Origin of the sequence: Microbacterium sp. PM5, from assembly GCF_003293595.1 — a bacterium.
Taxonomy (GTDB): domain Bacteria; phylum Actinomycetota; class Actinomycetes; order Actinomycetales; family Microbacteriaceae; genus Microbacterium.
The window spans coordinates 1,754,723-1,867,170 of record NZ_CP022162.1; the positions used below are offsets into that span (position 1 = coordinate 1,754,723).

The following is a 112,448-nucleotide window of genomic DNA, read 5'->3' on the forward strand; positions in this document are numbered from 1 at the left end:
GTAGGCACACGCAACCTGTCGGCGAGTCCCGCGTAGGCGAACTCACGCTCGAGGCGGTCGATCGTCTCGGTGAAATGGTGCCATCCCTCGGCATGCACCGGAACGATGATCGCCTCGCCCAACGCCCGTGCGGCCTCGACCGCGGTGCGCGCGTTGAGGGTGAGGTCGCTGTCGCCGAAACGCCCGACGTTGGCCGCACCGGTGAACAGGACGGCGATGTCGATCGGGCCGATGCGTTCGACGATCTCGGCGACGAGCGCACTATCGGCATTGTCGCCGGAGACGTAGACGACGGGCTCGCCCGCGGCGCGCAGGACGAAACCCGTCACCGGCCCGGAAAGCTCCTCGGCGCCGGCCGGACCGTGGAGAGCCGGGACGGCGATGATCTCGACACTGCCGACGGTGTGGCACTGCCACGACGCGAGGCCGTGGACGCCCTCGATGCGCGAGGCCGCTGCGGGCGTGGAGAGCACGGTGGTGGCGCGCGCCAGGAACGCGCGGCCCGCGGCATCCAGGTTGTCGGGATGCTGGTCGTGCGACAGGAGCACGACGTCGATCCGGCCGACGTCGTCGGGCGTCAGGGCAGGACCGGTGAGCTTGTGCAGCGTCACCGTTCCCGACGGGTAGTCACCCGGCTCGTCGAACGTCGGATCCGTGAGGACGCGGATGCCGGCGTACTCGATGATCGCCGTGGGACCGCCGACGAGAGTGAGCACGGGGCGCGGTGAGGTCATCCTCCCATTCTCTCTCGGCCCACGACCTCCGCCGGAGCCGAGCACGCGTCAGTGGGTGAAGACGGGGAGGGTGCGTTCGGGCGCGACCACGTACCGGCGTCCGTAGGGGGAGATCCATTCGAGCGATCCGGAAGAGGTGCCCTCGCTGAGTTGGCGCACCTGCCAGCCACCGTGGTGTTTGACGGTGTGGTGTCCGCGACACAGTGGGGCGAGGTTGGTCAGCGCGGTATGGCCGCCGTGTTCCCAGGCGAGGGTGTGGTCGAGGTCGCATCGGTCGGCGGGCATTCCGCAGCCAGGTGCCATGCACCGCGCCGCGCGCCAGCGGGCGAGCTGCTGCAGCGCGGGTGGGGGCCGGTAGCGTTCTCGCCCGACGGAGACGACGGCGCCGGTGTCGGGGTGGGTGAGGATCCGCATCCACCCGTCTCCCCCGCCGCACAGCTCGCGGGCTCTGTCGATCGGGATCGGCCCGACACCGTCGACGACGGCGACCCCGCAGTTCAGAGCATCGGTGGATGCGTCGAGGAGGGCAAGGGCGGGAACGGTGACGACGACGGTGGCTCGGATGCCGCGGGCGGCGTCCGGGTGAGCGGTGCAGGTGCCGTCGATCAGCAGGTCGCCGAACACGTCTGCGCGCGCCTGCTCCAGCGTGCGCTCATCGCCGTCAGCAGCAGTCACCGCCTTCGCGATCGCGGTGAGCCGTCCGTGGATGGCGTGGGCTTCCACCGCCGGGAGGTAGGCGTTCAGCCATGCCATCCCGTCGTCCGCCGGTTCCACGAACACCCGCCGCTCGTCCAGCGCCCGCTCGTGCCGCTCCGGGAGGCTCTCCACACGGGTCTGGTCGATCAGCGCCCGCAGCCGGCGACGGAATGTGCCGACCGGTTCCGCCTCCGCGAGGACGAGCGCCCGCGGAAAGACCGCGTCGCGCTCGGTCGCGGCGAGCGGGTCGAGCAGTTCGACCAACACGTGCACGTGCCGTTCCGTCACCCGCGCCGCCCCCAACGCGGCCAGCGCGGCGGGGTAGCGGGTCTCGAGCGCCTGCGCCTCGGCGATCAGCATCCCGGCGGCATGCTCCGTGACCCGCAGCGCCGCCGCGAGTTCCAACCGGATCGCCCGCTCGGCCACATCGATGAGGCCCCGACCGCGACCAGCAGCGTCTGCGAGAGCTTCTCGCCGGTACGTGGCGACCCGTCGGTAGCGTTCCGCGGCGAAAACGGCGACCATCGCATCCGCATCACAGACCAGGTCCACCGCATCGGGCGGAACCCAGCCCGGATCGCACGGAAACGCATCGTCTTCGACGGCATCCCACCCGCCCGGAACATCCGGGGAGGAACTACCGTCGACGACCTTCATAGCCCCGACGCTACCGGCAACCTCCGACATTCCTCGTCGGAGAGGCACCGAAAACCGCAGTTCAGGAGGAGATTCAGCCTCCCAGGACCATCATCCGCTCGGGATTCGGCAGCGGCACGAACCCGACCTTCTCGTACACGCCGTGGGCGTCGGCGGTCGCGAGCATGGTCCGCTTCAGTCCCCACGGCCGAACCGCGGCCGCGATCGTCTCGGCGAGCAGCGTTCCGACACCCGCGCCGCGTGCGGACGGCGTGACGAACACGTCGCACACCCACGCGAACGTCGCAGCATCGGTGACGACGCGCGCGTAGCCGACGAGTATGCCGTCGGCATCCAACGCCCCGAAGTTCAGCGACGCCCGGGCGGCGCGTTCGACGAGCTCACGGCTGCGCCCGAGCGCCCAATACGCCTCCTCGGAGAGCCAGCGGTGCACGAGGTCCAGGTCGATCTCGTCCAGCTCTGTCGTCACGCGCACACCGGTCATGTCGTCAGCATACGAGAGGAGCCCGGACGCACCCGCGGCATCCGCCGCCTGCCCCATCGAGTACCGTCGAACGGTGACTTCCGCGACCGATCCGACCGACACCTACACCGTGGCCACCGACGGCGCCTGCAAGGGCAACCCGGGACCGACCGGTTGGGCATGGGTCGGCGAAGACGGACACTGGGCGGCGGGCGCGATCCCGGTGGGCACGAACAACATCGGCGAGCTCATGGGGCTGCTGAAGGCGATCGAGGACCACGCGGACGTCGCACATCTCGTCGTGCAGGCCGACTCGAAGTACGCGATCGACACGTACTCCTCGTGGATGGATGCCCACCGCCGCCGCGGCTGGAAGACCTCCACCGGAGCACCCACCAAGAACCGCGACCTGCTCGAACAGCTCATCGCCGCTCGCGACGCGCGGCGAGCGGCCGGTCTTCCCGACGTCGTGCTCGAGCACGTCCGCGGGCACCGCGGACACGTCCTGAACGAATGGGCCGACGAACGCGCCGTCCGCGGCGCCGAGCACGCCGCGAAGGGCACTGCGAGTGCGTGGTCGTCGTTGGGCGGCCTGCACCCTCAGCTCGACGTGTCCGCAGCACCGAAGAAGAAGCGCTAGTCCTGGGTCGTCCCCTCGAACAGGCCGATGTGGTTGCCGTCGGGGTCGACGATCACTGCCCACCAGCTCTTCGCCGTGATCGGCTGCTTGCCCATGGCGACCGTCGCCCCGGCGGCCTCGGCCTTGGCGATGGTGTCGTCGATCGAATCGACCTCGACGTACGAACGCGGCTGGGTGAACCCCTCGCTGCGCGGGGCGAGTCCGCCGCCGCTGATGCCGTTGGGGGCCGACCACATCGGGTAGCCCTCGAAGCCGGGCGGCTCCGCGATCTGCCAGCCGAACAGCTCGGAGTAGAACGCCGCCGCCGTCGCCACGTCCGCGACCGGGATGTCGATGTGCGTGATGTCGCCGTGTGCCATGAGGGCCCCCTTCGTCGCGCACAGTCTTCGCCACCGGGGGTGCGCCCGCAAGAGGGTCACATCTTGCGCGTCAACCGTTCACACGCGTCCAGCGCCGGCCGCTGCCCGGCGACCAGTCGGGGGCGGGCTTCTGCGAGCGGCATCCAGGCCACGCGGTCGATCTCGGGAAAGCTCTGACGGCGTCCCGACCGCGGCGGCCACTCCATCTCGAACGCGCCGAACACGAGCGCGGCGCGGTCGGCATCGGAGGCGAGGAATCCCGTGCCGTCGCCACAGAACACCGTGACGGACTTCGCCCCCGAAGAGTACGCGAAGGTGCCGAGCTCGACATACGGGACATCCGGCGGATCGACACCGAGTTCTTCGCGGAACTCGCGCGCGGCGGCATCCCTCGCCGACTCCGACCGCGGGTCGAACTCGCCCTTGGGGATCGACCAGGCCCCCTCGTCCTTGCGCGCCCAGAACGGACCGCCCATATGTGCGACGAGCGCCGACACCGTGCCGTCCGGATCGGTCCGGTACAGCAGGATGCCGGCGCTCGTCGTGACCATCGTCAGACGACGTCTCTCATCGTGAGAGCGCTCAGAGCGGACGAGAGGCAGGCGAGACCGTGTAGGTCTCTTCGGGGTCGGTGACCGCGGCGGGGGCGAGGGCCTCATCGATCGCCGACATCACCTCGGCATCGAGGACGACGCCGGACGCCTTGACCGAGTCCTCGAGCTGCTCGGGGCGCGAGGCGCCCACGAGTGCCGCCGAGACGTTCGGGTTCTGCAGCACCCACGCGATCGCCAGCTGCGGCATGGTGAGGCCCGCCTGCTCGGCGATCGGCTTGAGCTTCTGCACGGCGGCGAGCGTGTCGTCCTGCAGGAAGCGCTTGATGAAGTTCGCCCCGCTCTTCTCGTCGGTCGCCCGCGAGCCCTCGGGAACGGGCTGACCGGGCAGGTACTTGCCGCTGAGCACGCCCTGCGCCATCGGCGACCAGACGATCTGCGAGATGCCGAGCTCCTCGGAGGTCGGCACGACCTTGCCCTCGATGACGCGCCAGAGCGCCGAGTACTGCGGCTGGTTGCTCACGAGCTGGAAGTTCAGCTCCTTGGCGAGTGCGGCGCCCTCGCGCAGCTGCTCGGCCGTCCACTCGCTGACGCCGATGTAGAGGGCCTTGCCCTGGCGCACGATGTCGGCGAACGCCTGCATCGTCTCCTCGAGCGGGGTCTCGTAGTCGAAGCGGTGCGCCTGGTACAGGTCGACGTAGTCGACGTTCAGCCGGCGGAGCGAGCCGTGGATGCCGTCGAAGAGGTGCTTGCGCGACAGACCCTGGTCGTTCGGACCCTTCTTGCCGATCGGCCAGTAGACCTTCGTGAAGACCTCGTAGTCGGTGCGCTCGAGGCCCTTCAGTGCGTCGGCCAACACGACCTCCGCGGCGGTGTTGGCGTAGGCATCCGCGGTATCGAACGACGTGATGCCGAGATCGAGTGCCTTGTGCACGGTGGCGATGGCGGCGTCGTTCTCCACCTGGGAGGCGTGGGTCACCCAGTTGCCGTAGGTGATCTCCGAAACCTTGAAGCCGCTGTTGCCGAGATAGCGATAGTTGACCATGACTCCACGCTACTGCCGCCGCCGATGCACGGGGCCAGCCTTGACAGGACGCGTCGACGGGTTCAGTCGACGGGCACGGATGCCGCGACCGCGCGGTCTTCCTCGGTGGCGACGAGCTGGCCGCACGCGCCGTCGATCTCCTTGCCGCGGGTGTCGCGGAGGGTCGTCGGAATGCCGGCTTCGTTGAGGCGGCGCACGAACTCGCGCTGCACCTCCTTCTCGGAGGCCGTCCACACCGACCCCGGCGTCGGGTTCAGCGGAATCGGGTTCACGTGCACCCAGCCGCGGCCGCGGTCGTTGAGCTTCGTCGCGAGCAGATCGGCGCGCCACGCGTGGTCGTTCATGTCCTTGATCAGGGCGTACTCGATCGACACGCGGCGGCCGGTCTTCTCGAAGTAGCCGCGCGCGGCATCCAGCGCCTCGTCGACCTTCCAGCGCGAGTTGATCGGGATCATCTCGTCGCGCAGCTGGTCGTCGGGAGCGTGGAGGGACAGCGCGAAGGTCACCGGGATGTCCTCGGCGGCGAGTTTGTTGATCGCCGGCACGAGGCCCACGGTCGACACCGTCACGCCGCGCGCGCTCATCCCCAGGCCGTGATCCTTGTCGACCATCGTGCGGACGGCCTGCATCACCCGGTTGTAGTTGGCGAGGGGCTCCCCCATCCCCATGAAGACGATGTTGGTGACGCGCTCGTCGGCGTGCTCGGCGGGGCCCAGCTCACCGGCACGGATCGCCGCGTTCGCGCGGACGACCTGCTCGATGATCTCCGCCGCCGACATGTTGCGGGTGAGCCCCGCCTGACCGGTCGCGCAGAACGGACAGTTCATGCCGCACCCCGCTTGCGACGACACGCACAGCGTGATGCGACCGGGGTAGCGCATGAGCACCGATTCGACGAGCGCCCCGTCGTGCAGCTTCCAGAGGAACTTGATCGTGTCGCCGCGGTCGGTCTCCAGCCGTCGCACCTCGGTGAGCAGGTGGGGCAGCAGGCCCGCGACGAGCTCCTCCCGGCCGGATGCCGGGAGGTCGGTCATCGCGGCGGGATCCGACGTGTAGTGCTGGAAGTAGTGCTTCTCGACCTGCTTCGCCCGGAACCCCGGCAGCCCCAGCTCCTTGACCTTCTCGACGCGCTGCTCGGGCGTCAGGTCGGCGAGGTGCACGGGCGGCATCCCCCGTTTGGGTGCGGCGAACTGCAGCAGGGGCTTGCCGTCGGTGTCGAGCCGCTGGGTCCAGCCTTCCGCGCGCGGGCGCACCTGACGGGGACGGGTGGTGCGCACGGGGCTGGACTCGGTCATGACTCCAGGGTACCGAGGCCACCTGGATGAGCGGCGGGCGGACGCATCGTCGATTCCCGCACGGTGAGGCGACCATCGACCCAGCCGATGGGAAGAGGGTCGGTGATGCCGCCCACGAACGCACCGTGCTCGTCGAGGTTGTGGAAAGCGAACAGCAGCCACTGGCCGTCGTCGCGCCGTCGGAGCAGCCGCCCGACGTAGAGGCTCGCGTCGGTGAGGGGGTAGGCCTCCTCGACCTCGAACGGCCCGAGCACGCTCGCCGCGGGAACCGCCCACGTCCCGCCGCGTTCGGCGGCGCGGGCCGGCATCGCGTGCTCCGCCAGGCAGGAGAACAGCAGCACGGGCCGCCCGTCGACGACCTCGACCTGCATGACCTCGAGCTGTCCGAAGCCCCGCTCGCTGGGCGCCGACAGCGGCGGTCGCAGCTCCCACGTCTTCAGGTCGGGCGACCAGGCGTGGCCGATGACGCCGCGGCCGAAGGCCGGACCCTCGGGGGCACGGGCGGTCACCAGCATGTGCCAGCCGTCGCCATCGGGGTCGGCGAACACCCAGGGGTCGCGGAACGCCTCGTCGTGCCAGTCACCGTCGGCGAGCGTCTCGTACCAGGGGCCGGATGCCGACAGCAGCGGCCCCGGCACCTTCGTCCACACCATGAGGTTTGGCGAGGTCGCGCAGCCGATCCGCTGGATGTTCTTGCCATCGGGAGCCAGCGACGACCCGGTGTAGAAGAGGTACCAGAGCCCGTCGCCGCCGCGGACGGTCGAGCCGGTCCAGGTCGCGAGGTCGTCGAAGCTGCCCGCCTCGCCGCGGACGATGGCGTCGGCGACCGGCGTCCACGTGATGAGGTCGTCGGACACGGCGTGGCCGACCGAGGCCCGGTAGTGGCGCGCGTCCGGGTCGTGCAGGGCGCGCGAGGCATAGAGGAAGAAGAGGTGGTAGGTCTCACCGTCGTCGGCGAACCAGTAGTCCCAGACCCAGGAGGAGGAGAGGTCGAACATGTGCGCTTAGCCCTTCACTCCGCTGGCCGCGATGCTGCTGACGAACGCGCGCTGGAAGACGAGGAACACGATGAGGACGGGGAGCGTGATCAGCGAGGTGTAGGCCATGACCTCTCCCCACGCCGTGTTCAGTTGGAAGAAGTACTGCATCCCGACCATCACGGGCCGCAGGCCCTCCTTCTGCACCACCATGAGCGGCCACAGGTACTGGTTCCACGCGGGAAGGAACGTGAGGATCGCGACGGTCGCGAACGCCGGCCCCGACAGCGGCACGATGATGCGGCGGTAGACGGTGAACCAGCTGGCGCCGTCGATGCGCGCCGCCTCATCGAGCGAGGCCGGGATCGTCGAGAAGTACTGCGCGAACAGGAAGATCGAGAACGCGTTGGCGATGAACGGCACGATCTGCACCTGGTAGGTGTTCAGCCAGCCGAAGTCGTACTTCAGCACGCCGCCTTCCATCACCAGAGTCGGCAGGTGGGACACCCAGTAGACCATCGGCACGGCGATCGTCTCGAACGGCACGATGAGGGTCGCGATGATCAGCGCCATCACGACGAGGCGCCCCTTCCACCTCAGTCGCGACAGGGCGAAGCCGGCCATCGAGTTGACGATGAGCCCCAGTCCCACGGTCAGCACAGTGACCAGCACCGAGTTGAACATGAACTGGGCGACGGGAACGCGGTCGAAGACGCCGAAGTAGTTGTCGAGGCTGATGTCGCCGACGGGGAGGAAGGCCGCCGGTGAGTTGACGTCGCGCAGGATCTGCGCGTCGGGCTTGAGGCTCGAGACGAACATGAAGACGAGCGGGAAGAGGAAGAGCACGCCGAAGCCGCTCATCACGACGTACATGAGGATCTTCCCGATGCGCCGACGACGGCGCTCGCTCGCGTCTTTGCGCACGGGGCGCGGCGCGGATGCCGGGGCGGACGCCGGAGCCGGGGCGGGGGTGACAGTGGCGGTCATGACTCAGTCCTTGTCTCGCGTGAGCCGGCGCTGGATGAGCGCGATGATCAGTACCGCGACGAAGAAGATCAGCGAGATCGCCGCGGCGTATCCGATCTCCTGCTGCTGGTAGCCCTTGCGCACGGCGTGGTAGACGATCGTCGAGGTCGAGCCGGTCGGCCCGCCCTGCGTCATGACGTCCACCTGCACGAACAGTCCGAGCGCGGCGATCGTGATCGTGACGAGGACGAACACCATGGTGGGACGCAGGCCCGGCCAGGTGACGCTCGTGAACTGGCGCCAGGGGCTCGCGCCGTCCATCTTCGCGGCCTCGTAGAGCTCCTCGGGAATCGTCTGCAGCCCCGAGAGCCAGATGATCATGTGGAAGCCGACCGCCTGCCAGATCGACAGCACGATGATCGCGGGCAGTGCGGTCGCCGGATTGTTCAGCCAGTCCACGCTCTGCCATGCGCCGAAGGTGAGCGTGTCGATGAACGAGTTGATGAGCCCGTCCTTCTGGTACATGAACTTCCAGAGGATCGACACGACGACGATCGAGGTCACGACGGGGATGAAGAAGATCACGCGGAACGCGGTGACCCCCCGCATCCGGCGGTTGACCAGCACCGCCAGCAGCAGGCCGAGACCGGCCTGCACCGGCACCACGACGAGCGCGAACAGGAAGGTGTTCCAGGCCGACTGCAGGAACATCGGGTCGGCGCCGAAGGCACGAGCGAAGTTGTCCAGGCCGACGAAGCGCGGCGGGTTCGGCGAGATGAGGCGTGCGTTCGTGAACGAGAGCCCGAACGCGAGCAGCACGGGGATGACGAGGAACAGGACGAGGAGGATGCCGGCCGGGGCGATCATCGCCAGGCCGGCCCACGTCTCGCGTCCGCGGATGGAGCGGAAGCGGCTCAGGGCGCGCCGCGGCTTCTCGGCCACGGCCGTGGCAGGGGTGACAGTCATGGTGACTCTTTCGAGGTCGTCGAGCGGAGCGGGTGGGACGTGTGAGCGCCCCACCCGCTCAGGCTCACTTCTTGAAGCCGTACCCGTCGTTGGACGAGATGTTGGCGTCGATCTCGCTGACGGCCTGGTCGAGCGAGCTCTTGACGTCGGCGCCGTTCATGATGTCTTTCGCCGCAGTCTCGAACGTGGTCGAGATGACGGCATAGGCCGGCGTCTCCGGGCGCAGAACGGCGAACTTCTGCGAGAGCTCGACGAACGGACGCAGGACGCCCTTGTCGTTGAAGTACTTCGACGCCTGCGCGGCGGAGTCGGTCGCGGGAATGACGATCTGCTGGTCGGCGAACTGGGTGATGTACTTGTCCTGGAAGCTGAACTCGAGGTACTTGCGCGCGCCGTCGGCGTCGTTGCATCCCTTGGAGATGGCCCACTGCCAGGATCCGCCGCCGATCTTCGGGCCGGTGCCGAGGTCCGGCGGAGGCAGGATCGCGAGGTCGTCGCCGACGGCGTCGACCGACGCGAGCGCGTTCCACACGCCCGTGTAGCTGAGAGCCACCTTGTTGTCGACGAACTCCTGGTTGCCGACCGTGCCGTTCGCGTTGGCGTAGCCGTCCTTGAACAGGTTCTGGAACCACGTACCCCACGCCACCGCGTCGCTGCCGTTGAGCGCGCCGTCGGCGGTGAGCATGGTGGAGCGGTCGATGAGATCGCCGCCGAAGCTCTGCAGGAACGGCGAGTACGCGTAGGGCCACCACTCGCCCTTGTCCTCAGCGCCGATGTCGATCGGGGTGTCGTAGCCGGCGGCCTTCAACGTCGCCAGGACCGCGCCGAATTCGTCCTTCGTCCACGGCTTGTCGACGGTCGGGATGCGGATGCCGTTCTTCTCCAGCACCGACTTCCGGGCGAAAATCGACAGCGCGGCATCCCAGTAGCCGGCGGAGTAGATCTGCCCGTCCCACTTTCCGACGGCGGTCGGCAGCAGCGCATCGGTGATCTTCGTGTCGATGCCCAGCGGCTGCAGGTAGCCGGCCCACGCCCAGTTGGGCATGATCGGCCCGTCGAGGTCGAGCAGGCAGGGAAGGTCCCCGGATGCCGCGGCCGCGACGACGGCGTCGTTGTACGCGCCCTGGGGGAAGGACTCCTCGACCACTTCGTACTTGTCCTGCGACGCGTTGAAGTCCGAGATGATCTGCTGATAGACCGCCAATTCGGCGGGGTTTCCGGCCGAATGCGTCCACATCGTCAGCTTGGTACGACCGTCCGCGGTCGTGCTGTCGCCCGTGCCGGCTTGTCCACAGCCGGTCAGCGCCAACACACCGACGAGCCCCGCCGCAGCGAGGAACGACACGGATGTGCGCTTCATTGTGATTTCCTTGTCTCGTGACCGACGCGCGCGCCGGTCACCGGTCGGGGGTCGCCGAAAGCGACCGCTCGGTGTGTTGTGAGGTCCGTCGCCGGTTCTGTTTGGCGACGTGCGCCGGCGGCGGACCCACGGAGTCTCGTCGAATGACGGGACACTCCATCTGGTGGACGGCATCCACTCCCCCCTCACGGATGCCGAGTGCAACCTCCATCGCCCAGCGGCCCATCTCGTAATGGGGCAGGGCGATCGTGGTCAAGGGAGGGTCTTGTTCGGCGGCGATGAACTGCTGGTCGTCGTAGCCGATGATCGAGATGTCTCCCGGAATCTGCAGTCCGCGCGCGTGGATCGCGGTGTACGCACCGGTCGCCATGCGGTCGTTGAAGCAGAAGATCGCCGTGGGGCGATGGTGCTCGGGCAGATCGAGAAGACGGTCGGCGGCCTCGCGACCGCCGCGGTGCGAGGTCTCCCCGTGCACGTGCAGCCGCTCGTCGATCGCGATGCCGGCCTCGGCGAGCACCGCGCGGTAGCCCTGAAGACGGAGGTCGGCGGCGATGGGTCGGGTGGCGTCCTCGGCCGTGTCGATGTAGGCGATGCGGGTGTGACCGGCGGCGACGAGCTCGCGCGTCGCCGCCACCCCGCCCTCGCGGTCGTCGGGGACGACGCTGGGATAGCCGGCGACGCCGTCCTCGGGACGGCAGTCGAGCAGCACGGTGCCCGCGGGCAGGCTGACCTCCGCAGGCACGACGCGATGCCACATCGCGGCGTAGATGAGCGCGTCGACCTGCTGCGCTGTCAGAGCGCGGATGGCGGCGTCCTCCACCTCCGCGTCCGACCCGGTGTCGACGAGGAAGACGAGGTGGTCGTTGGCGCGGGCGACGTCCTGTGCGCCGGCGAGCATGCGCCCCGCGAAGGGTGTCGTCGCGATCTGGTCGGAGATCAGGCCCACCGTCTTGGTGCGCTGTCTGCGCAGCCCGCGCGCGAGAGCGCTGGGCTCGTATCCGACCGCGGTCGCCGCCGCGCGGACGCGGTCGCGCGTCTCCTGCGAGATACGCGACTCGACATCGTTGAGCACGAGGGACACCGTCGTGACCGACACTCCGGCCGCCGCCGCCACATCGGAGATGCGCACCCGTGCCATGTCATCACTTCCTCGTGATAAATCGATTTATCGTCAGGAGTGATTATTGACCTACCGCGGCGCGCACGTCAAGCGCCGGGACGAAAAAGGGTTGTCAGGCGCTGCGGCGTTCGGCCTGTGCGACAGGATCGGGCACCGGCGCCGCCGCGATCAGGGCACGCGTGTACGGATGCCGCGGCTCGCGCAGCACACGGGTGCGCGGACCCTCTTCGACGACGCGCCCGTGCTGCAGGACGACGATGCGATCGCACAGCTCGTCGACGACCGCGAGGTCATGACTGATGAACAGGCAGGCGAACCGGAGGTCGCGCTGCAGATCGCGCAGCAGCTCCAGCACCGTGGCCTGTACCGAGACGTCCAGGGCGCTCGTCGGTTCGTCGGCGATCAGCAGACGCGGGCGTAGCGCGATCGATCGCGCGATCGCGACGCGCTGACGCTGACCTCCCGACAGTTCGTGCGGGTACCTGCGGCGCCACGCGGCCGGAAGACCGACCGCATCCAGGAGCCCGCCCACCCGCGCCTCGAGGGCACCGCCACGAAGACCCGCGTGTACGCGGAGGGGTTCGGCGACGGCCTCGCCGATGGTGCGCCGCGGATCCAGGGCCGCGGTGGAGTTCTGGAAGACGACGCCGACCTGGCGCTTGACCTCCACAGCTCGGCGTCCGCGCGCAGCACGGAGGTCGACGTCGGCGATGCGCACCGTGCCGGACGAGATGGGAGTGAGTCCGAGAGCGCAGCGCCCGATGGTGGACTTTCCCGACCCCGATTCACCCGCGAGCGCGACGATCTCGCCCTCCCGCACCCGGAGCGAGACGTCGTCCACCGCATGCACGGCGTGGCGCCCCCGTCCGTACACGACCGAGAGTCGGTCGACATCGAGGACGATCGCACTGCCGGCCGGGTCCGGGCGTTCGGGCGCTCCCAGACGCGGCACAGCGGCAAGCAGCCGGCGCGTGTAGTCGGCATTCGGTGCGGAGAACAGCTCCCGCACCGCCGCGGACTCCTCGACCATGCCGTCGTGGAGCACCACGACGCGATCGGCGATGTCCGCCACCACGCCCATGTCGTGGGTGATCATGATGATCGCGGTGCCCACGCGCTCCCGCAGGCGGCGGAGCACGTCGAGCACCTCACGCTGGACGGTGACATCCAGTGCCGTCGTCGGCTCGTCCGCGATGAGCACTTCGGGATCGCACGCCAGCGCGATCGCGATCATGACGCGCTGGGCCTGTCCCCCGGACAGCTGGTGCGGGTAGCTCAAGACGCGCTTGTGCGGTTCGGCGATCTCGACCATCTCGAGCAGCTCGATCACCCGGGCGCGACGCTCTGCGCGGGTCATCTCCGGACGGTGCACGATCAGCATCTCTTCGATCTGCGCCCCGACGGAGAACACCGGGTCCAGAGCGCTGCCGGGATCCTGGAAGACGACACCGATACGCGTTCCCCGCACCGCCTCGCGTCGAGCGGGCGCCATCGCGAACAGATCCTCACCGTCGAGCAGCGCCTCGCCGTGGACGACGGCGTTGCGCGGCAGCAGGCCCACGAGCGAGAGTGCGCTGACGCTCTTGCCCGAACCGGACTCGCCGACGAGGGCGAGCACCTCGCCGCGGTCGACCGCGAAGGAGACACCGCGCACCGCTGTGGTCGTCTCGCCGCCGACGACGAAGTCGACGGTGAGATCGCGGACATCGAGCAGCGGCGTCACGGCGCGACGTCCTCGTCGATGTCGGCGTCACGATACGCCTGCCAGTCGGCGAGCATCTTGCGGTGATAGCCCATGAGCCAGATCATGTACCGTCGCGCGTTCTGCAACCGGGTGCGGGGGCCGGAGGCGTCGTCCGGCAGGATGTCGAGACCGTACTCGATCGTCGATGTCACCCGGCGCGCATAATCGCGCTCACCGGCCAGGAAGCTGCCCCAGACGTCTTCCTCCACCCGGAAGTACCGGTTGCGATCGCCGGGCAGCGAGTGCGGCTTCAAGAAGCCCAGGCTGACGAGCGCTCGCGTCGACATGGACACCGCGCCGGCGCTCGCGCCGAGCAGGTCGGCGATCTGAGCGGACGACAGGAACGGCCGGTCGACGATCAGCAGCAGGCCGAGCACCCGGCCGTCCATCCGAGGGTTGCCGGCGGCTCCCCAGGAGAAGGCGAAGTCCTCGACGAACGTACGCGCTTCCTCACTCAACGGCTCCGAGGGCCGGTCGATCTCCTCGCTCACAGCGACATCCTCTCCAACACTGCCCCCGGATCGGGAAGCGCCATGGCCTCGGTGAACACGGCGTGAGGCCACATCGTCATGCCGCTCCACGAGATCGACTCCACCGCACCGTCGGCCGCTCGCGCCACCTCGACCGGTTCGCCGGTGGCACCGAAGCCGTCGCGCCGCGACTGGTGCAGCGTCCCGTCGGCGGCGATCTCGACGCGTTCGGCGCCGCGTGTCGGGTCGTCGGCGACGGGGTGCAGCGCAAACGTCGCACCGCCGAGGTGCGCGATGTCCAGCACGCTCCAGAGGCTCGCGAACCGTTCCTCCGGCAGCTCCGCCCGCTCTTCGTCGTCGGCGTGGCTGAGCGCGAGGTGGATCAGCGCCATCGCTCCGGTGGCGAGAAGATCCGCGGGTCCGTCGATGGCATTCGTGAACACGCTGACGGAGACACCCTCGTCCGGGTCGAGCCAGGTGCGCGTGATGTGTCCGGGATACCCGCCACTGTGGCCCACCAGGCGCCGCCCGCCGAGGGTGTGCAGTTCGAATCCCAGCCCGTAGTCGCGCAACGCGCCGCCGATGTCGATGCGCGAGTGCGGGTGCTGAGCCTGCCGCTTGGCGTCGTCGGAGACGAGACGTTCGTCACCGAGGCGGTGGGCGCTGAGGTAGGCCGTCGTCTCGGCGGCGGTGGAGAACCATCCCGTCGCCGCGGCGAGCGCCCGCGTGTCGACGTGACCGATGACGCGACGCTCGCCGTCTGCGAGACGGGCGGTGTGACCCGCGGCATACTCCGCTTCGCGGGCGGCCTGCCATTCCGAACCCGACCGCTCGAGCCCGAGCGGAGCGCAGATGTGCGCACGGGTGAACTCGTCGTAATCGACGCCGGATGCCGCCTCGACCACAAGACCGAGCAGCCCGTAGGCGATGTTGGAGTACTTGAAGAACTCGTTGCGGGCGAACACGCGTCCCTCCGCGCGGCAGATCTCCACGAGTCGCGCTCGATCGGGGAAGGGCCCCCCGCGCTGCCAGTAGTCGGCATCGCGTCCGTCGCGCACCACGCCGCCCTGGTGAGCGAGCAGTTCCCTCAGCGTCACGGACGCCAGCTCGGTGTCGACGAGCTCGGGAATCCAGCCGGCGATCGTGTCGTCCAGACGGAGGTCGCCGCGGTCGGCCAGCTGCAGCACGGCGGTGGCCGTGAAGGTCTTCGAATGGGACGCGATGCGGAACAGGTGCTCTCCGGTCAGCGCAGCACCGGTCGCGGCGTCGGCGACTCCCCACGCGAAGTCGAGCACGAGCTCGCCGTCCAGACGGATCGCCGCTTGGATGCCGGGAACCTGCCGCTGCGCTCCGGCGAAGGCGAACCAGCGGGCGGCGTACCGTGCGGCATCCTCGACGGCGCGGCGTCGCGCGCTCGCGCGCGGTGCGGCGGCGTCCTCGGGGGCGGAGGCGGTGACGTTCACAGACGACGTCCTTTCGGGTCGAGCGCATCGCGGAGGATGTCGCCGAGGGTGATGAGCGCGAACACCGTCACGCTGAGGAAGAGGGCGGGGAAGAAGAGCATGTGCGGTGAGGTGCCGAAGTACGACTGGGCATTCGCCATCTGCAGTCCCCACGAGATCGACGGGGCCCGCAGACCCACCCCGAGGAAGGTCAGCGTCGACTCGGCGACGATGATGCTGCCGACCATCGTCGAGGTGATCGCGAGCACCGGGCCGAGCGCGTTCGGCACGACGTGGGTGAAGAGGGTCCGTGCGTGAGAGATGCCCATCGCGCGCGCCGCGCTGACGTAGTCCATGCGACGAACGGTGCGCACGGACGTGCGGACGAGCCGGGCGAGGGTCGGCCAGCTGAACGCGGCCAGCACGACGGCCACGATCACAGGGGTGCGCTCTCCCACGCTGTTGAGGACGATGATGGCCCCGAGGATGAACGGGAAACCGAGGAACACGTCGGTCAGCCGGGAGATGATCGTGTCGGCGATGCCCCCGTAGTACGCCGCCAGAGTGCCGACGACCACGGCGACCAGAAGCGCGATCACCGTGGCGGTGAGGCCGATGAACAGCGATGTCCGCGTACCGTGGATGACGTTCGCGTAGACGTCGCACCCCTGCAGGTCGGTGCCGAACACGTGCGCGGAGCTCGGCGGCTTGGCACTGTCACGCAGGTTGCAGGCGCGCGGGTCGGGCTGGCCGAACAGCCCACCGATGGATGCCGGAAGAAGCGAGATCACGGCGAGTGCGGCGAGGATCACGACGCTCAGCCAGAACAGGACGCGCCGGCGCAGACTCGCCCAGACACCTCTGCTGACGGTGATGTGCTCGAGGGCGACGACAGCGGTCTCAGTCATGACGACTCCGGGGGTCCAGCAGCGAGTTGAGCAGATCGACGAGCACGTTCAGCACCAGGAAGATCAGGATCAGCGTCGTCCCGACCCCGACGATCGTCGGCCCTTCGTGCGTGCGGATGGCTCCGAAGAGCAGCTGTCCGATGCCGGGCAGGTTGAAGATGCCCTCCACGACGACGGCGCCGCCGAGGAGGAACCCGAGGTCGATCGCCACGAAGGTGAGCACCGGCGCCACGGAGTTGCGCATGACGTGGAGGCCGACAATGCGGCGGCGCGGCATGCCTTTCGCGCGCAGGGTCCGGACGAAGTCGGACTCCATCGAGTCGACGACACTGCCGCGCATCAGACGGGTGATGGAGGCCAGGCCGAACAGGGCGATGACGAAAGCCGGGAGCAGGTACGACACCGGCCACCCGGCATCCGTTCCCGCGATGGGAAACCAGCCCAGCTGCAGACCGAAGACGAGCTGCGCGCTGACGGCGACCACGAAGACGGGGACCGAGGTGGCGAGGATGGTGCCGAACAGCACCGTGCGGTCGATGGCGCCGTCGCGGCGCAGGCCCGAGATCAGCCCCAACGCGACACCGAGGACGACCTCGATCACCCAAGCGGTGAGGGCGAGCGTGATCGTCACGGGCCACCGCGACGCCATGCGGTCGGCGACCGGCACGCCGCTGAAGGTCGTGCCGAGGTTCCCGGTGAACAGTCCGCCGAGGTAGCGGAGGTACTGCTGCCAGAGGGGCTCGTCTAGGTGAAACTGCTCGCGAAGCTGCGCCACGACGTTGGCCGGCAGCGGCCGGTCTCCCCCCAGCGCCGCGATCGGATCGCCCGGCAGCGCCCAGACGGTCGCGTAGATGATGAAGGTCACCCCCACGACGACGATCAGGAACTCGAGCAGGCGCCCACCGACGCGGCGCGCGGCGATCACTCGGCGTCCTCGGCGACGCGTCGGCGCACGGTGGCGAAGAGAGCGGCCAGCTGCACGCCGACGAGGGCGTTCAGCGGCGCGGGGGCGAGCTGCGCGTGCGGGTCGGCCGCAAGCCAGTCCTCCCAGCGCGCCGTGAGGGCGGTGAGCGCCGCGCGTACCGACGGCGACGCCGTGCCAGCGTGCACCTCTGCAGCCAGCGCTCGCCGCAGGATGCCGCCGAAGCGCAGCCGGAAGGTGCGCACCACCTCCGCGTTGCCGAACACCTCGGCCACCGTGGCCGGCCGGTCGGTCTCGGGGCTGGCGATGCGCACCCGCTCGGCCGCGGCGACGCTGCCCATCCCCGGAGCGAACGCCTCGCTCGCGCGGCGGAACGGCGAGTCGATCGTCATGTCGCCGCGCACGCCGTCCAGGATGCCGGTCATCACGTCGTGCAACTCCTCCAGCGCGGCGGCCTTCGCGGTGAGCACCGCTCGGTATGAGGTGCCGGTGTCGGTCGTGTCGGCGGCATCCGGATGACACCAGTACGGCAGTTCGGCGATCATCGTCGTCGTACCGAATCTCTCCAGGTAATCCGCGGTGCCCGCGCCACCCGCGCGCGGTTCGGCGAGTCCGAGAGCGATGCGCCGGTCGATCTGCTCGCGGGTGAGCGGAGCTCGGAACACCGCATCGGCGAGCAGGTCGAGCCCGGCGATCTCGGGCTCGCCGACGTCGAGGGGAAGCCCGAAACGCGCCGGGATGGCGCTGAGTTCACGGGCGAGCACGGCGTCGGCCTCGTTCGTGTAGAAGTACACGCCGCCGAACTCGCCATTGTGCAGTCCGACGAAGACGTCCGGACGCACGCGATCGAACAGCTCCATCAGTGCCGACGTCTCCGGGATCGGCGCGTCGAAGCCGAACCCGCGGTACGAGAACGGAAACGACCACTCGACCTGCTCGTCGGGGGCCGGGCGGTAGAAGCCGCGATAGTAGTCGTCGCGACGCAGCGGCGCCGCGAACCATCCTTCGTTCAGCCGGGTGCCGTCGGGGTCGATGCAGGGAACGAGGTGCCAGGTCGCGTCGAATCCGAACGTATCGGGGTCGGCGATCAGCACGCGTGCCAGGTGCTGGACAGTGCGAAAGCCGATCGGTTCGTTCGGATGCACGCCCGCTGCCACCACCACGCTGCGCTCCCCGCCGACGATCGTGAAGAGGTGGATCGGATCGCCGAGCCGGGATCGTCCGATGACGGATGCCGTGATGCGATCGGGGTGAGCGCGACTGAGCTCCATCAGGTCGTCGCGCAGCTCGTCGACGGTGGGAAAGCCATCGGCCGGCACACCGCTCGTGGCGAGGTCGGCGAGGGAGGGGAAGGGCATGACGTGCTCTCCTGCACGGTCGGCGGGGTCAGGGGCGGGTGCGGAGCGTCCGGCGGGGGGGGGTGGACGCTCCGCACCCCGATCGTCACTTCGAGAGGACGATCGATCGGTAGGTGGGGTTGCCTACCGGAGATGTCACGAGTTCGGCGACTCGCGGAGAGGTGACGTACGAGTACTTCTCGAAGAACAGCGGCACTGCAGGGAAGTTCTTCTGGATGATCTGCTGCACCGAGGCGTACGCGGATCCGTCCGTCGACAGGTCGCCGTCGGCCGCCGTCATCGCGGAGGCCACCTCGTCGCTGTACCACGGGATGCAGTTGTTGCAGCCGCCGCCCTTGATGAAGAACACGCGCAGCGTCGCCTGCTGGCTGGGGTAGAGGGCGCCCCAGCGCGAGAAGAAGGGACCGGTGATGTTCTGGTCGTTGCGGTTCTGCAGGAACTCCGCCCAGTCAGCGCTGGGCTTCGCGGTCGCATCGATGCCGAGGTTCTGTCGCAGCTGGTTCGCGATCGCCTGGTACAGCGGGTCGAGACCGCTGCCTCCCGGGTAGTAGATCTCCATGGGGCCGCTGAAGCCGCCGGCCTGCGCGAGCAGCGCCTTGGCCGCCGTGGGATCGAACGTGCAGTACTGACCGCAGATGCCGGTCGGCGTGCCGGGCTCGATCGCGGGCGTCCACGCCGTCGCGGGATCGTAGGTGCCGCCGTAGATCACATCGATGATCGCCTGCCGGTCGATCGCCATCGAGATGGCCTGGCGTACGCGCACGTCCTGATAGGCGGCGTTCCACAGCGGCAGACCGAGGAAGGAGATGCCGGGCGCAGCGAACGAGTAGAGACGCTGTCCGAAGTCCGTCGAGGCCTGCGTGAGCTTGGACGCCGGGACCCCGGCCACATCCAGGTTGCCGGCGAGGACATCGGTGTACGCCGTCTCGCTGTCGGTGTAGGGGACGAAGGTGATGCGATCGATGGTGGGCTTGTCGCCCTTGTACCCCGAGTACGTGTCGAGCACGATCGGCTCGTTCTCGACGTAGTCCTGCGCGAACTGGAACGGGCCGTTGCCGACGGGATGCTTGTTGTAGGCCGTGAAGTCCGTGAACGCGGATGCGGGCATCGGATACATCGCGGTCTGCGCCTGCGTCACCTGGAGGGGGAACTGGCTGTCGGGCCCGATCAGCGTGACGGTGAAGGTATCGGTGTCGACGACCTTCAGGCCCGACATCTTGTCGGTGGCCGGCGTCCCGGACTTCGGGTTGAGGTCGGCGTAGCCGACGATGTTGGCCAGCTGGCCCGAGTTCTCGAAGGCGTTCGGGCCGTACGCGACCGCATTCCACGAGTCCACGTAGCTCTGCGCGGTGACCGGCGTGCCGTCCTGGAAGGTCCAGCCGTCACGGAGCTTCACGGTCCAGGTCGTCGCGTCCGGCGACTCGATCGACTGCGCCTGGACGTAGTCGAGTGATCCGTCGGAGTTCAGGAACGCCAGCGGGGACCAGACCGCCATGTTCACGTCGTACGCCACGGATTGACGTCCGGGAATGATCAACTGCGGATCGGTGGAGGCGACGCGGATCTCCTTCTTCTGATCAGCGCCGGAATCGGACGATGTCGCGCTGCACGCGGACAGGGCGAGGGCGGCGGCGACCACCGTGGCCGCTGCAGCCAAGAGCCTCTTCTTCATGGTTTCCTCATTGCGGGTTGCGGGACGGGTGAGGTGCTGCGCCTCACCGGCGAGGAGCAGGACCGGCGAGATACCCACACAGTAGGGGTTAAATCTTTCGAACTTTCAGTACGTAATGAAACCTTTACAACGACGAAATCGACGGAGTCCTCCCTCGGGCGGCTTCTAGACTTCTCAGCATGAGCACCCCCGACGCCGCGGCATCCGCTCGGCGCACTCCCGCGTCGCACGCCGTCCCGGTGCACAAGGTGCTCAACAACAACGTCGTGATCGCCATCGACGAGTCGGGGCGCGAGCGGGTTCTCATGGGACGCGGCCTCGCGTTCGGACTCAAGCCCGATGACGTCCTCGATCCGGCCAAGGTCGAGAAGACGTTCATCCTCGACAACGGCGCCGACGGCGAGCGCGAACGGCGCCTGCTGACCGACGTGCCGTACCCGATCGTCGAGGCGGCCACGCGCGCTGTGGATGAGGCCGAGCGCCGACTCGGACGCGATCTCGGACGGCGCTTCACGATCGCCGTGATCGATCATGTCGCCTACGTGATCGAGCGTCTCGACAAGGGCATGCGGATCACGACGGCATCCATGCCCGAGCTGCGCGTGCTCCACCCGCACGAGTTCGGGGCTGCCGAGCACATGGCCACCTCCATCGCCACGAGCCTCGAGCGCGAACTGCCCGCCGAAGAAGCCGTGTTCCTCACGATGCATCTGCTCAATGCCACTCGCGACGAGCCGAACGGCACGGCCGCGCTGCTGTTTCGCCGGGTGCAGCACGTCGTGGAGGTCGTCGAGCAGTCGCTCGGTGTGCGCCTGGACGTCGACGGTCCCGACTACGCGCGTTTCATCCTGCATGTGCAGTTCCTGCTGCAGCGTCTCGTGAGCCGCACGATGCTGGCCAGCGGCGATACGTCGTTCTTCGAGTTCGCCAAGCACAGCTACCCGCGCTCGTACGAGATCGCCGAGCATGTGAAGGCCTACGTGCACGGCGCGACCGGGTCGGATCTCACCGACGAGGAGTTGCTGTATCTCATCGTCCACGTCGAACGCCTGCGCGCTCAGGTCGCCCCTGGCGCAGATCCCGACCCTGTGGTAACTTGATCGCAGATCCCTGGATCGTTACCGCGCAAGCGGGCGAAACCTGGACTCACCGATTGCTTCGGCTTTCATCGAGTCCAGGTTTTTTTGTTGCCCGGGCAGAGGTGCCCGGCATCCCTTCACACACAAGGAAAGGCGAATCCGATGGCGGATTACGCAAAGACCGCGGCCGGCGTCCTCGCCGGCGTCGGCGGCGAAGACAACGTCACCTCGCTCGTGCATTGCGCGACGCGTCTGCGCTTCGTCCTCAAGGACGAGAGCAAGGCGGATGCCGCAACGGTAAAGGCGGTTCCGGGCGTCATCACGGTCGCCCAGGCCGGCGGCCAGTACCAGGTGGTCATCGGCAACGACGTGCCCGAGGTGTTCGCGGAGATCGGCAAGATCTCCCGCGTCGGCGGCGGCCAGGACAGCGCTCCGGCCGAGGGTCCGAAGGGCAACCTGTTCAACCGCTTCATCTCGATGATCTCCGCGATCTTCACGCCTGCACTGTGGACGCTGGCGGGCACCGGCCTGCTCAAGGCGTTCCTGTCGGCGGCGGCGACCTTCGGATGGATCGACGCCACCTCGTCGACCTATGTCGTGCTCTACGCGCTGTCGGACGCCTTCATCAACTTCCTGCCGATGGTCCTTTCCATCACCGCCGCCCGCTACTTCAAGGCGAACGAATGGACCTCGCTCGCCATCGCCGGCGCGCTGGTCTACCCGACGATCGTCGCCGCGAACGGTGCCCCGGGCCTCACGTTCTTCGGCATCCCCTTCACGATGGTCAGCTACGTCTCCAGCGTCATCCCGATCATCATCATCGTGTGGCTGCAGAGCCACGCCGAGAAGCTCCTCTACGCGAAGCTGCCGGGCGCGATCCGCCGCTTCGTCACGCCGATGATCGTCGTGCTCATCGCGGTTCCCCTCGTCTTCGTCGTCATCGGCCCCATCTCCGACCTGCTCTCGCGCGGCGTCGGCGGCGCGGTCAGCTGGGTCTGGGACGTCGCGCCCTGGGCCGGCGGCGCGATCATGGGCGGCCTCTGGCAGGTCTTCGTCATCTTCGGTCTGCACTGGGGCCTCGTACCGGTCTTCCAGGTCGAGTTCCAGACGACCGGGCAGATCCTCCTGCTCGGCCCCGTGTTCGCCGCCGTGCTCGCCCAGGCGGGAGCCGTCGCCGGCGTCTGGGTGCGCGCCCGCAACAAGAACCTCAAGTCCCTCGCCGCTCCCGCGACGCTCTCCGGCTTCCTCGCCGGCATCACCGAGCCCGCGATCTACGGCATCAACCTGCCCCTCAAGCGGCCGTTCGCCTTCGGCGTCGCCGGCGGCGCCCTCGGCGGCGCGATCATCGCGCTGGGCGGTGTCTTCTCCAAGGCGTTCGTCGTCCCCTCCGGTCTCGCCATCACCGCCCTGCTCGGCAACGGCAACATGGTGATGCTCGGTCTCGGCCTGCTCGTCGCGATCGTGCTGCCGTTCGCGCTCGTGGTGATCGTCGGATTCAAGGAGCCCGCCGACGACGCCGCACCCGCCGCCGTCCCGGTCGCCGCGAACGACGTCACGGTGCTCGCCCCCGTCGACGGCACCGTCATCGCGCTGAACGAGGTGGCCGATGCAGCCTTCGCCGACGGCGCGCTCGGCCAGGGCGTCGCGATCCAGCCGCGCTCCGGCGCCGTCTACGCGCCGTTCGCGGGCACCGTCGTCGCCGCCTTCCCGACCGGTCATGCGTTCGGTCTGCGTCACGCCGACGGTACCGAGGTGCTGATCCACATCGGCCTGGACACCGTGAAGCTCGGCGGCGCCCACTTCTCCGTGAAGGTGGCCGCCGGACAGCAGGTGGCCGCCGGCGATCTGCTCGTCGAGTTCGACGGTGACGCCATCGAGAAGGCCGGCTACGACCTCACCACCCCCGTCATCGTGACCAACCCCGACCTGTACCCCGCCATCGCAGATGCCGCGTCCGGCCCGATCGCCCACGGTGAGCCCCTGTTCACCGCCGTGTCGGTCGACTCGGTCGCCGCGACGAAGTGACCGCGGACACAAGGAGAATCATCATGAGCACCACCGCACCCGCCTTCCCCGAGGGTTTCCTCTGGGGCGGTGCCACCGCCGCCAACCAGCTGGAGGGCGCCTACCGCGAGGGGGGCAAGGGCCTGTCGGTCCAGGACGTCATGCCCCACGGCATCGTCGGCCCGCGCACCGCGGGCCCCACCGACGACAACCTCAAGCTGGTCGGCATCGACCACTATCACCGCTACGCCGAAGACATCGCACTGTTCGCGGAGATGGGCTTCACGACGTACCGGTTCTCGATCGCATGGAGCCGCATCTTCCCGAAGGGCGACGAAACGGAGCCCAACGAGGAGGGTCTGGCGTTCTACGACCGCCTGCTCGACGAGCTCGAGAAGCACGGCATCGAGCCGCTCGTCACGATCTCGCACTACGAGACGCCGCTGCATCTCGCCGAGACCTACGACGGATGGACCGACCGCCGGCTCATCGGCTTCTACGAGCGCTACGCCCGTACCCTCTTCGAGCGTTTCGGCGCCCGGGTGAAGTACTGGCTGACCTTCAACGAGATCAACTCGCTGCTGCACGCGCCGTTCATGTCGGGCGGCATCAACACCCCGAAGGATCAGCTCAGCGCACAGACCCTCTACCAGGCCATGCATCACGAGCTCGTCGCCTCGGCGCGGGCCACCCGGATCGCACGGGAGGTCGCCCCGAACGCCCAGATCGGGTGCATGGTGCTGTCGATGCCGGTCTACCCGCTGACGCCCTCACCGGCCGACGCACGGGAGGTCATGGCCTTCGATCACTCCAACCTGGTCTACGGCGACGTGCACACCCGCGGCGCCTACCCCGGGTACTTCCTGCGGACTCTTCGCGAGAAGGGCATCGAGCTCGAGATCACGGAGCAGGATCGCGAGGATCTGCAGAACACCGTCGACTTCGTCTCATTCAGCTACTACATGTCCGTCGCCGCCACGGCCGACCCCGCGAAGAAGGTGACGGGCGAGGGCAACATCATGGGCGGCGTGCCGAACCCGACGCTGGAGGCGAGCGAGTGGGGCTGGCAGATCGACCCGGTCGGCCTGCGCCTGGTGCTGAACCAGTTCTGGGACCGGTGGCAGAAGCCGCTGTTCATCGTGGAGAACGGCCTGGGCGCGAAGGATGAGCTCGTCGAGATCGACGGCGTGAAGACGGTCGTCGACGACTACCGGATCGCGTATCTGAACGACCACCTCGTGCAGGTCGGGGAGGCGATCGCCGACGGCGTGAACGTGCTGGGCTACACCTCCTGGGGATGCATCGACCTGGTCTCGGCATCCACCGCCCAGCTCAGCAAGCGATACGGCTTCATCTACGTCGACCGCAACGACGACGGGTCGGGCACCCTCGATCGCTACAAGAAGAAGTCCTTCCACTGGTACGCCGACGTGATCCGCACCAACGGCGGAGCCTTGACCGTATGACCCGCCCCTCCTCCGCGACGGTCGGCTCCGCCCGGACACGTGCGATCTTCCTGGACGTCGACGGGACGATCATGCACGGCGGCCGGCACATCCCGCCCACCGCGGTGGAGGCGATCCGCGCCGCCCGTGCTCGGGGACACCTGGTGTTCCTGAGCACGGGGCGCGGCACGGCGGAACTGCACGACGAGCTCATGGACATCGGCTTCGACGGCGCCGTGACCAACGGCGGCGCGTTCGCCAGCCTCGGCGGGCGGATCGTGTCCGCCACCCTGTTCACCCCCGACGAGGTCGCGCGCTTGCAGCGCTATCTGGTCGACAACGACCTGCACGGATACTTCCAGTCGTACGACCAGCTGTTCGGCTCGGCGGAGCTGTCCGCGCTCTTCGCCGAGAGGTTCGGGGCCGCCGGCCTTCCCGGCAAGGTCTTCCGCGAGCCGCACGAGATCGATCCGACGCTCCTCGCGAAGCTCGTGTTCGTGACCGACGACGAGGATGCCGCGGCGCGCGCGCTGACCGAGCTGGCGGATGACTTCGAGGTCGTCGGGGGCACCATTCCGGTCGCGTTCGCGGCCTCGGGCGAGATCGCGCCCCGCGGCGTGCACAAGGGAGCCGCGATCCGCTCGCTGCTCGCCGAGCTCGACCTCGACGCACGCGATGCGGTCGGCATCGGCGACAACTGGAACGACGTCGAGATGTTCGCCGCGGTCGGCACCGCCGTCGCGATGGGCAATGCGGTCGACGGCGTGAAAGCGCTCGCCGATCAGGTCACCGCCGCGATCGACGAGGACGGCCTTTCCCTCGCGTTCCTCCGTAACGGCCTGGTCTGACCCGAGGCGCCGGACGCAGCGCGGTGATCGTCAGCGCAGCGACGCCGCCAGCGCCGCGATATGCGCCGGAGTCGTGCGGCAGCAACCGCCGACGAGTCGGGCCCCGGCCGCGATCCACGCGCTCGCCAGCGCGGTCGGCACACCCCCCTCGCCCACCCAGGTGCGGGCCTCGGCATCCCAGCGCTCACCGGAGTTCGGATAGGCGATGCCGGCAACGCCCGATGGCACAGCCGCGAGGGCGGGTGCCACGGCCTCGGGCGGGCAGCAGTTGACGCCCACGGCGACGACACCGGCGACCTCGGCCGCGTCGGCGAGCGCGGCGGCGAGATCCGCACCCACGAAGCCACTGCTGGCTGCGGAGAGGCTGATCCACACCGGCAGATCGGGGCGGCCGAGACGGTCGAGCTCGGCGGCGAGCGCCTGCACCTCGAGTCGGCTCGGAATCGTCTCGATGGCGAGGGCGTCGGCCCCGGCATCGGCCAGCACCTCCAGCCGGCGACGGTGGAAGGTGCGCAGCGTCTCGACGTCGACGTCGTACGCGCCGGTGTACTCGCTGCCGTCGGCACGGACGGCCCCGAACGGCCCCACGGATGCCGCGACGAACGCATCGCCCGCGCCCTTCGCGAGCGCGACGCTGCGGCGCAGCAGGTCGTCGACCTCGTCGTCGTCCATGCCGATGCCGTACGCGAGCTGATACGAGGACGTGACGAGCACGTCCGCGCCGGCATCGACGAACTCGGCGTGGGCGGCACGGACCTCGTCGGGGTCGTCGCGCAGCAGCCGCGCCGACCACAGGCGACCGCTCAGGTCATTGCCGCGCGACTCGAGCAGCGTGCCGAGACCTCCGTCGAGCACGAGGGGACGGTCGCGGAGTGCGGAGCGCAGGTCTACGGAGGGAGCCATCGCTGCCACCGTAGCCGCTCTGGGCGAGAGCCGTGGGCGAGGAGGGGGCGCACCGCACCCCTAGACTGACGCCATGGTGCCCTGGGAGAACCTGCTCGCGTTCACGCTGACGGCGCTCGTGCTGATTCTCATCCCCGGCCCGGCGGTGCTGTTCTCGGTCGGACGTACCCTCGCGCTCGGGCGCACCGGCGGACTGCTGAGCGTCGCCGGAGTGAGCCTCGCGCTCATCCCGATCGTCGCACTCGTCGCGGTCGGGGTCGGGGGCCTCGTAGCGCAGTCGATCGTGCTGTTCACGATCCTCAAGGTCGTCGGCTCGCTGTACCTCGTCTACCTCGGCATCCAGGCGATCCGCCATCGCAAGAGCGCCGCGGCGGCACCCGATCTGACCGGGCTGCCGCGCGGGCACGCCCGTCAGCTCTGGCAGGGCTTCGTCGTGGGTGTCACCAATCCGAAGACGCTCGCCTTCTTCGTCGCGGTGCTGCCGCAGTTCGTCGATCTGAAGGCCGGCGCAGTGCCGCTGCAGCTCCTGGAGCTCGGCCTGGTGTTCGCGCTGCTCGCGGTCGTGTCCGATTCGATGTGGGTGCTCGCCGCCGCGGCGGCGCGCGTGTGGTTCGCGCGCTCACCGAAGCGCATCGAGCGGCTGAGCGCGACCGGGGGCGGAATGATGATCGGGCTCGGCGGCATCCTGCTCGTCGCCGGGCCGAAGCACTGAGGTTCGGCCCGGCGGCGGACGCGACACCGGACGTTCAGGCGCACCGGGGAGAATGGATGCCGTGAGCTCCTCGTCGATATCCCCGTCCCGCCGCCGCATCATCTTCATCGACATCGACGGGACGATCCTCGAACACGGGGCCCAGATGTCGGCCTCCACGCCGGTCGCGATCGCCGCCGCGCGCGCGAACGGTCACCTGGTGTACCTGTGCACGGGTCGCTCGGCCGGCGACATCAACCCGAAGGTGCGCGCCATCCCGGTCGACGGCGCCATCACCAACGGCGGCGCCTTCGCCGTCCGGGGCGACGAGCAGATCGTCGCGCACCTCATGCCGCGCCCCCTCGTCGACCGGATGATCGCGTACTTCGAAGAGCACGGTGCGCACTACTTCCTGCAGACCGACGGCACCGTCTACGTCAGCCCCGGCGTGCTCGAGCACGCCCGCCGCTTCGTGCGAACCCACCCCCCGGTCGACGAACGCGCGGCGGCCGCCGCCTCGGAGGATGTCGCCCTCCTCAAGCACTACCGGCCGCTGGACGAGGTCGACCTCGATGCCGTGGTCAAGGCGACCTTCCTCAGCACGGCCAGCGACACGCTCACCCGCGCCGCCGACGAGCTGGGGCCGCAGTTCCACGTGATCCCCGGTTCCATCCCGCTGCCCGGCGGCTCGAACGGCGAGATCTGCCAGCAGGGCGTCAACAAGGGCGCGGCGATCACCGAGGTGCTCGCCGTGCTGGGGATGGATGCCGCCGACGCCATCGGCATCGGCGACAGCTGGAACGACGTCGAGATGTTCGAGGTCGTCGGCACGTCGGTCGCGATGGGCGGTGCCGACCCCGAATTGCAGGCGATGGCCGACCTCGTCACCACCGGCGTGCTGGAGGACGGCGTCAGCAACGCGCTGACGCGTCTCGGGCTGATCTGACACCGCGTTTCGACTCGCTCGGCTCGCTCAACGACCGGGTGTCACACCTCCGGTCGTTGAGCGAGGAGCGCAGCGATGAGTCGAAACGCAGGGCTCAGAGGAAGATGTCGGGGAACAGCTCGTGGTCGGGCGTGCCGGGTGTCGCCGCGTAGCGGGAGAAGTCCGTCACCCCGGCATCGCGCAGCACCTGCTCGACGATGAGTGTCTGACCGGTGTACTCGCGCGCCGGACGCGTGAGCACTTCGTACGCCGCGTCGGCGTAGACCTCGGGGGTGCGGCTGACCTTCATCATCCGGTCGCCGCCGAGGGCGAACTGCACGGCGGCCGTGGCGATCGTCGTCTCGGGCCACAGGGTATTGGCGGCGATGCCGTCCTTCGCGAACTCCGCAGCCATCCCCAGCGTCGCCATCGTCATGCCGTACTTGGCGAGGGTGTAGCCGGTGTGCGCACCCAGCCAGCGCGGCGTGATGTTCAGGGGCGGCGACAGCGAGAGGATGTGCGGGTTCTCGGCATCCTTCAGAATCGGCACGGCGGCACGGCTGAGCATGAACGTGCCGCGCACGTTGACGTCCTGCATGAGGTCGTACTTCTTCGCGGCGAGCTCGAGCGAGCCGGACAGGTCGATCACCGAGGCGTTGTTGACGACGATGTCGATGCCCCCGAACTCGCCGTGGGTCTTCAGCACCGCAGCGGTGATGTCGTCGTCGTTGCGCACGTCGCCGACGATCGGCAGGGCCCGACCGCCAGCCGCCTCGATCTCGGCCGCGGCGCTGTGCACGGTGCCGGCGAGCTTGGGGTGCGGGGTGTCGGTCTTGGCCATGAGGGCGATGTTGGCGCCGTCGCGGGCCGCCCGCAGAGCGATCGCGAGGCCGATGCCACGACTGCCGCCCGACATGAGGATGGTCTTTCCGGCGAGAGTCATGCGCGTCCCTTTTCAGAGGTGGGCGAGGTGGATGCCGCGGCGAACGCCGCGACCCGGGCCTTCGCCTGCGGGGTGTCGAAGCTGGCGCCGATCGTGCGGGCTTCGTCGTCGAGGTTGTCGGCGAAGGCGCGACGCGCGCCGGCGCGGACGAGGCGCTTGGCCTGACCGAAGGCCGCGGTCGCGCCGTCGAGCCAGAATCGGGCCAGCTCGGCGGCACGTGCACCCGGGTCGTCGGCGATCTCGGTGACCAGACCCCACTCGAGCGCGGTGGCCGCGTCGATGGTGAGGTCATCGAGCAGCATCCGCAGCGCGCGGGTCTGCCCCACCGCCGCCGGAAGCAGCGTCGAGACGCCGAGATCGGGGGTGAGGCCGATATTGGCGTACTTGCTCACGAAGCGCGCCCGGGGCCCTGCGACAACGTAGTCGGCCGTGAGCATCAGACCGAGTCCCCCACCCGCGACGGCGCCCTGCACCGCCGCGACGATCGGAATGTCGGAGTCGACGAACGTGAGGATGCCGTCGTGGATCACGCGTGCCATCGCTGTGATGTCGTCGCCGCTCGAGCCGGAGGCCGCCATCTCGACGACGTCGCCGCCGGCGCAGAAGGCGGGGCCTGCGGCATCCAGCACGATGGCGCCGACCGTCGGATCGGCGGTGATCTCGTGGGCGAGGTCGCGCCAGAGCCTGCCCATCTCGAAGCCCATGGCGTTCAGCGACGCGGGCCGGTTGAACGTGAGCCGGGCGAGCGCGCCGTCGCGGGTGTGGATGATCGAGGCGGTCACTTCGGCGCCATCCGGATGGCGCCGTCGAGGCGGATGGTCTCACCGTTGAGATAGCCGTTGCGCACGATCTCGGCGACCAGGCTCGCGTATTCGTCCGGCCTTCCGAGGCGGGCCGGGTAGGGAACCTGCTGACCGAGACTGTGCTGCGCGGCCTCCGGGAGACCGGCGAGCATCGGGGTCTCCATGATCCCGGGGGCGATGGTGACCACACGGATGCCGTAGCGCGCGAGCTCGCGGGCGATCGGCAGCGTCATCGCGTGCACACCGCCCTTGCTCGCGGAGTAGGCGGGCTGGCCGATCTGACCGTCGAAGGCCGCCACCGAGGCCGTGTTGACGATGACGCCGCGGTCGCCGCCGTCGGTGGGCTCCGTCTTCGCGATGGCGGCGGAGGCCTGCCCGATGACGTTGTACGTGCCCACGAGGTTGACACGCACGATGCGCTCGAAGTGTGCGAGATCGCTCGGCGACCCGTCGCGCTCGAGCACCTTGGCGGGCGGAGCGATACCGGCGCAGTTGACGACCACCCGCAGCGGAGCCTGCGCCACGGCGGCGTCGACGGCGGCAGCGATCTGCGTCGGGTCGGTGACGTCGGCGGCCGCGAAGGTGCCGCCGAGTTCCGCAGCCCGCTCGGTGCCGGCGGAGGTGGGGAGGTCGACGATCACGACGTACGCGCCCGCATCGGCGAGGCGTCTCGCGGTGGCCAGGCCGAGGCCGCTGGCCCCGCCGGTGACGAGCGCGGATGCGCCGACGATATCCATGGATTCTCCTTCGAAGTCCGGACTGCTCCCGTCGCTCAGCGACGGGTCGTGCTACTGAGTGCCAGCATACGCGGTACTAGGTCTCAATATGCCACCTCAGTGTGCTCGGAGGATCTCCCCCAGCCGCGCCAGCAGATCGTCGGGACGGGCGAGCAGCACGCGTGCCTCCGGCACGGCGACCAGGTGATCGACGAGGCGCCGGGCCAACGCGGCATCCCGCCGCCGATAGCCGGAGAGGTAGTGCGGCGTCGCTCGCCACTCCACGACCGCCCCGTCGTCGGTGGTGACCCGAACGGGAAAGGTCGGCGTCTCGGAGATCTCTCCCGACGAGCCGCCGAAGATGCCCTCGATCAGCGGCACGAGGGTGTCGCCGACGGCGGGATGCGGCCACCACGTCGCGGGCACGTCAGCGACCACCGCGCGCACCTGCCCCCAGGGTACGAAGCCGGCGGGGGCGTCCCCGAGCGCGGGCTGCAGGCCGTCGGGGCGCAGGCGGACGTGACGCGCGGCGGCATCCCCGAGGGCGAGGGCCGGCCCGTCGGTGTCGTCGAGAGCGGTGAGCACGCCGACACGGCGAGCGACAGAGGTGGGCACAGTTCATCTCACCACGGACGCCGCCGCGGGCGCGAGGGGCAGGATGGATGCCGTGAGCATCCCGAGCGAGCACCTTCCGGTCCCGGTCCCGGTGCGGCGCCTCGCGGCGGGTGCCGGGCTCGCACGGGCCTGTCGGCGGTCGACCCGCGGTGGGTCGGCGAGCCGGCGACTGCGGTGGCCGCCGTCGGCGCGGGGTTGCGCGCCCTGCACGACGCCCTCCCGGTCGCGGACTGTCCGTTCGACTGGTCGGTGCCGGCGCGCGTCGCCGCGGCCCGCCGCCGCGGCATCCGCCTGCCCGTCGCGCTCACCGAGGGCCCCGTCGTCGACCGGCTCGTCGTGTGCCATGGCGACGCCTGCTGCCCGAACACGCTCATCGGGGGCGACGGGCGCTGGAGCGGACACGTCGACCTCGGGGCGCTCGGCGTCGCCGACCGGTGGGCCGACATCGCGGTCGCCGCCATGAGCACCGAATGGAACTACGGGCCGGGTTGGGAGCGCGCCCTGCTCGACGGCTACGGCATCGACGCGGATGCCGAGCGCATGAGCTTCTACCGCGACCTCTGGAACGCGACGTGAGCGCCCCCGCCGCCACGGGATCGCCCCGCACGCGAGATCGGGGTCGCACACGGTCGTCATGCCTCGCGAGAGGCGACCGTCTGCGACCCCGATCCGGGTATCGCGCTGAGCGAGATCAGTTCACGTCGGCGTCGACCCAGTCCATCGACTTGGTGACGGCCTTCTTCCACAGGCGCAGCTGACGCTCGCGCTCGGCGACGTCGTCGTTCGGCGTCCAGCGCTTGTCTTCCTGCCAGTTCGCCCGCAGCTCGTCGAGGTCGTTCCAGAACCCGACCGCGAGACCGGCCGCGTAGGCCGCACCGAGGGCGGTGGTCTCGGCGACCACCGGCCGCACGACCGGAACGCCCAGGATGTCGGCCTGGAACTGCATCAGCGTGTCGTTGGCGATCATGCCGCCGTCGACCTTGAGCTCGGTGAGGTCGACACCGGAGTCCGCGTTGACGGCATCCAGCACCTCGCGCGTCTGGAAGGCGGTGGCCTCCAGCGCAGCGCGGGCGATGTGGTTGCGGTTCGCGTAGCGGGTGAGACCGACGATCGCACCACGGGCGTCCGGACGCCAGTACGGTGCGAACAGCCCCGAGAAGGCGGGCACGAAGTAGACACCGCCGTTGTCGTCGACCTTCTTGGCCAGCTCTTCCACCTCGGGGGCGGAGGAGATGATGCCGAGCTGATCGCGCAGCCACTGGATGAGCGAACCGGTGACAGCGATCGACCCCTCCAGCGCGTAGTGGGCGGGCCCGTCGCCGAGCTTGTAGCCGACCGTCGTGAGCAGACCGTTCTCGCTCTTCACGATCTCGGTTCCGGTCTGGAAGATCAGGAAGTTGCCGGTGCCGTAGGTGTTCTTGCTCTCGCCGGCATCGAATGCCGCCTGGCCGAACGTCGCCGCCTGCTGGTCGCCGAGGATGCCGGCCACCGGAGTCTCGCGCAGGAGCGACGTGTCGCGCGCCTCGCCGTAGACCTCGCTGGAGGAGCGGATCTCGGGCATCATCGAGCGCGGCACGCCGAAGTCGGCGAGGATGTCGTCGCGCCATTCGAGGGTCTTCAGGTCCATGAACAGCGTCCGCGATGCGTTCGTGACGTCGGTCGCGTGCACGCCGCCGTCGGGGCCGCCCGTGAGGTTCCAGAGCACCCACGTGTCGGTCGTGCCGAAGATCAGATCACCGGCTTCGGCCTTCTCGCGCGCACCCTCGACGTTCTCGAGGATCCAGACGATCTTGGTGCCCGAGAAGTAGGTCGCGAGCGGCAGACCCACGATGTCCTTGTACCGCTCGACTCCCGCATCGCCCGCGAGCCGGTCGACGATGGGCTGCGTGCGGGTGTCCTGCCAGACGATCGCGTTGTACACCGGGATGCCGGTGTTCTTGTCCCACACGACGGCGGTCTCGCGCTGGTTCGTGATGCCGACCGCCGCGATGTCGTGCCGCGTCAGGTTCGCGCGACCGAGCGCGATACCGATGACCTCGCGCATGTTGTCGCGGATCTCGATCGGGTCGTGCTCGACCCAGCCGGCGCGCGGCATGATCTGCTCGTGCTCCTTCTGGCCGACGGAGATGATCGAGCCCTTCTTGTCGAAGATGATCGCGCGGCTGGAGGTGGTGCCCTGGTCGAGGGCGATGATGTAGTCGCTCATGAGTGGACGTCCTTGTCTAGGTGTCTGTAGTGAGGATCGGGAACGGGATCAGAGGTGCGCGAGGTGCAGCAGCGCCGGAGCGGCGAGCGCGGCGATCGTGCCACCGAGCAGCGGGCCGACGACCGGCACCCAGGCGTAGGACCAGTCGCTGGAGCCCTTGCCCTTGATCGGGAGGATCGCGTGGGCGATGCGGGGACCGAGGTCACGAGCCGGGTTGATGGCGTAGCCGGTGGGGCCACCGAGCGAGGCGCCGATGCCGACCACCAGGAGGGCGACGGGCACGGCGGTGAGCGGTCCGAGCGCACCCGGAACACCGATCTGCACGTCGCCGTAGTCGGCGAACGCGAAGATGACGAACACGAGCACGAAGGTGCCGATGACCTCGGTGATCAGGTTCCAGCCGTAGGAGCGGATGGCGGGACCGGTGGAGAAGACGCCGAGCTTGGTGGCCGCGTCCGGCTCCTCGTCGAAGTGCTGCTTGTAGGCGAGCCAGCAGAGCACCGCACCGATGAACGCGCCGACCAGCTGCGCGGCGATCGCGACGAAGAACTGCGCGACGCCGATCTTGCCGGCGATCAGCAGGGCGATAGAGACGGCCGGGTTCAGCTGTGCACCGGAATAGGAGGAGACGAGCACACCCGCGAACACCGCGAGGCCCCAGCCCCAGTTGATCATCAGCGTCCCGCCGCCGAAGCCCTTCGACTTGGCGAGGATGACGTTGGCGACGACGCCACCGCCGAGCAGGAGCAGCATCGCCGTCCCGACGAGCTCTGACACGAAGTAGAGCCCGAGATTGATGTCGTGCATGTCAGCATTGACCTTTCTGCAGAGGTTCCCCCGGCGACGCCGCCGGGTGGGAAGGATGGCCTGAAGGGGATGCCGGCGTCAGGCCGCGCCGGATTCTAGAAGCGGCTCCTCCTGCCTCTCATGCGCTCAAGGGCGCCAGGTGGGAGGTTTCCACATCGATGCGATGCCGCTCCTGGAGCTCGCGGGCCGCGTCGTCGATCTGGGCTCGGATGCCATCGGCATCCCACCCGAGCACGGGGGCAGCCGCCTCCGCGACCTCGGCGAGGGTGTCGGCGGTCACGCCGCCGACGAACGCGATGTGCGTGCGGCGCAGCAGCAGATCGATGAGCGTGACGACCTCCTCACGCTCGGCCAGGAAGGCGATCTCCTCCGCCGAGTAGCCCGGGGCGTGCTCGAGGGGGCGCTGGTTGACCGGCAGCGTTCCGAGCATCTCGGTCGCGTAGGTGCCGTAGCGCTCCAGCATGCGATCGGCGAACGCGGCGCTGTGCGCTCCACGATGGGCCTCGAGCCAGCGCGAGCGGTCGGCGTCGGTGCGCGGGTATCCGGCGCCGCCGCCGATGGCGAGATCGAGCGTCGAGATCCGGCGCGGACGCCCGAGCGCAGCGAGCACCTCAGTGGACAGGTGCTCGGCGAGGGCACGGAAGGTGGTCCACTTCCCGCCGACCAGGCTCATCACCGGAACGCCGGCGGCTCCACCCAGGCGCGCCTTTTCGATGCGGTAGTCGCGCGACACGAAGCCCGGCGCGAGGTCGTCGTGGCGCGGCAGCGGGCGGATGCCCGAGAAGGTGTAGACGATCTGCGAGCGGTCGACCGCGATGTGCGGGAAGACCTGTGCGATGAGGTCGAAGAAGTACGAGATCTCGTCGTCGGTGCAGACGGTCGGCGTCGACGGGTCGGCGTCGATGTCGGTCGTTCCGACCATGACGCGGCCCTTGAGCGGGTAGATCAGCACGATCCGGCCGTCGGCCGCCTCGAAGAAGATCTCGTTGCCGCGGGTCGCCTCCAGCAGCTCCGGGTTCTCGAGCACGATGTGCGAGCCCTTCGTGCCGCCCATGAATCGGGTGGGGGTGCCCAGAGCGTCATTGGTGATGTCGGTCCAGGGGCCGCTCGTGTTGACGACGACGTCGGCGGTGAAGGGGAACTCCTCGCCGGTGACGGCATCGCGGATGATGACCGCCTTCCCGTCGGCGCCGACGACGGGCGCGTAGTTCGCGGCGCGCGCGGACTCCTCCCGGGCACCGTCGCGCAACACGTCCAGCGCGAGGCGCTCGGGGTCGTGCATGGAGGCGTCGTAGTAGGTCGCGGTGTAGCGGAACCGGTCGTCGAGGTCGGGGAACAGCTCGCGCGAGCGGCGACGCCCGTGGAACCGGTGGCGCGGGACGGCACCCCCGTCGCGCGAGAAGGTGTCGTACATGACGAGACCGAGCTTGATCAGCAGCGCACCGCGCTCGCTCGGCTTGCCGCGGCCGTGCGTGACGAGCAGACGGAAGGGCGCGGTGAGGATGCCCGAGATGGTGCGGTGGATCGGAATCGTCGTGGGCAGCGGGCGCACGAAGTGGGGCGCGTTGCGCACGAGCCGGTTGCGCTCGGTCACCGACTCCTTCACGAGGCGGAACTCGCCGTTCTCCAGGTACCGCACACCGCCGTGGATCATGTGGCTGGATGCCGAGGACGCGCCGCTCACGTAGTCGTCGCGTTCCACGAGGGCGACGTCGACGCCCTGCAGCGCGAGGTCGCGGAACGTCGCGATGCCGTTGATCCCGCCCCCGATGATGAGAACTTCCGCGTGGGGGCGGTCCTTCAGGGCCTGGATGTTCGGACGGATCGTCGCCTTCGACTCGGTCATCGCTCTTCCTTCCGCGGCTTCGCAGTGTCTCGCCGCGCGTTTTTCACGGTGGAACGGATCTACACTGAAACGCCGGTGAACGAACGCGCAAACGATCTGAACATACGTGCATCGTAGCCCGCACCCTGCACGAATGTGCAGGAGGAATGTTCATGATCAGGAGGACACGTGAGCATCGAGACCGACGCCGAGGCGCGAGCCCGTGACGCGCTGCACGCCGCCCAGCTGTACTACGTGCAGGACCAGACGATGGAGCAGATCGCCTCCGAGATGAAGCTGTCGCGATCGTCGGTCTCGCGCCTGATCGCTCACGCCCGCGAGATCGGGCTCGTGGAGATCACGGTTCATTCGCCGCAGGAGGCCACGAGCGTCGTCGCCCGGCGTCTGTCCGAGCGCTACGGCATCTCGGTGCACGTCGTCAGCACGCCGCCGCGCTCCACCGACGCCGAGCGCCTCGAGCGCACCGCGCGCACCGCGGCGCACGTCCTGTCGACCACGCTCGATCCCCAGGCGAGCATCGGCATCGCCTGGGGCGCGACCGTGTCGGCGATCGCCCGTCATCTGCCGACCAAGCGGCTGCACGAATCGCAGATCGTGCAGATGAACGGCGCGGCCAACGAGTCGACCTCGGGCATCAGCTACTCGGGGGCCATTCTGGAACGCTTCGGGCAGGCCTTCGGCACCGACGTGCAGCAGTTTCCCGTGCCGGCGCTGTTCGATGACCCGCACACGAAGCAGCTGCTGTGGCGGGAGCGCTCCATCCGCCGCGTCGTGGAGGCGCAGGCGCGCGTGCAGGTGTTCGTCTTCGGGCTCGGCTCGCCCCAGGCGGACGTTCCCTCGCACGTCTATGCCGGCGGCTACCTGACCGGCGAGGATCTGCGGGTGCTGCTGCGCGACGGCGTCGTCGGCGACTGCGCCACGGTGTTCTACCGGCTGGACGGCTCGACCGGCGGCATCGAGCTCAATGATCGCTCGAGCGGTCCGTCGTTCGACGTCATCCGCCGCATCCCCCGTCGCCTGTGTGCGGTGTCGAGCCTGTCGAAGATCGACGCGCTGCGCGGCGCGCTGGCGGCGGGGCTCATCACCGAACTGGTCGTCGAGGAGGCTCTCGCCCGCCGCATCGTGGAGCTGCCGCTCAGCCCGGGCCGAGGATGAAGTTCCACGTGCCCGCCGCGACCGCGGCCGACACGGAGGCGGCAGAGATCGCGACGCCCACCGCCACGAGCATCCACTCCCGCCCGCCGAAGCGGGAGACGCGGGCCCACGTGCGGCGGCCGGGAGCGCCGAAGCCGCGCGCCTCCATCGCGGTGGCGAGCTTGGAACCGCGGCGGATGGAGAGCACGAGCAGCGCGAAGGCCATGCCGGCGAAGCGGCGAACACGCCCCTGATCGGCGATGCCGCGTGCCCGGCGGGCGAGTTCCAGAGCCCTCCAGTCCTCGAGGAACAGTCCGACCATGCGCAGGCCCGCCAGCGCGCCCAGCACGAACCGTGCGGGCAGGCGCCACACCTGGGCCAGGCCGTCGGCGAGATCAGTGGGATCGACGGTGACGAACAGCACGACCGAGGGCAGGGCCACGGCCAGCACGCGGAAGAACGTCGCGACCGCCAGCGCGAGCGACCCCTCGCTGATGCGCAGGACGAACCATTCGACGTAGACCTGCCCGGACGCCGCGCCGTAGAGCGCGATCGTCAGCGCCGTCAGCGGCGCGGCCAGCCACACGGGCCAGGTTCGCATCCAGAACTCCCGCCACCGCAGCCCCGCGAACACGAACAGGACGCTCTCCAGCGCCAGCGCGACCGCGGCCGACACCCAATCCAGCGTCACGATCAGCGGCAGGGCGATCACCGCGCTGGCGGCGAGTTTGGCGACCGGATTGACGCGCGCGATGACGCCGGGCCGGGTGCGGGTGTCGGCGGCGAGCATGCTCATGCCGCGGCATCCGCAGTCAGCGCGAAACGCCGGGCGTGGAGCGCATCGACGACGGCCTCGTCATGGGTGATCGCCACGATGGCCGACCCCTCGTCGCGCAAGCGGGCCAGCAGCGCGACCAGCTCCGCCCACGTGCGCGCGTCCTGGCCGAAGGTCGGCTCGTCCAGCACCAGGACGCGCGGGGCGGTGGCGAGGACGGCGGCGACGGTGAGCCGGCGCTTCTCCCCTCCCGAGAGCGTGTACGGGTTGGCGGCGGCCAGCGCGGTCAGCCGCAGCCGCTGCAGCAGCTCGTCCACGCGGGCGGCAGACGCGGCCTCGTCCATTCCGAGCGCGCGCGGCCCGACCTCGAGCTCGCCGCGTACCGACCGGGCGAGCAGCTGATGCTCCGGGTCCTGGAAGACGGTGCCGATACGGGTGAGAAGCTCACGTGAGCGCCACGCGATCGGTGTCGGCGCGGCGCCGGCGGCGAGCGTCGCCGAGGCCGACAGGTCGCCGGATGCCGGCCGCAGCAGTCCCGCGAGAGTGAGGCCGAGAGTCGACTTGCCGGCCCCGTTGGGCCCCGTGATGGCGAGCGCCTCCCCGGCGCGGACCTCGAGATCGATGCCCGTGGCGATCGGCACGCCGCGCACGCGCGCGACGGCCAGGTCCCCCGCGCGCAGCAGGTCGTCGCCCGCGGCTGCGGCGGGCGGAGGCGGCACCGCCGCCGGGATGCCGGGAACCCAGACACCCGCGTCGGCGAGCTCGGCCGCCCGCGCGCCGAGCACTCTCTGCGGCGGGCCGTCGGCGAGCAGTCCCTCCGCCCCGAGCACGATCACCCGGTCCACGAGCGGGAGCCAGACGTCGACCCGATGCTCCACGACCACGAGCGTCGCCCCGGTGCCGTCGAGAACGCGCCCCACAGCGTCGCGGACGTCGGCGACACCGGCCGGGTCGAGATTGGCGGTCGGCTCGTCCAGCAGGAGCAGGCCCGGCCGCATGGCCAGCGCGCCGGCGAGCGCGAGCCGCTGCTTCTGCCCGCCCGACAGCGCCTGCGTCGGCCGGTCGATCTCGACGTCGAGCCGCACGGCATCCAGTGCCGCGTGCACGCGCGGCCAGATCTCCTCACGCGGCACGCCCAGGTTCTCGCAGCCGAACGCGACGTCGTCACCCACTCGCGCGAGGATCACCTGCGCGTCGGGATCCTGCAGCACGAGGCCCGCCCGGCCGCGGGTCTGCGCGGCCGGGACGCCGTCGATCAGCAGTGCTCCCGCCGACTCGCCCTCCTCGTCGCCGCCGAGCACGCCCGCAAGCCCCTGCAGCAGCGTCGACTTGCCCGCGCCGGAAGCACCGAGCAGCAGCACGCGTTCGCCGGGTTCGATGCGAAACGACACGTCGCGCACCGCCCAGGCCCGGCGTGACGCGTGCCGCCAGCCCCATCCCTGGGCGCTGACCGTGACCGGCGCGACCGGCCCGCCGAGGTCGACGGCCACGCTCAGACGAGGTCGCGGCGTTCGCGCCCCGCGGCGAAGCGATCCAGCGCACCGGTCGCGGCGAGACCGCGCGCGAGCACCCACGAGAGGGCACCGGCGATGACGGCGCCCGAGATGGTGGTGCAGATCAGGTAGATCACCGTGAACGCGGCGTCGGCCCCGGCGTACCAGAGGATCAGATTGTTGATGCCCCCCGCAAGGGCAGCCCCGGCGCCGGCGAGGATCGCGACCGGGAGCTTCCACGCCCGGTAGAAGAACAACAGGAAGACGAGCTCGGCTCCGAGACCCTGGACGAGGCCCGCCTCGAGGGTCAGGAAGCCGCCCCACTGGTTGCCGACGAGGGCCGAGACGACGGCCGCGAGCGTCTCGGTGTAGATCGCCGCTCCCGGCTTGCGGATGACGAGCGCACCGAGCACGCCGGCGAACAGCCACGGCCCGTCCAGCAGGCCCTGCATGCCGGGCAGCAGGGGTTCCAGCAGGCTCTTCGGGCCGAGGTAGCCGATGTTCCAGAGCAGGAAGATCAGGCCCGACGCGACGCCGATGACACTGGCGACGACGATGTCGACGACTCTCCAGCGCAGACGGCCGACGCCGACGGCGGAACGGGATGCCGCGGCATCCGACGAGGTGACGGTGGACGGGGACGCAGACGCGTGCATATTCTCTCCTCCCTGCGCCGGCATGATCCGGATCAGGTTCGACGGTCGAAGCGTGGATCGCTTCCTCTCAGCCCGGCTCACCGGACTCCCGTGGTTGTGCGCTCGAGTATAGCGGCGAACGGGTACGTTGAGCGGGTGACCTCGGACGACGCGCCCCCGCCGTCGCGCCGCGCGCTGCGCGAGAGCACCGCCCCGACCGATACCGTCGTCGTCCGCAACCGCGCAGGCCGCCGCGCGCTCGCCTGGGTGGACGATGAGACCGTCACCGGCGCGGTCGATACGCCGATCGCGGCCGGTGCGGCTCCCGACCTGCTTGCTCGACGCCCGCGACGCTCCCCGCTGCGCGCCGGCGTCGTCGTGCCGTTGCTCACCGCCATCGGCGTCTGCGGCGCCTACGCGGCCGCGACGCTGCTCTGGCCGCTCTGGGCCGTGGCGCCGACCGTGCGGGAGATCACGCCCGACGGACCGGTGTCCACCGTGTCGGCCGTGGCGTGGCCGTCCGACGGCGCCGGCGCCGTCGGCGTCGCGGGATTCGAGGCCGTCGCGGCATCCTCGAGCGCACCCGTCTCGATGGCGAGCATCTCCAAGGTCGTCACCGTGCTGATGATCCTCGACGAGATGCCGCTGAGCGTCGGACAGCCCGGGCCGGAGTTCACCTTCACCTCGCGCGACCGCCAGACGTACTGGGACTATCTGGCGGACGACGAGTCAGCGCTGGATGTCCCCGTCGGAGGCACGCTCACCGAGTACCAGATGCTGCAGGGCATTCTGATGGGGTCGGCGGGCAACTACACGAATCGACTGGCCAGCACCCTCTGGCCAACCGACGAGGTCTTCGCCCAGGCCGCGCGGGCATGGCTGGACCGTCACGGCCTCGGGGCCATCACGCTGTCCGAGCCGACGGGAATCGACCCCGCCAACACCGCCGAGCCGGCCGCTCTGGTGACGCTGGCGCAGCTCGCCCTCGCCAACCCCGTGGTGGCCGAGATCGCACGCACTCGCAGCGTCGAGCTGCCCGGGGCGGGTGAGGTGACGAACACGAACGATCTGCTGACCGACCCCGGCGTCGTGGGGCTGAAGACGGGCAGTTTGGCAGCGTTCTACAACCTGCTCGCGGCGAAGGACATCACCGTCGGGACCACCCAGGTGCGCGTCTATGCCACCGCTCTGGGTCAGCCCACTGCCGAGGCACGCGACCAGGAGACGGCACGTCTGCTGTCCGAGGTCACCACCGAGGTCTCGACACCCCTCGCCCTGCCGGCCGGCACGCTCGCCGGCGTGGTGAGCACCGCCTGGGGGGCGACGGCGAACATCGTGACGGATGCCGACGCGGCAGTTATCCTCTGGAACGGCGCCGCGGCGGCGACGACCACGACGCTCGATCTGGGACAGGCCCGCACGGCGAACGCCGCCGTCGGCCAGGTGCTGGTGCGCGGCCCGTTGAACGCAGCGACGGTCGGGGTGCACCTGACGGCCGACATCCCCGATCCCGACGCGTGGTGGCGTCTCACCCACCCGCTGCAGCTCTGGGGGCTGGTGCGCTGATCGCGCCCGGCGCGACGCGTCAGAACGGCCAGATGAGCGGCACGTACAGCACGGCGACCGCGAGGTACACGAACATCAGCGGCAACCCAAGCCGGCCGTAGTCGCCGAATCGATAGCCGCCCGGCTGCATCACCATCAGATTGGCGGGCGTCGCGACCGGGGTGAGGAATGCCGCGGCCCCGGCGACGGTGAGCGCCATCATGAACGGCTGCACACTCGCATCGAGCGCGTGCGAGATCGCGACGGCGATGGGGATCACGACCAGGACGGTCGCGACGTTGGAGATGAACTGGCCGAGCACCATCGTCAGCACGCAGAGCACCAGGAGCGCCAGGTGCGGCGAGCCGGTACCGATGACGCCGAGGACGGCGTCGGCGACGACGTCGGCGGCACCCGTCGATACGAAGGCGGACGACAGCGGAACCATCCCGGCGATGAGGATGACGGTGGTCCACGAGATGGCGCGATAGGTCTGCGGCACGCTCAAGACCCGGGTCAGCACGAGGGCACCGGCCGCCAGCAGTCCCGCCACGGCGGCGGGCACGAGTCCGGTCGCGAGCAGCACGACCATCGCCGCGAGGATGCCGATCGCCCGCTTGGCGCCCCGGCCCAGCGGAACGGCGCGCTGCAGGACCTGGGGAGGGGTGACGGCGATGACGTCGGGCGACCGCGTGTAGCGCGTCAGCGCGGCCCACGGCCCCTGGACCAGCACCGCATCGCCGGCGCGCAGCACGAGTGATCCGGCAACACCGGTGCCGCGCGAGGCGTTCGGCCCGTCCTCCTCGCCGCGGCGGACGGCGAGGATCACCAGGTTCTCGTCGTTCGTGGTCATGCCGGCCGACGCCGTGCGCCCGATGAGACGCGAGCGAGGGGACACGAGCACCTCGGCGACACCCTCGCGCGCGCTGAACAGGCGGCCCGTGTCGAGGTCGACGTCGTAGCTGTCGCGAAGGGTCTGAGCGTGCGCGCGAGGATCGGGGGCGAGATCGGCCAGGCGCTCGGCGGCACGAGCCGGAAGCAGCCGTCCGCCGCCGAGCGCGACGACGGCGACCGTCGACAGCACCAGGGGGATGCCGGCGAGCGCGAACTCGAAGAAGCCGAACTCCCGCCCGCCGGCGGCGACGGCGGCCTCGCTGACGACGATGTTCACGGGCGTGCCGGTGAGGGTGAGCAGCGAGCCCGCACTGGCGGCGAACGCTAGGGGGATCAGCAGTTTCGACGGAACGATGCCGGCGCGCACGGCGACGACGACCACGACCGGCAGCAAGGCGGCGACCGCGCCGTTGATGGAGATGAAGGCGGTGAGAACCGCCGCCAGCGCACCGATGATGACGGTGAGACGGGCCCGCCCCGCGCCCGCGCGTGTGACGACCTGATGGCCGAGCCAGGCCGTGACACCCGTGGCATCCAGCGCCTCGCTCACGACGAACAGCGACGCGATGAACAGCACCGTGGGGTCGCCGAAGCCCGCGAACGCCTCCGGGAGGGTGAGCACCCCGGTGGCCCAGAGCGCGAGCGCGACGCCCACGGCGACGAGCGCCAACGGCACCTTGCCGCTGACGAACGCGACGACCGCGAGCGCGAGGATCACGAAGGTCCAGCCGGCGGGGTCCATGTCCTCACCCTAGACGGCCGAACCCGCACGCCCCTCAGACGAAGCGCACGCTCTGCTGCAGACGGGTGCGCACATCGAACAGCTCATTGCCGCCGATGTCGCGGGCACCGGTCAGGCCCCGCCGGAGCACCGTCGCCAGCGCCGATCGCGCGACGACCGCCACGGGCAGCGAGCGCACCCGGCCGATCTCCTCGATCGCGCTCACGACGTCCTCGTCGGGCAGCACCACGATCGCGCCGCTGAAGCGGACGCGCGCCGCGCGCGCCAGCACGCGGGCCCCCGCGACCAGGTCGGCGATCGGAGAGCCCTCGACGCCCTCACCGATCAGCTCGCCGCGTCGCAGTCGCACGGGACCACCGAGATCCNCACTGAGCAGGGCGTAGAGGCCGCTGGGTCCCAGCACGATGTGATCGACCTTCAGCGACGGATCACGCGCGTCGACGGCGACGTCATGCCACACCGTGTATCCCATGCCCAGGTCGCCGATGACACGCGCGCTGGCCTCTTCGGCGAGGGCGTCCGCGAGCATCCGCTTCAGCTCGCGCGGGGCCGCGCGCACCAGCGCCGGGTCGTAGGGGTCGGGCACCTCGGTGCCGCGTCCCGCCCACTCGCGGATGAGATCGAGGTAGCGCTCTCGACGCCACCCCCCGGGCTGGCCGAACGAGCGCGCGCGTGGGCGGGTGTCGGCCGGTCGCGACGGCGGACGCCAGCTCGTACCGGCGCCGCTGCCGTCGGCGCCTTCCGGACCGTAGGAGGGCGCCGAGGCGCCGAAGCCGTGACCGCGGTCGTAGGCGGTGCGCGCCTCCGGTGTGCCGACGAGCTCCCACGCGCGCTGCACCTGCACGAAGAGCGCGGCATCTCCGCCCGTGTCGGGATGGGTCTGACGCAGCCGCAGGCGGTACGCCTTGCGGAGCTCTTCGCCGTCGGCATCCGCGGTGACTCCGAGCACCTCGTAGGCGGACGCGGAAAGGGGACTGTCGAACACGGGACCTCTCAGCGCTTCTCGGTGCGACGGGCGTACGCCGCGGCGCTGCGGCTGGACAGCGCGAGCAGCACGAGGATGTCGAGCGCCAGCGCAGGCAGGGTCGTGAACAGCGTGATCTCCTGATCGCGCGCCCACCAGCTCGCGAAGGCGCTGGCGATGGACAGGGTGGCGACGGTCATCACGGCGACGCGTGCGAGGTTGCTGCCGAAGAACAGAAGGATCACGCACACGAGCTGGATCACCACGGCGGCGCCGAGGACGACGAGCAGGACGGCGAGTGAGGCGTCAGCCAGATCGGGGGTGGCATCGATGCCGTCGAGGTCGAGCACGACCGCGCTCGCATAGCTCTTCCAGTTCACCGCCACCTCGACCATCGAGCCGATCCCGACCAGCGCGCTCAGCAGCACCAGAGCGGCGCCGGTCACCGTCGTGGACGGCCGCGACATGGCCGGGTCGTGGGCGATCGGCTGCAGGAGCCGGGTCACCGGTTCATACGACGGTCGCCGTTCGGGCCGCACGTTCCGCTCCTCGCTCATACCACGGCCTCCTCGGAGACGTGCACCCCGCGCACGTCGACCACGGGCAGGTCACCGTCGGTGCGGATGCTGTCGCCGCCGCCGTTGCGGGCGTGGTACCCGGTGGAGAAGTCGGCGATCACGTCCACGCGCACGGCGGGCTCTCCGGCGCGGAGGGTCGCGACGATGTGATCGCGCTCGACGTCGGTGTCGGCGTCGATGCGGTGGGTGACCTGCAGGGTGAACAGCGACAGGCCCACCGAGGTGTCGAACGTGCCCGCAGCCAACCAGTCGACGCGCCGGCCTCCCGGCAGCAGCCAGCCGTCCGGGCACTTCCAGAAGCGCACGTGGTGGCGCTGCGCCGGGTTGCCGTCGACCTCCTGCTGGTAGGCGAAGTCCTGTTGGCGACCGAAGAGGAACAGGGGGCTCACCGGAGCCTCGTGATAGCTGCGGCGGCGCAGGGTCGAGGTCACGATGCGCCACGACGACGCGAAGGTGACGGGATCTGCCTTCGTCCACCCCGATGCCCGCATCGCTCGCTCGATCTGCGCGCCCTCTCCCAGAAAGGCGAGGTTGACCGGATCGCCGAGAAGGCCGTCACTCGTGCGCGCACGTCCGATGAAGTAGTCGGGCACGTAGATCGTCGTGAGGATCCGATGCAGTCGGGGCAGGACGAGGTAGGCCAGCAGCAACCAGAACAGCAGGAAGCCGAGAATGCCCCACCATCCGACCGTCAAGCTCTCGGTGAAGCCCAGATAGGCGAGCCAGATGGCCGCCAGGCCCGCGAAGACGAAGAAGAACTGGTCGATCGCGACGCCGATCGACCATCTGCGCGAAGACCGGGTCCGGCTCATCACGGTTCCCACAGCGCCAGCGGCGGCTCCCACGCGAGCGCCCGCTGTTCCAGCCCATCCTCGAGGTCGTCGAACGCGGCCGGATGCCAGTGCGGGTCGCGGTCCTTGTCGACCAGCTGCGCGCGAATGCCCTCGGGCAGGTCGGGCTGGGTCTGGGCGAACCACAGCACGAGCCCGTACTCCTGCGCGAGCGCGGCGCGGAGATCCGGCAGCCGCCGGGCAGCGCGCACGGCGGCGAGCGTCACGGTCAGCGCGGTCGGCGCGAGTGTCGAGAGCGCGTCGGCGGTGGCGACGGCATCCGGCTCGGGCCGCTCACGCAGCCGCGCGATGATCTCAGCGACGGTGTCGGCGGCGAAGGCATCGTCGATCCACGAACGGGCTGCGACGAGCCGCGACGGCCCCGGCGTCTCGTCGAACAGCAGCACGATCTCGGCCGGGGTCGCCGGATCGGCACGATCGGCGAGCGCGGCGCGGAGGTCTCCGATCCGCTCGCTCGGCACCAGCGCATCGGCGAAGCCGGCGGCGAGGGCGTCCGCGGCATCCATCGACTCACCGGTGAGCGCGAGATACTCGCCGAGCCGTCCGGGCGCGTGCGCAAGCAGCCACGAGCCGCCGACGTCCGGGGTGAAGCCGATGCGCGTCTCGGGCATGGCCAGCCGCGAGCGCTCGGTGACGACGCGGACCGCCGCATGGCCGGCCAGCCCGATGCCGCCGCCCATCGTCACGCCGTCGGCGACGACGACGACCGGTTTCGCATACGTGGCGATCCGGAGATTCAGGGCGTACTCGGCGCGGAAGAAGTGCGCCGTCTCCTCGACGCGTCCCGCGAGGATCCACTCGCGAAGGCTCCGCACGTCTCCCCCGGCGCACAGGCCGCGCTCGCCCGCGCCGTCGAGGAGCACCACCTCGATGTCGGCGTCGTGCTCCCAGCGATCCAGGGCAGCCGAGATGATCTCGATCATGCCCAGGTCGAGTGCGTTGATGGCCCGTGGACGGTTCAGGGTCAGGTGGCCCACTCCCCGGACGGTGCGGACCAGCACGGTGGGTTCGGCGGCATCGCTCACTCTCGCAACGTTACCCGCGCCGTCGGTATCGGCGCCGCCCGCGCGGGCGCAAGGCCCGCGCGGGCCGATCGGGCAGGATGGAGACGGCGGCCGACGACGGCCGGTGCTGACGAGAGGACGACGATGCCCGAAGGACACCTCCTCGAGTTCCGTGGGGTCACGAAGACATTCGGCGCGATTCGCGCCGTCGACGACTTCACCGCCCGCGTCGAGCCCGGACGCGTGACGGGATTTCTCGGCCCCAACGGCGCGGGCAAGACGACGTCGTTGCGCATCCTGCTCGCGCTTGTGCGCGCCACCTCCGGCACCGCCACCATCGGCGGCCGGCGGTACTCGGAGCTGCGCCATCCGCTGCAGACCGTCGGCGCCGCACTCGAGGCCTCCAGCTTCCATCCCGGGCGCACCGCCGCCGGTCACCTCACCGTCGCCGCACACGCGGCGGGGCTCCCCCGCGCACGAGTGGACGACGTCCTGGGCCTCGTGGGGCTCGCCGACGCTGCCGGCCGCAAGGTGGGCGGCTTCTCGCTCGGTATGCGACAGCGCCTCAGCCTGGCCTACACGCTGCTCGGAGACCCCGGCGTGCTGGTGCTCGACGAGCCCGCGAACGGTCTGGACCCCGAGGGGATCAAGTGGCTGCGCGGCTTCCTCGGCCAACTGGCCGGCGAAGGACGCACGGTGCTCGTGTCGTCGCACATGCTCGCCGAGGTGCAGCAGACGGTGTCGGCACTGCTGGTCATCTCCCGCGGCCGACTCGTCTACGAGGGCGATATCGGCGACCTCGTCGCCGCGGACGACGTGGCGACGATCATCGATGCCCCCGACCGCACCGCCCTGGCGAATGCTCTCGATGCCGCAGGCATCGCGTACACGCCCCTGCGCTCGGGCTTCTCCGTGCGCGGCGCCGAGCCCGCGCGACTCGGCGCCATCGCCGCGGCCGCGGGAGTCGCCCTGTCGCATCTGCAGCGGCGTGGCCCGGTGCTGGAGGAGGTGTTCCTCGAGCTGGTGAACGGCACGCGTGTCCAGGCGCCGGCGGCGCCGGCGTCATCCCCGGTGAACGACCTCCCCGCGCCGCTCGCGGCCGCTGCCGCGCCCGTCACGACCTCGCCCGAAGACCCGGAGCCGGGCGTCGAGGACGCCGAGTACATCCACGCCGTCGAGGACGACCCGAACGATACGGTCGCCGCCGAGGAAGGAGATGTGCGATGAGTCTCGTCAACGCGTCCCGGTCGGAGCTCACGAAGCAGTTCACCACGGCGATGTGGTGGATTCTCGCCGTCGTTCTGCTCGCCTACGTCGGGGTGACCGCGGGCGGCCTGTCCGCCGTCTTCGGTGCGGTCGCCAGCGGGACGCTGCCGGGCAGCTCGACCAGCGGTGCCGAGATGTCGCCGACGATGCTGCCTCCGCTCATCTACAGCCTCGCCACCTCCGTCGGCTACGTGTTCCCCCTGCTCATCGGCACCCTCCTGGTGACCAACGAGTTCCGGCACAAGACGCTGACGCCGACGTTCCTGGCCACGCCGCGGCGAGGGATCGCCCTCGGCGGCAAGCTGACCGCGGGTGTCGTCATGGGCCTGCTCTACGCCGGCGTCGCGCTCGTCGCGGCGGTCGGGATCGGCGCGGCGGCACTCGCCGCGTTCGGCGTCGACACGCGGCTGGGCGAGAGCGACACCTGGGCGATGATCGGGCGCATCGTGGCGAGTTTCGTTCTGTGGACGCTGATCGGCGTCGGCGTCGGCACCCTCGTGCGCAATCAAGTCGCCGCCGTCGTCGGCGTGCTGGCGTTCACGCAGTTCGTCGAGCCCATCGCGCGAACTGTGTCAACGCTGGTCGAGGGCCTGTCGGGTGTCACCGCCTACCTACCGGGTGCGGCCTCGGACGCCCTGGTCGGCACCAGCATCTACGCGACGATGGGCGCCGGCGGGGCCGTCCCTCTCGCGTGGTGGGGCGGAGGCATGGTCTTGCTCGGCTACGCCGTGGTGTTCGTCGGCCTCGGCTATCTGACGAGCTGGCGGCGCGACGTCGCCTGACCCGCCGTCAGGAGTCGGCGAGTTCGACGACGTCCGACGCGTCGTCGCCGTCCAGACGCAATGCCTGGACGAGCGCGACCCCGTGACGAGTCGTCAGCACGAGGCGCTCGAACTCGGCATCGTCGGAGAGATCGACGACCACCGCCGGGCGACGACGGCGCACCAGGACGAAATCGTTGCCGCTCGCGGAGCGCCAGGTTCCCATCGCGACGGTGCCCCGCACCTGCGTGCCGGGGCTGGGCACTCCGCGCAGCCAGGTCCAGGCGTCGTCGGTCAGCTGCACCCGGAGGATGTGAGACCTGTCGACGCGCACGCTCTCCGATCGCCGCGACAGGGCGCGTTCGACGCCCGACAGCACGACCTCGAGCTGCGTCGAATCGAGCAGCAGGGTCACCATGACTTCAGTCTGCCAGCGTCACCATGTGCGGATGCTCACAGCCCCGCAACGATCCGGTCTCGGCGCGGGCGATATCGTGGAACGTCGGCGACGATGCGCCGGCGTCACCCGACACGGAGTCTCCCGATGCCTCGATTCGATCTCGATCTCCCCGCTCTGGAAGCCTTTCGTCCCGCGGTGCGCGAGCCCGTCGACTTCGACGAGTTCTGGGCGCGGACGATCGCACAGTCGCGCGCGGCCGGAGGCGAGATCGTGGTCGAGCCCGTGGAGACCGTGCTGAGCACCATCGATGTCTTCGACGTGACGTTCCCGGGGTTCGCCGGCGAACCCGTCAAGGCGTGGCTGCACACGCCCCGACGTGCCGACGCTGCCGCTGCGCTGCCCACCGTCATCGAGTTCAACGGTTACGGCGGAGGTCGCGGGCTTCCGACCGAACGGCTCGGCTGGGCCTCGGCCGGCTACGCGCATCTGTTCATGGACACGCGTGGGCAGGGATCCACCTGGGGAGCTCCGGGATCGACACCGGATCCGCACGGCACCGGGCCCTCGACCAACGGCTACATGACTCGCGGCATCGAATCGCCCGAGGACTACTACTACCGCCGCGTGTTCACCGACGCCGTGCGCCTCGTCGACGCCGCTCGCACCCTTCCGGTCGTGGATGCCGCGCGCATCGCCGTGACCGGCGGCAGCCAGGGCGGCGGCATCACGTTGGCCGCGGCGGCACTGAGCGAGGGACTCGTCGCGGTCATGCCCGACGTGCCCTTCCTCTGCCATTTCGAACGCGCGATCGGGATGACCGACCGCGAGCCGTACCACGAAGTGGTGCGCTACCTCTCGGTGCACCGCGGTGCCACGCAACGGGTGCTCGACACGCTCTCCTACTTCGACGGCGTGAACTTCGCGCGCCGTCTGAGTGCGCCCGCCCTGTTCTCGGTCGGCCTGCTCGACCCGGTGTGCCCGCCCTCGACCGTCTACGCGGCCTACAACCACGTCGAGCGGAATGACAAGCAGATCCGCGTCTACGACTTCAACGAGCACGAGGGCGGTCAGGCGTTCCAGTGGGAGGAGCAGGCGCGCTTCCTCGCGCAGATCCTCGGCTGAACGGAGAGCGCGGATCGCGCGTCAGAGGTGGAACTCGTCCGTGGCGTGCGGCAGCGGAAAGTTCGACACCGCCGTGATGAGCCCCTCCACGGTCTGCTCCCGCGCCACCGCGCTCACGCCGAGACCCACCTTCCGGGCATCCTTCGCGGTGCGCGGTCCGATGGCGGCGATCACGGTGGTGTCGGGGATCTCGGGGAACTGCAGCCGCACCTGCTCGGCGACCGAGCCGCTGGTGACGAGAATCGCGTTGATGCGGCCGCTGGCGACGTCGTGCGCGATCCGCTCCGTCACCGGCACCCCGACCGTGCGGTAGGCGACGACGCTGCGCACGTCGTGTCCCGCTTCGGTGAGGCGGCGCGTGAGCACCGGCTTGGCGATCTCGCTGCGCAGCGTCAGGATGCGCCGCGCTGCCGGCTCGAGCTCGATCAGCTGCGAGGCCATTCCCGCCGCGGAGTTGTCCTCGTCGGGGACGAGGTCGACGCGATAGCCGACGGCGGCCAGTGCGGCGGCGGTGGTCTCACCGACGGCCGCCACCCGCGTCGTGGCGGGAATGACGGCGCGATAGGCGTAGAGGACGTCCACCGTGGTGGCACTTGTCAGGGTCACCCAGTCGAACGCGCCGGCGGCGAGATCGGCGAGAGCCTGCTCCAGCGTGGCCTGATCGGTCGAGGGAGCGAAGTTGATGAGCGGGGCGATGACCGGCACGGCGCCCTGCACCCGCAGCGTCGCCGCGACGGAGTCCCCCCAGGGACCCCCGCGCGGAACGAGCACACGCCACCCCTTCAGGGGCTTGGCGGCGTGCGGGTCAGGAATCATGCTCGACTTTCGTGATGCTCAGTCGGGACGCACGGTTTCGCGCATCCGGCAACGACGTTCGTGCACGCGCGAACGCGATGGCTGCGCGGCTCGGGTCGTCGTTGCCGGCAGCTTGCGCACCATTGCCGCTGCCTGAGACACGAGCATACCCCGGGCGACGCACAGCTCGGACACGGGGTTGACAGTGCCCGCGGCAGGTGTCAGAACACGCGCGAGCGGGCCCGACCACGGCTCAGCGCGTGTAGGCGCGGACCATCCCCCAGACGGCCAGTCCCACCGCCGCCGCCGCACCGAGCACGGCGAGCGAGGCCTGCGTGGGGTTGCGCCGTGCGTAACGACGCGCGTCGGCGATCCGACGATCGGTGGCCTGCGCGACGCGCTTGGGCACATTCGCCTTGACCTCGATCGCCGCCAGAGCGGCCTTCAACTCGGCACGGGCACTCTCCACCGGGTCGGTGATGCCGAGGGCGACGGCGGTGCGCGGAATCGGCTGGTCAGAACTCATCGGCCACGTCCTTCACGATGCGCGCGTCGACCTTCACGGCGTCGACGGGGTTGGTCGAACGACTCAAATGCTTGAAACGCAGGAGCCCCAGCCACGCGAAGACGGCGGCTCCGACGAGCGCGATCACGACCACGATGAGGCTGGCGAGCCAGGCCGGCATCCACGAGGACAGTCCGATGATGGCGAAGGCGGCCAGCGCGGGCAGAGACCAGAAGAGGAAGAACAGGGCGACGATGAACCAGACGCCGCCCATGCCGGCATCCTTGCCCGCCTTCTTGGCCCAGTTCTTCGCCGAGTCGATCTCGGCGACCACCAGGTTGCGGACGAGCTCCGGCACCTCGCCGACCAGTGTCAGCAGGCTGTCGTCGGCGCGGTCGCGGAATCCCCGAGGCGTCGCCATGTCAGTCGTCCGCTGCCTTCTTGGCCGCGGTCTTCGCGTCCGCGACGGCCTTGTCAGCGGCCTTCTTGACCTCGGCGGCGGTCTTCTCCGCCCCGCGCGCGACGTCGTCCGCCGAGGCCCGACCGGCACGGATCGCCGAGTCGAGCTTCTGTCCCGGCGTGCCGCTGCGGCTCGCCGCGCGCGTGACCTTGACCGCTCCGTCCCACAGGGCGCTCGGCAGAGCCAGGGCGGCGCTCTTGCCGAGCTCCTTCACGGTAGCGACCTGCTTCTGCACCGGTGCGGTGTTCCAGAGCTTGAGGTAGCCCGCCTTGATCTGCTCGTAGCGCTCGCGGCCGGCGCGCGACCCGAGCACGTAGCCCGCGGCGAGTCCCACGACGATGCCGATCTTGCCCTTCATGGCGTCTCCTCACGTCCGTGCCGGGAGTGCTTCGTGACTCCAGGGTAGTCGCAATATTCCGATTCCGGCATCCTCCGGTCACGGGGCTGTCCCTGACGGGAGGCGTGTGCTAGGAGCGCGTCCACAGCACGTCGTGGCGGACGCGCTCGACCTCGGCGAGGGTGTCCGCGACGATGCCGGACACGCCGCCGCCGGCAAGGTCCTCGCCCACCGCGATGAGGCCACCGTGCCGGCGGCCGATCGCCGCGCGGGTCGCCGCACTGCGCTCGGCGTGCCCGAGCACGGAGGCGGGCGGGGCCAGGCGCGCCTGTCGATGCGTCGCCGCGCGAACATGCCCGATTCCGGGCCACAACCTCGTCACGTCGGCGGCGGCGCGCGCGACGATCTCCGTCGCATCGTCCGTCGGCGACGCGTCGAGGGTCACACGAAACACACGCCGGTCGGGCCCGGCCTGGGCGTGCACACCCGACCACGCCGAGCCGACGTCGATCACGGATGCCGCCGCCATCGCGCCCGGCACGGGATAGATCGTCGAGGGGCCGTCGGAGGCGGCGGTCCCGGCATCCATGACGAGGGTCACGACGTCGCGCACCGGCAGCGGCGCCACCTCGAGGACGATGCCGTGCTCACGCAGGAGAGCGGCACCGCTCGCCGCTCCGCCGGCGAGCACCACGATGTCCGCGGCCAGCGGCTCCGCGGACTCTTGCGCGGAGGAAAGCTCGGCCTCGTCCCGCAGGTCCGCGGGGTCCAGATGCACCAGCCAGCCGTCCGGCGTTCGCGTCAGGCCCCGTGCGCGGTGGTTCACCCGCAGGTCGGCGTCGAGCAGCAGCAGTCGCTCGGTGAGCGCCGTGACCAGCTGTGTCAGCCCACCTCGCAACCGCGCCCGGCGCGGACCTCTCGTCGCGGCGTCGTCGGGCAGCAGTTGGCCGACCGCGCCGGCGAGCGAGCCCGCGCGGGTCAGCGCGGCGCTGAGGCCCGGAACGGCGAGGTCCACATCGATCTGGTCGGGATCGACACCCCAGGTGCCGAGAGTGAGGGGGGCGACGAGACGCTCACGCAGGCGCGCGCCCATGCGTGAGCGCACGAGCGCACCCAGGCTGCGCTCACGACCGATGGTCAACGGAGGCCGCAACCGATCGAGGTAGGCCCGCCACACCCCCCGACCCCCCACGAGGGCGCGCACCGGTTCGGCCCACACGTTGGCCGGGATGCCGGCCCGATTCGGTGGCAGCGTGACCACGCGTGGGCCACCGGGGGTGGCGAGCGCCACTGCGACCGACCCGTCGCGCGCCGGCTCCACCTCGCTACGCAGTTCCAGCTCATCGAGCAGCCCCGCGAGCGCGGACGCCGAGAGCGAGAACGCTTCGGGGGCCAGATCGACGGTGATGCCGTCCAGCTCGTCCGTCTCGATCCGGCCGCCGAGCCGGGGCTGCTGTTCGATGAGCGTGACGGGCATGCCGATGCGAGCGCACTCCCACGCGGCGACCAGACCTGCGATCCCCCCACCGATCACCACGACGCGGGTGGTGCGGGCACGGTCGGCGAGGTCGGCTGCAGGCTTGTCGGACACGCCCCCATCCTTTCACCGCGTCGTGGAGAGGGGCCGGAAGGGAGGTGGCGCCTCGCACCTAGAGTGGAGCCGTGCGGCTCACCTACTTCGGCGGACCGGCGTGGGATGCCGGGCCTCTTCCGGCGCGCGGTCGCGGGCAGGAGAGCCTGCTGTTCCGTCTCGCGGTCGATGCGGGCGCCGCGGTGTCCGTGCGGGCACTGGCGGACGACCTCTGGCCGGTCGATGCGCCTGACGATCCGCGCGCCGCGGTGCAGTCCCTCGTCTCGCGTCTGCGCCGCGCCCTCGGCTCGGCGACGATCGAGGCGGTGTCCGGCGGCTACCGTCTGACGCTCGGCCGGGAAGAGATCGACCTGACCCGCTTCCAGGACCTCGTGGCGGCGGCCCGCCGTGAGGACGACCCCGAACGAGCCGCGGCGCTGGCGCGCAACGCGCTCGATCTCTGGACGGCGGACCCCTGGGTGCCGGGCGACTTCGACTGGGCGCGGCGCGATCTGCTCGAAGACCGCGCGCACGCGCAGCGGATCGCGGGTCCGCACGGCGCGCCCACGGTGGGGGCTGTGGACGACACGCGCATTCCGGCAGCCTTGACGGCGCTGATCGGGCGAGCCGACGAGATCGCCCTTGCCGAGGCTCAGCTGACCGATGAGCGGCTGCTCACCCTGATCGGTCCCGGCGGTGCGGGAAAGACAACTCTCGCACTGGAGCTCGCCCGCCGTCACGCGCCCGCGGTGTTCGTCGAGCTGGCACCGGCCGACGCGGGGGGCGTCTGGGATGCCGTCGCCACCGCTCTCGGACGCGGCGTCCGCCTGTCCGACGGCACTGTCGGGCAGGCCCAGGGCTCCCGCGAGCGTGCCCTCGCCGCCCTCGCCGGCCGGCCCCTGCTGCTCGTGCTCGACAACGCCGAGCACGTCGTGAGCGACGCCGCCCAGGTGGCGACCGATGCTTTGCGGGTGGCACCGGCGCTGCGACTGCTGGCCACGAGCCGCGAACCGCTGGGCGTTCCTGGCGAGGCATTCGTCACGGTGGGATCCCTGCCGGAGGGCGATGCCGTGGCCTTGCTGGCCGCGCGCATCCGCGCCGCCCGCGGGCACGCGCCGGACGCCGGCGAGACGGAGGCCGTCGCCCGCATCGCACGGCGCCTGGACGGCCTGCCGCTGGCACTCGAGCTCGCCGGGGCGAAGGCACGGGTGCTGTCGATCGCCGAGATCGAGGACGGCCTCGCGGATCGATTCGCGCTTCTGGACCGAGGACCGCGCACGGCGGAGCCGCGGCACCAGACACTGCGGGCTGTCATCGACTGGAGCTGGAGCCTGCTCGACGACGCGCAGCGGGACGCGCTGCTCGCGTTGGCCGTCTTCCCCGACGGCATCTCCTCCGCGGACCTGGCCGAGGTCACGGCGGCGTTCGGGCTTCCCGAGACGGCGATCGACGACCTCGTCGAGCGTTCACTCGTGCAGCGCTCCCGCGGCCGCTACCGCCTGCTGGAGACCGTGCGCGAGTACGGACTGGACGCGCTCCACCGATCGGGCAGGCTGGAGGACGCTCGCGGACGCCAGGCCGCCGTGATGGCGCAGCTCGCACTCGCGCAGGACCGGGCGCTGCGGACCCCGGCCGCCCGGCCGGCCATCGCCTGGTTCGACGCCAACGAGGAGAACCTCGCTGCCGCGACCCGCTTCTCCGTCGGTCACGGCGAGCTCGAGGTGCGTCTGGCGCGGGCGCAGCTGTGGATCTGGCAGCTGCGCGAGCGGTTCGATCTGCTAACGTCCGTTCTGAACGCCACCGCGACCCCCGCCGACGCCCTCGCCAGCGAGGCGGATGTCGTGGTGGCGGCCATGGCGATGCTGATGCGCACGATGCTCGATCCGACGACCACGCACCTGTCCGCGCAGAGCGTGGCGCGCATCGCCGCGGCCGCGCAGAGGTACGACTCGGAGCTCGCGGCCATCCTCCCCGTCGTCCTGCGCGGGGCGCTGCGCGCCCGCCAGGATCGGCGCGGAGACGAACCGTGGTCGACGTACCTGCGGCTGGATGAGAGCGATCTGACGGACGGCCCCGCCTGGAGCCGGGCGTTCGCTGCGGTCATGAACGCGGCCACCGCGCAGAACAACGGTGACATCGAGGGGCTCGGCGACGCCAGCGGCCGCGCGCTGGATGCCTTCCGGCACCTCGGCGATGCGTGGGGCACGGCTCTGGCCAGCCAGATGCGATCGGAGTGGCTCATGCTGCAGGGGCGCCTGGAGGAGTCGCTGCGCATCGCGGACGAGTCGACGCAGGCGCTCGAGGGTCTGACCTCGGTCAGCGATCTGCTGCAGCAGCAGGCGCTCTCCGTGTCGATCCTGCTCCGTCTCGGTCGCGAGAGCGAGGCCCGGCAGCGCGTCGACCAGATGCTCGCCCGCGCGCGGGCCGACGGCTCCGAACGAGCCGTCGCCCAGGCCGCCGCGACGGCAGCCGCGCTCGAGCTGGTGCGCGGCGACGGCGCCGCCGCCCTGCGCGAGCTGGAGCGTGCCGGCAGCCTCGAACAGCAGCAGGCACTGGCGGGCTTTCCCGCACAGGTCGCCGCGTGGCAGGAGAGCAAGCGCGCGCTCGCGCTGCTGCTCACCGGAGACGCGGCGGGGGCCGCGGACGCCCTGCGACGGGCCGCGCCGGTCGCCGTCCGCACGGGCGATCAACCGATCATGTCGGACGTCGCGGTCGCTTTCGCCCGCTGGTTCCTGGCCGCGGATCGCCTGAGCGATGCGGCGGCGGCACTCGCCGAGGCCGACCGGCTGCGGGGGCGCGCCGACCTCAGCGACCCGATCGCCCTGTCCGTGCGCGATGCGGTGAGCGCCGCCGGACGGGATGCCGCGGCATCCGATCCGGCGGAGCTCACCGCACTCGTCGATCGTCTGGACGAGCGCTAGGCCTTCCGCATGTACGCCCGCACCGTGAGCGGCGCGAAGACGAGGACGATGACGGCGGCGCCCAAGAGCGAGGCCCAGAAGTCCCCCGCGATGACCCCCGTGTTCGCGAGATCGCGCACCGCGGTCACGAGGTGAGAGATCGGGTTCACACTCGCGAACCAGGCGAGCGGTGCGGGCAGCGAGTCGATCGGCACGTACGCGTTCGACAGGAATGTGAGCGGGAAAAGGATGAGCATCGAGATGCCCTGCACGCTGGATGCCGTGCGAGCGATGACGCCGAAGAACGCGAAGATCCAGCTGATGGCCCACGAGCAGGCGATGACGAGCAGTCCGGCCGCGACGACCGCGCCGAAGCCGCCCGCCGGGTGGTAGCCCATGAGGAAGCCGACGACGAACGTGATGGAGGTCGCGATCGCATAACGCAGCGTGTCGGCCAGCAGCGCGCCCGACAGCGGAGCGATGCGTGCGATCGGCAGCGACCGGAAGCGGTCGAACACACCCTTGTCCATGTCTTCACGCAACTGCGTGCCGGTCACGACCGAGGTCGTGATGACGGTCTGCACGAGAATGCCCGGAATCAACGCCGGAAGGTAGCTCTCGACGTTTCCGGCGATCGCGCCGCCGAAGATGTACGCGAACATCAGCGTGAAGATGATCGGCTGCACCGTCACATCGACGAGCTGCTCGGGCGTGCGACGGATCTTCACCAACCCGCGATACGCCATCGTCAGCGTGTTCTCGACGGTCTGGCGCAGGCTCGTGCGGTTGGAGAGCCGGCGCTCGGATGCCGGGGTGATGGGCGTCAGATCGATGCGGGTCGGGGCGATGGCGCTCATGCGTGGACCTCCTCTGAGGCGGCGTCGGCAGACGCGGAGTCGGGGGCCGCGGCATCCGCCGGTCGGCCGGTGATGGTCAGGAACACCTCATCGAGCGTCGGCTTCTGCACGCTCATCTCGGTGAGGTGGATGCCGGCCTCGCGCAGGGTGATCAGCAGATCGGTGACACGGTCGGGGTCGGACATCGGCGCGGTGATGCGCGCCGCCTCGGGCGAGAGGGTGCCGCGCACCCCCAGCACCTGCGCGATCGCGCGCAGGGCGTCATCCACGTCGGCGGGATCGGACATCCGCAGGATCAGCGACGACGTGCCCACCGAGGCCTTGAGGTCGTCGGCCGTGCCCTCGGCGACCACGCGGCCGTGATCGATGACGGCGATGCGGTCGGCGAGCTGATCCGCCTCATCGAGGTACTGCGTCGTGAGCAGCACGGTGGAGCCGGTCGCGACGAGCTCGCGGATCGTGTCCCACATCTGCCCGCGCGTGCGCGGGTCGAGACCCGTGGTGGGTTCGTCGAGGAAGATGAGCGGAGGCTGGGCCAGAAGCGATGCGGCGAGATCCAGTCGACGCCGCATGCCGCCCGAGAACTTCTTCAAGGGCCGCCGCGCGGCATCCGTCAAGGAGAAGCGCTCGAGGAGGTCCTCGGCCTTGCGCTTCGCCTCGTTGCGCGTCAGGCCCAGGAGCCGACCGAAGATCATCAGGTTCTCCGTCGCCGACAGCGTCTCATCGACCGACGCGAACTGCCCGGTGACGCCGATCAGCTGACGGACGACGTTCGGCTCCCGCGAGACGTCGTGGCCGAAGATCTCGGCGCGACCGGCGTCGGGACGCATCAGCGTCGCGAGCATGTTGATGGTGGTGGTCTTGCCGGCCCCGTTCGGACCGAGCACGCCGTAGACCGTGCCGGCGTCGACGGCCAGGTCGACGCCGTCGACAGCGCGGTTGTCGCCGAAGACCTTCACGAGGCCCTCCGCGCGCACCGCGAGGGTGGATGGTGAGGTGGAAGTGGTCATGGCATCCACTGTGCGCCGGGCGCACTGTCGCACCCCTGTCACGCGGGCGACGGCGCTGTCACCGTGCTGTCACGGCGGGTCTGCGGGTGACACACTCGAGGGATGAGCCTGCACATCACCGACGACCCCGCCGCCGACACCCTGCTCACCGAGAACCCGCTGGCGCTGCTGATCGGCATGCTCCTCGACCAGCAGGTCGCCATGGAGACCGCGTTCAGCGGTCCGCTGAAGATCGAGGAGCGCATCGGCGCGGTGGATGCCGCGACCATCGCCGGCTACGATCCCGATGCCCTCGTCGCCGCCTTCCAGCAGTCGCCCGCGGTGCACCGCTACCCCGGGTCGATGGCCGGTCGCGTCCAGACCCTCTGCCGCACGCTCGAGCAGGAGTGGGGCGGCGATGCCGCGGCCCTGTGGACCGAAGGCGACCCGGACGGGCCGACCGTGTTGAAGCGCCTCAAGGCGCTGCCCGGCTTCGGCGAGCAGAAGGCCAAGATCTTCCTCGCGCTGCTCGGCAAGCAGTACGGCTTCACCGGCGCCGGCTGGCGTGAGGCCGCGGGCGCCTACGGCGAGGACGGCTCGTTCCACTCCGTCGCCGACATCGTCTCGCCCGAGTCGCTCGCCAAGGTCCGCGAGTTCAAGAAGGCGGCGAAAGCCGCAGCGACGTCCGCGAAGGGCTGAGGCCTTTCGACTCGTCGCGCCGCTCCTCGCTCAACGACGGGAGTTGCGCTCTCACCGGTCGTCGAACGAGCGCGGCGAGTCGAAACGTGACCGGCTCAGCCCTGCACGAACAGGTAACCGCGCTCGTCGTCGAAGCCACCGATGACGAGGCCGCGCCCGTAGTGGGACAGCATCTCCTCGCGCACGCGCAGACGCCACGCCGCCGCCTCGGCCGGATGTGCGCGGCGCAGGGCCTCGATGTCCTCGGGGATCTGGACGGTCGCGACGACGTCCGCGGCATCCGGGTCTCGTACGGGAGCCGACGCGAGGGCCCACGAGACCAGCAGCCGGTCGCTGTCGACGCCCTGACCGTTCTGGTCGAGTTCGGCGCCGTCGTAGACCGAGCCGTACTGGTCGACGAGATACTCCACGAAACGCACGCCGATCGTCTTGGCGTTGAAGTGGGCATTGCGGCGCACGAGCGGGTCGAACGTCCAGGTGACGGTGCCGATGTCGCGCGCGATGGCCCACTGACGCTGCTGCTGCTTGAGCAGGCGCCCGAACCCGCGGCGCTGGTACTCCGGCAGCACACCCGTCACGTGGGAGTGCATCGCATGCCGCTCCGGCGGCGAGAAGAAGGCGATGGACGCTCCGACGATGCGCTCACCGTCGTAGAGGCCGACCACGTAGTTGCCCGAGTACTGCAGCGCCCGCATGAGCGGCGCGGGCATGGGGTCTCGTCCGCCCCAGATCTCTACGATCACCCGATGGGCGGCGAAGATCTCGTCGAGCGTGTCGAGGTCGCGGATGCTGAGCGTGGACTCGGGTGCGCCGGATGCCATGCCTCCACGGTAGCCGGTCTCTCGCGCTGCGCCGCGTGCCCCTGACCGCGAGACACGCGCGGCGCACCGAAACACCGGTGCACAACGCGCGTCTCGGTGCGTGGTCGGTGTCTCGCGGACCCGAGACGCGGGGCGACGCGGCGGCGCGGGGCGACGCGGGGCGGCGCGGCGCGACGCGGGGGATGCCGAGGCTCAGGCGCCCCGCAGCCGCGAGCCGAGATAGCCGACGAGCTCGTCGAGCGCGATACGCTCCTGCGCCATCGTGTCGCGATCGCGCACGGTCACGGCGCGATCATCGAGCGAGTCGAAGTCGACGGTGACACAGAACGGCGTACCGATCTCGTCCTGGCGGCGGTAGCGGCGGCCGATGGCGCCGGCGTCGTCGAAGTCGACGTTCCACCCCTGTGCCCGCAGATCGTCGGCGACCTCGCGTGCCAGCGGCGACAGGCGCTCGTTGCGCGACAGCGGCAGCACGGCCACCTTGACCGGCGCCAGGCGCGGGTCCAGCGCGAGCACGGTGCGGGTGTCGGTGCCGCCCTTGGCGTTGGGCACCTCCTCCTCGCGATACGCGTCGACGAGGAAGGCCATCATCGCGCGGGTGAGGCCGAAGGACGGCTCGATGACGAAGGGCGTGTACTTCTCACCCGAGGCCTGGTCGAAGAAGGTGAGCGACTGGCCCGATGCGTCGGAGTGGCTCTTCAGGTCGTAGTCGGTGCGGTTGGCGACACCCATCAGCTCGCCCCACTCCTTGCCGGGGAAGCCGAAGCGGTACTCCACGTCGATCGTGCCGGCGGAGTAGTGCGCGCGGTCCTCCTCGGGAACGTCGAACCGCTTCATGTTCGCCGGATCGACACCGAGGTCGACGAACCAGTTCCAGCACGCCTCCACCCAGTGCTCGAACCACTCCTGCGCCTCGGCGGGCGGCGTGAAGTACTCGATCTCCATCTGCTCGAACTCGCGGGTGCGGAAGATGAAGTTGCCGGGGGTGATCTCGTTGCGGAAGGCCTTGCCGACCTGGCCCACACCGAACGGGGGCTTGCGGCGCGAGGCGGTGAGCACGTTCGAGAAGTTCACGAAGATGCCCTGCGCGGTCTCGGGGCGCAGGAAGTACAGACCCGACTCGTCATCCACGACGCCCAGGTAGGTCTTCACCAGCCCGGAGAACGCCTTCGGCTCGGTGTACTGGCCCTTGGTGCCGCAATTGGGGCAGGGGATGTCGGCGAGGCCGTTCTCGGCCGGGCGGCCCTTGCGCGCCTCGAAGTCCTCGATGAGGTTGTCGGCGCGGAAGCGCTTGTGGCAGTGCAGGCACTCGACGAGGGGATCGGTGAAGGTCGCGACGTGACCGGAGGCCTCCCACACGCGCTTGGGCAGGATGATGCTCGAGTCCAGACCCACCATGTCGGCGCGTCCGCGCACGAACGTCTGCCACCACTGGCGACGGATGTTCTCCTTCAGCTCGGTGCCGAGGGGACCGTAGTCCCAGGCCGACCGCGATCCGCCGTAGATCTCCCCGGCCTGGAAGACGAAACCCCGGTGACGGGCGAGGGCGATGACTTTGTCGAGGCGGGACTGCTCGGCCACAGGTGGCTCCAAATGGTCGTGTCGCGAATGCGAAAAGGGTGTGGATGCCGACAGTTCCGGCATCCGTCGAGTCTAGTCTTCCGCCGCTGCGGCTTCCCGGACGGCCCGTGACTAACGTGGAACGGGTGAGCGCAGACCGCGAGATCCAGCACATCATCGTCCCCGGGCGTCACCACCTGCTGACGAGGTTCCAGGCGGCCTATCTCGGCGAACTGCTCGCCGGCCGCGGGCGCGACGAGAACGGCGAGCCGATCGCGGTCGCCGACGGCGCCGTCGTCGTCTGGGCGGTCACGAGCGCGAATCACTCCGCGACACGGCGCAACCCGTTTCCGGGACATCGGCGCGAGGCGGCGATCGAGATCCTCGCGCACGTCGAGCACATGCCGTCGATCGTCGTGCCGGTGGTCGACGTCGCCCCCACGCCCCGCTTCGCCGAGATCACCCTCAAGGAGATCGGCTACGCGACGGCGCAGGGGGTCATCCCCGCGCCCGAGACCGCGATCATCGCCACCTCGACGCCGCAGGTCGCCGACATGTACCGCGCTCGGGGCTACCGCATCGCCCCGATGGAACGGGAGCATCCCGACACGCCGCGCACGCCCTGGCAGCTGCTCGACGAGCTCATGGCCGGCTCGGACGACTGGCGCGCCGACGCCCACCCGGCGAGCCTCGATATCGTCGACCGTTACGGCCTGGCGGCGCAGGCGCGCGAGATCGCGGCCGACCCCGTCATCGGCGACGAGGGCGGGCTCACCCCGACCCGCGACTACCGCACCTACAGCCGCGCGTTCGAGGAAGCCGCGGAGCGCAAGTGGGCCCAGGCGCGCCCCTGGATCGTGCCCGGCCGCATCGTCGACCTGGGCTGCGCGACGGGGGCGATGCTCGAGCTGGCATCGCAGGAGCCGGCCCTGGCCGAGTCTGATCTCATCGGCGTGGAGATCGCCCCCGAACTGTTCGCGGCGTGCGAGCACAAGAAGTCCGAGGGCGCGTTCGCGAACCCGAACACGTTCTTCTACCGGCGCAACATCCTGGCCGGGCGCCTGTTCCCGGATCGCAGCATCGCCACGACGCTCAGCTTCGCGCTGACGCACGAGATCTACTCCTACGGCGAGGGGATGCCGTCGCTGCGGGCCTTCGCGTCGGCGATCGCCGACCATACCGTGCCCGGTGGCGTGTGGATCAACTCCGATGTCTGCGGGCCGGCCGATCCCGATCGCATCGTGCGGCTGCGGATGCGGGGCGGCGACGTCACGACGCCCGCGCGCGAGCTGACGGGATCCAACGACGAGGTCGCGGCATCCCTCGACGCGCTGCCGGTGGGCAGCCGGGTCGCCCAGTTCGCGCAAGACTTCCGCGCGCTCAGCGGTGCCGCGTGGGAGTACGAGGTGCGCGACGAGCGGACGATCGAGCTGCGTCTGGCGGATGCCATGGAGTTCCTCGAGACCGTCTCGTACACCCGCAACTGGCTGTCGGAGATGCACGAGCAGTTCTGCGCGCTGTCGTGGGCCGACTGGCGCGAGCTGGTCGCATCGGTCGGACTCGAGATCGACGAGCGCTCGGGGCCCTGGCGCAACGACTGGCTCGTGGAGAATCGGTTCGCGCCCGCGGCATCCCTTCTCGGGCTCGACGACGAGCCGCTGGACTGGCCCGACACGCACATGCTGCTCGTCGCGCGCCGCCCGCTCGACGGCTGAGGCCGACGCCGGCGGGCGGCGTCGGCCGCGTCGTCTTCCGCGTCGCGGATTCGGATCAGGTCAACAGAATCGGATGCCGCGCGCGGCGGCATCCGCATCCGTTCACACCCTCCGAATCCGTTGACCGCCCGTGCGGCGTCCCGGCCGCTCAGCGCTCGGGGCGGGTGAACGGCGGCTGCAGCTGGCCGACGGGGCCGCGACGGAACAGCTGCGCGGGACGACCACCGTCGCGGGCCATGCCGCCGGCCGGCTCGACGAACCCGGCGGCGCCGGTGATCTTGCGGTGGAAGTTGCGCGGGTCGACGGGCACTCCCCAGACCGCTTCGTAGACCGCGCGCAGCTGCGCGATCGTGAACTCGGGCGGACAGAAAGCCATCGCCAGCGCGGAGTACTCGAGCTTCGCGCGCGCCCTCTCGAGGGCGTCGGCGAAGATCGCGACGTGGTCGAACGCCAGCGGCAGCGCACCGCCCTCGACGTCCGCGACCGGCCACCAGCGAGCAGAGCGGGCATCCGATCCCGCCGCAGGTTCGCCCAGATCGGGGGCGAGGGCCAACCAGGCGACGGTGACGACGCGTCCGCGCGGATCGCGATCCGGCGCGCTGTAGGTGCGCACCTGCTCGAGGTGCACGCCCGCGGTCACCCCCGTCTCCTCGGCGAGCTCGCGGTACGCGGCGCTCTCGGCATCCTCATCGGCGAGGACGAAGCCCCCCGGCAACGCCCACATCCCCGCCGCCGGCGCGATGCCGCGCTCGACGAGGAGGACATGGAGCGCACGGTCACGGATGGTCAGCACCACGAGGTCGGCCGCGACCGCGAAGGAGAAGGGGTCCACGCGCACAGGCTACCTCAAATCGTCATCTTGACGATAACTACCTAACGGGGTTATCGTCAAAGTGACACTAACGAGAGAAAGAGGACATCATGGCCACCATCACCCGCCGCCCGTTCGTCCGCCACCTGAGCACGACGCCCACGATGCACGTCACCCACTTCCGTCGCGGCGGCATCCGCCACGCCGGCGCAGGACAGGCGTTCTGGTTCCGCCCCCTGGATGCCGCGATCAGCGAGGTGCCGCTCGACGACCGCGAGCTGTCGGTCGTCGTGAGCCTGCGCACCGCCGACCTGCAGCAGCTGTCGGCTCCGGTCACGGCGACGTATCGCATCGTCGATCCCGACCTCGCCGCGCGCCGCATCGACTTCTCCATCGATCTGGCGACCGGCACGTGGACCGAGCAGCCGCTCGACGCGATCGCCGCGCCCCTGCACGGCGCGACGACCGCCGCCGTCGTGCACCTGCTGCAGCCGCGCACCCTCGACAACGCCCTGCGTGCCGACCTCGCCGAGCTGGGCACCGCGGCGACCGCCATGCTCGCCGCCGACACGCGCCTGACCGACCTGGGCATCGCCATCGTCGGGGTGCGGTTCTCGCTGCTGCGCGCCGAGCCGGACGTCGAGCGGGCCCTGCAGACCCCCGCCCGCGAGACGATCCAGCAGGATGCCGACAAGGCCACCTTCGCCCGCCGCGCCCTCGCGGTCGAGCGCGAGGCCGCGATCGGTGAGAACGAGCTGTCCAACCAGGTCGAGCTCGCGCGCCGACAGGAGGAGCTCGTCCAAGCGCGGGGACGCAACTCCCGCATCGAGGCGGAGCAGGCGGCCGCCGCTGCCGCGATCGCCGTGGAAGCGGAGGCCGAGCGCATCCGCACGAACGCACAGGCCCGGGCCGACGCCGACCGTGCGCTCGGTGAGGCGGCCGGCGCGGCCGAGCAGGCTCGAATGGCGGCACTGCGCGACGTGCCCGTCGAGGTACTGACCGCCCTGGCGATGCGCGAGCTGGCAGGCAACCTGCCCAGCATCGACCACCTGACCGTCACGCCCGACCTGCTCACCGACCTCGTGGGACGCCTCGGCGGCCGGGCCGTCGCGCAGACCGCGACACCGACGGGACGCTGAGATGACCGCCCCTCGAGCCGTCATCGTGCATCGGGCGAGCGAGCTCACCGAACTGCTCGCCCGGCACGGCACGCGCGGCCAGGTCGCCTTCTTCCTCGATCAGCGAGGCCAGAGCCTCGCCGCCGTCGAAGAGCGGCACGAGCGCACCCGCGCCGCCCTGGCCGACGTGTCCGCGGGGCTCCCGGTCGATTGGCGGCGAGCCACGGTCGAACGCAGCGACCTCGCCCGCTTCGTCTTCGAACCCGACGACGTCGTGCTCGTCGTCGGACAGGACGGGCTCGTCGCCAACGCCGCGAAGTACCTCGGCATCCAACCCGTCATCGGCATCGACCCGCTGCCCGGCGTCAATGCCGGGGTGCTCGTCCCGCACACCCCCGCGGCAGGAGTCGCCCTCGCCGCCGCCGCGCAGGCGGGAACCGCACCGATCTGCGAGCGCACGATGGTGCAGGTGCGCACCGACGACGGTCAGTCGCTCACGGCGCTGAACGAGGTGATGATCGGCCAGAGCGGCCACCAGTCGGCGCGCTACACGCTCGAGGTCGGCGGTCGCCGGGAGCGACAGTCCTCGTCGGGCGTGATCGTCGGCACCGGCACGGGAGCGACGGGATGGTGCTCCTCGATCGCACGTTTGCAGGCACCAGGGATGCCGCTGCCCACCGCCACCGAGAGCGCACTCGCCTGGTTCGTCCGGGAGCCGTGGCCGTCGCCGAGCACGGGCGCAGACCTGTTCGCGGGTCGACTCGACGGCGGGGAGGTGACCCTCCGCGTCGAGTCGGACGTGCTCGTCGCGTTCGGCGATGGGATGGAGGACGACCGCCTGTCGCTGTCCTGGGGTCAGCGGGTGAGCGTCGGTGTCGCCGACCGGACGCTGCGCACCGTCACGGCGTAGCCGCGTCAGCGGGCCCGCACGGACCGCTTCGGCTTGGGGACGAACAGCGTCTCGCTCTGCTCGAGCGCCATGCCCTTCGTCTCGGGGATCTTCCACAGCACGAAGACGAACGACAGCGCCGCGAACACGGCGTACATGCCGTACGTGAACGGAAGCGAGAAGGCCGCAAGCTGGGGGAAGGTCCACGACACGAGGAAGTTCGCGAGCCACTGGGCACTCGCCGCGACACCGAGGGCCTTGCCGCGGATGCGGCTGGGGAAGATCTCCCCGAGCAGCACCCAGACGATGGGGCCCCAGGAGGCGCCGAACCCGACGACGAACAGGTTGGCCGCCACCAGCGCGATCGGACCCCACGCCCCCGGGAGGGTCACCTCGCCGTCGACGGTCTGGGCGAACGCGAAGGCCAGCGCCATCGTGGCCAGCGACAGGGTCATCATCAGCGAGCCGGTCATCAGAATCGGCTTGCGCCCGACGCGGTCGACGAGGAAGATCGCGACGAGCGTCACCAGCACGTTCGTCACGGAGGTGAAGACGCTGATCAGCAGCGAGTTGCTCTCATCGAATCCGACCGCACGCCACAGCGTCGTCGAGTAGTAGAAGATGACGTTGATGCCGACGAGCTGCTGGAAGGCCGACAGCAGGATGCCGATCCAGACGACGGGCTGCAGACCCAGCGCCTTTCCACGCAGAGAGGCGCTCCGGTTCTTGCGGTCGTCTTCGATGCTGCTGATCAGCTCGTTCATCGTCTTGTCGAGGTCGGCGGCGGGAACGAGTCGCTCGAAGATCGCGCGCGCCTCGTCGTTGCGTCCCTTGGCGAGCAGGAATCGCGGAGACTCCGGCATCGTCAGCGCCAGGATGCCGTAGACGGCGGCTGGCACGACGCCGATGAGGAACATCCACCGCCACGCTTCGAGGCCCCACCACAGCACGTTGTCGGCGCTGCCGGCGGCACCGGCGAGCACCGCATTGCTGAGCAATGCGGTGAAGATGCCGATCGTGATCGCGAGCTGCTGCAGAGAGGCGAGACTGCCGCGCACCTGACGCGGTGCGACCTCGGCGATGTAGGCGGGAGCGACGACCGACGCGATGCCGATGCCGATTCCGCCCAGGACGCGCCAGACGATGAGGTCGGGAACGCTGAAGGTCAGCGCCGAGCCGATCGAGCTCGCGAGGAACATGGCGGAGCCGAGGAGCATGACGCGCAGCCGGCCCCAGCGGTCGGAGAGGGCTCCGGCGATGATCGCCCCGAGCGCGCAGCCGAGCAGAGCGACGGCGACGACGAACCCCGTGAGCAGCGCGTCCTTCGTGTAGGTGGACTCGATGGAGGAGACCGCGCCGTTGATGACAGACGAGTCGAAGCCGAACAGGAACCCGCCCACCGCGGCGGCGACCGACAGTGCCGCGGCCCTTCGCCCATACGGGCTCTTCATCGAGAACGTGCCGGCGGGGAGCGAGTCGGTCGAGGTCACTCGGAAAACGATAGCCCCGCCGAGAGCGACAGGGGCCGCCCTCGCCGAATGTGCCCTGCGCGTGGTAGGGCGCATCCGCCTCCGGCGCGGGCAGCGCTACGGAACGCGCTGGAACAGGCCGTCCAACAGCGACTGGTAATAGGCCGGAGTGACCGAGATCGGTCCGGAATAGGGGCGGTCGAAGCCCGCGATGGCGTAGAGCAGCAGGGCGACGAACACGGCGATGAGCCCCGCCATGATGAGGTGGATGCGGAGGTTTCGCACCTGGATGAGTGACAGCAGGATCGCATTCAGCAGCGCCCCCACCCAGAGCACCGTCCACAGGATGCTCGGCAGCCCGAGATCCGTCACCTCGATCCGCTCGCGTCGCTGGCCGACGAAGGTCTCGAAGGACTGCAGTGTCTGCGCCTGTACGTTGATCTCCCGAGCGTCGGCGGGGACGAACCCGGTGATCGCCCGCTGGATCGCCGTGACGTCGGCGTCGCCGCTCACCGGCTCGATGAGCTGAGCCTGCTGCGGCCAGTCGACCTCGATGACGTTCCTCGTGTAGGTGACGAGCGCATCGCGGAGCTCGGCTCGTTGCGGATCGGGAAAGTCCTCCGCCGAGCGGTAGAGCACGGCGATGGAGGAGGACTCACTGAGCGCGACCTGGTCCACGTCGGCGTACGTGGAGTACGAGGCGGCGGCGATGAGGGCGAGCGTGACGCCGTAGAAGACCCCGTACGCACCGACGGCGTAGCTGAGCACCCGGTCCCACTCGGACTGATCATGCGCCATGCGCGCGACCCAGCGCCGCAGTGCCAGCAGGACGAGGCACGACAAGCCGACGAAGCCGACGCAGAAGACCGTCATCCCCAGCCACAGGGGCGCGTCCATCAGCGTGACGATCACGGTTCGGCGGGCAGTCGGCGGGAGCGAGTCAGCTGACGAACGAGATCGAAAGGGGGTAGGTGTACCACTCCCCCCTGTTCGCCTTCACGGCGGCGATGATCGAGAAGACGATGTTCACCACGTACACGGCGAGCAGGATGAGCAGCCCGATGCCGATGATGGAGAGCACCGTGCCGACGAGGGACGCGATCAGCATCGTGAGCTGGAAGTTCAGCGCGGCGGCCGTGTGCGCCCGCACGAACGGGCCGCGGTCCTTCAGCACGAGGTAGCCGATCAGCGACGGCAGGAAGTAGAAGATGCCGCCGACGTGGACCAGGGTCGCCCACAGCTTCTCATCCGAGGGGCTCATGGGCTGCGGGCCGGAGGGGACGGCGGGCTGCGGGTACGGCGGAGTGGTCATGCCACCAGCGTAGGGGGCGCGCGTCCGGCACACCGAGGGGGTTATCCCGAGATCCGCCGAATCCTCGGCATCCGTCCGTCGCATTCGATACGGTCGAAGGACATCGGCAATACACAGGAAGTGGGTTCGTAACGTGGAGATTCTTGCCGCTGGGGGTGCACTGGTGATCGTCGGCATCGCCGTCGTCACCGCGATCGTCCTCCTGATTTTCCTGCTGATCATGGTGCGCGCGTGGTACAAGGTCGCCAAGGCCGACCAGGCGCTCGTGGTGGTCGGCAAGAGCCAGAAGAACGCCAGCGGCGAGTCGTCGCGCATCTCGGTGATCACCGGCGGAGGCGCCCTCGTCAACCCGCTCACGCAGCGCGCCGAGATGATCTCGCTGCGCGCCCGCCAGATCAAGATGGAGCCGACGGCACAGGCCTCCAACGGTGTGACGGTCAACGTCTCGGGCGTCGCACTGGTCAAGATCGGCTCCGACCCCGAGTTCGTCCGCCGCGCAGCGGAGCGCTTCCTCTCCCAGGACGGCGCGATCGAGCAGTTCACGACCGAGCAGCTCGAAGGCGCCCTGCGCGGCGTCGTCGCGACGCTGACCGTCGAGCAGCTGATGAAGGATCGGCAGAAGCTGTCCGACCAGATCGCCGAGGGCATCAAGAGCGACCTGCTCGCCCAGGGACTCATCCTCGACTCGTTCCAGATCCAGGGCGTCACCGACAAGAACGGCTACATCGACGCCCTCGGCGCGACCGAGGTCGAGCGCGTGCGCCGAGAGGCCGAGGTCGCCCGTATCAACGCCGCCCGCGAGGTTCGCGCCCGACAGATCGCGACCGACGAGGCGAACCTCGTCGAGCAGACCGCGTTCGACAAGAACTCCGCCGCCGCGGCGGCCGAAGTCGGTCGCGCCCGCGCCGAGGCCGAGCAGGCCGAAGCGCTCGCGCGTGCCGAGCGTGAGCAGGCCGTGCTGCTGCAGGGAGCCGAGAACAAGCAGGCCCAGCTGGATGCCGACATCAAGAAGGTCGCCGACGCCTCCCTCTACGAGCGCCAGCGCGCGGCGGATGCCGCCGCGTATGGCGAGGTCAAGGCCGCCGAGGCGCGCGCGCAGATCGCAGCGCAGGAGGCGGAGGCCACCCGGCTTCGCGCCCAGGCCGAGGCCGACGCGGTGCGGCTCGTGGGCGAGGCGCGGGCGGCGGCCATCGAGGCCGAGGCCGAAGCCCTCTCCAAGAACCAGGAGGCTCTGCTCGCGCAGCGCGCGCTCGAGGCGCTCGTGCCGATGATGACCGAGTTCGCGCGAGGCTTCGACAAGGTCGGATCGATCACGGTGCTCGGCGGCGAGGGGGCGTCCAGCCACATGGCCGCCGAATCGGCCTCGAGCATGCGGGCGAGCTTCGACGCCATCCAGGCGGCCACCGGCATCGACCTGCGTCAGGTCATCCAGGGGCAGGCGACCGGCCGCGGGATGGCCCAGGGGCTCCGCGACGAGCAGTCGGTCGCCGCTGAGCCGCCGGTGACCACCGAGAGCTGACGCGTTTCGACTCCTCGTTGCGCTCGTCGCTCAACGACCGGGCAAGCCTCCCGCCCGGTCAGCGGCGTAGCTCGACCCGAGCGACGGTCGCGTCCTCGAGCGCGACGGGATCGATCTCAACGCCGATGCCCGGTCCCGTCGGCACGCGGACGTGCCCGCCGTCCAACACGATCGGGTCGCGCACGATGTCGCGTGAGTAGAAGCGGTCGGATGCCGAGACGTCGCCGGTCAGCGTAAAGCCCGGCAGCGCGGCCAGCGCCGCGTTGGCCGCGCGGCCGATGCCGGTCTCGAGCATGCCGCCGCACCACACGGGGATGCCCGCCTCGCGGCACAGATCGTGGATGCGGACCGCTTCGAGGTAGCCGCCGACGCGGCCCGCCTTGATGTTGATGATCGCGGCGGCCCGCAGAGCGAGCGCATCGCGCGCCGCCTTGGCCGACACGATCGACTCGTCGAGGCAGATGGGCGTGCGAAGCCGCGCGGCGAGGTGTGCATGGTCGACGATGTCGTCCTTCTGCAACGGCTGCTCGATCAGCAGGAGGTCGAAGCGGTCGAGCTCGGCGAGGGTGTCGGCGTCCGCGAGCGTGTAGGCCGAGTTCGCATCCACCTGCAACGCAATCGCCCCGAACGCGTCACGCACCGCCGCGGTGTCGGCGATGTCGCGACCGGGCTTGATCTTGATCTTGATGCGCACGTAACCCTCGTCGAGGTAGCCGCCGACGGCGTCGACGAGGGCCGACGGATCGCGTTGGATCCCGACCGAGACACCGCTGGGTATCCGATCGACCACCGCGCCGAGGTACTCCCCCAACGCGCGCGACTCGGCACGCAGGGCCGCATCGAGGACGGCGAGTTCGAGCCCCGCCTTGACCATGCGGTGCCCGACGAACGGCTCGAGCACGCCCGCCACCTCTTCGGGCGCGAGAGCGTGCGCCGCGGCATCCAGAAGCGCGGGCGCGAGGAAGCGCTGGGCGACGTCCCACGCGCCCTGCGTGTATTCGCTGGAGTAGAGGGGGGACTGCTGGGTGACGATCTCCCCCCACCCGTCGCCGTCGGCGGTGCGAACGCGCACCACGATGACCTCCCGCACGGTCTCGGTGCCGAAGGAGGTCGCGAACGGCGAGACGAGCGGCAGATGGAGCACGCGAAGCTCGATCGCGTCGAGGCGCACGGGTGCGGCGGGGCGGGCGATCGGCATGCGCTCAGGCTACGCCGCGCGCCGCGCGCGCCGGGCCGATGTGCGCCGTGGGTCCCCTCAGCGGTGCGCCCGCAGCGCCGCGAAGCGCGGGGCGACGTAGGTGCTGCGGCGCGGCGCCCGCGGCAGCAGGGCTTCGGTGATGGCGGTGATGAAAGTGCGCACGGCATCCGTCCTCTCGAGGTCTTCACTCAAGAGATGACGAATGCCGTGCGCTATGACGCGTGTTCGCGAAATCAGTCGTCGACGACGGTGACGCTGACCTCGATGTTGCCGCGGGTGGCGTTCGAATACGGGCACACCTGGTGGGCGGCGTCGGCGAGCTGCTGCGCGACGGCGAGGTCGATCTCGGGGATGTTGACCTCGAGCTCGACGGCGAGCTGGAAGCCGCCCTGGCCGTTCGGGCCGATGCCGACGCGCGAGCCGACGCTCGAGCCCTCGATGCTCACCTTCTGCGCGCGGGCCACGCTCTGCAGCGCGCTGTGGAAGCAGGCGGCGTACCCGGCGGCGAACAGCAGCTCGGGGTTCGGCGCCTCACCGGCGCCGCCCATCTCCTTGGGGACGCGCACGTCGAAGTCGAGGATGCCGTCGGTCGTGCGGACGTGTCCGTTGCGGCCGCCACCGGTCGCGAGGGCTTCAGCGGTGTAGAGGGTTTCCATGGGTGTTCCTTTCGTGGAGGTCAGAGAGTCGCGCCGGCGACCATCGGTCAGGCAGCGGTGCGCAGATCGGAGGCGACCGCGCGCATGTTGGCCGTGATGGCGGCGAGCTGTTCGAGCAGCTCACCGAGCCCGCGACCGCTGTCGACGAAGGCCGGCACGAGGCACCCCGCGGCCGCGACGACCTCGGCGTGCGTGTCCCGGCCGGCGGCCGTGAGCTCGACGCGAACGACCCGCTCGTCGTCGGCGTCACGGCGACGGCTCACGAGACCGCGCTCCTCCAGCCGGCGCAGCAGCGGCGACAGGGTGCCGGAGTCGAGGCCCAGTTCCTCGCCGAGACCGCTCACGGTGCGCTCGCCCGTCGCCAGGACGACCATCGCCAGGTACTGCGGATACGTCAGCTTCCACGGCTTGAGCACCTCGCGGTAGGCCTGCGTCGTGGCATGCGAGGCGGTGTACATCGCGAAGCAGACGAACTCGTCGAGCGTGGCGGGAGCGGGCATGAGAGAAGCATTGCACACAATTGAATTGTGCACAATGTTTCCCGCAAGGGCGGCGTCAGCGCGACAGGGTGAACCCGTCCGGGTCGCCCGGCCGGGGCGGTCGCAGCTGCGGGGGCAACGGCCACGGCAGCACGATCGGCTCGTGCGGCCTGCTCATGTCGCCGTAGTCCTCGACCTTCACGACGATCCGCGCCGGCGTCACCTCGACGAGCCGGACGCGAACCGGCTGCTCCGCGCCGCGCTCGAGCATCCAGGGCTCGGCGAGGAAGGCGAGGCCGCGCCGTTCGAGCGCGTCCTCGGCATCCAGCCACTCGACGGATGCCGCGACCACCCGCCCCAGCACGTCGATCGCCGTCCACGCGCCTCCGTCGGGGCGGATCCACCCCAGCCGCTCTCCGTCGTCGCGCCGGTGCGGCGTCCAGTCGTCGGGAACGGCCCCGCCCCCGCTCACGACGTGGCCCCGGAGCGCACGAAGAGATAGCCGCGCTCGTCGAACCCGCCCACCGCGAAGCCGTCCTGAGTCAGCCCGAGGATGGCTTCACGCACGCGGTACCGCCAGTCCAGCGCCTCACCGGGCGCCTCGCGTCGCAGCCGTTCGATGTCGGTCGGCACCTCGACGGTGGTGACGATGTCCTGCTCGCGCGGCGGCGCGGACGGTGCGTCGAGGTCCCAGACGGCGAAGATGCGGTCCGTCTCGTCTCCGCGGTTGACCCCGTCATCCATCGCGCCGTAGTGATCCACGTAGTACTCCTCCACCCGCGCGCCGAGTACGCGGAGGTTGAACGACGCGTTGCGGGCGACGAGGGGGTCGAAGGTCCACGTGATCCGGTGGACGCCGCGCGCCAGCGCCCACTCGCGCTGGTGGTGTTTCAGCAGCCGCCCGAGACCCTGGCCGCGCCGGTCGTCGACGATGCCGGTGATGTGCGAGTGCAGCGAGCGGTCGTCGGGCGCGGAGAAGAAGCCGACGGAGGCGCCGATCATGCGCTCTGGCTCGGCGCCGCGCGCGGGGTCCTCGGCATACAGCCCAACGGCGTAGTTGCCGACGTGCGCGAGTGCCCGCAGGAGGTTGGCGGGCATGCCCGTGCGGTCACCGCCCCACACCTCGCTGAGCACGGCGGATGCCGCCGTGACCTGCTCCATCGTGCGCAGCGGTCGGATGCGGATCCCGTCGGGGGTCCGGCTGTCGAGATCCACCATGCGGTCACCCTACGCCGGAGCCGCCGCGTCACCCGGGCGATAGCCTGAAACGATGCCCACTGACGACGATGCCCGACGACGATTGACCCGGATGCCGCCGCAAGGCGCCATCGTCGCCGTGCTGGCGCTGGCGGGGCTCGCCTCGTCGTTCATGTTCACGCTCGTCGTCCCGATTCAGACGCGTCTGCCGGATCTGCTGCACGCGAACCGCGACGACACGGCGTGGGTGGTCACCGCGACGCTGCTCGCGGCCGCCGTCATCACTCCCATCGCGGGGCGGCTGGGCGACATGTACGGCAAGCGGCGCATCGTCCTGGTGCTGCTGGCGACGCTCGTGATCGGCTCGGTGATCGCGGCGGTGTCGACCGGACTGATCGGGCTGATCGTCGGACGTGCGCTGCAGGGCGCGGTGACCGGCGTCATCCCCCTCGGCATCTCCATCCTGCGGGACGTGCTCCACGAAGACCGCGTCGATCCCGCCATCGCCCTCATCAGTGCGACGCTCGGCGTGGGCGGCGCGCTGGGACTGCCGATCAGCGCGCTCGTCACCGAGAACGCGGACTGGCACGCGCTGTTCTGGACGGCCGCGGCCCTCGGCGCCGTGGTGTTCGTGCTCGTCCTTCTCGTCGTTCCGGTCAGCGTTCTTCGTACCGCGGGCCGCTTCGACTATGCGGGCGCGCTCGGGCTGGCGTTGGGGCTTCTCGGCATCCTGCTGGCGATCTCGCGCGGTGACGCCTGGGGATGGGGGTCGGCGGCGACGCTCGGCTGCGGTCTCGGCGGGCTGGCGGTGCTGCTGGTGTGGGGCTGGTACGAGCTGCGCATCGCCGAGCCTCTGCTGGATCTCCGGGTCGCCGCGCGACGCCCCGTGCTGCTCACCAACATCGCGTCGGTCGCGATGGGCTTCTCCCTCTTCTCATCCAACGTCTCCTACCCGCAGCTGCTGGAGCTTCCGGCGCCGACCGGCTTCGGGCTCACGCTGCTGGCGGCCAGCCTGGTGATCATGCCCTCCGGACTGGTGATGATGGTGCTCTCGCCATTCTCGGGGCGCCTTGCGAGCACCGTCGGTCCGCGGCGCCTGCTGATCCTCGGTGCGATCGCCCTGATCGCCGCCTACGGCTTCAGCCTCCTGTTCGCCTCCGCCGTCTGGCACATCCTCATCGCGAACCTCCTCATCGGTGTCGGGATCGGGTTCGGCTACGCGGCCATGCCCATGCTGATCATGCGCTCGGTCCCGCAAAGCGAGACCGGCGCCTCCAACGGCCTGAACGCCCTCTTCCGCTCGCTCGGAACGAGTTCGGCCGCGGCGGTGGTCGGCGCCGTGCTCGCGAGCATGTCGAGCGTGCAGGACGGCCGCGCCCTCCCCACGGCATCGGCCTTCCAGGTGTCGTTCTGGCTGGGGCTGCTCGCTGCGGTGGTCGCCCTCACGGTCGCCGCCTTCATCCCGCTGCGCCCCGCCGACGAGCACCACCCCGCGCTGCCGCCGGACCACTAACCTCGCACCATGACCGTCGTCCCACCCGCCAGCCCCGCACCCGCGGCTCCCTCCGGAGACCGCGACGCCCGCTTCTTCGGCCAGCCGTGGGCCCTCGCGCACGTGTTCGGGGTGGAGATGTGGGAGCGGTTCAGCTTCTACGGCATGCAGGGCATCCTGCTGATTTATCTGTACTACTCCGTGAGCGACGGTGGACTCGGCGTCGAGGAGGGGGTGGCCGCCGGCATCGTCGGCGCGTATGGCGGTGCCGTGTACCTCTCCACGATCCTCGGCGCCTGGATCGCCGACCGGCTCCTCGGCGCGGAGCGCGTGCTGTTCGGCAGCGCGATCGTCATCATGGCGGGGCACATCGCGCTGGCGGTGCTGCCCGGATTCGTCGGCGTCGGCGTCGGGCTCGTGCTCGTCGCGATCGGCTCGGGAGGGCTCAAGGCCACCGCCACCAGCGTCGTCGGCACGCTCTACGGCCCCGACGACACGCGGCGCGACGGCGGCTTCTCGCTGTTCTACCTCGGCATCAACCTGGGCGCCTTCGCCGGACCGCTGCTGACCGGTGTGCTGCAGTCGACGCTGGGCTTCCACTGGGGCTTCGGGCTGGCCGCCGTCGGCATGGCGCTGGGCCTCGTGCAGTACTCGTTCGGCCGCCGGCAACTGCCGGCCGCGGCGCGCGCGGTGCCCAACCCCCTGCCGCGCGAGCGCTACCCGCTCATGGCGGGGATCGCTGCGGCAGGCATCGTGCTGATCGTCGTGCTGGTGCTCGTCGGCGTCATCCGCGCCGACAACCTGGCTCTCATCGTCATCGTGGTCGTGATCGCGGCGGCGCTCGCCTACTTCGCGGTCATCCTGTCGAGTCGTCGGGTGGATGCCGAGGAGCGCAGCCGTGTCTGGGGCTTCGTGCCGCTGTTTCTGACGTCGGTGGCGTTCTGGTCGCTCTACCAGCAGCAGTTCACGGTACTGACGGTCTACTCCGACAAGCGGCTGAACCGCGACCTGTTCGGCTGGGAGATGCCGGTGTCGTGGGTCAACTCCATCAACCCGATCTTCATCATCGTGCTCTCGGGCGTGTTCGCCGCGGTGTGGACGAAGCTCGGCGCGCGCCAGCCCGCGACTCCGGTCAAGTTCGGTGTCGCCGCGATCGTCATGGGGGCGGCGTTCCTGCTGTTCCTGCCGTTCGCCGGCGGCGGCGAGAACTCCACCCCGCTGTGGGCGATCATCGGCATCCTCTTCGTGTTCACCGTCGCCGAGTTGCTGCTGTCGCCGGTGGGACTGTCGGTGACCACGAAGCTCGCGCCGGAAGCCTTCCACACCCAGATGGTGGCGCTGTTCTTCCTGTCGGTCGCCCTCGGCACCGCGATCGCCGGTCAGCTCGCGACGCTCTACGACCCCGAGAACGAAGTGCCCTACTTCTGCGTGCTGGGCCTCATCGCGATCGGTGTCGGCGTGCTCCTGCTGCTGTTCGTGCGCCCCGTGCTGACACTCATGCGCGGCGTGCGCTGACGGCGGCATCCCCGCCCACCCGCGCCGCGTCACCCGATGTCACACGCGTGCGCTGCAGACGGTTGTCGCTCTATCCTGACGACGGCTCGAAAACCGGAAGCCTCCGCCTTGAGCAGCCCGCGACCGTCGCCGCTGCAAGAGCCTTCTGACACTCGCCCGCATCGTGGGCCATCGTCTTCAGGAGGAGAACCATGTCCGTCGCCACCACCACCTCCGGCAGCCTCCCGCGCACGGCCGCGCTGATCGAGGCGAACGCCGCGCGAACCCTCGACGACGACGGCTTCACGCTGCAGTCGACGCCCGCCTTCGGGGCGCTCACCGCGGCGGCCGTCGCCGACGTCGTGGAGCGCCAGCGGGCCGCGGGGATCACTCTCGTCGGCGACGGCGAGTTCGGGAAGGCGATGTCCAACGCCGTCGACTACGGCGCCTGGTGGTCGTACTCCTTCCAGCGGGTGAGCGGTCTCTCGCTCACCGAGATCAACGCCTTCAACGAGCCCCCGGTGCGCTCCGCGCCGGGCGAGATCCGCCTCACCAGCTTCCTCGACCGCCGTGACCGTCAGCGGTTCCCCGCCGTCTATGCGGAGGCGGTCGAAGCGGGTCGCACCGCGACGGCGTTCCCCACGACGACCGGACCGCTCGCGTACCGAGGTCAGGATGCCGTGGCCGCCGACATCCGCCATCTCACCGCGGCGCTGCGACCGGGTGAGCGGGGCTTCCTCACCGCGATCGCGCCGGGATCCGCGGCGCGCGTGCGCAACGACTACTACGCCACCGACGAGGAGCACATCTTCGCGTGGGCCAATGCCCTCCGCGAGGAGTACCGCGCGATCGTCGACGCCGGGCTCATCCTGCAGTTGGATGACCCCTCCCTCGCCGAGAACTTCGACCAGATCAGTCCCGAGCCCTCGATCGCGGACTATCAGGCCTTCACGAAGATCCGCATCGAGGCGATCAATCACGCGATCGCGGGGCTTCCCCGAGAGCAGGTTCGTCTGCACGTGTGCTGGGGGTCGTGGCACGGCCCCCACACCACGGACATCGAACTGCGCCACATCCTGCCGGTCGTGCTGCAGGCGAACGTCGGGGCGATCTCGTTCGAGGCGGGCAACGTCCGTCACGAGCACGAGTTCGGCGCGTGGGCCGACGCCGACGTCCCCGACGACCTCGTGCTCGTGCCGGGGGTGGTCAGCCACGCGACGAACGTCGTCGAGCACCCCGAGCTGGTCGCGCAGCGCATCCGCCGCTTCACCGACATCGTCGGTGCCGACCGCGTCATCGCCTCCACCGACTGCGGACTGGGCGGGCGCATCCACCCCGACCTCGCCTGGGCGAAGCTCGAGACGCTCGGCGAGGGCGCCCGCCGCGCGTGACGCTCACCGCGCACCCCCCGCGCGTTTCATGCCGGAATATCGGTTCGGACGCCGACAGCGCAGAGAGAATCGGTTTGGAGGCAGGTCGGGCCGACGGCACCCGTCGACAGGCCCGGCGGACACGGCGCATCCGGGGGGATGAGCGCCTGCCCGCACACCTGGGGTGCGTTCCGCTTGGGCGGCCGGGTTCTCGCTCGGCCGCCCAAGACCGCCCTCCACAGGGCATGCGGCGGGCGCACCGCGCCCGATACCGTGTGCCTACAATGCACTCCTTGCGAGGGGGAGCACATGGAACATGCACGGGGACGGGGCATCGTCTCGGGGCGCCGGTTGTTGGCGGACCACGTCTTCCGCGGGATCGCCGACGAGATCCTCGCCGGGCGGCTGCCGGACGGACACATCCTCCGCGATCACGAGGTCGCGCGGCGACTCAACGTGTCCCGCACCCCCGTGCGCGAAGCGCTGATGCGGCTGGAGCGGATCGGCCTCGTCGAGATCGAGCCCAGCCGCTTCACCCGCGTCACGCCGGTGACCGACGAGGTCATCGATCAGCATCGCGAACTCGCCGGGTACGCCGCCGGAACCGCCGCGCACATGGCGGTGCGGCGCATGACGGATGACGAGCTCGCCCGCGCAGTCGACCATGCCGAGGCCGCCGCAGATGCCCTGGGCGACCCGGCGACGGCATCGACAGCGCGCCATGCGCTCTTCTCGTACCTATCCGCCCACTCGGGAAACCCCGCGCATCACGCCCTCATGGCCGACACCGAGGTCGCGATCACCCGCGCGCTGAGCCGCGCACCGCTGCGAGACGTCGGCATCGACGATCAGCGCGCAGAGTACGACGCGATCGTGGGAGCGCTGCGCGCCCGCGACGCCGATCGGCTGGAGCGGATCATTCGGGCGCAGCACGGCATCTCCGAGGGCCGAACGTGACGGTCGCGCCGATCCGGCAGAATCGATCCATGGCTCCCGTGCACGATCCCCACCTTCCCGCCGACCACGCCTGCCTCATCGTGCACGGCAGCGACAAGCCCGGCATCGTCGCAGCCGTGTCGGCGATGATCACCCGCATCGGCGGCAACATCGTCGCCTTCGACCAGTTCTCCGACGATCATCGCGGCGGCGCGTACTTCCAGCGGGTCGTCTTCCATCGCCCCGACTTCGCTCTGGAGCGTCCCGCGATCGAGGCGGACATCGCTCAGACCCTGGCCGACTTCGATCTGGAATGGTCGCTGACCGATCAGTCGGTGCCCAAGCGCATGGCGATCCTCGCGTCGAAGCAGGACCATTGCCTCCTCGACCTGCTGTGGCGCCACCGACGCGGCGACCTGCCGGTCACCATCCCGATGGTCATCTCGAACCACACCACGACGGCCGAAGACGTCCGCAGCTTCGGCGTGCCGTTCTTCCACGTGCCCTCGGTCGCGGGTCCCGACAAATCGGCGTCGGAGGAAGAGATCCTGAAGCTGCTCGTCGGCAACGTCGACTTCGTCGTGCTGGCGCGCTACATGCAGATCCTCTCGCCCGAGTTCCTCGAACGCCTCGGTGTGCCCGTGATCAACATCCACCACTCGTTCCTGCCCGCCTTCATCGGCGCCGAGCCCTACAAGAAGGCCAAGGAGCGCGGCGTGAAGCTCATCGGCGCGACCTCGCACTACGTGACGGGCGACCTCGACGAGGGTCCCATCATCGAGCAGGACACCGTGCGGGTCACCCATGCCGAGTCATCCGCCGAGTTCGCCCGGCGCGGCGCCGACGTCGAGCGCCAAGTTCTCTCCCGCGCGGTGCTGTGGCACGCGCAGGATCGCGTCATCCGTCACGGCAACCACACGATCGTCTTCTGACGTCTGCCGAGCGGGCGTCAGTACACGTACTCCATGAGGTCCAGCCCGAGAGCGCGGAAGGCCTCGTGCGCGCGCAGCCGGTGCGCCACAGACAGGTCGTCGAAGCACACGATGAGGGCGTAGGCGGCACCGGCGCGCGGGCCCGCGATCACGCCGGCCTCGGCGCGGATGCCGTCGCCGCGACCGGTCTTGTTGACGAAGAGCAGGCCGTGGCGGTCGTCGTCGTGCGCGAAGGGGTCCAGCGCGGTGCTCGCCGCGACGAGCGCCAGATCCTGGTTGAGGCTGAGCCACTCCGACACCTGCGCGCTCACCGCCGGGGAGACGACCTGAGCGTTGACGAGCCCCGCGAACAGCGTGACCAGCTCCCCCGTCGACGCGAGACCGACGTGCGGTGCGTCGTCGGGCCCGCGCTCGTCTCGGAAACCGTCGATGAGCGCGGTCTTCACGAGACCGATCTGCTCGACTCGCGCGCGGACGGCCTCCAGCCCCACGCGCTCCAGCAGCGCGTTGGCGGCGGCGGCGTCGGATGCCGCCGCGGCGAGCACGGCCAGATCGCGCACCGGAAGCGCGGGAGCCGCCAACCGATGCCAGAGGCCGCCGACGGTGACCGGCGCCACCGAGCTGCGTTCGATGATCTGCAGGGGATCGAGCGTGCCCGCGTCGATCTGCGCCGCGACCTCGATCAGCAGCGGAACGACGCCGATGCCGGCGACGGGCAGCACGAGGTGGGCGTCACCCGCGAGCACCGTCTCGCCCGAGTCCAGATCCGTGACGCACACCGACACCTGCGCCCCTGCCGCGGCGACGGCGTCCAGTGCGGCGAGCGCGGTGGCGAACGAACGCGCACGGCCGGACGAGCGTCGCGGCGAGCGTCGGGTCGACGCCCGCTCGCCACGCGCCTCGCTGCGCTGCGCGCGCACCTCACCTCGACGTGTCGACGATGCCCGACCTGCACTGTCCACGCGAGATGCTCCGTCCTCGATGTTCTCGCCGGCGCCGGCGTCGTGACCCTGGCGCCGGGCCGACGACCGCCGGCCCGGCGACGCCGTGGTCACCAGATGGTGACGCGCTGGTCGGCGTCGAGCCACAGCGCGTCGGTCTCGGTGACGTCGAACGCACGGTAGAACTCGTCGACGTTGCGAACGATCTGGTTGCAGCGGAACTCGTTGGGCGAGTGCGGATCGATCGTCAGCAGGCGGATCGTCTCGGCCTCGCGACCCTTCTGCTGCCAGATCTGCGCCCAGCTGAGCAGCAGCCGCTGAATGCCGGTGTAGCCGTCGATCACGGGACCATCGGCATCCTCGTCGGTCGTGTCGGCGCCGAGCGACAGGCGATAGGCCTTGATCGCGATGCCGAGTCCGCCGAGATCCCCGATGTTCTCGCCGATCGTCAGGGCGCCGTTGACGTGGTGCTCCGCGGCGAGACCCTGCGGCACGAGTTCGTCGTACTGGGCGATGAGGGCACCCGTGCGCTGCTCGAACGCGGCGCGGTCGTCATCCGTCCACCAGTCGCGAAGGGCACCGGTGCCGTCGAAGGCCGACCCCTGGTCGTCGAAGCCGTGGCCGATCTCGTGGCCGATCACGGCGCCGATGCCGCCATAGTTGGCCGCGGCATCCCGGTCCAGCTCGAAGAACGGGTACTGCAGGATCGCCGCGGGGAACACGATCTCGTTCATCAGCGGGTTGTAATACGCATTGACCGTCTGGGGCGTCATGTACCACTCGTCGCGGTCGATGGGGGCGCCGAGCTTCGCGATCTGCCGCTCGTGCTCCCACGCGTTCGTGCGACGCACGTTGCCGATCAGATCGGCGCCGTCGACCTCGAGCGCGGAGTAGTCCTTCCACGTCACGGGGTAGCCGACCTTCGGCGTGAACGCGTCGAGCTTCTCGAGGGCACGGCCGCGGGTCTCCGGGGTCATCCACTCGAGGGTCTCGATCGAACGCCGATAGGCCTCGATGAGGTTCGCGACGAGCTCGTCCATCGCCTCCTTGGCCGCGGGCGGGAAGTGACGCTCGACGTAGACCTTGCCCACGGCCTCGCCCATCGCCGCCTCGACGAAGCTGACGCCGCGCTTCCAGCGCTCGCGGTTGACAGGAACGCCCGTGAGCTCGGTGCCGTAGAACGCGAAGTTCGCGTCGACGAAGTCCGACGACAGGAACGCCGCGGAGGCCCGCACGATGTGCAGCCGCAGCCACGCCTTCCAGTCCTCGAGGCGATCCTCGACGAGCAGCGAACCCAGGCCCTCGAAGTAGCTGGGCTCGTTCACGTTGATGTCGGCGAAGCCGTCGCGGCGTCCAGGGGCGACCGCATCCAGCCACGGCGCGAGGTCGACGCCGACGAGCCGCTGCACGTCATCCCACGTCATGAGGTTGTACGTGGCGACGGCGTCGCGCGTGCGCACGTTGTCCCAGTGGTGGGTCGCCAGCTCGGTCTCCAGCGCCAGCACGCGGTCGGCCTGCCGCCCGGCATCCTCACCCTGCGCACCCACCCCGGCGAGGCCGAGGACCGTCTGCACGTAGTCGCGGAAGGCGACGCGGGTCTTGTCGAAGTTGTCGAGGCGGTAGTAGCTCTCGTCCGGCAACGACAGTCCGGACTGCACGAAGAACGCGACGTAACGCTCGGGATTTCCCGGGTCGGGCTCGATGTAGACGCCGATCATGCTGCCGACGCCTTCCCGCTCCATCTCGCCGACGGTGCGCAGCAGCGCCGGGATGGAGTCGATGGCGTCCACGCGGGCCAACTGGGCCGCGAGGGGCTCGGCCCCGAGCCGCTCGATGCGCTCGGTGTCCATGAAGCTCGCGAACAGGTCGCCGATCTTGCGCGCCTCCGTGCCCGGCTCCGCCGTCGTCGACTCCTCGATGATGGCCCGCACGTCCTTCTCGGCCTGCTCGGCGATCAGGTGGAACGAGCCCCAACGCGCCTTGTCGTCGGGGATCTCCGTACGTTCCAGCCAGGCTCCGTTGACGTGCCGGAACAGGTCGTCCTGAGGACGGATGCCGGGGCTCAACGCGGACAGCTCGATACCCGAGCGAAGGGTGGGGGCGGTCATGCCGTACAGGATACGCGCCGCTTCTGTTCCCACGATCCGAGTTCACCACCCGTTCGCCCGGGGGGTCGTTGCCCGAGCACCGTCGGTCGCCGAGCGCGCGCCGCGCGTCGACACGTCCCCCTCCCGCGGCCCGCGTCGTCCGCCCCCCGTAGGCTCGACGCATGCCCGCGTCGACCCTCAACCGCGAGATCCTCCGGCTGGCGGTGCCGGCCCTGGGTGCGCTGGTCGCAGAGCCCTTGTTCCTGATCGTGGATGCCGCACTGGTCGGACACCTCGGCGTCGTGCCACTGGCGGGCCTCGGCATCGCATCGGCCGTGCTCCAGACGATCGTCGGGCTCATGGTCTTCCTCGCCTACTCGACCACACCCGCGGTGGCTCGTCGCTTCGGCGCCGGCGATCATGCCGATGCCGTACGCGCCGGTGTCGACGGACTCTGGCTCGCTCTCGGTCTGGGCGTCGTGCTGGCGATCGCGGGATCATTGGCGACTCCGGCGCTCGTGGCGCTGTTCGGCGCGACGCCCGACGTCTCCCACCAGGCGCTGATCTACCTGCAGCTGTCGATGTGGGGCCTTCCCGCGATGCTCATCGTGTTCGCGGCGACGGGGCTGCTGCGCGGCATGCAGGACACCGTCACGCCGCTGTGGATCGCGGGCATCGGCTTCGCCCTGAACGCGGCACTGAACGCACTGTTCATCTACGGGTTCGGCTGGGGCATCGCCGGGTCGGCCGCCGGAACCGTCGCGGCACAGTGGGGCATGGTCGGCGCCTACGCGGTCGTGATCGGCCGACTGGCGCAGCGGCACTCGGCATCCCTGCGTCCGCAGCGCGACGGTCTGCGCGGATCGGCCGCGTCGGGTGGCTGGCTGTTCCTGCGCACCGTGTCGTTGCGCGCGGCGTTTCTCGCGACCGTGTTCGCCGCGACCGCGCTGGGCACCGATGAGCTGGCCGGGTGGCAGGTCGCGTTCACGATCTTCTCGACCGCCGCCTTCGCGCTCGATGCGTTGGCGATCGCCGCGCAAGCGCTCATCGGTCGGGGCCTCGGGGCCGGCGATGAGTCGTTCGTCCGCCGTGTACTCGGCCGCACCGTCGCGTGGGGGGTGTGGTTCGGCGTGATCGTGGGCGCTGCGATCGCGGCGCTGTCGGGCGGGATCGGACTCGTGTTCACCGGGTCACCCGAGGTCGCCGCGCTCGTGCAGCCCGCGCTTCTCGTGCTCGCGGCCGCGCAGCCGGTGTGCGGCGTGGTCTTCGTGCTCGACGGCGTGCTGATGGGAGCCGGCGACGTGCGCTACCTCGCGGCGGCGGGCGGCCTCAACCTCGTCCCGTACCTGCCGGCCCTCGCGGTGCTGTGGCTGGTGCATCCCACCGGGGCCGTCGGCCTGATGTGGCTCGCCGTCTGCTTCTTCGGCGTGTACATGCTGGCGCGGCTCGCGACGCTCGCCTGGCGCGTGCGGCGGCCGCAGTGGGTCTCCGCCGGGGCGTGAGCGGCCTGCGTGCTGTCACGCCCAGCGACGGCACCACTCGTACATCACGACGGCGGCCGCCGCGCTCGCATTGATCGAGCGCGTCGACCCGTACTGGGTGATCTCGACGACGGCGGATGCCGCCGCGACCGCCTCGGCCGACAATCCCGGCCCCTCTTGACCGAATAGCAGCACACAGCGTTCGGGCAGTTGGGCGCGATCGACCGGCAGCGAGCCGTCGACGTTGTCGACTGCGATCACGGGGATCGCGGCATCCTCGGCCCACGCGGCGAATGCGGCGACGTCCTCGTGGTGCCGCACGTGCTGATAACGGTCGGTGACCATCGCGCCACGACGGTTCCACCGCCGCTTGCCGATGATGTGCACCTCGGCGGCGCCGAACGCATTGGCGCTGCGCACGATCGAGCCGATGTTCATGTCGTGCTGCCAATTCTCGATGGCGACGTGGAACGGATGCCGGTGCTCATCGAGATCGGCCACGATCGCCGCCATCGTCCAGTAGCGGTAGCGATCCACGACGTTGCGTCGATCGCCGGCCGCGAGCAGCTCCCGGTCGTAGCGCGGATCGTCGGGCCACGCCGGCGGGCCGCCCGGCCACGGCCCGACCCCGACGGGGAGCTGCGGCTCGGCCGCCTCATCCTCGAGCTCGGGGGCGGTGCGCTCGGTCATCGCTCCAGGCTACCGACCCTGATCGTCCGGCCTGCCGGCCGCCCTGCGTAACTCCGCCTGAGGCTGCCGGAAAGCGCGTCGCGCAGGCACTTCCCGCTACTCAGGCGGAGTTACGCGCACACCGCCCCACGCCTGCAATATTTCGGCCTCCCGAAATCTCTGGTAATTTTTCGGCATGCCGAAAAATCTCTCGCCCATGCTGGAGACGCCCGGTCGCACGGTTCGAGCCGCGCACAACGATGCCGCGCCGTCGCGAGCACGCCGTGCGGCATGGCTGCTGGGACCGGCGCTGGTCGCCGGCGTCGCCTACCTCGATCCCGGCAATGTCGCGAGCAACATGACCGCGGGGGCGCGCTTCGGCTACCTGCTCGTCTGGGTCGTCGTGCTCGGCAACGCGATGGCGTGGCTCATCCAGTACCTGTCCGCCAAGCTCGGCATCGTGACGGGACAGAGCCTCGCCGAGACCCTCGGCGACCGCCTGCGCCATCCCTGGGCGCGCCGCGCCTACTGGCTGCAGGCCGAACTCGTCGCCGTCGCCACCGACGTCGCCGAGGTGATCGGCGGTGCCGTCGCGCTCTGGCTGCTCTTCGGCGTGCCCCTGCCCGTCGGCGGCCTCATCACCGGGGCCGTCTCGATCGCGCTGCTGCTCATCCAGCAGCGCCGCGGAGCCCGCAGCTTCGAGTTCGTCGTGATCGGTCTGCTCGTGGTGATCTCGATCGGCTTCACCTACGGAGTCTTCATCGCCCCGCCGGATGCCGCGGGCGTCGCCGCCGGCATGATCCCTCGATTCGAGGGATCGGAGTCGGTGCTGCTCGCGGCATCCATCCTGGGCGCGACGATCATGCCGCACGCGATCTATGCCCACAGCGCCCTCGCCCGCGACCGTTTCTCCGCGGTCGGCGCGCGCGCCGCCGACCGCGCCGTCGCGACACCACGCCTGCTGCGCGCGACCCGGTGGGACGTCACAATCGCCCTGGTCGTCGCGGGCACGGTGAACCTCGCGATCCTGCTGCTCGCCGCCGCCAACCTCGCCGGCGTCGAAGGCACCAACAGCCTCGAGGGCGCGTACACCGCACTGTCGGCGGGCCTCGGTGGCGCCGTCGCGACGATGTTCGCGATCGGCCTGCTCGCGAGCGGTCTGGCGAGCACCGCCGTCGGCGCCTATGCCGGCGCGGAGATCATGCACGGCCTGCTGCGCGTGCGCGTGCCGCTGATCGCGCGGCGCCTCGTCACGCTGGTGCCGGCCATCGTGATCCTCGCGCTCGGGGCCGACCCGACCTGGGCGCTGATCCTCAGCCAGGTGGTGCTGAGCTTCGGCATCCCGTTCGCGCTCGTGCCGCTCGTCGCCCTCACCGCCCGCCGCGACGTGCTGGGGGTGCACCGCAACCGCTGGTGGACGACCCTTGCGGGTGTCGTCGCGTCGGTGTTCCTCATCGCTCTGAACGCACTGCTGCTGTGGCTCGTGCTGACGGGCCGATAGTCACGGCCGGTAGCCTGAGAGCGTGGCTGCGAACTCCGTCGCGATCGACGACTACCTGAAGACGATCTACCACCACACCGAGTGGCAGCCCGCGCTCATCACCTCGTCGCAGCTGGCGGCCGAGCTGAAGCTCGCCCCGTCGACGGTCACGGAGATGGTGCAGAAGCTCGTCGCACAGGGTCTCGTCGACCACCGTCCGTACGGGCCGGTCGCGCTCACCGAGCAGGGCCGGCTGCGCGCGGCATCCATCATCCGTCGCCATCGCCTGATCGAGACGTGGCTGGTGCAGGAGTTCGGCTACGCGTGGGACGAGGTGCATGACGAGGCCGAGGTGCTTGAGCATACGATCAGCGACCGCCTGCTCGCCGGCATCGCAGAGCGGCTCGGGCATCCTCGCTTCGACCCGCACGGCGACGCGATCCCGGATGCCGAGGGCAACGTCCACCGCCTGCCGTTCGTGCTGCTGTCGGCCGCCGAGCTCGGGCACGCGGGTGAGGTGCTGCGGGTCAGCGACCGTGACCCCGAGCTCCTGCGCGCGCTGGAGGGAGCGGGCATCGATGTGGGGCACCGCCTCGTGGTCGCGGGAGCCGACGTGGTCCGCGTCGACGACGGCGCGACCGTGACGCTGCCCGCCGGCGCGGCCGGTGCAGTCTGGCTGACCGCCTGACCCCGGTTGCGCCCCGCCCTCGCCCGGGCGTGGCTGCCCCCCCCCCCCCCCCCCCCGCGGGGATGTCCCAAAAGCCGTCCCCTCCGGGGCCTCCACACCGCACAATCTGGGACACGCCCCGCTATAAGTGGGACACGGTCGGGGGCGATGGGGGGCATCGCGACCGTGGCGCGGAGGGGCTGGCCGGCAGTCTCAGCGCCGCCAGAGGCGCCGCGGACGGCTGGCCTTGAGGTAGGGCCAGGTGATGCCGGTGGCGTGCTCGCAGTAGTCCCAGAGTCGGGTGGCGATGTCTTCGCGCCGGGCCAGCTTGCTGGCTTGACCGAGTGCGGGCGGGCCGGCCACCAGTCGCGACGGCCCCCAGAACTGGCCACCGATCGCCTCCGGATCGACGAGCGCCCGCACGAGCGGCCACGCTCCGCGCTCCTTGGACTGCGTGATCGGAGCCTGCAGGTTGTCGACGAAGCGCGTCATCCGCGTGGGCTCGTTGATGCCCAGGATGCCGCGGGTGCGTCCGCTGATCGCGTACCCGGGATGGGCGACGAGGCTGGCGATCGGCACGTTCGCGGCCCGCAGGCGCCGATCGGCCTCGAGGCCGAGAGCGGTCGTCGCGACCTTCGACTGCACGTAGGCCCGCCACGGCGAGTAGTTCGTCGCCAGCTCGGGGTCGACGGGGTCGTAGTTGCCCATCGCGGTCGACATCGACCCGACCCACACCATGCGACCTCGACCGGCGGCGAGCGGTAGCAGCAGCTCGCCGGCGAGCGCGTAGTGGCCGAGGGCGTTCGTCGCGAAGACCACCTCGTGCCCGTCGGCGGTGGTCTCGCGGTGGCGCGGCGGGTGCACGACGCCGGCGTTCAGCAGAAGCCCGTGCAGCCCCGCACGACCGCGCACCGTCGCGGCGGCGGCGCGTACGGAGCCCAGGTTGCTCGTGTCGAGCAGGAGGGTCGTGATCTCGGCATCCGGCACCTGACGCCGCACGGCGACGCGTGCGGTGGCCAGCTTGTTCGGGTTGCGCCCCGTCATGATCACGTGGGCGCCCGCCTCGGCGAGCTGCAACGACGCGAAGAAGCCGAGCCCCGCCGTCGACCCGGTGACGAGGTAGCGTCTGCCGGAGAGGTCGGGGAGCGTCGTCGGGTCCCAGTCGTCGCGTGCCACGCGTCGAGACTACGGCCGGATCGCCCCGCTAGGCTGGCCCCATGCGGACACGCGCCGATATCGAATGCTGGCTCACCGACATGGACGGCGTCCTCGTCCACGAAAACAAGCCGATCCCGGGGGCCGCCGAGCTTCTCGAGCAGTGGCGCGACGCGGGCACGCCGTTCCTCGTGCTGACGAACAACCCGTTCTACACACCACGTGATCTGAGCGCGCGGCTGCGCATCTCGGGGCTGGAGGTCCCCGAGGATCGCATCTGGACCTCCGCTCTCGCGACGGCCGAGTTCCTGCGCTCGCAGCACCCCGGCGGCACGGCATTCGTCATCGGCGAAGCGGGCCTGACGACCGCGCTCCACGAAGCGGGGTACGTCCAGACCGAGACGCAGCCCGACTACGTCGTGATCGGAGAGACGCGCAACTACTCGTTCGACCGCATCACCCAGGCGATCCGCTTCATCAACAACGGCGCGCGCTTCATCGTCACCAACCCCGACGCCACCGGCCCGACCCCCAGCGGCATCGTGCCGGCGACCGGCTCGTTCGCCGCGCTGATCACCCACGCGACGGGCAAGGCCCCCTATGTGGTCGGCAAGCCGAACCCGATGATGTTCCGCTCCGCGATGAACCGGATCGGCGCCCACTCGGAGAACACCGGCATGATCGGCGACCGCATGGACACCGACGTCGTCGCCGGCATCGAAGCGGGCCTGCACACGATTCTCGTCCGCACCGGCATCTCCGACGACGCCGAGATCGAGCGCTATCCGTTCCGCCCCGACGAGATCGTCGACTCGGTGGCCGATCTGCTGGCCGATGAGCCGGCGGAGTCCGAGATGCCCGAGGGGCTGTGACGGAGCGCAGCTCCGGTCGGCGGGTCACCCTCACCGAGGTCGCAGAGAGGGCAGGTGTGTCGCGCTCGGCGGCCTCGTTCGCGCTGAACGGCCGCCTCGACCAGCGCCTGTCCGTCGAGACGATGGCCCGCGTCCGTCGAGCAGCCGACGAGCTCGGCTACCGCGCGAACGTCACCGCGAAGACCCTGCGCACCGGCCGCTCGGGCACGGTCGCCCTGGTATCGGACTTCGTCAGCTCGACCTCCTTCGCCAACTCGATGGTGCGCGGCGCGCTGGAGCGCCTGCGCGAGGCGGGGCTGCTGCTGTTCACCGTCGACACGCAGGGCGATGCCGAGATGGAGCGCCGCTTCCTCGACGATCTCGTCGCGCGCGACATCGACGGCATCCTGTACGCGTCGATGTTCACGCGGCGCGTGATGCCTCCGGCGTCGGCGCGGCACACCGCGCTGGTGCTCATGAACTGCGAAGCCGACGATGCGGCGATCAGCTCGGTCGTCCCCGACGAGCGCGCCGCGGGCGCGACGGCGGCCCGGCTGCTGCAGGAGGCCGGCCACGATCGCGACATCTGGTTCGTCGGCACGCTCGCGCCCGGCCGCACCGGCGGCAGCGCGTGGCACGAGTGGGGTCCGGTCGCGCTCCCCCGCCGACTGGAGGGCATCCGCGCTCAGCTCGCCGCCGCGGGCACGCAGCTCGCCGGCGAGGTCGCCGTGGACGACGACTGGACGGTGCACGACGGGCGGGATGCCGCGGAGCGTCTGCTCGCGTCAGGAGCGCGCCCGCGCGCGGTGATCTGCGTCAACGACGCGGTCGGGGTGGGCGTGTTCCAGGCCCTTCGACGAGCCGGACTGCGGGTACCGGACGACGTGTCCCTCGTCTCCTTCGACGGCGGTGTTCTCGCCGAGGCGACCGATCCGCAACTGGTCTCTCTGCGCCTTCCGCAGGCCGAGATCGGCCGGCGCGCCGCCGACCTCCTGCTCTCCCCCGATGAGGGCATTCGGCACGAGCTCGTCGAGATGCCGGTGAGCGGCGGCGGCACGATCGCCGCGCCGCGGGTCTGACCGGCGGCGTTCGAGATCGGATTTCTCCGGTCGATGGCGTCGAAGTCATGCTTGCTTCGCTTGCTATATCGGTATAGCTTGTGTTGCGACGGCGGCGGACCCGGTTCGCCCCGCACGCCGCCCGCCTTCGTCACCCGCACGTACAAAGGAGTATGACCATGAGCGCACTCTCGGCTCGCCCCGCCCCGAACCCCTGGTGGGTGGGCTTCGTCTGCGGAATGGCGACCTTCGTCGACGCCGCCGCGACCACCGGCATCGGTGTCGCGCTCGTCCTCTTCCAGTCGTTCGTCCCCGGAACTCCGGGCCTCACGCCCGACCAGGTCGGCCTGCTGACGGGCGTGCTGACCGCGGGCGTCGCGATCGGCTCGCTCGTCGGAGGACGCCTGGCCGACCGATTCGGCCGTCGCCGTATCTTCCTGGTGACGATGAGCCTCATCGTGCTCGGATCGCTCACGCCGTTCTTCGGCGTCTCCTTCGGCCTTCTCCTGCCCGGCATCGCGCTGATCGGACTGGGCGTCGGCGCCGACCTCCCCGCGGCTCTCGCATCGATCTCCGAAGCGGCCACCGACCGCAACCGCGGCAAGATCCTCGTGTTCTCGAATCTGCTCGGCGGCTTCGGCATCCTGCTCGCGGTGCTCATCGGCATCAACTTCGGTCAGCTCGGCGAGGTCGGCGGACGCATCATGTTCGCGGCCTTCGGCGGCGTCGGTCTCGTCGTGCTGGCACTGCGCCTCACGATCCCCGAGTCGGCGGACTGGATCGCCGCCCGCGACGAGCGCCGCAACGGCGTGCAGACCGTCCGCGCCGAGCGCGGCCGTCTCCGCGACTTCGGGCGCCCGCAGTACCGCCGGCCTTTCGTGACCCTGCTCGTCTACTACACGCTCGCCTCGATCGCGATCAGCGTCGCCGGCAGCTTCGGCACCTTCGTGGCGGTCAACGTCGCCGGCATCCCGGTGAACGAATACCAGGGATGGACGCTGCTGGCGATGCCCGCCGCCATCCTCGGCGCCGTCTGGTTCATGGCCGTCGCCGACACGCGGTTCCGGATGAGCTACTACGTCATCGGGGCGATCGCCGTGGTCGTCGCGAACCTGGTGCCGGTGGTGTTCGGCTTCACCCTCCCCGCCCTGATCGTCTCGGTCGTCGTGACGACCTTCGCCGGCGCGTTCTGCTTCGAGACGATCATGAAGGTGTGGACGCAGGAGTCCTTCCCCACCATGCTGCGCTCCACGGCGCAGGGAACGGTCTACGCCGTCGCCCGCTTCGCGACCGCGGCGTTCAACGTCGTCACCCCCGCCCTGCTGCTTCTCAACCCGAGCGCCGTCTACGTCGCCGTCTCGGTGGTGGCCGCCGCAGGCTTCCTGATCGGGTGGATCGGGTTCCGGCGCGGTGTGACCAATGCGTTCGACGTCGAGGCGGACGTGGTCTCGGCATCCGACGCGAACGCGTCTGCCGCGACACTGGCCCGCTGAACCGGCTTCCCCGACGAAAGAACACCCATGCGACTCGTCCCCTTCGAGACCACGGTCCGCTCGCTCACGCTGCGGGGCACGCACTACCTTCCGGATGCCGCGACGGGCGCCGAGCCGGCACCGCGGCCGACCGTCGTGCTGCTGCACGGCTTCGGCGGATCGCGAGTGGAGACCACCGGCGTCTTCGTCGCTCTGGCGCGCGCGCTGGTCGCGGCCGGGTTCGGCGTGATCGCGTTCGATCGCGCGGGGCACGGCGAGAGCGACGGCGAGTTCTTCGACACGACGGCGTCGGGCGATATCGCGGACACGTTCGCCGTGCTCGGCGCCGTGCGAGAGAGTCCCGACGCAGATGCCGAGAACCTCCACCTCGTCGGCATGAGCCTCGGCTCCGTCATCGCCGCGGTCGTCGCGGCGGAGGCGGGAGCGGGCGGCATCCGCTCGCTGACGATGTGGTCGACGGCCGCCGTGTTCGTCGACGACATCCGCTCGGGACAGATCCAGGGGCGCTCGCTCGCCGCGCTCGACGGGCCGGACGGGTTCTTCGACTTCCTCGGGATGCGACTGGGCCCGGCGATGCGCGCCGACGCTCTCACGTTCGATCCGTATGCGCGAGCCGCGGCCTACGACGGCCCGGCCCTGCTGCTGCACGGCACGGCCGACTTCGTCCCGGTGCGCTACGCCCAGCGTTACGCCGAGGCGGACGTCTTCGGCGAGCGCGCCGTGGTCGTCGTCGTGGACGGCGCCGACCACGGCTGGGCGCAACTGCCTCAGCGTGACGAACTGATCGCCCGCACCGTCTCCTTCATCCAGTCCCACTCCGAGAGGACCGCTTCGTGACCACCCCCCTGACCCCGTCCCGGATCGGCATCGGCGAGGTCGTGCGCCTCGGAGACGCCGAGGTGCTGCTCGAAGGGCACCTCGACGTCGATGACAGTCGCGGCATCCGCCCCCTGCGCCTGCCCCGCCGCACGTGGGCGCACTTCCCGCCGAACGGCGAGATCCTTCGCGCGATCACGGCCAACGCGAGCGGCGTGCGCGTGCGGTTCACGACGGCAGCGACCACGCTGAGCCTGACGATGCGGTGCACCCAGCTGCACTTCGCCGAGCTCGCCGGCCCGGTCAACGACGTGGTCGTGGAGGTCGAGGGCGAGCCGGTGCACGTCGTGCGCGCCCCCGTCACCGACATCCGTCGACTCTCGTGGATCGGGGATGCCGCGACCGACGAGCCCGCGAGCGAACCCGCGACGCTGGAGATCGCGCTCGGCGGCGCGGGCGGCCCAGGTCCGCGCACGGTGACCGTCTGGCTGCCACAGGGGATGATCGTCGACCTCCTCGATCTTCGCGCCGACGCCCCCGTGGTCGCAGCGGAGCCCTCCCCGGCACCCGTCTGGATCCACCACGGCAGCTCGATCAGCCACTGCGTCGAGACGCCCTCGCCGACCGGGGTGTGGCCGGTGATCGCGGCGCGCACGAGCGATCTGTCGCTCATCAACCTCGGCTTCGGCGGGCAGTGCATGCTCGATCCGTTCGTCGCCGACACGATCGCCGCCACGCCCGCCGACGTCATCACGCTCAAGGTGGGCATCAACATCGTGGGCGCGCGCTCGTTCGATCAGCGCACGTTCACGCCCGCGGTGCACGGCTTCCTCGACCGGGTGCGCGCCGGTCATCCCGACACCCCGATCGTGCTGGCGTCGTCGATCCTGTGGCCGGGCAGTGAGGACACGCCGGGCCCCTCCGACGTGGAGTTCTTCGACGACGGGCATGTCCGTTGCTACGCCGCCGGGGACGCCGACGACGTCGCCCGCGGTGCGCTGACCATGACCGAGTCGCGGCGACAGCTGGCCGAGGTGGTGCGGGTGCGCGCGGCATCCGGGGAACGGATCGCGTACCTCGACGGGCTGAGCCTGTACGGCGCCGACGACCAGGAGCGCTACACGCTGCCCGACAGCCTGCATCCCGACACGGAGCTGTATGCCGAGATCGCCGCGCGCTTCGCCGCCGCCGTGTTCGGTGCCGACGGACTCGTCCCCCGCGCCCGACTAGGCTGAAACTGCCCGCCCCCGCACGGGCGGAGGAGACATCGTGAACGCGACCGAGCAGACGCTGCTGTTCGCCTCGACCGGCCTGGTGCTGGTCGGGACGCTGGTGGTGTTCGTCGTGCAGTTCATCCGCGGTCGCGGGCGCGACAGCGGCGACGGGAGCGACCAGTGATCGCCATCGTCTTCGTCGTGACCGCGATGGCGCTGCTGATCGTCGCACTCGTGCTCTTCGTGCGGGGCCGCCGCGATGCGCCGCAGGGAACCCCGCTGCCCAACGGCCGCGGCATCCTCCTGCTCACCCTCGCCGGCCTCGTGCTCGCGCTGGCGTCGCAGCTGCCCGTCTTCCACTGAGCGCGCCGTCGCCTTGAGCTCGGCCGCTCCGCGACGTAGCGTGAAACCGCCCGATCTCCATCGACCGAAGGGGACACAGTGACGACGCCGAACCCGTTCCTGTTCTGGATGAGCTTCGCGATCATGATGGTCATCGTGGTCGGTGGCGGAGTTGCGCTCGGTATCTCGACGCAGCAGTATGCCCTCGCTTTTGCCCTCCAGCTGATCATCGCCGGCGCGTGGGTCGCCATGTTCTTCCGCTACCGCCCGCGCCGCGCACCGCAACAGAATCGGATGCCGACAACGGATACGGAGGCGTGAGCTCGCGGCATCCGAATCCGATGCTGATCTCCGAATCCGTTGCGCCAGAGGGACCGTTAGAGGCGCCGCGCTACTGGGCCTGCAGTCCCAGGTCGTCGAGGTCGATGATCGAGCGCCACTCATAGCCGGCGGCCTCCACCGCCGCCTGCGCGCCGGTCTTGCGATCGACGACCGTGACGACCGCCACGATCTCGGCACCGGCAGCCGCGACGACCTCGGCGGCCTTCAGGGGCGAGCCGCCCGTCGTGGAGGTGTCCTCGACGATGACGACACGCTTGCCGGTCACCTCGGCGCCCTCGATCTGGCGACCGCGGCCGTGGTCCTTCGGCTCCTTGCGCACGACGAACGCATCCACGGGCGTGCCGGCGGCGACCGACGCGTGCATGACGGCGTTCGCGATCGGGTCCGCGCCCAGGGTGAGGCCGCCCACGGCATCCGCGTTCAGGTCACGCACCGCGTCGAGCACGAGCCGGCCGATCGCGGGAGCCGCGCGGTGGTCGAGCGTGAGCTTGCGCATGTCGACGTAGTACGTCGCCTTCTTGCCGCTGGAGAGCGTGAAGTCGCCGTGGAAGACGGCTTCGGCGGCGATGAGGTCGACGAGGGCGCGACGCTCGGACTCGAGCTCGGGCGTGGAGGCGGCGGTCATGCTGAAGAGTCTACGGAAGCGAAGAACCGGGATTATTTCCGCAGCATCTCTGCCCGCGGCATCCACCCCGCACCCTAGAGTCGGGAACGTCACCCGGCGCGGTGCCCGGGCGATCCCGGGCGCTGCGGCCGACCGGATCGAAGGAGCACCATGGCCCGTATCGGCATCGTCCGCGAGCGCCCCGGCGAGACCCGCGTCGCCGCCTCCCCCACCACCGTCGGCAAGATCCGCGCGCTCGGCTACGACGTGAGCGTCGAGGCCGGCGCCGGCGCCGCATCGTCGTTCCCGGATGCCGCGTACACCGCCGCCGGCGCCGCCATCGCCACCCGCGACGAGGCCTGGGGCGCCGATGTCGTCCTGTCGGTCGCGGCCCCCACGGATGCCGAGATCGCGCTGCTGCAGCCGGGGGCGACGCTCGTCGGCATCCTGAGCCCCGCGCTCAGCCCCGACCTGCTCGCCGCCCTCGCCGCCCGCGGTGTCACGGCCCTCGCCATGGACGCCGTGCCCCGCATCTCGCGCGCGCAGTCGATGGACGTGCTCAGCTCGATGGCCAACATCGCCGGCTACCGCGCGGTCGTCGAGGCCGCGAACGAGTTCGGCCGCTTCTTCACCGGACAGGTCACCGCCGCCGGCAAGGTGCCGCCCGCGAAGGTGCTGGTCGCCGGGGCCGGCGTCGCCGGTCTGGCCGCGATCGGCGCCGCGTCGAGCCTCGGCGCGATCGTCCGCGCCACCGATCCCCGCCCCGAGGTCGCCGACCAGGTCGCGTCGATCGGCGGCACCTACCTCGAGGTCGTCGTGCCCGACGAGCAGAAGGAGGTCTCGGCCGACGGCTACGCCAAGGCCACCAGTGCCGCCTACGACGCCGCGGCCGCCAAGCTCTACAGCGACCAGGCCGCCGACGTCGACATCGTGATCACGACGGCGCTCATCCCGGGTCGTGCCGCCCCGCGCCTGCTCACGGCCGCCGACGTCGCCGCGATGAAGCCCGGCAGCGTCATCGTCGACATGGCCGCGGGCCAGGGCGGAAACGTCGAGGGCTCGGTGGCGGGCCAGCGCATCGTCACCGACGGTGGCGTCATCATCCTCGGCTACACCGATCTCGCCGGCCGCCTCCCTCAGCAGGCGTCGCAGCTCTACGGAACCAACCTGGTGAACCTCCTCGCCCTCCTCACCCCGGGCAAAGACGGGCAGCTCGCGATCGACGACACCGACGTCGTGCAGCGCGCCGTCACCGTCACGCGTGACGGCGCCGTCACCTGGCCGCCGCCTCCCGTGCAGGTCTCTGCCGCGCTAACGAAGCCCGGGACGGATGCCGCGGCATCCACTCCCGCGCCGGCCGCCAAGAAGGGGCTCTCGGCGGGAGCGAAGACCGGCCTGATCGTCGCCGGCGTCGCCGCACTGTTCCTCGTGTGCGCCGTCGCGCCCGCACCCCTGCCGCAGCACATCCTCGTGCTCACGCTGTCGGTCGTGATCGGGTTCTACGTCATCGGCAAGGTCGCCCACGCCCTGCACACTCCACTGATGAGCGTGACCAACGCGATCAGCGGCATCATCGTCGTCGGCGCCATGAGCCAGATCGTCGTGCCGAACCCCGTCGTGCAGGTGCTCGCGGCGATCGCGGTGCTCCTGGCATCCATCAACATCTTCGGAGGCTTCGCGGTGACCCGTCGCATGCTCGCCATGTTCCAGAAGGGTGACCAGAAGTGACCATCGTCGCCACCTCCGAGACGGCCGGGGCCCTCGCGCTCGCCCAGTCCGTCTCGACGGCCGCCTACATCGTCGCGGCCCTGCTGTTCATCCTCGCCCTCGCCGGCCTCAGCAAACAGGAGACTGCCCGCCGCGGCGTCGTCTACGGCATCGTCGGCATGACGATCGCCCTCCTCGCCACCCTCGTGCTCGTCGTCGCGAACGGCACCCTCGCGTCGGAGGGTGCGACCGCCGCGCTCGGCATCGGCCTCCTCGTCGCCGCGGTCCTGGTCGGCGGCGCCATCGGGCTGTGGCGGGCGCGCGTGGTCGAGATGACCGGCATGCCCGAGCTCATCGCCCTGCTGCACTCCTTCGTCGGCCTCGCGGCCGTGCTCGTCGGCTGGAACGGCAGCCTCTACGCCGAAGGGTTGCCGGAGGAACTGGTCGGCATCCACCACGCCGAGGTGTTCATCGGCGTCTTCATCGGCGCCGTGACCTTCACGGGGTCGATCGTCGCCTTCCTCAAGCTCTCGGGCCGGATGTCGTCGAAGCCGCTCATGCTGCCCGGCAAGAACGCCCTCAACATCGGCGCCCTGGCACTGTTCGTCGTGCTGACCGTCTGGTATGTCGCGACCCCGTCGATCTGGCTGCTCGTCGCCGTGACCGTGCTGGCCCTCGCGCTCGGCTGGCACCTGGTCGCCTCGATCGGCGGCGGCGACATGCCGGTCGTCGTCTCGATGCTCAACAGCTACTCCGGCTGGGCCGCGGCCGCGGCGGGCTTCCTCCTCAACAACGACCTCCTGATCGTCACCGGCGCCCTCGTCGGCTCGTCCGGTGCGTACCTGTCGTACATCATGTGCAAGGCCATGAACCGGTCGTTCCTCTCGGTGATCGCAGGCGGCTTCGGCATCGAGGCGCCCCGAAGTGCCGACGCCGAAGAGGGCGAACACCACGAGACGGATGCCGCGGCCGTCGCCGAGCTCCTCCGTGACGCGCGGTCGGTCATCATCACCCCCGGCTACGGCATGGCCGTCGCCCAAGCGCAATACCCGGTCGCCGACCTCACGAAGCGGCTGCGCGAGCGCGGCGTCGAGGTGCGCTTCGGCATCCATCCCGTCGCCGGGCGCCTGCCGGGCCACATGAACGTGCTGCTGGCCGAGGCCAAGGTGCCCTACGACATCGTGCTGGAGCTCGACGAGATCAACGACGACTTCGCCGACACCGACGTCGTGCTCGTCATCGGGGCGAACGACACGGTCAATCCCGCCGCGGCAGAGGACCCCGGCTCGCCCATCGCGGGCATGCCCGTGCTGCACGTGTGGGAGGCCCGCAGCGTCGTGGTGTTCAAGAGGTCGATGGCCTCCGGTTACGCCGGGGTGCAGAACCCCCTGTTCTTCCGCGACAACACGCAGATGCTGTTCGGTGACGCCAAGCAGCGGGTGGAGGACATCCTGCGGGCGCTCTGACCCGCACCCGCGTGCACAACTCCGCCTGAACGGCGCCCATCCCGGCTGCGAAGGCACCGAGGCCACGCTGAGCAGGAGTTGTGCACGCGGGCGGCCCGTGACGGCCGCGTCGGCGGGGGCCAATACGCTGGATGCCATGCGCATCGCCACCTGGAACGTCAACTCGATCCGCGCCCGCGTCGTCCGCACCGTCGACTTCGCCGTCCGCGAGGGCATCGATGTGCTCGCGATGCAGGAGATCAAGTGCAAGCCCGAGCAGTTCCCGTACGAAGCGTTCGAAGACGCGGGCTACACCGTCGAGGCGCACGGGCTCAACCAGTGGAACGGGGTCGCGATCGCCAGCCGTGAGCCGATCGAGAACCTGCAGGTCGGGTTCCCGGGCATGCCCGGCTTCGCGAAGGGTCACGACGGCCCCGGCGCTCCACTCGAGGCCCGCGCGCTCGGCGCCACGATCGGCGGCGTCGAGGTGTGGAGCCTCTACGTACCCAACGGGCGCGGCCTCGATGACCCGCACTACCGCTACAAGCTCGATTGGCTGGAGGCTCTCCGCGGCTACACCGCCGACACGCTCGCCGCCGACCCCGACCGGGCGCTGGCGCTCACCGGCGACTTCAACATCGCCCCGACGGATGCCGACAACGGCGACCCCACCGTCATCGAAGGCGTGACCACCCACGTCTCCCCGCCCGAGCGCGCCGCCTTCCAGGCCCTGCTCGACGCGGGCCTGAGCGACACGGTGCGGCCGCTGGTTCCCACCGGCTACACCTACTGGGACTACAAGCAGCTGCGCTTCCCCCGCAACGAGGGCCTGCGCATCGACTTCATCCTCGGCTCGCACGCGTTCGCCGACGCGGTGACCGCGGCATCCATCCACCGTGACGAGCGCAAGGGTGAGATCCCCAGCGACCACGTCCCCGTCGTCGTCGACCTCGACCTCGACGGCTCGGACGACGACGACCGCCCCATGATCTGGTGACCGGGCGAACTCAGGTCATGTCGCCCGTGACGACGTCGCCGTCGGGGGCGTAGCGCAGCAGAAGCGTGCCGGTCGGTCCCGACACGGCGGGTGCGATCAGCCGCAGCCGTGCCGGTGCTGCGCCGTCCGGAAACACCTTCTTGCCCTGACCGAGCACCACCGGGTGCACCCACAGCTTCAGCTCGTCGTACAGACGGGTGCGAAGCAGCGTCTGCGAGAAGTCGACGCTGCCGATCACGTGCACCTCGGCGTGGCGATCGCGCAGCGCATCCACGGCCGCCGCGACCTCGGCGTCCGAGCCGGTCAGCACGCTGGTGCCCGCCCATTCCGGGTCGACACCGGCCCGGGTCGCCACATACTTCGGGATGGCATCGAAGTGCCGACCGATGAACCCCTCCGGCCCGTCGGTGTGATGCGGCCAGTACCCGGCGAAGATGTCGTACGTGCGTCGGCCGAGCAGCAGCGCGTCCATCCGGCGGATGCCGCTGCCGACGTCCTCGCCGATGACGGCGTCCTCGAACGGCGCCTGCCAGCCGCCGAACGGGAACCCGCCGCTGGTGTCTTCGTCGGGGCCGCCCGGCGCCTGGGCGACGCCGTCGAGCGTCGTGAACAGGTCGATGACGATCCGCCCGCGCATCACGATGCCTCCGCCGGAGGGCCCTGCTCGGCGGCGACGGGGTCCATGTAGAGGAAGCCGAGGCTGTTGCCATCGGGGTCGTCCAGGTCACGGCTGTACATGAAGCCGTAGTCCTGAGCGGGGTGCGGCTCGGTGCCACCGGCAGCCAGGCCCGCCTCCACGATCGCGTCGACGTCGGCGCGTGAATCTCGGGAGAACGAGAGCGAGGCCTGCGCCCACTCCCTGGGCTCTCCGACGGGCTTCTCGGTGAACGTGGCGAAGAACTCCCGCCGCAGCACCATGAAGAAGATGTCGTCCGACCAGACGACGCACGCGGCGTTCTCGTCGGTGAAGTTGGGGTTGATGGCGCAGCCGAGCGCCCGGTAGAAGGCGACGCTGCGCTCGAGGTCGTTCGTCGGAATGTTCACGAAGATGCTCGTCATACCCAGAGCATGCACCCCCGGCGCGATGAGGTCGAGACCCTCTCCCTCTCAGGGAGGATGCCACGGCATCCGGCTGCCCCTAGCGTGGAAGGATGAGCTCCGCCGCCCTCGTCCGCACGACCACGCCCGCGCAGCGTCGCAACGATGTGTGGCTCGCGCTCGCACTGTTGATCAGTGCCGTGATCAGCGCGTGGCTGGGCACGGTGGCAGGCTTCTACGGCGAGAACACCCCCGCCTTCGGCTGGGCGCTCGTGTACGTCGCCGCCCTCACTCTCCCTCTGGCCCTGCGCCGGCGCTTTCCCGAAGCGACGCTCATCGTCGTCGCGCTCGCATTCTTCGTCGGCGTCTCGGTACGCATCCCGGAGATCTACGTCGGCAACGTGGCCCTGTTCATCGCCATGTACACCGTCGGGGCGTGGGTGAGCGACCGCCGGCGCGCAACCGTCGTGCGGCTCGCGGTGATCGCCGGCATGTTCATCTGGCTTCTCGTGGTGACCTTTCAGAGCGCGATCGATCCGGACGGCGATGGGCCCTCCCGCGCGGGCTTGTTCTCGCCGTTCGCCGCGTACATGATCATCCAGTTCCTCGTGAACGCGGCCTACTTCGGCGGCGCGTACTTCTTCGGAGAGCGCGCCTGGGCCGACGCCCGTGCGCGCGCGGTGCTCGAAGAGCGCACCGCCGAACTCGAACGCGAACGCGAGATCACCGCCGCCCAGGCGGTCGCCCTGGATCGCGTCCGTATCGCCCGTGAACTGCACGACGTCGTCGCCCACCATGTCTCCGCCATGGGTGTGCAGGCAGGGGCCGCGCGCACGGTGCTGGACCACGACGCGGCGGCGGCGCGCGAGGCACTGGTCACCGTCGAGTCGTCCGCACGCGACGCGCTCACCGAGCTGCGCCAGCTGCTCGAGACCCTCCGCACCCCCGACGCCGACACCCCCGCCGCCTCGACGGTGCGCCTGCAGTCGATCCCCGACCTCGTCGCACACGCGAACGACAACGGCATGCCCACGACGTTCGCGGTGGTCGGTGACCCGATCGATCTGCCCGAGCTCGTGCAGGTGAACCTGTACCGCATCGCCCAGGAGGCGCTCACCAACGCGCGGCGTCACGGAGGTCCGGATGCCGCGGCCGATGTCCGGCTGCGATTCGACGACGACCACGTCGAGCTGGAGGTCGCCAACCGCGGCCGCGCCCAGGTGGCCGGGCGCACGGGACTCGGCATCGTCGGCATGCGCGAGCGTGCAGCCGCATCGGGCGGCACCCTCGAGGCGGGTCCGCGCACCCGCGGCGGCTTCGTGGTACGGGCGCGGGTACCCGCCAGACTCGGCACGACGAGAATCGCGCCCCCGACACCGGTCAGCGCGGGGCCGCGATGAGCGCGCCGGTGCGGGTGCTGCTCGTCGACGACCACGCCGTGATGCGGGCGGGGTTCCGCATGATCCTGGAGGCCCAGAGCGACATCGTGGTCGTCGGGGAAGCCGGGACGGGCGCTGAGGCCGTGGCCGCCGCATCCTCGCTGCACCCTGACGTGATCTGCATGGACGTGCAGATGCCGGACATGGACGGACTCGAGGCGACCCGACGGATCGTGGCCGACCCGTCGATCGACGCGGTCGTGGTCGTGGTGACCACTTTCGACCGTGACGACTATCTCTTCCAAGCCCTGCACGCGGGCGCGAGCGGCTTCCTGCTCAAGAACGCCGGTCCGGAAGAACTCGTCACGGCGGTGCGCGTCGCTGCCGCGGGCGATGCCTTGCTGGCGCCGGCCGTGACGCGCCGCGTCATCGAGCGCTTCGCGGCATCCGCCCGCGACACCGACACCGGGGTCGCCGCCGCGCCGTCATCGGCGCAGCCGCCGGCGTCATCGGCGCCGGAGCGGACAGCTCCGCCCGTCGAGCTCACCGAGCGCGAGCGCGAGGTGCTGCGTCTGCTCGCCGAGGCCTACAGCAACGCCGAGATCGCCGCCGCCCTCTTCATCGGCGAGGCGACCGTCAAGACGCACGTGTCGAACGTGCTGCAGAAGCTCGGAGCGCGAGACCGCGTGGCCGCCGTGGTCTACGCACACCGGCACGGCATGGTCTGAGCCGACACGGTCGACGCACACCGCCCGCGAGGCGCGGTCGGTGGTGAGGCCTCGTCAGCGAGCGGCGACCGGGATGGAGCCGGTGGTGGCCGTCGTCGCGGCGCGCGCCAGGCGCTCGCGCAGCGAGACCAGGGTCGCGTCGGGACGCCACAGCACCACGAGACTCCAGCCGAACATGCCGACCAGCAGCACGTTGCGGGCGAGCAGCACACCGGCCGCGAACGGATGCGCGTCGATGAGTGGGAGGTAGAGCACCGGGAACACGAGCGTCGTCAGGAAGCACGTGACCGCGAGCCAGACGGCGATCGACGTCCAGGCCTTGCGGTCGATCAGCAGACCGGCGGCGACGACGGGCGCGAGCCACAGCATGTACTGGGGCGAGCCGACCTTGTTGAACACGATGAGCGCCGACGTCAGCGCGAACGCGCCGCGAAGGATGAGGTGCTGCTCCCCGATACGGGAGAGGGCACCCTCCTGAAGCGCGCGACGACGCGCACGCCACAGCAGCACGAGGATCACCATGAAGGCGATCGGCATGGCGTAGCCGACCAGCACGCCCGCGGCGGTGGCGCCGGGACCGGCGACCTCACGCGTCGCGAGCACGTAGTTCTGGTGGATCTGAGCACCGGGAAGACCCAGCACCGTCGCCCACACCCACGGCGTCGCGACGGGAGCCTCGAGCTGCAGCGCACGGTCGCCCTGGATGGTCGCGAAGCTGAAGAGGTTCGACGCACCGCCGAAGGCGACCACGACACCGGCGATCGCCGCGCTCAGGGCCAGTCCACCGGCGATGATGCGCATACGCAACGACGAGACCGCAACCGCGGCGGCGGCCAGAGCAGCCGGGGCGACCTTGATCCAGGTCGCGGCGGCGATCAGCACGCCAGCGATGAACGGCCGACGAACGAGCCAGACGAGACCGGCGATGGCCAGCGGCGCGGCGAAGCCCTCGAGACGCAGCATCGACACGGGCGCGAGCAAGACCTGGATGGCCAGCCAGTACCAGGCGGCGACGTAGCCCTTGCGGTTGCGCAGATTGTCGGTGAGCGCGAGGACGGCGAAGAAGTTCGCTCCCACCATCATCAGAAGCCAGACGAGCTGGTAGTTCCAGGGGCCGGCGACGATCGCGGCCATGATCGGCGCCAGAGCGCCGGCCGGGTAGACCCACGGCATGTCGATCACGGGCCAGTGCCCGTGGGCCGCCTGCTCCGCCCACAGACGGTACAGCGGCAGGTCGCCCTCGGTTCCGCCGAAGATCATCACCTTCAGCAGGGCGAGGAAGAACAGGGCGTGCACGACGGCGAAGCCGATGAGCAGGCCTCGACGGGTGAACGCGAAGTGCAGGGCGCGGGGCCACCACTCGCGGGCACGGTCGGATACACGGGCGCCGAGGGCGCGGGTCACCTCAGGAGCGCTCGTCACTCGACAGAGTTTAGGAGAAGCCGCCTGAGCAAATGGTGGACGCCGTGTTACCCGTTCCTGGGAGTTCGCCGAGTGCGCCGCGGTTCTGCGCCGCGATTACTCCGCCCGACCGCTCCCCCGCACGGGGGAGATGGTCATCCGGCGGATGCCGCCGCGCACCGGATCACGCTGCGGATTCCCGCCCCAGGGGGGAGGTCGGCGGCATCCGCCCTTCCTAACGTGGAGTCATCGGCACGCAGAGGAGGAGAACATGCTCGAACTGAACGGCATCACCAAGAGCTACGGCGTAAAGCGAGTGCTCGACGACGTGAGCTTCCGGGTTCCGTCGGGACGTCTGACCGGATTCGTGGGCGGCAACGGCGCGGGCAAGACGACGACCATGCGCATCGTGCTCGGCGTGCTCGGCCGCGACAGCGGCGAGGTCACCCTCGACGGCGCGCCCGTCACCGCGTCCGACCGACGCCTGTTCGGCTACATGCCGGAGGAGCGCGGGCTGTACCCGAAGATGCGGGTTCTGGAGCACATCGTCTACCTCGCCCGCCTGCACGGGTTCGACAAGGCCGAGGCCACCGCGCGCGCCGAGGCGCTGCTCGTGGAGCTCGGTCTCGGCGAGCGCCTCCGCGACAACGTCGAGACCCTCTCGCTCGGCAATCAGCAGCGCGCTCAGATCGCCGCCGCTCTCGTGCACGACCCGCAGGTGCTCATCCTCGACGAGCCCTTCTCGGGTCTGGACCCCCTCGCGGTGGACGTCGTCGCGGGCGTGCTGCAGGCACGTGCGGCTCAGGGCGCGGCCGTCCTGTTCTCGTCGCACCAGCTCGACGTCGTCGAACGGCTCTGCGACGACCTGGTCATCATCGCGGACGGCACGATCCGCGCGGCGGGCACGCGTGACGCCCTCCGCGCCGAGCACGCCCAGCACCGCTACGAACTGATCTCCGGGGGCGATCTCGGCTGGCTCCGTGACGAGCCCGGAGTCGATGTGCTCTCCTTCGACGGCGGCTATGCACTCTTCGACGTCGACGGGGATGCCGCGGCGCAGCGCGTGCTGCAGCGCGCGGTCTCCTCCGGCGATGTCGCGAGCTTCTCCCCCCAGCAGCCCTCTCTCGCCCAGATCTTCAAGGAGGTCATCCAGTGAACGTCAGCGCTCCGTCCTTCGCCCAGAGCACGTGGCTCGTCGCCGAACGCGAGGTGGGATCCAAGCTGCGCAGCAAGGCCTATCTCATCTCCACCGGCATCCTCTTCGTGCTCGCGCTCGTCGGTGTGCTGTGGGGAGGCTTCTCGGCACAGTCCGACAGCCGCACCCCCGTCGCCGTCACCGCCGACACCGCGGCTTCGGTCGCCGAGAACCCGCTCGTGAAGTCGACCGAGGTCGCCGACGCCGATGCGGCGCGCGCTCTGGTGCAGGACGGCACGGTCGACGCCGCACTGATCCCGGGCGGCGCCGCGCCGTTCGAGTACACCGTCGTCGCGAAGGACACAGCTCCCTCGTCCCTCCTGCAGGCGCTGAGCCTCACCCCCCAGGTGGAGCTGCTCGACCCGTCGGGCGTGAACCCGGGACTGCGGTACCTGGTCGCGCTCGGATTCGGGCTCATCTTCTTCATGGCGGCGCTGACCTTCGGCTCGACGATCGCGCAGTCGGTCGTGGAGGAGAAGCAGACCCGCGTCGTCGAACTGCTCATCTCGGCCGTACCCGTGCGGGCGCTGCTCGCCGGCAAGGTCATCGGCAACACGATCCTCGCGATGGGCCAGATCATCGGCCTCGCGGCGATCGCGATCATCGGCTTCACGGTGACCGGCCAAAGCAGTCTGCTCGCCGGGCTCGGCGCCCCCATCGCCTGGTTCGCCGTCTTCTTCCTCTTCGGATTCATCCTGCTCGCCGCGCTGTTCGCCGCGGCTGCGGCGATGGTGTCGCGGATGGAGGACATCGGCTCGACGACGACACCGCTGACCATGCTGGTGATGGCGCCGTACTTCCTCGTCATCTTCTTCAACGACAATCCGCTGGTGATGACGATCATGTCCTACGTGCCGTTCTCGGCCCCCGTCGGCATGCCCGTGCGCATCTTCCTCGGGGACGCGCAGTGGTGGGAGCCGCTGCTGTCGCTCGGGGTCATGCTGGTCACCTGCGCGGCGGCCATCTGGGTGGGCGCGAAGATCTATCAGAACTCGCTGCTGCGCATGGGAGCGCGCGTCAAGCTCTCCGAGGCGCTCGCCGGATGACGAGGACGCGCCCCGAGACGGGTCAGTGATCGGCGGATGCCGGTGCCTTCGCGGGCGGCGCGAGCACCGGCATCCGTCGATTGACGAACTGGGGAACCGCGATGCCGTGCAGCAGGATGCTGCCGACGACAGTGAACACCATGATCGCGAGGACGTCGTAGGCCTCCGCGTCGGGCAGCTTGTTGAAGGCGAGCAGCCCGAACACGATCGTCGCGGTGCCGCGGGGGCCGACGACCCCGATGAGGATGCGCGACCCCCAGGGCACGGGCGATCCCAGCATCGACAGGTACACCGGCACGATGCGGAACAACGTCAACGCCAGGACGACGAGCACGAGCAGGCGCCAGTCCACGCCGTTGATGACGACGACGGTGGTCATCGCTCCCAGGACGAACCACACGATGTTGGCGGCGAGCGTGCCGGCTTCTTCGACGAGAAGGATCTCGGGGTGCGGGATCGTGCGCTCGTCGGTGCGCTTGGTCCGTGCGATGCGGTAGACGATGCCGGCGACGAACGCTGCGACGAAGCCGTTCGCCGCGACGCTGCTGAGTGTCGCGACGCCGAAGGCGATGAGGGGAACGAGAAGCATGACGTAGCGGATGCCGGGGGCGTCGGCCCAGCCGCGGCGCGAGGCCCATCGCACGCATACGCCGAAGACACCGCCGATGACCGCGCCGACGACAATCGCGATCGCGGTGGCGGGAACGGCCCCGAAGAAGGCCTCGAAGAATTCCCCCAGCCGCTCTTCGAGCTGCGATTCGTTCTCGGGTGAAAGGGTGTCGGAGTTGACGGCCGCCAGGATCGTCGGCCAGGCGATCGCCGCGGCCAGCGCCATGGCGAACACCGGCGAGACCAACCCGTCGTTGTAGCCGCTTTCGACATTCAAGATCTGGCGCACCCGGGCGGGGATGCGCGGCGAGCGCAGCAGCGTCGCCGCCGGCGCGAAGTCGGTCGGCATGATGACGCACGCGACGACGATGAGGATGAAGACGCTGAGATGGGGCAGCAGGAACAGTCCGCTCACCACGACCGCCAAGATCGACAGCGGCAGGGCGACGAGCACGAGGCGCGCGATCGTTCGCCCTTCGCCGCCGAAGACGCCCCCGCTCACCTCGCACGCATCGACGAACAGCAGCACGGCGAGGATCAGCTCCACGACGTGCTCGGCGGCGTCACTGCCCACCGCATCGGAGAAGCCGGTGACGTCGATGAGCACGAGCACTGCTCCGGCGAGAGCGAGCACGGCCGGACCGGCCACGCCGGTGCGTTCGAAACGATGAGCGACGACCGACCACAGACCGATCACGACGAAGCCCAGCAGGAAGATCAGCGGCACCGTTCACCTCTCCTCGGCTGTCTCGGGCGCACGGGCCCCGGTTTCCGGGATCAGTCTGCCAGTCGATGCCGCCGCCGCGTGTCAGCGCTCCACGAGCACGCCGTCGGCATCCGCCCAGACATGGGCCCCGGGACGGAACACGACGCCGGCGATCTCCACCGGCACGTCGAGCTCGCCGACGCCCGCCTTGGCGCTCTTGCGGGGGTTCGAGCCGAGGGCCTTGACACCGAGATCGAGCGCGGCGATCGCAACCCGGTCGCGGATCGCGCCGTGCACGATGAGGCCGGCCCAACCGTTCGCGACCGCGGATGCCGCGATCAGGTCGCCCACGAGCGCCGATTCCAGCGAGCCGCCGCCGTCGATCACGAGCACGGCGCCCTCGCCCGGGGTCGCGAGCGTCGCCTTGACGAGCGCGTTGTCACGGTGGCAGCGGATCGTGCGGACCGGGCCGTCGAACGCCGCCCGTCCGCCGAAGTCGTGCAGCTGCAGGGCGAGCGAGTCCAGCGCGTCCCTGCGCTCGTCGTACAGGTCGGCCGTCGCGATGGTGGTCATGACGCCACGCTAACGAGACGCGGGGGCGCGGGGCGCCGTCATGAGCGCGGAAGTTCCGGCATCCTTCCGCCGCCAGCAAACTCATAGGTCCTCATGGGAACAAGACGTCGGTTCCATACGGTTGCATCGACCGGGCCGATGGCGTCCCACCGACAAACCGTCCTTCATCCTTCTTCAGGAGACGACCATGAGCACCATCGCCGCACACCCCGCCGACACCGACGCGCCGATTCTCGACGTCCTCGCCGAGCGCTGGAGCACCCGTATCTTCGACCCCGCGACGCCGATCGACGAGGATGCGCTCGCCAGCGCCCTCGAGGCGGCCCGCTGGGCACCGTCCGCCAACAACACGCAGCCGTGGCGCTTCGTGGTCGCCCGCCGCGGCTCGGCCGCGCACGCGCAGATCGTGGACGCCCTGATGGGCTTCAACCAGTCGTGGGCGGCAGACGCCGCCGCTCTCGTCGTGTTCGCATCGGCCGCCGCGCTCGACGGCAAGCCGCTGCCGTGGGCCGCGTACGACACCGGCCAGGCGGCCGCCCACTTCACGGTTCAGGCGCACGCCTCGGGCCTGCACACCCACCAGATGGGCGGCTTCGACCGTGACGCGATCGCCGCGGCGTTCAGCTTCGGCGACGACCTCGTGGCCGTGACCGTGATGGCCGTCGGCGCCCTCGGCGACATCGACGCCGCTCCCGAGGCGCTGCGCGAGCGCGAGCTGGCCCCGCGCGCGCGTCGCCCCATCGCGGAGTCGCTCATCGTCAACGACTGACGCGCGGCGCCTCCCCCGCCCCGCCCCGCGAGAAACCACTCCCCGCACGAGAAACACGTGCAGGAGTGGTTTTTCGCATGCGGAGTGGTTTTTCGCAGGTCGTCAGTCGTCGAGCAGCTCGGCCTCGATCACGTCGTCGTCGTCGGATGCCGCGGCATCCCCGCTCTCGTCGGGCGCCGCTCCCGCGCTGGTGAGCACGAGGCTCGAGCCGTCGGCGGCGACGTCGACGCGTACGAGGTCGCCGTCGCGCACACCGCCCGAGAGCAGCGCCATCGCGAGCCGGTCCTGGATCTCGGACTGGATGAGGCGACGCAGCGGACGGGCCCCGAAGATCGGGTCGTACCCGCGCTCGGCGAGCCACGCCCGCGCGTCGGGGGTGACCGCCAGAGTAAGCCGACGATCGCGCAGCCGTCGCTGCAGAGCATCGACCGACAGCTCAACGATCTGAGCCAGGTCGTCCTGGCTGAGCGCCTGGAACATCACGATGTCATCGAGCCGGTTGAGGAACTCGGGGCGGAACGCCGTGCGCACGAGCGCCATGACCTGCTCACGCTTCTGCGCGAGCGTGAGCGTCGGGTCGATGAGGATCGGAGATCCGAGGTTCGACGTCAGGATCAGGATCGTGTTGGTGAAATCGACCGTGCGCCCCTGCCCGTCGGTGAGGCGGCCGTCGTCGAGCACCTGCAGCAGGATGTCGAAGACCTCGGGGTGCGCCTTCTCGACCTCGTCGAGGAGCACCACCGAGTACGGCCGGCGCCGCACGGCTTCGGTGAGCTGACCGCCCTGCTCGTAGCCGATGTAGCCGGGAGGGGCGCCGACCAGCCGCGCGACGGAGTGCTTCTCGCCGTACTCGCTCATGTCGATGCGCACCATCGCACGCTCATCGTCGAACAGGAACTCGGCGAGCGCCTTCGCCAGCTCGGTCTTGCCGACACCGGTGGGCCCGAGGAAGAGGAACGAGCCCGTCGGGCGGTTCGGGTCGCTGATGCCGGCGCGCGAGCGGCGCACCGCATCCGAGACGGCCTTCACGGCGTCCTTCTGGCCGATCAGCCGTTTGCCGAGTTCGGCCTCGAGGTGCACGAGCTTCTCGCTCTCGCCCTGCAGCAGGCGTCCGACGGGGATGCCGGTCCACGCCGCGATGACGGCGGCGATGTCGGCATCCGTCACCTGGTCTCCGACCATCCGCTCGCCGCCCTCGGCGGCCTCCGCGTTCTCGGCCTGCGCGACCTGTCGCTCCAGCGCCGGAATCTCGGCGTAGTACAGCCGCGAGGCCTTCTCGAGATTGCCCTCGCGCTGGGCGCGCTCCGCCTCGACGCGCGCCTGGTCGAGGCGCGTCTTGAGGTCGCCGACCGCGTTCAGCGAAGCGCGCTCACGCTCCCATCGCGCCTGCAGCTCGTCGAGGCGCGCCTGCTCGACCTTGAGGGTCTCGCGAAGCGTCGCCAGCCGCTCCTTCGACGCGGCATCCTTCTCGCGCTTGAGGGCCAGCTCTTCGAGCTTGAGGCGGTCGACGTGGCGGCGCAGCTCGTCGATCTCGAGAGGTGCGGAGTCGATCTCCATACGCAGCCGGGAGGCGGCCTCGTCGATCAGGTCGATCGCCTTGTCGGGCAGCTGGCGCGAGGGGATGTAGCGGTTCGAGAGGGATGCCGCGGCCACGAGCGCGCCGTCGGCGATGGCGACCTTGTGGTGCGCCTCGTAGCGCTCCTTGAGGCCGCGCAGGATCGCGACGGTGTCCTCGACGCTGGGCTCACCGACGTACACCTGCTGGAAGCGACGCTCCAGCGCGGCATCCTTCTCGATGAACTCGCGGTACTCGTCGAGCGTCGTGGCGCCGATGAGGCGCAGTTCCCCACGCGCGAGCATCGGCTTGAGCATGTTGGAGGCCGCGACCGATCCTTCGCCGCCGCCGGCGCCCATGAGCACGTGCAGCTCGTCGATGAAGGTGATGATGCGACCTTCGGACTCGGTGATCTCCTTGAGCACGCTCTTGAGGCGCTCCTCGAACTGTCCGCGGTACATGGCCCCGGCCACGAGCGCGGAGATGTCGAGCGAGACGAGCTCCTTGTCCTTGAGCGACTCGGCCACGTCGCCGGCGACGATGCGCTGGGCGAGGCCCTCGACCACGGCCGTCTTGCCGACGCCGGGCTCGCCGATGAGGACGGGGTTGTTCTTCGTGCGACGGGTGAGCACCTGGCTGACGCGCCGGATCTCACTGTCGCGTCCGATCACCGGATCGAGCTTGCCCTGCCGGGCGCGGTCGGTGAGATTGATCCCGAACTGTTCGAGCGCGCTCTGCTGCTCCTCCTGCCCGGGCTGGGGCTGTGCGTTCATCGTTTCTCCCTGACACTCATGAGGAAATCTGCGAGGCTCAAACTTGAGCCATCTGGACTCAACTTTATCAAAACGTGATGCGGGCGGCAAGGGGCCGCGCGATGGGCAGTCCTCCCCATCGCGACGACGCCGGGGCTCACCTAAAGTGACGACGTGGCCGATCTCGTCGTCAATACGGAGAACCTCCGAAATCTCGCGAACCAGCTCGCGACCGTCCACGGCACCCTCACCGCCGCGGACGGCGATGCGCGCGACCTGGCGGGGATGATCCCGCACGCCGGGCTCGCCTCCGCCGTGGACGAGTTCACCTCGGGGTGGGACCGGCGCCGCAAAGATCTCGCAGATCGCGTGGACCAGCTGCAGAAGCGCGCCGACGGCGCCGCCGATGCCTTCGAAGGCGTCGACGGCCAGCTGGCCGACAAGCTCACGGAGGGAAGCAACGGATGACCATGGCACCCATCGGCGGCGACGTCGCCGGCATCCGCGGGCACGCCTCGCGCTACAGCTCCACCGCCCGCGCGGTGTCGGAAGCAGTCGAGATGCTGCAGGCGGTGATCGACGCGTCGCAGCAGGAGACGAGCGACGCGGTCGAAGCGCTGGCCGGGACGATCGGCGACACGAAGACCTACCTCTCCCGCATCCGCGAGCGGTACGAAGTGGCCGGCTCCGCGCTGTCCGACTTCGCGAACGAACTCGAGCAGGCGCAGCAGCAGGCGGCCGGGGCCATCGCCGCGCACGACGACGCCCAGCGTCGGCACATGTACGCGCAGCGCAACCTCTCGGAGGCTCGCGAGGCCACGCAGCAGACCGTCGACCCGAACGAGCTCGCGGAGGCGACGGATGCCGCGCGTCGCTACTCCTCGATGAGCACGACGGCCGCGAGTGATCTGTCGCAGGCACAGGCCGC

At 70.1% G+C, this 112,448-nt stretch carries 110 protein-coding genes, 1 pseudogene and 1 riboswitch (3 of these 112 only partly in view); of the genes and pseudogenes, 46 read left to right on the forward strand and 65 right to left on the reverse strand.

Annotated features, from left to right (window positions below):
* On the forward strand, positions 1-36 hold the 3' portion of the coding sequence (locus CEP17_RS08500; protein ID WP_112931945.1) for a hypothetical protein. The gene continues 306 nt to the left of window position 1, outside the view; 36 of the gene's 342 nt are visible here — the last part of the coding sequence; its start codon lies off the left edge, out of view; it ends in the stop codon at positions 34-36.
* Here the strand turns inward: CEP17_RS08500 and CEP17_RS08505 are convergent.
* From CEP17_RS08505 to CEP17_RS08515, 3 genes are all read right to left on the reverse strand, one after another.
* Positions 1-734: the 5' portion of an MBL fold metallo-hydrolase gene (locus tag CEP17_RS08505; protein ID WP_112931946.1), read on the reverse strand. 25 nt of this gene lie to the left of the window's left edge; 734 of the gene's 759 nt are visible here — the first part of the coding sequence; it begins with the start codon at positions 732-734; its stop codon lies beyond the left edge, outside the window. The genes CEP17_RS08500 and CEP17_RS08505 overlap by 61 nt on opposite strands.
* A 48-nt stretch (positions 735-782) precedes the next feature.
* Entirely contained in the window at positions 783-2,087 is a 1,305-nt protein-coding gene (locus CEP17_RS08510) for an HNH endonuclease signature motif containing protein (RefSeq protein ID WP_239498477.1), read from the reverse strand.
* Between the two features lie 73 nt (positions 2,088-2,160).
* A complete protein-coding gene (locus tag CEP17_RS08515) occupies positions 2,161-2,571 on the reverse strand; it encodes a GNAT family N-acetyltransferase (protein ID WP_036319721.1) in 411 nt (136 codons plus the stop codon).
* 73 nt (positions 2,572-2,644) lie between these two features.
* Between CEP17_RS08515 and CEP17_RS08520 the strand changes: the two genes are divergently transcribed.
* The gene (locus CEP17_RS08520) at positions 2,645-3,190 is read left to right on the forward strand and encodes a ribonuclease H (protein ID WP_112931948.1); all 546 of its coding nucleotides are present in this window, start codon (positions 2,645-2,647) and stop codon (positions 3,188-3,190) included.
* On the opposite strand, the gene CEP17_RS08525 is transcribed toward CEP17_RS08520, so the two are convergent.
* From CEP17_RS08525 to CEP17_RS08600, 16 genes are all read right to left on the reverse strand, one after another.
* Positions 3,187-3,549, reverse strand: a complete 363-nt coding sequence (locus CEP17_RS08525) for a VOC family protein (protein ID WP_036319711.1) — start codon at positions 3,547-3,549, stop codon at positions 3,187-3,189. The two genes, CEP17_RS08520 and CEP17_RS08525, sit on opposite strands and share 4 nt — an antisense overlap.
* A gap of 56 nt (positions 3,550-3,605) precedes the next feature.
* A complete protein-coding gene (locus CEP17_RS08530; RefSeq protein ID WP_112931949.1) occupies positions 3,606-4,100 on the reverse strand; it encodes an NUDIX domain-containing protein in 495 nt (164 codons plus the stop codon).
* 31 nt (positions 4,101-4,131) lie between these two features.
* Positions 4,132-5,145: an aldo/keto reductase family protein gene (locus CEP17_RS08535; RefSeq protein WP_036319715.1), complete on the reverse strand. Its 1,014-nt coding sequence runs from the start codon at positions 5,143-5,145 to the stop codon at positions 4,132-4,134.
* Positions 5,146-5,207: 62 nt separating this feature from the next.
* On the reverse strand, positions 5,208-6,440 hold the full coding sequence (gene rlmN, locus CEP17_RS08540) for a 23S rRNA (adenine(2503)-C(2))-methyltransferase RlmN (RefSeq protein ID WP_112931950.1): 1,233 nt from the start codon (positions 6,438-6,440) through the stop codon (positions 5,208-5,210).
* Positions 6,437-7,438, reverse strand: coding sequence for a glycosyl hydrolase family 32 (locus CEP17_RS08545; protein WP_112931951.1), 1,002 nt, complete (start codon positions 7,436-7,438; stop codon positions 6,437-6,439). Before CEP17_RS08545 ends, rlmN begins: the two co-directional genes overlap by 4 nt.
* Positions 7,439-7,444: 6 nt before the next feature.
* Complete coding sequence (locus CEP17_RS08550; protein WP_231860968.1) at positions 7,445-8,290, reverse strand: carbohydrate ABC transporter permease; 846 nt, start codon at positions 8,288-8,290, stop codon at positions 7,445-7,447.
* Positions 8,291-8,407: 117 nt separating this feature from the next.
* The gene (locus CEP17_RS08555; protein ID WP_112931953.1) at positions 8,408-9,349 is read right to left on the reverse strand and encodes a sugar ABC transporter permease; all 942 of its coding nucleotides are present in this window, start codon (positions 9,347-9,349) and stop codon (positions 8,408-8,410) included.
* Positions 9,350-9,413: 64 nt separating this feature from the next.
* Positions 9,414-10,709 (reverse strand): extracellular solute-binding protein, encoded by a 1,296-nt coding sequence (locus tag CEP17_RS08560; RefSeq protein ID WP_112931954.1) that lies wholly within the window; start codon positions 10,707-10,709, stop codon positions 9,414-9,416.
* A gap of 37 nt (positions 10,710-10,746) precedes the next feature.
* A complete protein-coding gene (locus CEP17_RS08565; RefSeq protein ID WP_112931955.1) occupies positions 10,747-11,847 on the reverse strand; it encodes a LacI family DNA-binding transcriptional regulator in 1,101 nt (366 codons plus the stop codon).
* Between the two features lie 94 nt (positions 11,848-11,941).
* On the reverse strand, positions 11,942-13,552 hold the full coding sequence (locus CEP17_RS08570; RefSeq protein WP_204359818.1) for an ABC transporter ATP-binding protein: 1,611 nt from the start codon (positions 13,550-13,552) through the stop codon (positions 11,942-11,944).
* Positions 13,549-14,064, reverse strand: a complete 516-nt coding sequence (locus tag CEP17_RS08575; protein ID WP_112931956.1) for a transcriptional regulator — start codon at positions 14,062-14,064, stop codon at positions 13,549-13,551. The genes CEP17_RS08570 and CEP17_RS08575 overlap by 4 nt, the downstream gene beginning before the upstream one ends.
* Complete coding sequence (locus CEP17_RS08580) at positions 14,061-15,506, reverse strand: serine hydrolase domain-containing protein (protein ID WP_112931957.1); 1,446 nt, start codon at positions 15,504-15,506, stop codon at positions 14,061-14,063. Before CEP17_RS08580 ends, CEP17_RS08575 begins: the two co-directional genes overlap by 4 nt.
* On the reverse strand, positions 15,503-16,393 hold the full coding sequence (locus tag CEP17_RS08585; protein ID WP_036321581.1) for an ABC transporter permease: 891 nt from the start codon (positions 16,391-16,393) through the stop codon (positions 15,503-15,505). The genes CEP17_RS08580 and CEP17_RS08585 overlap by 4 nt, the downstream gene beginning before the upstream one ends.
* Entirely contained in the window at positions 16,386-17,318 is a 933-nt protein-coding gene (locus tag CEP17_RS08590; protein WP_239498478.1) for an ABC transporter permease, read from the reverse strand. Before CEP17_RS08590 ends, CEP17_RS08585 begins: the two co-directional genes overlap by 8 nt.
* A complete protein-coding gene (locus CEP17_RS08595) occupies positions 17,315-18,673 on the reverse strand; it encodes a M14 family zinc carboxypeptidase (protein WP_112931958.1) in 1,359 nt (452 codons plus the stop codon). The genes CEP17_RS08590 and CEP17_RS08595 overlap by 4 nt, the downstream gene beginning before the upstream one ends.
* An 85-nt stretch (positions 18,674-18,758) precedes the next feature.
* Positions 18,759-20,345 carry an ABC transporter substrate-binding protein gene (locus CEP17_RS08600; protein ID WP_112932913.1) on the reverse strand — a complete coding sequence of 529 codons (1,587 nt, stop codon included), beginning with the start codon at positions 20,343-20,345 and terminating at the stop codon, positions 18,759-18,761.
* Positions 20,346-20,524: 179 nt separating this feature from the next.
* Here CEP17_RS08600 and CEP17_RS08605 point away from each other — a divergent pair, with 179 nt between their 5' ends.
* The 4 genes from CEP17_RS08605 to CEP17_RS08620 all read left to right on the forward strand — a co-directional run bounded on the left by CEP17_RS08605 (position 20,525) and on the right by CEP17_RS08620 (position 25,721).
* Entirely contained in the window at positions 20,525-21,445 is a 921-nt protein-coding gene (locus tag CEP17_RS08605) for a PRD domain-containing protein (protein ID WP_082013798.1), read from the forward strand.
* A 141-nt stretch (positions 21,446-21,586) separates the two neighbouring features.
* Positions 21,587-23,449: a beta-glucoside-specific PTS transporter subunit IIABC gene (locus CEP17_RS08610; RefSeq protein ID WP_039416294.1), complete on the forward strand. Its 1,863-nt coding sequence runs from the start codon at positions 21,587-21,589 to the stop codon at positions 23,447-23,449.
* 23 nt (positions 23,450-23,472) lie between these two features.
* Positions 23,473-24,894, forward strand: a complete 1,422-nt coding sequence (locus CEP17_RS08615) for a glycoside hydrolase family 1 protein (protein WP_036321560.1) — start codon at positions 23,473-23,475, stop codon at positions 24,892-24,894.
* Positions 24,891-25,721, forward strand: coding sequence for a Cof-type HAD-IIB family hydrolase (locus tag CEP17_RS08620; RefSeq protein ID WP_051039662.1), 831 nt, complete (start codon positions 24,891-24,893; stop codon positions 25,719-25,721). Before CEP17_RS08615 ends, CEP17_RS08620 begins: the two co-directional genes overlap by 4 nt.
* Positions 25,722-25,751: 30 nt before the next feature.
* Here CEP17_RS08620 and mmuM read toward each other — a convergent pair whose 3' ends face one another.
* Positions 25,752-26,624, reverse strand: a complete 873-nt coding sequence (gene mmuM / locus CEP17_RS08625; RefSeq protein WP_112931959.1) for a homocysteine S-methyltransferase — start codon at positions 26,622-26,624, stop codon at positions 25,752-25,754.
* Between the two features lie 73 nt (positions 26,625-26,697).
* Here mmuM and CEP17_RS08630 point away from each other — a divergent pair, with 73 nt between their 5' ends.
* Positions 26,698-27,336 (forward strand): LysE family translocator, encoded by a 639-nt coding sequence (locus tag CEP17_RS08630; protein WP_112931960.1) that lies wholly within the window; start codon positions 26,698-26,700, stop codon positions 27,334-27,336.
* Positions 27,337-27,388: 52 nt separating this feature from the next.
* A complete protein-coding gene (locus CEP17_RS08635; protein ID WP_239498479.1) occupies positions 27,389-28,261 on the forward strand; it encodes a Cof-type HAD-IIB family hydrolase in 873 nt (290 codons plus the stop codon).
* A gap of 94 nt (positions 28,262-28,355) precedes the next feature.
* Here CEP17_RS08635 and CEP17_RS08640 read toward each other — a convergent pair whose 3' ends face one another.
* From CEP17_RS08640 to CEP17_RS08655, 4 genes are all read right to left on the reverse strand, one after another.
* A complete protein-coding gene (locus tag CEP17_RS08640) occupies positions 28,356-29,183 on the reverse strand; it encodes an NAD(P)-dependent oxidoreductase (protein ID WP_036321551.1) in 828 nt (275 codons plus the stop codon).
* Positions 29,180-29,965 carry an enoyl-CoA hydratase/isomerase family protein gene (locus tag CEP17_RS08645; RefSeq protein ID WP_112931962.1) on the reverse strand — a complete coding sequence of 262 codons (786 nt, stop codon included), beginning with the start codon at positions 29,963-29,965 and terminating at the stop codon, positions 29,180-29,182. Before CEP17_RS08645 ends, CEP17_RS08640 begins: the two co-directional genes overlap by 4 nt.
* Positions 29,962-30,723, reverse strand: a complete 762-nt coding sequence (locus CEP17_RS08650) for an SDR family NAD(P)-dependent oxidoreductase (RefSeq protein ID WP_112931963.1) — start codon at positions 30,721-30,723, stop codon at positions 29,962-29,964. Before CEP17_RS08650 ends, CEP17_RS08645 begins: the two co-directional genes overlap by 4 nt.
* Positions 30,724-30,819: 96 nt before the next feature.
* A complete protein-coding gene (locus CEP17_RS08655) occupies positions 30,820-31,317 on the reverse strand; it encodes a hypothetical protein (RefSeq protein ID WP_112931964.1) in 498 nt (165 codons plus the stop codon).
* Positions 31,318-31,443: 126 nt separating this feature from the next.
* Here CEP17_RS08655 and CEP17_RS08660 point away from each other — a divergent pair.
* Positions 31,444-31,893: pseudogene (locus tag CEP17_RS08660) on the forward strand (phosphotransferase); the annotation flags it as partial.
* A 115-nt stretch (positions 31,894-32,008) separates the two neighbouring features.
* Here CEP17_RS08660 and glpK read toward each other — a convergent pair.
* The 3 genes from glpK to CEP17_RS08675 form a co-directional block, all read right to left on the reverse strand.
* Positions 32,009-33,523, reverse strand: a complete 1,515-nt coding sequence (gene glpK / locus CEP17_RS08665) for a glycerol kinase GlpK (protein WP_036321542.1) — start codon at positions 33,521-33,523, stop codon at positions 32,009-32,011.
* Positions 33,524-33,571: 48 nt separating this feature from the next.
* Complete coding sequence (locus CEP17_RS08670; protein WP_036321539.1) at positions 33,572-34,330, reverse strand: MIP/aquaporin family protein; 759 nt, start codon at positions 34,328-34,330, stop codon at positions 33,572-33,574.
* Between the two features lie 118 nt (positions 34,331-34,448).
* Positions 34,449-36,176: a glycerol-3-phosphate dehydrogenase/oxidase gene (locus CEP17_RS08675; RefSeq protein WP_112931965.1), complete on the reverse strand. Its 1,728-nt coding sequence runs from the start codon at positions 36,174-36,176 to the stop codon at positions 34,449-34,451.
* Between the two features lie 168 nt (positions 36,177-36,344).
* Here CEP17_RS08675 and CEP17_RS08680 point away from each other — a divergent pair, with 168 nt between their 5' ends.
* Positions 36,345-37,331, forward strand: coding sequence for a sugar-binding domain-containing protein (locus CEP17_RS08680; protein WP_112931966.1), 987 nt, complete (start codon positions 36,345-36,347; stop codon positions 37,329-37,331).
* On the opposite strand, the gene CEP17_RS08685 is transcribed toward CEP17_RS08680, so the two are convergent.
* The 3 genes from CEP17_RS08685 to CEP17_RS08695 form a co-directional block, all read right to left on the reverse strand.
* Complete coding sequence (locus tag CEP17_RS08685; protein ID WP_112931967.1) at positions 37,312-38,106, reverse strand: energy-coupling factor transporter transmembrane component T; 795 nt, start codon at positions 38,104-38,106, stop codon at positions 37,312-37,314. The genes CEP17_RS08680 and CEP17_RS08685 overlap by 20 nt on opposite strands.
* Positions 38,103-39,485 carry an ABC transporter ATP-binding protein gene (locus CEP17_RS08690; RefSeq protein ID WP_112932915.1) on the reverse strand — a complete coding sequence of 461 codons (1,383 nt, stop codon included), beginning with the start codon at positions 39,483-39,485 and terminating at the stop codon, positions 38,103-38,105. Before CEP17_RS08690 ends, CEP17_RS08685 begins: the two co-directional genes overlap by 4 nt.
* Before the next feature lie 92 nt (positions 39,486-39,577).
* Positions 39,578-40,234: an ECF transporter S component gene (locus CEP17_RS08695; protein ID WP_112931968.1), complete on the reverse strand. Its 657-nt coding sequence runs from the start codon at positions 40,232-40,234 to the stop codon at positions 39,578-39,580.
* Positions 40,227-40,336, reverse strand: a riboswitch (TPP riboswitch). (Overlaps the previous gene by 8 nt.)
* Positions 40,337-40,369: 33 nt before the next feature.
* On the opposite strand from CEP17_RS08695, the gene CEP17_RS08700 reads away from it, so the two are divergent.
* Positions 40,370-41,779, forward strand: a complete 1,410-nt coding sequence (locus CEP17_RS08700; protein WP_239498481.1) for a D-alanyl-D-alanine carboxypeptidase — start codon at positions 40,370-40,372, stop codon at positions 41,777-41,779.
* A 19-nt stretch (positions 41,780-41,798) separates the two neighbouring features.
* Here CEP17_RS08700 and CEP17_RS08705 read toward each other — a convergent pair whose 3' ends face one another.
* From CEP17_RS08705 to CEP17_RS08725, 5 genes are all read right to left on the reverse strand, one after another.
* Complete coding sequence (locus CEP17_RS08705; RefSeq protein WP_112931969.1) at positions 41,799-43,394, reverse strand: SLC13 family permease; 1,596 nt, start codon at positions 43,392-43,394, stop codon at positions 41,799-41,801.
* 34 nt (positions 43,395-43,428) lie between these two features.
* On the reverse strand, positions 43,429-44,379 hold the full coding sequence (locus CEP17_RS08710; protein ID WP_112931970.1) for a DnaJ domain-containing protein: 951 nt from the start codon (positions 44,377-44,379) through the stop codon (positions 43,429-43,431).
* 8 nt (positions 44,380-44,387) lie between these two features.
* Positions 44,388-44,915: a hypothetical protein gene (locus tag CEP17_RS08715; RefSeq protein ID WP_112931971.1), complete on the reverse strand. Its 528-nt coding sequence runs from the start codon at positions 44,913-44,915 to the stop codon at positions 44,388-44,390.
* Positions 44,912-45,748, reverse strand: a complete 837-nt coding sequence (locus CEP17_RS08720) for an LssY C-terminal domain-containing protein (RefSeq protein ID WP_112932917.1) — start codon at positions 45,746-45,748, stop codon at positions 44,912-44,914. The genes CEP17_RS08715 and CEP17_RS08720 overlap by 4 nt, the downstream gene beginning before the upstream one ends.
* Positions 45,748-46,812, reverse strand: a complete 1,065-nt coding sequence (locus CEP17_RS08725) for an enoyl-CoA hydratase/isomerase family protein (protein WP_112931972.1) — start codon at positions 46,810-46,812, stop codon at positions 45,748-45,750. The genes CEP17_RS08720 and CEP17_RS08725 overlap by 1 nt, the downstream gene beginning before the upstream one ends.
* Before the next feature lie 123 nt (positions 46,813-46,935).
* Between CEP17_RS08725 and CEP17_RS08730 the strand changes: the two genes are divergently transcribed.
* Positions 46,936-48,018, forward strand: coding sequence for an ATP-binding cassette domain-containing protein (locus CEP17_RS08730; RefSeq protein WP_112931973.1), 1,083 nt, complete (start codon positions 46,936-46,938; stop codon positions 48,016-48,018).
* Entirely contained in the window at positions 48,015-48,839 is an 825-nt protein-coding gene (locus CEP17_RS08735; RefSeq protein WP_036318149.1) for an ABC transporter permease, read from the forward strand. Before CEP17_RS08730 ends, CEP17_RS08735 begins: the two co-directional genes overlap by 4 nt.
* Positions 48,840-48,846: 7 nt before the next feature.
* Here CEP17_RS08735 and CEP17_RS08740 read toward each other — a convergent pair whose 3' ends face one another.
* Positions 48,847-49,236, reverse strand: coding sequence for a hypothetical protein (locus tag CEP17_RS08740; RefSeq protein ID WP_112931974.1), 390 nt, complete (start codon positions 49,234-49,236; stop codon positions 48,847-48,849).
* Between the two features lie 126 nt (positions 49,237-49,362).
* Between CEP17_RS08740 and CEP17_RS08745 the strand changes: the two genes are divergently transcribed.
* Positions 49,363-50,340, forward strand: coding sequence for an acetylxylan esterase (locus CEP17_RS08745; RefSeq protein WP_112931975.1), 978 nt, complete (start codon positions 49,363-49,365; stop codon positions 50,338-50,340).
* 21 nt (positions 50,341-50,361) lie between these two features.
* Here the strand turns inward: CEP17_RS08745 and CEP17_RS08750 are convergent, their stop codons facing one another.
* From CEP17_RS08750 to CEP17_RS08770, 5 genes are all read right to left on the reverse strand, one after another.
* Entirely contained in the window at positions 50,362-51,156 is a 795-nt protein-coding gene (locus tag CEP17_RS08750) for a uroporphyrinogen-III synthase (RefSeq protein ID WP_112931976.1), read from the reverse strand.
* 232 nt (positions 51,157-51,388) lie between these two features.
* Positions 51,389-51,661: a hypothetical protein gene (locus CEP17_RS08755; RefSeq protein ID WP_039416267.1), complete on the reverse strand. Its 273-nt coding sequence runs from the start codon at positions 51,659-51,661 to the stop codon at positions 51,389-51,391.
* Entirely contained in the window at positions 51,651-52,061 is a 411-nt protein-coding gene (locus tag CEP17_RS08760) for a phage holin family protein (protein ID WP_036318163.1), read from the reverse strand. Before CEP17_RS08760 ends, CEP17_RS08755 begins: the two co-directional genes overlap by 11 nt.
* A gap of 1 nt (position 52,062) precedes the next feature.
* Complete coding sequence (locus CEP17_RS08765) at positions 52,063-52,458, reverse strand: hypothetical protein (protein ID WP_039416266.1); 396 nt, start codon at positions 52,456-52,458, stop codon at positions 52,063-52,065.
* A gap of 109 nt (positions 52,459-52,567) precedes the next feature.
* The gene (locus CEP17_RS08770; RefSeq protein ID WP_112931977.1) at positions 52,568-54,028 is read right to left on the reverse strand and encodes an FAD-dependent oxidoreductase; all 1,461 of its coding nucleotides are present in this window, start codon (positions 54,026-54,028) and stop codon (positions 52,568-52,570) included.
* Between the two features lie 71 nt (positions 54,029-54,099).
* On the opposite strand from CEP17_RS08770, the gene CEP17_RS08775 reads away from it, so the two are divergent.
* Positions 54,100-56,928 (forward strand): AAA family ATPase, encoded by a 2,829-nt coding sequence (locus tag CEP17_RS08775; protein ID WP_112931978.1) that lies wholly within the window; start codon positions 54,100-54,102, stop codon positions 56,926-56,928.
* Here CEP17_RS08775 and CEP17_RS08780 read toward each other — a convergent pair.
* Together CEP17_RS08780 and CEP17_RS08785 are read right to left on the reverse strand one after the other, a co-directional pair.
* Positions 56,925-57,764 (reverse strand): ABC transporter permease, encoded by an 840-nt coding sequence (locus tag CEP17_RS08780; RefSeq protein WP_204359819.1) that lies wholly within the window; start codon positions 57,762-57,764, stop codon positions 56,925-56,927. The two genes, CEP17_RS08775 and CEP17_RS08780, sit on opposite strands and share 4 nt — an antisense overlap.
* A complete protein-coding gene (locus CEP17_RS08785) occupies positions 57,761-58,774 on the reverse strand; it encodes a daunorubicin resistance protein DrrA family ABC transporter ATP-binding protein (RefSeq protein ID WP_036318156.1) in 1,014 nt (337 codons plus the stop codon). The genes CEP17_RS08780 and CEP17_RS08785 overlap by 4 nt, the downstream gene beginning before the upstream one ends.
* A gap of 102 nt (positions 58,775-58,876) precedes the next feature.
* Here CEP17_RS08785 and CEP17_RS08790 point away from each other — a divergent pair, with 102 nt between their 5' ends.
* Positions 58,877-59,452 (forward strand): HhH-GPD-type base excision DNA repair protein, encoded by a 576-nt coding sequence (locus tag CEP17_RS08790; protein ID WP_112931979.1) that lies wholly within the window; start codon positions 58,877-58,879, stop codon positions 59,450-59,452.
* A gap of 95 nt (positions 59,453-59,547) precedes the next feature.
* Here CEP17_RS08790 and CEP17_RS08795 read toward each other — a convergent pair whose 3' ends face one another.
* A complete protein-coding gene (locus tag CEP17_RS08795; protein WP_112931980.1) occupies positions 59,548-60,273 on the reverse strand; it encodes a GNAT family N-acetyltransferase in 726 nt (241 codons plus the stop codon).
* Between the two features lie 192 nt (positions 60,274-60,465).
* On the reverse strand, positions 60,466-61,854 hold the full coding sequence (locus tag CEP17_RS08800; RefSeq protein ID WP_036318153.1) for a glycine--tRNA ligase: 1,389 nt from the start codon (positions 61,852-61,854) through the stop codon (positions 60,466-60,468).
* A gap of 125 nt (positions 61,855-61,979) precedes the next feature.
* Here CEP17_RS08800 and CEP17_RS08805 point away from each other — a divergent pair, with 125 nt between their 5' ends.
* Positions 61,980-63,548, forward strand: a complete 1,569-nt coding sequence (locus CEP17_RS08805) for a class I SAM-dependent methyltransferase (RefSeq protein WP_167487126.1) — start codon at positions 61,980-61,982, stop codon at positions 63,546-63,548.
* 148 nt (positions 63,549-63,696) lie between these two features.
* On the opposite strand, the gene CEP17_RS08810 is transcribed toward CEP17_RS08805, so the two are convergent.
* A complete protein-coding gene (locus CEP17_RS08810) occupies positions 63,697-64,380 on the reverse strand; it encodes an NUDIX hydrolase (protein WP_112932920.1) in 684 nt (227 codons plus the stop codon).
* Positions 64,381-64,469: 89 nt separating this feature from the next.
* On the opposite strand from CEP17_RS08810, the gene CEP17_RS08815 reads away from it, so the two are divergent.
* Together CEP17_RS08815 and CEP17_RS08820 are read left to right on the forward strand one after the other, a co-directional pair.
* Complete coding sequence (locus CEP17_RS08815) at positions 64,470-65,498, forward strand: SPFH domain-containing protein (protein WP_112931981.1); 1,029 nt, start codon at positions 64,470-64,472, stop codon at positions 65,496-65,498.
* 1 nt (position 65,499) lies between these two features.
* Positions 65,500-66,387 carry an NAD(+)/NADH kinase gene (locus tag CEP17_RS08820; protein WP_112931982.1) on the forward strand — a complete coding sequence of 296 codons (888 nt, stop codon included), beginning with the start codon at positions 65,500-65,502 and terminating at the stop codon, positions 66,385-66,387.
* Between the two features lie 5 nt (positions 66,388-66,392).
* Here the strand turns inward: CEP17_RS08820 and CEP17_RS08825 are convergent, their stop codons facing one another.
* The 3 genes from CEP17_RS08825 to CEP17_RS08835 all read right to left on the reverse strand — a co-directional run bounded on the left by CEP17_RS08825 (position 66,393) and on the right by CEP17_RS08835 (position 69,147).
* Positions 66,393-67,856: a sugar porter family MFS transporter gene (locus tag CEP17_RS08825; RefSeq protein WP_112931983.1), complete on the reverse strand. Its 1,464-nt coding sequence runs from the start codon at positions 67,854-67,856 to the stop codon at positions 66,393-66,395.
* 96 nt (positions 67,857-67,952) lie between these two features.
* The gene (locus CEP17_RS08830) at positions 67,953-68,732 is read right to left on the reverse strand and encodes a DUF4239 domain-containing protein (protein WP_239498482.1); all 780 of its coding nucleotides are present in this window, start codon (positions 68,730-68,732) and stop codon (positions 67,953-67,955) included.
* Between the two features lie 43 nt (positions 68,733-68,775).
* Positions 68,776-69,147 (reverse strand): DUF4870 domain-containing protein, encoded by a 372-nt coding sequence (locus CEP17_RS08835; protein WP_061683519.1) that lies wholly within the window; start codon positions 69,145-69,147, stop codon positions 68,776-68,778.
* Positions 69,148-69,280: 133 nt separating this feature from the next.
* Between CEP17_RS08835 and CEP17_RS08840 the strand changes: the two genes are divergently transcribed.
* On the forward strand, positions 69,281-70,666 hold the full coding sequence (locus CEP17_RS08840; RefSeq protein ID WP_239498483.1) for a flotillin family protein: 1,386 nt from the start codon (positions 69,281-69,283) through the stop codon (positions 70,664-70,666).
* 58 nt (positions 70,667-70,724) lie between these two features.
* Here CEP17_RS08840 and menC read toward each other — a convergent pair whose 3' ends face one another.
* From menC to CEP17_RS08865, 5 genes are all read right to left on the reverse strand, one after another.
* Entirely contained in the window at positions 70,725-71,864 is a 1,140-nt protein-coding gene (gene menC, locus CEP17_RS08845) for an o-succinylbenzoate synthase (protein ID WP_112931986.1), read from the reverse strand.
* A 233-nt stretch (positions 71,865-72,097) separates the two neighbouring features.
* Positions 72,098-72,520 carry an organic hydroperoxide resistance protein gene (locus tag CEP17_RS08850; protein WP_036321258.1) on the reverse strand — a complete coding sequence of 141 codons (423 nt, stop codon included), beginning with the start codon at positions 72,518-72,520 and terminating at the stop codon, positions 72,098-72,100.
* A gap of 47 nt (positions 72,521-72,567) precedes the next feature.
* Positions 72,568-73,020 carry a MarR family transcriptional regulator gene (locus CEP17_RS08855; protein WP_112931987.1) on the reverse strand — a complete coding sequence of 151 codons (453 nt, stop codon included), beginning with the start codon at positions 73,018-73,020 and terminating at the stop codon, positions 72,568-72,570.
* Between the two features lie 55 nt (positions 73,021-73,075).
* A complete protein-coding gene (locus tag CEP17_RS08860; protein WP_112931988.1) occupies positions 73,076-73,471 on the reverse strand; it encodes a hypothetical protein in 396 nt (131 codons plus the stop codon).
* Entirely contained in the window at positions 73,468-74,217 is a 750-nt protein-coding gene (locus CEP17_RS08865; protein ID WP_112931989.1) for a GNAT family N-acetyltransferase, read from the reverse strand. The genes CEP17_RS08860 and CEP17_RS08865 overlap by 4 nt, the downstream gene beginning before the upstream one ends.
* A 91-nt stretch (positions 74,218-74,308) precedes the next feature.
* Between CEP17_RS08865 and CEP17_RS08870 the strand changes: the two genes are divergently transcribed.
* From CEP17_RS08870 to purU, 5 genes are all read left to right on the forward strand, one after another.
* The gene (locus CEP17_RS08870) at positions 74,309-75,709 is read left to right on the forward strand and encodes an MFS transporter (protein ID WP_112931990.1); all 1,401 of its coding nucleotides are present in this window, start codon (positions 74,309-74,311) and stop codon (positions 75,707-75,709) included.
* Between the two features lie 9 nt (positions 75,710-75,718).
* Positions 75,719-77,203 carry a peptide MFS transporter gene (locus CEP17_RS08875; protein ID WP_036321268.1) on the forward strand — a complete coding sequence of 495 codons (1,485 nt, stop codon included), beginning with the start codon at positions 75,719-75,721 and terminating at the stop codon, positions 77,201-77,203.
* A 191-nt stretch (positions 77,204-77,394) separates the two neighbouring features.
* Positions 77,395-78,573 (forward strand): cobalamin-independent methionine synthase II family protein, encoded by a 1,179-nt coding sequence (locus CEP17_RS08880; RefSeq protein WP_112931991.1) that lies wholly within the window; start codon positions 77,395-77,397, stop codon positions 78,571-78,573.
* 288 nt (positions 78,574-78,861) lie between these two features.
* Positions 78,862-79,509, forward strand: coding sequence for a GntR family transcriptional regulator (locus CEP17_RS08885; protein ID WP_162722424.1), 648 nt, complete (start codon positions 78,862-78,864; stop codon positions 79,507-79,509).
* A gap of 29 nt (positions 79,510-79,538) precedes the next feature.
* A complete protein-coding gene (purU, locus tag CEP17_RS08890) occupies positions 79,539-80,420 on the forward strand; it encodes a formyltetrahydrofolate deformylase (protein WP_112931993.1) in 882 nt (293 codons plus the stop codon).
* A 17-nt stretch (positions 80,421-80,437) separates the two neighbouring features.
* Here the strand turns inward: purU and CEP17_RS08895 are convergent, their stop codons facing one another.
* Together CEP17_RS08895 and CEP17_RS08900 are read right to left on the reverse strand one after the other, a co-directional pair.
* Positions 80,438-81,382: a serine hydrolase gene (locus CEP17_RS08895; protein WP_239498484.1), complete on the reverse strand. Its 945-nt coding sequence runs from the start codon at positions 81,380-81,382 to the stop codon at positions 80,438-80,440.
* An 89-nt stretch (positions 81,383-81,471) separates the two neighbouring features.
* Positions 81,472-83,469: a M13-type metalloendopeptidase gene (locus CEP17_RS08900; RefSeq protein ID WP_112931994.1), complete on the reverse strand. Its 1,998-nt coding sequence runs from the start codon at positions 83,467-83,469 to the stop codon at positions 81,472-81,474.
* A 161-nt stretch (positions 83,470-83,630) separates the two neighbouring features.
* Here CEP17_RS08900 and CEP17_RS08905 point away from each other — a divergent pair, with 161 nt between their 5' ends.
* Positions 83,631-84,950: an MATE family efflux transporter gene (locus tag CEP17_RS08905; RefSeq protein WP_112931995.1), complete on the forward strand. Its 1,320-nt coding sequence runs from the start codon at positions 83,631-83,633 to the stop codon at positions 84,948-84,950.
* Positions 84,951-84,965: 15 nt separating this feature from the next.
* On the opposite strand, the gene CEP17_RS08910 is transcribed toward CEP17_RS08905, so the two are convergent.
* A complete protein-coding gene (locus CEP17_RS08910) occupies positions 84,966-85,619 on the reverse strand; it encodes a TrmH family RNA methyltransferase (protein WP_112931996.1) in 654 nt (217 codons plus the stop codon).
* Positions 85,620-85,815: 196 nt separating this feature from the next.
* Here CEP17_RS08910 and CEP17_RS08915 point away from each other — a divergent pair, with 196 nt between their 5' ends.
* On the forward strand, positions 85,816-87,099 hold the full coding sequence (locus tag CEP17_RS08915; RefSeq protein WP_112931997.1) for an Nramp family divalent metal transporter: 1,284 nt from the start codon (positions 85,816-85,818) through the stop codon (positions 87,097-87,099).
* A 22-nt stretch (positions 87,100-87,121) separates the two neighbouring features.
* A complete protein-coding gene (locus tag CEP17_RS08920) occupies positions 87,122-87,766 on the forward strand; it encodes a metal-dependent transcriptional regulator (RefSeq protein WP_039416231.1) in 645 nt (214 codons plus the stop codon).
* 192 nt (positions 87,767-87,958) lie between these two features.
* Here CEP17_RS08920 and CEP17_RS08925 read toward each other — a convergent pair whose 3' ends face one another.
* Entirely contained in the window at positions 87,959-88,921 is a 963-nt protein-coding gene (locus CEP17_RS08925) for an SDR family NAD(P)-dependent oxidoreductase (protein WP_112931998.1), read from the reverse strand.
* Between the two features lie 41 nt (positions 88,922-88,962).
* Between CEP17_RS08925 and CEP17_RS08930 the strand changes: the two genes are divergently transcribed.
* From CEP17_RS08930 to CEP17_RS08960, 8 genes are all read left to right on the forward strand, one after another.
* Positions 88,963-89,772 (forward strand): HAD-IIA family hydrolase, encoded by an 810-nt coding sequence (locus tag CEP17_RS08930; protein WP_036320397.1) that lies wholly within the window; start codon positions 88,963-88,965, stop codon positions 89,770-89,772.
* Positions 89,769-90,830, forward strand: coding sequence for a LacI family DNA-binding transcriptional regulator (locus tag CEP17_RS08935; protein WP_112931999.1), 1,062 nt, complete (start codon positions 89,769-89,771; stop codon positions 90,828-90,830). The genes CEP17_RS08930 and CEP17_RS08935 overlap by 4 nt, the downstream gene beginning before the upstream one ends.
* Before the next feature lie 158 nt (positions 90,831-90,988).
* Positions 90,989-92,302 carry an MFS transporter gene (locus CEP17_RS08940; protein WP_112932000.1) on the forward strand — a complete coding sequence of 438 codons (1,314 nt, stop codon included), beginning with the start codon at positions 90,989-90,991 and terminating at the stop codon, positions 92,300-92,302.
* A 27-nt stretch (positions 92,303-92,329) separates the two neighbouring features.
* Positions 92,330-93,139, forward strand: a complete 810-nt coding sequence (locus CEP17_RS08945; protein ID WP_112932001.1) for an alpha/beta hydrolase — start codon at positions 92,330-92,332, stop codon at positions 93,137-93,139.
* Positions 93,136-94,353, forward strand: a complete 1,218-nt coding sequence (locus CEP17_RS08950; protein ID WP_112932002.1) for a GDSL-type esterase/lipase family protein — start codon at positions 93,136-93,138, stop codon at positions 94,351-94,353. The genes CEP17_RS08945 and CEP17_RS08950 overlap by 4 nt, the downstream gene beginning before the upstream one ends.
* Positions 94,354-94,387: 34 nt before the next feature.
* The gene (locus CEP17_RS15330) at positions 94,388-94,516 is read left to right on the forward strand and encodes a hypothetical protein (protein ID WP_269429771.1); all 129 of its coding nucleotides are present in this window, start codon (positions 94,388-94,390) and stop codon (positions 94,514-94,516) included.
* Positions 94,513-94,695: a hypothetical protein gene (locus CEP17_RS08955; RefSeq protein WP_036320403.1), complete on the forward strand. Its 183-nt coding sequence runs from the start codon at positions 94,513-94,515 to the stop codon at positions 94,693-94,695. Before CEP17_RS15330 ends, CEP17_RS08955 begins: the two co-directional genes overlap by 4 nt.
* Before the next feature lie 78 nt (positions 94,696-94,773).
* On the forward strand, positions 94,774-94,995 hold the full coding sequence (locus CEP17_RS08960) for a hypothetical protein (protein WP_112932003.1): 222 nt from the start codon (positions 94,774-94,776) through the stop codon (positions 94,993-94,995).
* Positions 94,996-95,065: 70 nt separating this feature from the next.
* Here the strand turns inward: CEP17_RS08960 and pyrE are convergent, their stop codons facing one another.
* Positions 95,066-95,641, reverse strand: a complete 576-nt coding sequence (pyrE, locus tag CEP17_RS08965; protein ID WP_112932004.1) for an orotate phosphoribosyltransferase — start codon at positions 95,639-95,641, stop codon at positions 95,066-95,068.
* Positions 95,642-95,791: 150 nt separating this feature from the next.
* On the opposite strand from pyrE, the gene CEP17_RS08970 reads away from it, so the two are divergent.
* The 3 genes from CEP17_RS08970 to CEP17_RS08980 all read left to right on the forward strand — a co-directional run bounded on the left by CEP17_RS08970 (position 95,792) and on the right by CEP17_RS08980 (position 99,769).
* On the forward strand, positions 95,792-97,348 hold the full coding sequence (locus CEP17_RS08970; RefSeq protein ID WP_112932005.1) for a Re/Si-specific NAD(P)(+) transhydrogenase subunit alpha: 1,557 nt from the start codon (positions 95,792-95,794) through the stop codon (positions 97,346-97,348).
* A gap of 2 nt (positions 97,349-97,350) precedes the next feature.
* The gene (pntB, locus tag CEP17_RS08975) at positions 97,351-98,793 is read left to right on the forward strand and encodes a Re/Si-specific NAD(P)(+) transhydrogenase subunit beta (protein ID WP_112932922.1); all 1,443 of its coding nucleotides are present in this window, start codon (positions 97,351-97,353) and stop codon (positions 98,791-98,793) included.
* A 136-nt stretch (positions 98,794-98,929) separates the two neighbouring features.
* Entirely contained in the window at positions 98,930-99,769 is an 840-nt protein-coding gene (locus CEP17_RS08980) for an exodeoxyribonuclease III (protein ID WP_112932006.1), read from the forward strand.
* A gap of 10 nt (positions 99,770-99,779) precedes the next feature.
* Here CEP17_RS08980 and CEP17_RS08985 read toward each other — a convergent pair whose 3' ends face one another.
* Both CEP17_RS08985 and CEP17_RS08990 read right to left on the reverse strand, forming a co-directional pair.
* Positions 99,780-100,406 carry a dihydrofolate reductase family protein gene (locus CEP17_RS08985; protein WP_112932007.1) on the reverse strand — a complete coding sequence of 209 codons (627 nt, stop codon included), beginning with the start codon at positions 100,404-100,406 and terminating at the stop codon, positions 99,780-99,782.
* Positions 100,406-100,828, reverse strand: a complete 423-nt coding sequence (locus tag CEP17_RS08990; protein WP_036320418.1) for a VOC family protein — start codon at positions 100,826-100,828, stop codon at positions 100,406-100,408. Before CEP17_RS08990 ends, CEP17_RS08985 begins: the two co-directional genes overlap by 1 nt.
* A 92-nt stretch (positions 100,829-100,920) precedes the next feature.
* Here CEP17_RS08990 and CEP17_RS08995 point away from each other — a divergent pair, with 92 nt between their 5' ends.
* Together CEP17_RS08995 and CEP17_RS09000 are read left to right on the forward strand one after the other, a co-directional pair.
* On the forward strand, positions 100,921-102,207 hold the full coding sequence (locus tag CEP17_RS08995; RefSeq protein ID WP_036320420.1) for a sensor histidine kinase: 1,287 nt from the start codon (positions 100,921-100,923) through the stop codon (positions 102,205-102,207).
* Positions 102,204-102,914 carry a response regulator transcription factor gene (locus tag CEP17_RS09000; RefSeq protein WP_036320423.1) on the forward strand — a complete coding sequence of 237 codons (711 nt, stop codon included), beginning with the start codon at positions 102,204-102,206 and terminating at the stop codon, positions 102,912-102,914. Before CEP17_RS08995 ends, CEP17_RS09000 begins: the two co-directional genes overlap by 4 nt.
* 54 nt (positions 102,915-102,968) lie before the next feature.
* On the opposite strand, the gene CEP17_RS09005 is transcribed toward CEP17_RS09000, so the two are convergent.
* Positions 102,969-104,336 carry a hypothetical protein gene (locus tag CEP17_RS09005; protein ID WP_239498485.1) on the reverse strand — a complete coding sequence of 456 codons (1,368 nt, stop codon included), beginning with the start codon at positions 104,334-104,336 and terminating at the stop codon, positions 102,969-102,971.
* Positions 104,337-104,586: 250 nt separating this feature from the next.
* Between CEP17_RS09005 and CEP17_RS09010 the strand changes: the two genes are divergently transcribed.
* Positions 104,587-105,471 (forward strand): ATP-binding cassette domain-containing protein, encoded by an 885-nt coding sequence (locus CEP17_RS09010; RefSeq protein WP_112932008.1) that lies wholly within the window; start codon positions 104,587-104,589, stop codon positions 105,469-105,471.
* The gene (locus CEP17_RS09015) at positions 105,468-106,556 is read left to right on the forward strand and encodes an ABC transporter permease (RefSeq protein ID WP_112932009.1); all 1,089 of its coding nucleotides are present in this window, start codon (positions 105,468-105,470) and stop codon (positions 106,554-106,556) included. Before CEP17_RS09010 ends, CEP17_RS09015 begins: the two co-directional genes overlap by 4 nt.
* 22 nt (positions 106,557-106,578) lie before the next feature.
* Here CEP17_RS09015 and CEP17_RS09020 read toward each other — a convergent pair whose 3' ends face one another.
* Positions 106,579-107,892, reverse strand: coding sequence for a cation:proton antiporter (locus CEP17_RS09020; RefSeq protein WP_112932010.1), 1,314 nt, complete (start codon positions 107,890-107,892; stop codon positions 106,579-106,581).
* A gap of 81 nt (positions 107,893-107,973) precedes the next feature.
* Positions 107,974-108,444, reverse strand: coding sequence for a ribonuclease E activity regulator RraA (gene rraA, locus CEP17_RS09025; protein WP_112932011.1), 471 nt, complete (start codon positions 108,442-108,444; stop codon positions 107,974-107,976).
* A 187-nt stretch (positions 108,445-108,631) separates the two neighbouring features.
* Here rraA and CEP17_RS09030 point away from each other — a divergent pair, with 187 nt between their 5' ends.
* Positions 108,632-109,213, forward strand: coding sequence for a nitroreductase family protein (locus CEP17_RS09030; protein WP_112932012.1), 582 nt, complete (start codon positions 108,632-108,634; stop codon positions 109,211-109,213).
* A 102-nt stretch (positions 109,214-109,315) separates the two neighbouring features.
* Here CEP17_RS09030 and CEP17_RS09035 read toward each other — a convergent pair whose 3' ends face one another.
* The gene (locus CEP17_RS09035; protein ID WP_112932013.1) at positions 109,316-111,541 is read right to left on the reverse strand and encodes an AAA family ATPase; all 2,226 of its coding nucleotides are present in this window, start codon (positions 111,539-111,541) and stop codon (positions 109,316-109,318) included.
* Positions 111,542-111,694: 153 nt separating this feature from the next.
* On the opposite strand from CEP17_RS09035, the gene CEP17_RS09040 reads away from it, so the two are divergent.
* Both CEP17_RS09040 and CEP17_RS09045 read left to right on the forward strand, forming a co-directional pair.
* A complete protein-coding gene (locus tag CEP17_RS09040; protein WP_112932014.1) occupies positions 111,695-111,988 on the forward strand; it encodes a type VII secretion target in 294 nt (97 codons plus the stop codon).
* Positions 111,985-112,448 carry the beginning of a hypothetical protein gene (locus CEP17_RS09045; protein ID WP_112932015.1) on the forward strand. The gene runs 943 nt beyond the window's last position, so the window shows 464 of its 1,407 coding nt (coding positions 1-464); its start codon is at positions 111,985-111,987; its stop codon lies beyond the right edge, outside the window. Before CEP17_RS09040 ends, CEP17_RS09045 begins: the two co-directional genes overlap by 4 nt.

What these genes read in the sequence shown, in the direction of transcription:
- CEP17_RS08510 (WP_239498477.1), bottom strand. Translation starts at nt 2,087, where the DNA reads ATGAAGGTCGTCGACGGTAGTTCCTCCCCGGATGTTCCGGGCGGGTGG.
- CEP17_RS08515 (WP_036319721.1), bottom strand. Translation starts at nt 2,571, where the DNA reads ATGACCGGTGTGCGCGTGACGACAGAGCTGGACGAGATCGACCTGGAC.
- CEP17_RS08525 (WP_036319711.1), bottom strand. Translation starts at nt 3,549, where the DNA reads ATGGCACACGGCGACATCACGCACATCGACATCCCGGTCGCGGACGTG.
- CEP17_RS08530 (WP_112931949.1), bottom strand. Translation starts at nt 4,100, where the DNA reads ATGGTCACGACGAGCGCCGGCATCCTGCTGTACCGGACCGATCCGGAC.
- CEP17_RS08535 (WP_036319715.1), bottom strand. Translation starts at nt 5,145, where the DNA reads ATGGTCAACTATCGCTATCTCGGCAACAGCGGCTTCAAGGTTTCGGAG.
- rlmN (WP_112931950.1), bottom strand. Translation starts at nt 6,440, where the DNA reads ATGACCGAGTCCAGCCCCGTGCGCACCACCCGTCCCCGTCAGGTGCGC.
- CEP17_RS08545 (WP_112931951.1), bottom strand. Translation starts at nt 7,438, where the DNA reads ATGTTCGACCTCTCCTCCTCCTGGGTCTGGGACTACTGGTTCGCCGAC.
- CEP17_RS08550 (WP_231860968.1), bottom strand. Translation starts at nt 8,290, where the DNA reads ATGTACGTCGTGATGAGCGGCTTCGGCGTGCTCTTCCTCTTCCCGCTC.
- CEP17_RS08555 (WP_112931953.1), bottom strand. Translation starts at nt 9,349, where the DNA reads ATGACTGTCACCCCTGCCACGGCCGTGGCCGAGAAGCCGCGGCGCGCC.
- CEP17_RS08560 (WP_112931954.1), bottom strand. Translation starts at nt 10,709, where the DNA reads ATGAAGCGCACATCCGTGTCGTTCCTCGCTGCGGCGGGGCTCGTCGGT.
- CEP17_RS08565 (WP_112931955.1), bottom strand. Translation starts at nt 11,847, where the DNA reads ATGGCACGGGTGCGCATCTCCGATGTGGCGGCGGCGGCCGGAGTGTCG.
- CEP17_RS08585 (WP_036321581.1), bottom strand. Translation starts at nt 16,393, where the DNA reads ATGACTGAGACCGCTGTCGTCGCCCTCGAGCACATCACCGTCAGCAGA.
- CEP17_RS08595 (WP_112931958.1), bottom strand. Translation starts at nt 18,673, where the DNA reads ATGCCCTTCCCCTCCCTCGCCGACCTCGCCACGAGCGGTGTGCCGGCC.
- CEP17_RS08600 (WP_112932913.1), bottom strand. Translation starts at nt 20,345, where the DNA reads ATGAAGAAGAGGCTCTTGGCTGCAGCGGCCACGGTGGTCGCCGCCGCC.
- CEP17_RS08605 (WP_082013798.1), top strand. Translation starts at nt 20,525, where the DNA reads ATGAGCACCCCCGACGCCGCGGCATCCGCTCGGCGCACTCCCGCGTCG.
- CEP17_RS08610 (WP_039416294.1), top strand. Translation starts at nt 21,587, where the DNA reads ATGGCGGATTACGCAAAGACCGCGGCCGGCGTCCTCGCCGGCGTCGGC.
- CEP17_RS08615 (WP_036321560.1), top strand. Translation starts at nt 23,473, where the DNA reads ATGAGCACCACCGCACCCGCCTTCCCCGAGGGTTTCCTCTGGGGCGGT.
- CEP17_RS08620 (WP_051039662.1), top strand. Translation starts at nt 24,891, where the DNA reads ATGACCCGCCCCTCCTCCGCGACGGTCGGCTCCGCCCGGACACGTGCG.
- mmuM (WP_112931959.1), bottom strand. Translation starts at nt 26,624, where the DNA reads ATGGCTCCCTCCGTAGACCTGCGCTCCGCACTCCGCGACCGTCCCCTC.
- CEP17_RS08630 (WP_112931960.1), top strand. Translation starts at nt 26,698, where the DNA reads ATGGTGCCCTGGGAGAACCTGCTCGCGTTCACGCTGACGGCGCTCGTG.
- CEP17_RS08635 (WP_239498479.1), top strand. Translation starts at nt 27,389, where the DNA reads ATGGATGCCGTGAGCTCCTCGTCGATATCCCCGTCCCGCCGCCGCATC.
- CEP17_RS08640 (WP_036321551.1), bottom strand. Translation starts at nt 29,183, where the DNA reads ATGACTCTCGCCGGAAAGACCATCCTCATGTCGGGCGGCAGTCGTGGC.
- CEP17_RS08650 (WP_112931963.1), bottom strand. Translation starts at nt 30,723, where the DNA reads ATGGATATCGTCGGCGCATCCGCGCTCGTCACCGGCGGGGCCAGCGGC.
- glpK (WP_036321542.1), bottom strand. Translation starts at nt 33,523, where the DNA reads ATGAGCGACTACATCATCGCCCTCGACCAGGGCACCACCTCCAGCCGC.
- CEP17_RS08670 (WP_036321539.1), bottom strand. Translation starts at nt 34,330, where the DNA reads ATGCACGACATCAATCTCGGGCTCTACTTCGTGTCAGAGCTCGTCGGG.
- CEP17_RS08675 (WP_112931965.1), bottom strand. Translation starts at nt 36,176, where the DNA reads ATGACCGAGTCGAAGGCGACGATCCGTCCGAACATCCAGGCCCTGAAG.
- CEP17_RS08685 (WP_112931967.1), bottom strand. Translation starts at nt 38,106, where the DNA reads ATGAGCATGCTCGCCGCCGACACCCGCACCCGGCCCGGCGTCATCGCG.
- CEP17_RS08695 (WP_112931968.1), bottom strand. Translation starts at nt 40,234, where the DNA reads ATGCACGCGTCTGCGTCCCCGTCCACCGTCACCTCGTCGGATGCCGCG.
- CEP17_RS08705 (WP_112931969.1), bottom strand. Translation starts at nt 43,394, where the DNA reads ATGGACCCCGCCGGCTGGACCTTCGTGATCCTCGCGCTCGCGGTCGTC.
- CEP17_RS08715 (WP_112931971.1), bottom strand. Translation starts at nt 44,915, where the DNA reads ATGAGCGAGGAGCGGAACGTGCGGCCCGAACGGCGACCGTCGTATGAA.
- CEP17_RS08720 (WP_112932917.1), bottom strand. Translation starts at nt 45,748, where the DNA reads ATGAGCCGGACCCGGTCTTCGCGCAGATGGTCGATCGGCGTCGCGATC.
- CEP17_RS08730 (WP_112931973.1), top strand. Translation starts at nt 46,936, where the DNA reads ATGCCCGAAGGACACCTCCTCGAGTTCCGTGGGGTCACGAAGACATTC.
- CEP17_RS08735 (WP_036318149.1), top strand. Translation starts at nt 48,015, where the DNA reads ATGAGTCTCGTCAACGCGTCCCGGTCGGAGCTCACGAAGCAGTTCACC.
- CEP17_RS08740 (WP_112931974.1), bottom strand. Translation starts at nt 49,236, where the DNA reads ATGGTGACCCTGCTGCTCGATTCGACGCAGCTCGAGGTCGTGCTGTCG.
- CEP17_RS08745 (WP_112931975.1), top strand. Translation starts at nt 49,363, where the DNA reads ATGCCTCGATTCGATCTCGATCTCCCCGCTCTGGAAGCCTTTCGTCCC.
- CEP17_RS08750 (WP_112931976.1), bottom strand. Translation starts at nt 51,156, where the DNA reads ATGATTCCTGACCCGCACGCCGCCAAGCCCCTGAAGGGGTGGCGTGTG.
- CEP17_RS08755 (WP_039416267.1), bottom strand. Translation starts at nt 51,661, where the DNA reads ATGAGTTCTGACCAGCCGATTCCGCGCACCGCCGTCGCCCTCGGCATC.
- CEP17_RS08760 (WP_036318163.1), bottom strand. Translation starts at nt 52,061, where the DNA reads ATGGCGACGCCTCGGGGATTCCGCGACCGCGCCGACGACAGCCTGCTG.
- CEP17_RS08765 (WP_039416266.1), bottom strand. Translation starts at nt 52,458, where the DNA reads ATGAAGGGCAAGATCGGCATCGTCGTGGGACTCGCCGCGGGCTACGTG.
- CEP17_RS08780 (WP_204359819.1), bottom strand. Translation starts at nt 57,764, where the DNA reads ATGAGCGCCATCGCCCCGACCCGCATCGATCTGACGCCCATCACCCCG.
- CEP17_RS08785 (WP_036318156.1), bottom strand. Translation starts at nt 58,774, where the DNA reads ATGACCACTTCCACCTCACCATCCACCCTCGCGGTGCGCGCGGAGGGC.
- CEP17_RS08790 (WP_112931979.1), top strand. Translation starts at nt 58,877, where the DNA reads ATGAGCCTGCACATCACCGACGACCCCGCCGCCGACACCCTGCTCACC.
- CEP17_RS08795 (WP_112931980.1), bottom strand. Translation starts at nt 60,273, where the DNA reads ATGGCATCCGGCGCACCCGAGTCCACGCTCAGCATCCGCGACCTCGAC.
- CEP17_RS08815 (WP_112931981.1), top strand. Translation starts at nt 64,470, where the DNA reads ATGGCCACCATCACCCGCCGCCCGTTCGTCCGCCACCTGAGCACGACG.
- CEP17_RS08820 (WP_112931982.1), top strand. Translation starts at nt 65,500, where the DNA reads ATGACCGCCCCTCGAGCCGTCATCGTGCATCGGGCGAGCGAGCTCACC.
- CEP17_RS08830 (WP_239498482.1), bottom strand. Translation starts at nt 68,732, where the DNA reads ATGGACGCGCCCCTGTGGCTGGGGATGACGGTCTTCTGCGTCGGCTTC.
- CEP17_RS08835 (WP_061683519.1), bottom strand. Translation starts at nt 69,147, where the DNA reads ATGACCACTCCGCCGTACCCGCAGCCCGCCGTCCCCTCCGGCCCGCAG.
- menC (WP_112931986.1), bottom strand. Translation starts at nt 71,864, where the DNA reads ATGCCGATCGCCCGCCCCGCCGCACCCGTGCGCCTCGACGCGATCGAG.
- CEP17_RS08850 (WP_036321258.1), bottom strand. Translation starts at nt 72,520, where the DNA reads ATGGAAACCCTCTACACCGCTGAAGCCCTCGCGACCGGTGGCGGCCGC.
- CEP17_RS08855 (WP_112931987.1), bottom strand. Translation starts at nt 73,020, where the DNA reads ATGCCCGCTCCCGCCACGCTCGACGAGTTCGTCTGCTTCGCGATGTAC.
- CEP17_RS08865 (WP_112931989.1), bottom strand. Translation starts at nt 74,217, where the DNA reads ATGGTGGATCTCGACAGCCGGACCCCCGACGGGATCCGCATCCGACCG.
- CEP17_RS08870 (WP_112931990.1), top strand. Translation starts at nt 74,309, where the DNA reads ATGCCGCCGCAAGGCGCCATCGTCGCCGTGCTGGCGCTGGCGGGGCTC.
- CEP17_RS08875 (WP_036321268.1), top strand. Translation starts at nt 75,719, where the DNA reads ATGACCGTCGTCCCACCCGCCAGCCCCGCACCCGCGGCTCCCTCCGGA.
- CEP17_RS08880 (WP_112931991.1), top strand. Translation starts at nt 77,395, where the DNA reads ATGTCCGTCGCCACCACCACCTCCGGCAGCCTCCCGCGCACGGCCGCG.
- CEP17_RS08885 (WP_162722424.1), top strand. Translation starts at nt 78,862, where the DNA reads ATGGAACATGCACGGGGACGGGGCATCGTCTCGGGGCGCCGGTTGTTG.
- purU (WP_112931993.1), top strand. Translation starts at nt 79,539, where the DNA reads ATGGCTCCCGTGCACGATCCCCACCTTCCCGCCGACCACGCCTGCCTC.
- CEP17_RS08900 (WP_112931994.1), bottom strand. Translation starts at nt 83,469, where the DNA reads ATGACCGCCCCCACCCTTCGCTCGGGTATCGAGCTGTCCGCGTTGAGC.
- CEP17_RS08905 (WP_112931995.1), top strand. Translation starts at nt 83,631, where the DNA reads ATGCCCGCGTCGACCCTCAACCGCGAGATCCTCCGGCTGGCGGTGCCG.
- CEP17_RS08910 (WP_112931996.1), bottom strand. Translation starts at nt 85,619, where the DNA reads ATGACCGAGCGCACCGCCCCCGAGCTCGAGGATGAGGCGGCCGAGCCG.
- CEP17_RS08915 (WP_112931997.1), top strand. Translation starts at nt 85,816, where the DNA reads ATGCTGGAGACGCCCGGTCGCACGGTTCGAGCCGCGCACAACGATGCC.
- CEP17_RS08930 (WP_036320397.1), top strand. Translation starts at nt 88,963, where the DNA reads ATGCGGACACGCGCCGATATCGAATGCTGGCTCACCGACATGGACGGC.
- CEP17_RS08940 (WP_112932000.1), top strand. Translation starts at nt 90,989, where the DNA reads ATGAGCGCACTCTCGGCTCGCCCCGCCCCGAACCCCTGGTGGGTGGGC.
- CEP17_RS08945 (WP_112932001.1), top strand. Translation starts at nt 92,330, where the DNA reads ATGCGACTCGTCCCCTTCGAGACCACGGTCCGCTCGCTCACGCTGCGG.
- pyrE (WP_112932004.1), bottom strand. Translation starts at nt 95,641, where the DNA reads ATGACCGCCGCCTCCACGCCCGAGCTCGAGTCCGAGCGTCGCGCCCTC.
- CEP17_RS08970 (WP_112932005.1), top strand. Translation starts at nt 95,792, where the DNA reads ATGGCCCGTATCGGCATCGTCCGCGAGCGCCCCGGCGAGACCCGCGTC.
- CEP17_RS08980 (WP_112932006.1), top strand. Translation starts at nt 98,930, where the DNA reads ATGCGCATCGCCACCTGGAACGTCAACTCGATCCGCGCCCGCGTCGTC.
- CEP17_RS08985 (WP_112932007.1), bottom strand. Translation starts at nt 100,406, where the DNA reads ATGCGCGGGCGGATCGTCATCGACCTGTTCACGACGCTCGACGGCGTC.
- CEP17_RS08990 (WP_036320418.1), bottom strand. Translation starts at nt 100,828, where the DNA reads ATGACGAGCATCTTCGTGAACATTCCGACGAACGACCTCGAGCGCAGC.
- CEP17_RS08995 (WP_036320420.1), top strand. Translation starts at nt 100,921, where the DNA reads ATGAGCTCCGCCGCCCTCGTCCGCACGACCACGCCCGCGCAGCGTCGC.
- CEP17_RS09000 (WP_036320423.1), top strand. Translation starts at nt 102,204, where the DNA reads ATGAGCGCGCCGGTGCGGGTGCTGCTCGTCGACGACCACGCCGTGATG.
- CEP17_RS09010 (WP_112932008.1), top strand. Translation starts at nt 104,587, where the DNA reads ATGCTCGAACTGAACGGCATCACCAAGAGCTACGGCGTAAAGCGAGTG.
- rraA (WP_112932011.1), bottom strand. Translation starts at nt 108,444, where the DNA reads ATGACCACCATCGCGACGGCCGACCTGTACGACGAGCGCAGGGACGCG.
- CEP17_RS09030 (WP_112932012.1), top strand. Translation starts at nt 108,632, where the DNA reads ATGAGCACCATCGCCGCACACCCCGCCGACACCGACGCGCCGATTCTC.
- CEP17_RS09035 (WP_112932013.1), bottom strand. Translation starts at nt 111,541, where the DNA reads ATGAACGCACAGCCCCAGCCCGGGCAGGAGGAGCAGCAGAGCGCGCTC.